Below are 111,214 nucleotides of genomic sequence, written 5' to 3'. Positions count from 1 at the left end.
GGGCGATGCTTCGATTTTAATTCAAATTTTACCGTACTTGCCGGCTTTGCTTGCCACAAGGGCGTGATGGGGGAACCATTCCCTTGCTGGAGGAGTTTCGGAGCCGACGCAGGATTTTTGAGATGATGACCCGCAACAAGCTTGAAAAAGGCGAAGGGCTCGCCGCGGAGGTTCGGCGCCAGCTCGGTGCCGAGACGATGGCGCGCTTTGTGCGCACCTTGCCAACCTTCCGCGCCGAGACCGACATACCCGATCGATTCAGGCAATTGCTCGACCGCCTTGACCGGGTCGAGAACGGCGACGCCTGGCGCCGGCAATAGCCTCGTCGTCCGGCCTTACGCGACAATTACGCACAGTAACTTTACGTGATGGCCGGCTTGCGGCGGCGGCGCGCCCTGCCTATGCTTCCTGATGAACATGATTTCCCCTGAAGTGGCGGCCAACAGCAAGCGCGCCTGGCTCAAGATTCTGGCACGCTACAAGAAGCCTGACAGGCGGCGCAGCGCGCTCGAACTCGCCATTACCCTCATCCCTTTCGCCACACTGTGGGCTCTGTCTTCCGCCGCCTATGCGTACGGCCATTGGTGGGGGCTGGTCCTCATCCTGCCCGCGGCCGGCTTCCTGGTGCGGATCTTCATGATCCAGCACGATTGCGGCCATGGCTCGTTCTTCGCCAATCGCATGGCCGACGACTGGATCGGCCGTGCGCTTGGCATCCTGACGCTGACGCCCTACGATTGCTGGCGGCGTGCCCACGCCGTGCATCATGCCAGCGCCGGCAATCTCGACGAGCGCGGCATGGGCGACATCACGACGCTGACCGTCGCGGAGTACCGGCGCATGTCCTGGCGCGGCCGCCTGGCCTATCGCCTCTACCGCCATCCGCTGGTGATGTTCGGCCTCGGGCCGATCTGGCTGTTCATCTTCTCGCAAAGGCTGCCGATCGGCATGATGCGTGGCGGACTGACGCCCTGGGTGTCGTCGATGACCACCAATCTCGCCATTGCGCTCGCGGCGGCATTGCTTATCTGGGCCGTCGGTCCAGGCGCGTTCCTGATCGTCCATCTGCCGATCGTCATCCTCGCCGGTTCGGCCGGCATCTGGCTGTTCTACGTCCAGCATCAGTTCGAGGAGACCGAATGGGCGAAGGATGAGGAATGGCAGTTCCAGCATGCCGCCCTGCACGGCTCGTCCTACTACGACCTGCCTCCGGTGCTGAACTGGTTCACCGGCAATATCGGCGTCCACCACGTCCACCATCTCTCCGCCAAGGTGCCCGGCTACCGGCTGCAGGAAGTGCTGCGCGATTATCCGGAACTGCGCGGTATCGGCCGCGTCACGCTGCTCGACAGCCTGCGCTGCGTCAAACTGGCCTTGTGGGACGAAAACCGCCGCAAGCTGGTATCGTTCCGCGAGGCACACGCGGCCCTGTAGAGCAACCCTGGGAACCGCGGGCACGGTTTTGTCCGCGGTTGCGCAACATCAGGAGACAAGCGGGTCAGCGTTTCCGTCAAACGGCGACCCGCTCAGGGATCAGCGCCGCGCCGCGGGCGCGCGGCCCGGCGACGCCTCTGCTCAGGCTGCTTGCCGCTCTTCGCGCATCAGGATCTCGCCATGGCGGATCTCCGTGCCCAACACCTTCAGGCATTCGCGGATGAAATTGGACAGGCCCGGCCAGCCCTTGGCCGACACCAGATTGCCGTCGACATGGGCCCCCGTCGGCGCGACGTCGATATAGATGCCGCCGGCCAGCGTGACTTCCGGCTCGCAATAGTGAAGCGCCGCCACTTCCCTGCCCCGCACCACGCCGTCGACCGCGATCAGGATCTGCACGCCATGGCAGATGGTGAAAATCGGCTTGCCGGTCTCATGGAAGTGCCGCACCAGCGCCTGCACGCGCTTGTCGATGCGAATGTACTCAGGCCCGCGTCCGCCCGCCGCGTAGACGGCATCGTACTGGGCCGGGTCCACCTCGGAAAACGTCTTGTTGAGGATATAGTCGTGGCCGAGCTTTTCCGTATAGGTCTGGTGGCCCTCGAAATCATGCAGCGAGGTCTTCAGCACGTCGCCCGCCTTCTTGTCCGGGCACACGACATGCACCGCGTGACCGACGGCATGCATGGCCTGTTCAAAGACGAAAATCTCATACTCCTCGCTGAACTCGCCAACGAGCATCAATATCTTCTTGCCAGCCATTCCCGGATCCTCCCTTGTGGCCATTTATTTCGGGTCACGAAATAATCGCTCTATGCTAAGGGCAGGACGATGAAAGAGAAAGCGCAAATCGCTCTATTGGTAAGCGATAGCACAAGGCTCCTGTTGCTCGGCGACCCGCAACGGCCCATCGCCGCCATGCAAGGCATCCGCGCCGCGCTGGTTGCCCTCGGAGCGCCGGAAATAGGGCAGCACCTCGTCCCATGACCACCCGTCGCAGCCAAGATCGGCCCATTCGTCATAGTCGCGGCGATGGCCGCGTGCGTAGAGCATGGCGTTGATGGCACTGGAGCCGCCCAGCGCCTTGCCGCGCGGCTGGTACCCCTTGCGGCCGCCAAGCCCCTGCTGCGGCACCGTTTCGAACGCCCAGTTGTTGATCTTCGGCCGACCCGGCAGCAGCGCGATGACGCCAGCGGGCGCCCGGATCAGCAGACTCTTGCCGGCGCCGCCTGCTTCGATCAGGCAAACCGTTTTCGACGAATCTTCGGAGAGGCGCGCGGCAAGCGCGCAGCCGGCGGAGCCGCCGCCGGCGATGACGTAGTCGTAGCGCATGAAGATCCCTCCCGATCGTCAGGCGGATATCTCTATCCGGACGACCAGAAAAGGCCCGATCGCGGGCGATGTAAAGACGTACGGAACTGCCCCAGCGTCAGCTGGTGCGAAGGCGCCGCCAGGAATATTTCGGTCCCTTGGGCTCCGCTATGGCGGCCGGCTGGTAGTAAAGCCCCAAGCCACCGGTACGGCCCTCTTCCAGGCGCTTCAGAAGCACCGGATTCGAGATCTCGAACTCGTCGAAGCCGAGCCGCAGCATATGCGGCAACGGGTCGACCAGGACCTGCCCGGTGGCACGCAGCGCGCCTGTGAAGTGATAGCGGTTGCGCAGCAATTCGCCCTTGGAGAAGGACCGGCCGTCGCCGAAAGCCGGGAAGGCCAGCGCCACCAGCGACAGCTGGTCGAGCAGGCCGGCGATCTTCTCGAGCTGATCGCCGGGCTGCAGCACGACGCCGAGCCGCTCCTTCGCCGAGCGGCGCACCTCCGGATCGAGATCGAGGAACGCCTGCAGCGGCAGGATGAAGCGGCCATTGCCGGAAAGCGCGTCCGCGCTCTCGGCATGCGTCCACTCATCCTCGCGGAAACCCGTCGGGGTCCAGAGGCGGGTTTCCGGTGTCGTCGGTTCAGTCATCAAAATTCCTAAAGATTCAAAGCTCAGCGTGTTGAGGTCCAGGTCAACCGGAGCGGAGCGTACTTGAAGTACATGAGCACCGGAAGCGCAGGAAGCCGCCGTGCGCAGACCGGCTGACCTGAATTGTAACATACCTATAGTGATGCGTCGGTCAGCGACACTTCCAGCCCCGACAGGTGAATGCCGCACTCGGTCTTGGCGTGGCCGGCCCAGCGGCCGCTGCGCGCGTCCTCGCCCGGCTGCACCGGCTGCGTGCACGGGAAACAGCCGATCGACAGATAGCCATAGGCGACCAGCGGATTTTCGCGCAGCGCATGCGCGCGCATGTAATCCGCCTGGTCCGACGTCGTCCAGCGTGCCAGCGGATTGATGCGGATGCGCGGTCCCACAGCCTCGAACACAGGCAGTGCCGCCCGTGTCGAGGCCTGGAAGCGCTTGCGGCCGGTGAACCAGGCGCGGAACGGCGCCACGCCCCGTGCCAGCGGCTCGACCTTGCGCACATTGCAGCAGGCATCGGTGTCGCTCTGGTGCAGATCGCCGGTCGGGTCGATCCGTTCGAGCGCCGCATCCTCGGGCTTGATGACCTGGACGTTGGTCAGCCCGAAATCGGCGACCAGCGCGTCACGATAGCCCAGCGTCTCCTCGAAATGCTTGCCGGTGTCGAGGAAGATGACCGGCAGCGTGCGGTCGATCTCGGCGAGCATGTGCAGCAGCACGGCGGAATCCGCACCGAAGGACGATACGGCGGCAATCTCGTCGTGGAACAATTCGCGGGCCGACCGTTCGATGATTTCGAGCGGCTTCAGGTGACCGTAGAGCGCGTCGAGCCCCGCCGCCTTGGCGGCGGCGCCGTCATCGACGTCGGCAATATGGTCAAGCGGCCTTGGCTTCGCCAGCATAGAGCGCCTCCTTGAACGGCGCGGGACCGACACGGCGGTAGGCGTCGATGAATATTTCCTGTGGGTTAAGCCGAAGGCCGAGATAGGTATCGACGATCGTCTCGATGGCGTCGGTGATCTCCTCCGACGAGAAGCCGCGTCCGATGATCTCGCCGACGGAGGTGTTTTCGTCGGCCGAACCGCCGAGCGTCACCTGGTAGAGTTCGGAGCCTTTCTTCTCGACCCCGAGGATGCCGATATGGCCGACATGGTGATGGCCGCAGGCATTGATGCAGCCGGAAATCTTGAGCTTGAGCTCGCCGATCTCGCGCTGTCGCTCCAACGAGGCGAAGCGTTGCGAGATTTCCTGCGCGATCGGGATCGAACGCGCCGTCGCCAGCGCGCAATAGTCGAGACCCGGGCACGAGATGATGTCGGAGATCAGGTTGGAATTGGCCGTCGCCAACCCGATATCGACCAGCGCGTCATAGACGGCCTTGAGGTCGGCGCGCGCCACATGCGGCAGGATCAGGTTCTGCTCGTGACTGACGCGAAGCTCGTCGAAGGCATATTTCTCGGCAATGTCGGCCACCGCTTCCATCTGGCTGTCCGAGGCATCGCCCGGCACCTCGCCGATACCCTTGAGCGAAATCGTCACCGCCGCGTAGTCGGGGTGGCGGTGTGTCACAACGTTCTGGTCGAGCCACTCGGAGAAGCCCTTGGAATCCAGCCGCGCCACCTTCACGGCCGCGTCGCCATCGGGCCGTATCGTCAAGGCCGGCGGTGCGAAATAGGCCTCGATGGCGCGGATATCCGCCTCCGGCAGCTTCAGTTCCGCGTCCTTCAGCTCCTGCCACTCGGCCTCGACCTGGCGGGTGATTTCCTCGACGCCGGTCTCATGGACCAGGATCTTGATGCGCGCCTTGTACTTGTTGTCGCGGCGGCCATAGAGATTGTAAACGCGCAGGATCGCCGTGCAGTAGGACAGAAGGTCGGCCTCCGGCAGGAAGTCGCGGATCTTGCGCGCCACCATCGGCGTGCGGCCCTGGCCGCCACCGACATAGACGGCGAAGCCAAGCTCGCCGGCTGCGTTCTTCTTCAGGTGCAGGCCAATGTCATGCGTCTGGATGGCGGCGCGGTCGCGCTCGGCTCCGGTCACCGCGATCTTGAACTTGCGCGGCAGGAACGAGAATTCCGGATGCACCGAGGACCACTGCCGCAGGATTTCCGCATAGGGACGCGGATCGGCGACCTCGTCGGCTGCAGCCCCGGCAAAATGGTCGGCGGTGACATTGCGGATGCAGTTACCGCTGGTCTGGATGGCGTGCATCTCCACGCTTGCCAGATCCGCCAGGATCGCCGGAATGTCCGACAATGCCGGCCAGTTGAATTGGATGTTCTGGCGCGTGGTGAAATGACCATAGCCCTTGTCGTATTTGCGGGCGATGTGGCCGAGCATGCGCAGCTGCTTGCCATTCAGCGTGCCGTAGGGCACGGCGATGCGCAGCATGTAGGCGTGCAGCTGCAGGTAGACGCCGTTCATCAGCCTGAGTGGGCGGAACTGGTCCTCGGTGATCTCGCCGGACAGCCGGCGCTCGACCTGATCGCTGAACTCGGCGACGCGGGCCTGGACAAAATCGTGGTCGAACTCATCGTAACGGTACATGCTTCGTCTTTCAGGGCGCGTCCGCCCATGCCTGGTGTCTTGTCAGGCTGCGTGCGCAGCCTGCTTGCCGAGATCGTTGCGGATGGTGGGACCGGCGGCGCGGATCTTTTCGCGCAACCGCAAAGGTTCGACGACGCCGCCGACGACTTCCGCGTCGATCAGATTGACGTCGACCACTTCATTGTCGGCATAGGCCTTGGCGCCGATCGCCTCCAGCCGATCCTCGGCGGCCTTATCATGGGCAAGGTCGGCCTGGCCAACTGTTTCCGCCCAGCCGCCGTCGGCGTACCAGACGGCAATGCCGTCGGTGAGGCGGTTTGCGGTCAGTATCTTCATGGTTCGACCTCCACGGCACCCACGTTGGCGGCGCTCTCATGAGTATGTGCCGCGAGAGGCTCTGAACGTTCAAAGTTGGCGCCGGCAACCGCGTCGCCAATGATGGTCATCACCGGGCCGGTGAGATCGACTCGTGCTTCAAGCGACGGCAAATCGGCCAGCGTGCCGTGGAAACGGCGGCGGTTCCGCAGGCTGGCGTTCTCGACCACGGCGACCGCCGTGTCCGGCGACAGGCCGGCTTCGATCAGCCGGCCGGCGACTTCGGCCGCGACCGAACGGCCCATGTAGACCGCAACGGTCGCACCGGAAATGGCGAGTTTGGCCCAGTCCGGCAATGAATTGCCCTTGAGATCGTGGCCGGTCGTGAACACCATCGAGGAGGAAACACCGCGCAGCGTCAGCGGCAGCTCGAAATCGGCGGCGGCGGCGAAGGCCGCGGTGACACCCGGAACCACCTCATAGGCGATGCCGGCATCGCGAAGTGCGGCCATCTCCTCGCCGGCGCGGCCGAACACCAGCGGGTCGCCCGATTTCAGCCGTACGACCCGTTTGCCCGCACGGCCAAGCTCCACCAGCAATGCGTTGATTTCGGCCTGGCTCTTGGTGTGGCAGCCCTTGCGCTTTCCCACCGGCAGACGCTCGGCATCGCGGCGCCCCATGGCGACGACCGCCTCCGGCACCAGCGCGTCATGGACGATGACGTCGGCCTCCATCAGCAGGCGATGCGCCCGCAGCGTCAAGAGATCCTCGGCACCGGGACCGGCGCCCACCAGGGCGATGTGCCCACGAACGGGCGCGTCGGACACCAGCAGATCGGTCGCGGCTTCGTGCGCCCGCGAAAATTCGCCGGCCTCGATAGCGCGCGCCGGCGCTCCGCCGAAGAAGTCACTCCAGAAACGGCGGCGTACATTGCCCCTGGGCAATCTCTCGGCGGCATTGCGGAACGACGCGGCGAGCGCCGCCAGCGGCCCGAGCGACGGCGAAAGCATGCGGTCGATGCGGCCGCGCAGCATCTGGGCAAGTACCGGCCCGGCGCCTTCCGTACCGATCGCCACCGCGACCGGTGCGCGGTTGACCAGCGCGGGCGTGAAGAAATCGCAGAGCTCCGGCCGGTCGACGGCGTTGACCGGAATGCCCAGCCGGCGCGCGTCGGCGGCCACGCGACGATCGAGCGTCTCGTCGCCGCTGGCGGCAAACACCATCACGGCGCCTCCGAGCCGCGAAGCGTCATAGGCGGCGGCTACATGGTTCGCGCCGGTCTCGGCGATGAAAGCCAACAGCTCCGGCTCGGCATTCGCGGCGATGATATGCAGGACCGCGCTCGACTGGGCGATCAGCCGCGCCTTGGCCAGGGCTTCCTCGCCGCCGCCGACAATGGCCACGGCTTCGCCCTCGACCCGCACGAAGACGGGAAAGGCATTGAGCTTGGTGGTGTCTTGCGGCATCAGAAAAGCAATCCGGAAACAGTATCGCAGTTTTACGCCCGGGCGTAAAAAAGCAGAAGCAAAGCACTCGCGCATCCGGTGATGGCAGGCAATCGCTTTTTCGCAACCGCGAAAGGCAGGAGAAAAATATTCCACGCCCATGCACCGGGAGCGCCCGCGCTGCTGAACCGCGCCTTGATTTGAGGCACTTTTAGCTGTCGGCGACCCGTCCCACAAAACAGTTTTTTCTAATTTCTACCAATTCAGTAGATTAAAGTCGTGCGGCGGTGATTTCGTCTTCAGCGCCTGGCTGCACGGCCACTCGGTCCTCCGTTCGGGTGGAACGTTGACGGGTCAAAATGCGTTCCCGGTATAGCCACCACTCAACAAGGAGCGTTCCCATGAACACGATCAAACTGAAGCATGGCATTTGGGTTCTGGTGGCTGACGGTGAAAAGGCGCTCCTGCTCAAGAACGCCGGCGATACCAAGTTTCCCAACCTTGAAGTCGTACAGGTGATGGAACAGGAGAACCCGCCCACACGCGAACAGGGAAGCGATAGCCCCGGTCGATACAATGACGGCCCATCCGTGCATCGCAGCGCGGTCGAGGAGACCGACTGGCATCGCATCGGCAAGGAGCGCTTCGCCGAGGAGATTGCCGCCCGCCTCTACAAGCTTGCACATGAGGGTGCATTCGACCGCCTTGTGCTTGTCGCCCCGCCAATGGTGCTCGGCGCGATGCGCAAGAAGCTGCATAAGGAGGTTGGCGACAAGGTGACGGCCGAAATCCCGAAGACCATGACCAACCACGCCATCTTCGAGATCGAGGCGTTGCTGCAGGCAGCCTGACCACGCGGGGCGAAGAGGCGCAGCACGGTACCACTGAACCCAGGCACTTGACCGGCAGTCACTCAGCTGCCGGTCAAGTTTTTGCCGTCTCGACGTTGATTTCGCGGCTTTGCGGGTTGCATCGCCGACACCCCGTCCACCATATTGCAAACGGGCGGCGGCTTAGGGCGGCGCATATCCGACATCGCTAGCTTGAAAGGCGCTCCATAGACAATGCCGCATGACACGCCCCTTATCGCCACCATCGTCGCCGGTCTGGGGCTGGCTTTCGTCTTCGGCGCTCTCGCCAACCGTTTCCGCATTCCCCCATTGGTGGGCTATCTCGTAGCCGGCGTGCTGGTCGGGCCGAACACGCCCGGCTTCGTCGCCGACGCGGGCCTTGCCAACGAACTGGCCGAGATCGGCGTCATCCTGCTGATGTTCGGCGTCGGGCTGCATTTTTCGCTCAAGGACCTGCTGTCGGTCCGTGCCATCGCCGTGCCAGGCGCCATCGTGCAGATCGGCTTTGCCACCGCGCTCGGCGCCGGGCTGTCCTGGATGCTCGGCTGGTCGATGGGCGCGGGCCTGGTGTTCGGGCTTGCGCTGTCGGTCGCCTCGACTGTGGTGCTGCTGCGCGCGCTTCAGGAGCGCCGCATGATCGAGACGGAGCGCGGCCGCATCGCCGTCGGCTGGTTGATCGTCGAGGATCTGGCCATGGTGCTGGCGCTGGTGCTATTGCCGGCCCTTGCCGGCGTGCTCGGCGGCCAGGAACAGGCCGATGCCCATTCGAGCGGTTTGCTGTCGCTGCCGGCCAGTTACGGCATCTGGGGCGTCGTCGGCATCACGCTGGCCAAGGTCGCCGCTTTTGTCGTCGTCATGCTGGTGGTCGGCCGCAGGGTCATTCCCTGGATCCTGCACTATGTTGCCCATACCGGGTCGCGCGAACTCTTCCGGCTCTCGGTGCTCGCCATCGCGCTCGGCGTCGCCTTCGGCGCGGCAAAACTGTTCGGCGTCTCGCTGGCGCTGGGTGCCTTCTTCGCCGGCATGATCATGAGCGAATCCGAACTCAGCCACCGTGCGGCGGAAGAATCGCTGCCGCTGCGCGATGCCTTCTCGGTGCTGTTCTTCGTCTCCGTCGGCATGCTGTTCGACCCATTCAGCCTGTTCAGCAACGGCCTGCCGATCCTGGCGACGCTGGCCATCATCGTCATCGGCAAGTCACTTGCGGCTTTCGTCATCGTCGTCGCCTTCGGCTATCCCATGGCCACGGCCTTGATGATTTCGGCCAGTCTTGCCCAGATCGGTGAATTCTCCTTCATCCTGGCCGAACTCGGCGTCGGGCTGAAACTTCTGCCCGAACAGGGCCGCGACCTGATCCTGGCCGGCGCCATCCTGTCGATCGTGCTCAACCCGCTGATGTTCCTGATCATCGATTGGATGAAGCCGTGGCTCGAGGCCCGCGCCGCCAGGACGGCACCGCCGGCGGACGCCAAGCCGGTTGGTCCAGCGACGGAACCGGGCCAGGTCGCCTCGGTCGCCGTAGCGTCCAAAAAGGAAGACGGCCCGCCACCAAGGACCGCGCTCACAGGTCATGCCATCCTGATCGGCTACGGCCGCGTCGGCGGCCTCGTCGGCGCGGCGTTGAAAGAAGCAGCACGGCCTTTCCTTGTCATCGAGGACGCCGACAAGACGCTGGCGAGGCTGAAAGCAGACGGCATCGAAACCGTCGCCGGCAACGCCGCTAACACCGAAGTCTTCGCCGCCGCCAATCCCGAAGGCGCCACACGGCTGATCCTTGCCATCCCCAATGCCTTCGAGGCCGGCCAGATCGTGCTGAGGGCGCGCGCCGCCAATCCCAACATCAACGTCGTCGCCCGCGCCCATTCCGATGCCGAGGTCGAGCATCTGAAGGGGCTCGGTGCCGATACGGTGATCATGGGCGAGCGCGAGATCGCCCGCGGCATTGTCGAAGAGGTGCTTGGCCACAAGCAACAGGTGGCTGAGCCGTCCGCTGCCTGAGCCAACCCGCCCACGGGCGCGTTGATCAAGCCACGAAGGCCGAGCCGCCGTTTTGCGCGACACTGCCGAGGTATTTTGCCGGCGGCTTGCCGAGCGCCTTCTTGAACATGGTGATGAAGGCGGTGACCGAGCCATAGCCGAGATCGCCCGAAACCTGCTGCACGCTGGCGCCGGCGGCGAGTTCCCGAATGGCGACGATCAGGTGCAATTGCTGGCGCCAGCGCCCGAAGCTCAAGCCAGTCTCCTTGACGACGAGGCGAGCCAGACTGCTTTCGCTGAGCGCGACGCGCTTTGCCCATTCGGCAAGCGTGCTGCGATCGCCCGGGTTCTGCGACAATGCGGTGGCGATCCGGCTGAGGCGCGGCTCGGATGAAATCGGCAGATGCAGCTGCTGGACGGGCATGCGCGGCAGCTCGTTGAGCAGCGTCGTCGTCAAGAGCTCATCCCTTGCCTGGTCGTCCCGCACGCTGTCGGCCAACTCGATGATCAGTTCGCGCAGCAGCGGCGAGATCGAAAGCGTGCAGCATCGGTCGGGCAAATCGGCCGCTCCCGGTTCGATGTAGACGAAAAAAATCCGGGCATTGGCCGTCGCGATGTTGCTGTGCTCCATGGCGCCGGGGATCCACACCCCGCAATGCGGCGGCACCATCCACAGTCCGCTCGGAACGCGGCATGTGACGCCGCCTCCGAGCGCGAAGACGAGCTGGCCCTTGCGGTGCCAATGAGCCGGCACCTCCGCTCTGGTCTCGGTGACGTCGACACGAACGGCGATGGCCGGCGCCACCACATCATCGACATCGAAATTGGGCCAAGGGTAGCGAAGAGGCTGTCTCATGATGACTGCTTTTAGCGATTAAATGCCATGATAGCTAAATTTTTCCCGCTGCGAAGTCGATAAGATCCGATGACCAGCAAGAAGGTACGTGCCCATGCTCGCCTTAGTCATATCTCCCGACAGTGCCACGCGATTGAGGCTAGCCGAGGTGGAAGAGCCTCGGCCCCTCGCGGACGAAGCGCTCGTCTCGGTTCACGCGACCTCGCTGAACCGCGGCGAACTGCGCCTGCTCACCATCCGCCCCAACGGCTGGATACCCGGCCAGGATATCGTTGGAATTGTCGAACGCGCGGCCGCCGATGGCTCCGGGCCGGCAGCGGGCACGCGCGTCGCGGCTCTGGTCGACCAGGCCGGCTGGGCTGAACGCGTCGCCGTTCCGACCGACCGCCTCGCCGGCCTGCCGGCGGAGGTCGGTTTCGTCTCGGCAGCCACGCTCCCAGTGGCGGGCACGACGGCGCTCAGGACTTTGCGCCATGGCGGCGACCTGGCCGGCTTAAAGGTTCTGATCACCGGGGCAAGTGGGGCCGTCGGCCGCTTCCAGATCCAGATCGCCCGCGAGCAGGGTGCTTCGGTGACCGCCGTCGCCGCCGCCCGGCACCATGAGGACCTGCGTGGACTGGGAGCCGAGCGGATTGTCGAAGCGATCGAGCAGGCGGAAGGGCCGTTTTCCCTGATCACCGAGTCGGTCGGCGGCAAAAGCCTCGCCGACGCGATCGAACGCGTCGCCCCTGGCGGGACAATCGTGATCTTCGGGTCGAGCAGCGGCGAACTCACGCCGGTCGGGTTCCGTCAGTTCGTTCCGGGTCACGAAGGGGCGAGGCTGCAGACATTCGCCTACTACACATCCGGTTCCGCCATCGGCGCGGATATCGCCGCGCTGCTCGCGCTGGTCGCCGCTGGTAGGTTGGAAACCCGCGTGGCGATGACCGTGCCGTGGACGGACATCGGCCAAGCCCTGGACGCCCTGCGCCAGCGAAGCTTCAGCGGCAAGGCCGTCCTTACCCTCACCGGATGAGCGGGCCTTGGCTCGACCGGCTCACACGTGCTGGCCGCCATTGATGTGGATTTCCGAGCCGGACACATAGGACGACTGGGCCGAGCACAGGAAGAAGATGATGTCGGCGACCTCCGCCGTGGTGCCCAGGCGTCTCAGTGGAATCGTCTCGACGATTTTTTCCGTGCCCGGCGACAGGATCGCGGTGTCGATCTCGCCGGGCGCAATGGCGTTGACGCGGATGCCGTGCGGGCCGAAATCATGCGCCATTTCGCGCGTCAGCGAGCCGAGTGCGGCCTTCGACGTCGCATAGGCGGTGCCGGCGAAGGGATGCACGCGGGTGCCGGCGATCGAGGTGACGTTGACGATCGAGCCCTTGGCCGAAGCCAACTCCTTGAACAGGCCGCGTGCCAGCATGATAGGCGCGAAGAAATTGACCTGGAACACGTCGCGCCAGACATGCATCGGCGTGTCGATCGAGTTCATCCGGCTGTTGCCGTCCTTGAGCTTGGGCGAAATGCCGGCATTGTTGACCAGCGCATTGAGCTGGCCCCCATGCGCCTCCAGCCGGTGACGAATCTCAGACACCGCGATGCCGACATCTTCCTGATCGGCGAGATCGACCTTGATGTGGTCTTCGGGGCCGGCCGGCCACGGGCAATCCTCGGCGAAGGCCTGGCGCGAGCACGTGATGACGCGCCAGCCCTCGCGCGAAAAGCGCTTGACCGTGGCGTGGCCGATGCCGCGGCTGGCGCCGGTCAGCACGATGGTTTTTCGGGTGTCGAGTTCAGCCATGTCGCGGTCTCCGGCCGGAGGTGTAGCCGAACACCGTGGCGCTGGCGAGAGGCGGATTGACGCTCAGCCGCCACCGAGAATGTCGAGGATCGAGGTCCGCTTCTTCTTCAACGGACCGCCAACGCTGCCGGGCGGCACCGGATGGCCGACGGAAGCAGTCGTGCCGGAATCGCTTGGCATGTTGAAGTCGCCATCGGCATCGACGGTCTGAGCAGGCCGCGCCGCGCGGACCGGCGCAGGCGTCGCCGGTGCTGTCGCCTGCGCGGCCGGCGCCTGCTGGCCGACCGACGCCGACGGGACAGGTGCCGGCTGGTTGTTGTCGGCCGAGGGAATGTCGTCGGGCACGACCGTGTCGGGCGGCGTCGACTTCCAGGTGCCGGGCAGCGGCCGAACCGGCACGCCCTCATGCGCGGCGACCATGAACTCATGCCAGGCCTGCGCCGGCAGCGCGCCGCCGGTGACCTTCTTCATCGCCGTGCCATCATCATTGCCGAACCACACGCCGGTGGTGAGATTGGCGGTATAGCCGACGAACCAGGCGTCGCGCGAATTCTGGCTGGTGCCGGTCTTGCCCGCCGACGGCCACGCGAAAGCCGCCTTCTTGGCCGTGCCGACCTCGACCGTGCCGGTCATCATCGAATTCATCATGCCGACGATTTCGGGCTTGATCACGCGCGGTGCGCTGCCGCCGGCGCTGTCATAGAGCACCTTGCCATCCGACGTCGTCACGCGGCGGATGAAATGGATGTCGGGCTTGTAGCCGCCATTGGCGAAAGGCACATAGGCCGAGGTCAGCTCCAGCGGCGTCACTTCCGAGGTGCCGAGCGCGATCGAGGTGTTGGCCTGCAGCTCGGACTGGATGCCCATGCGATGCGCGGCTTCCACCACCGCGTTCGGCCCGACTTCCATGGTCAACTGCGCGGCCACCGAGTTCAGCGACTTGGCCAGCGCGGTCGCCAAGGTGACCTTGCCGAAATACTTGCCGCCGTAATTGTCGGGCGTCCAGTTGCCGATCTTGATCGGCGCGTCGTTGCGCACGCTGTCGGGCGTACGGCCGGCCTCGAGCGCCGCCATGTAGACGAACGGCTTGAACGCCGAGCCGGGCTGGCGGCGCGCCTCGGAGGCGCGGTCGAACTGGCTGGTCGAATAGTCGTAGCCGCCGACCATGGCGCGCACCGCGCCGGAATCGTCGATCGACACCAGCGCGCCCTGGGTGACGTTGAGCTTCTTGCCGCTTTCATCGATCAGCCGGCGGATCGACTGTTCGGCGAGCTTCTGCAGGTTGAGGTCGACTGTAGAATCGATGACGATATCGCCGCGCACGTCGCCGATCAGGTCGGGCAGTTCTTCCATGATGGTGTCGGCGACATAGTTTTCCGAGCCGGTCCAGTAGGATGGCGAGCGCGTCGCCGGTGCGCTCAGCGCCGTCTTCAGCTCCTTCTCGCTGATCTTGCCCTCCTCGCGCATGGCGGCGAGCACCAGCTGCGATCGCTCCTCGGCGGCCTTGGGATCGCGCGCCGGCGACAGCCGCGAGGGCGCCTTCAACAGGCCGGCCAGCAGTGCGGCTTCCGACAGGGTGACGTCGCGCGCGCTCTTGCCGAAATAGCGCCGCGAGGCCGCCTCGACGCCATAGGCGCCGGAGCCGAAATACACCCGGTTGAGGTACATTTCGAGGATCTGGTCCTTGCTGTGCTTGTGCTCCAGCCACAGCGCCAAAAGCACCTCCTGCACCTTGCGCTCCAGCGTACGGTCTGGCTTCAGGAACAGGTTTTTCGCCAATTGCTGCGTCAGCGTCGAACCGCCTTGCGAGAAATGCCCGCCGAGCACGTTGGTCACCATGGCGCGCGACAGGCCGATCGGATCGACCCCGAAATGCGAATAGAAACGGCGGTCCTCGATGGCGATCACTGCCTCGGGAATATAGGGCGACATCTCGTGCAGCCCGACGGCCTCGCCACCGCTCATGCCGCGATTGGCGAGCAGCTGCCCATCGGCCGAGACGATCTTGATGTTGGGGGCGCGGTCAGGGATCGACCAGGTCGTGGCCGCCGGCATCTTGGCGCCGTAGTAGATGACGACACCCGCCACCGCGATGCCGCCCCAAATGGCGAGCACGAAGCACCAGTAGACCAGCCGGCCGAGCACGCCGAACAGGCCACGCCCGCTTCCGCCGCGCCTGCCCCGTGACGATTTCGCCTTCGATGATTTGCGTTTGGCGGAGGCTTTGCGATTGCTCGGCACGACGCGGTCCTCCTCGCTCACCGACAGACCCGTCTGGGATTTCGCCCGTGGCGGTCCCTCGAAGCTGGGTTCGATGCGACTGTCTCTGCGGTTCGCCATGCGCTGCGCTGATATCCCCGGTGCCAATGGCGCTCGGGTTGAAGAGTAGATGCGGCGATTTAAGGGCGGGTTAAGCAGGCCTTCGGCCAACCCGCTGAATTTCGTTAGGAATTTGTTAATCCTGTGGGCCGCGACCGGATGACAGCCGGCTTACGCGACGCCAAGTCCGCCGGACCTCATGGCCGCCACGAACGCCTCGTTTGCCTTCTTGACGGTTTTCGATCTCATAGGTCAGCCATCGGCAGAACATGCCGACGATCGACGCCGCGGCGCCGAAAAGCAGACAAATGGTCAGCAGCGGGCTTTTGGAAGCGCTCGACCAGCTGACGATGGCCAGCAACACAACACTCAAGGTTGAAATCAGATAACCCACGCCCTTGAGCAAGTGCAAAGAGGCTTTTGTCATACCTGAAATCTCCTCGGCCTGCCCTTCGGAACATTCATTACGCCTTGGAGTTCCATCCCGGACCAACCCGGAATGCGACAGAGCAACCTCATGCCCGACTATCTCAAGTTGCCAACGACGACGAAGGGTCTTGTCAGGGTCGTCATCGAAACACCGCGTGGCGCCGCGGCCAAGGTCGCCTATGAGCCGGCTACGCAGGTATTCGGCTATGTCCGCCCTTTGCCCGTCGGAATGATCTATCCCTACGATTGGGGGTTTATCCCCTCCACGTTGGGGGAGGATGGCGATCCACTGGACGGACTTGTCATCCATCAGGCCGCCACGGGTTCGGGCGTCGTCATCAAATGCGACTTACTGGGCGCGCTGCGGGTTGAGCAGACGGATCAGGGCGGTAAGCCGCTCCGCAACGACCGCTACGTTTTCTGCCCTCGCAGGGAGGATGCGGTGGACGAGCCCGTGGCGGCGGACCAAGTGCCCGAGCATCTCAGGCGCGAGATCGAACAGTTCTTTTTGTCGTCGGTGCTTGGAACGGGCAAAACCATCAAATTCAAAGGCTGGCAGGATGCCGATGAAGCGCACAGGGCGATCAAAAAGGGCATGAAGGCCTTTGCCGCCAGGCCGCGGAAGTAGGCATGCTCGCTTTCTGGCGCCTTGTTGCATTCGGTCGGATGCTCAAGGGGCCAAGCCCGGCCCGATCCCCGACCCCAAGACCGACGCCAGCGGATAGAAGGCCAGCGCCTGCTCCTCGCATGTGACCGCAATGACACTGTTCGAGCGGTCGATGTCGAGGCCCTTCGGCCCGCCTTCCTCGACACTGGCCCTGCCGCGCTGGAAGGTCTCCTCGTCGAGCACGCCGACTGACCGCGCCGGGCCGCGACGCCCGGTCCAGTTGTCGCCGCGTTCATAGACATGCACGACGGGGCTGCCGGCATCGGCCACGATGATATGCCGGTCATCCCCAGTGAAGCGCAGGCCATGTGGAAAGCCGGCGGCTTGCAGGGTGCCGACAGGCTCGCTCCGTGGCCCAAGCGTTGGGGACGTCCGGTAAGCTTCACGTCCTTGGTGCCATGGCTGCTCACGGCAATCCATTGGCCGTCATGGCTGATTGCGATGCCGTCGGGTATGTCGAGGCCGTTGCCGAGCAATGGCTGGTTCCTGACCGTCCGGTAGCCCAGCCAGCGGACAGCCACGTGCCGGGTCACCAGATGCGTATAATTGTTGCACACCAGCAGGCTGACGCGGCCGCCGGACTCGCGCCGGGCAACCACCGATCCGGGTGTCCTGAGTTTGCAGAAAGGCTTGCCGTCGATCCGCCGCAGCGCGGTGATTTCCCGATGCTGGCCCGCCATGCTTTCAACGGGCAGGGCAAATATCGCAAGCTGTCCATTGCGGTTGGCGACCACCAGGGTCCGGTCATCGATGAAGTCGAGGCCATGGACCTCGCCTATGCCGTCCGACCTTAGTTCCACGAAATCATGAATGGTGATGCCGGGACCATCGGGCCGCATCTCGATATCGATGCGCAGGAGCAGGCAGCGCTTGCGCGCGAAGCCCGCGATCGCCAGCAATCTGTTGTCGGGCGAAAAGCGCAGATCCTCGGTGCGTCCAAGCGCCGAAAGCGCTGCCCGAACGGCTTGGCTGGCCCTGAACGCGACGGGAGGTATGGTCATGCGCTTCCCGCCGGGATCGAGCGTTGGAGGATCGGTCTTGCAGGCCCGTTCCATCGGCGAATTCCTGCCTCGTTTCGATAGGGTGTCAGAGGCCCGCCGCCTTTGCCAGATACGGCGCCAGTGCCAGCGCGTAAGTCGCCGTCATGTGGTGATAGTCACGCCAGACGATGATGTTGCCGACGACCGCGGCGCACGTTTCCTTGCCACACAGCGCGTCGTTCATGTCGACCACTCTTACATGGTCCAGCGACGCCGCGGCCAGTGCGAGGATATTGATACGCTCGCCGTCTTTTCGCGGGGTGGCACATTTGTCCGGATTGGCGGCCAGGCAGTCGCCCGGGTCAAATCTTATGAAAGGGGTGTTGCGTATGGCGATGGTCCGCACACCTTCCTTGCCGAGTTCGCCCCAGACGCTGCGCAGCCCTTCGACCATCACATCCTGTGGGACGTTGTCATAGTTGGACTGGCTGGTGAACATCAGCTCCGGTCGCAGCTTGCTTATCTCGGCCAGAACGTTGTCGCGCCATTGCGCGCAGGCTGGATAGGGCTTGCCATTATCCGTCACCGGGGCACGGGTGAAGGGGCAGGCCGCCTTGGTGAAGGTGACCAGTTTCCATCCATGCTCCCTGGCGATCCTGTCGATGGCCGGAATCCATTGCGCCGCGTGAGAATCCCCGGTGACGATAACGGTCCTGGTTCCCCGGGGGTCGCCAAGGATGCAACTCGCCGGCACGGTGCTGTCCTGCCCCTGGTGGCATTTCAGGCGGTAGACGATCGGCATGTCCCGCTTCAGCTTGCCAAGCGGCGGCAGCAGCTCCACGCCGGCCGGAACGGCGGCATTGGCAAGCAGCGCGGCGGGTCCCGGATATCGGCCGGTTCCAATCAGGCTGATATCAACGCCTTGACGGTCGAGCGCGTAGCCGAGCCCGCCGGATGCCGCCACGCAGACGGCAATCGCCATCGAACCATAGGCCAGCGGGCGCCATTCCGCGCCGGCCAACGGCCGGCGGTAGCGCTGTTCGACAAAGCGGTATGACAGCTCCGAGACGCCCAGCGTCAGCGCCATCAGCGCAAGCCCCGCAAGCAATCCGACAGCCGGGCGATGCGCCGTATAGAAGACGATCAGCGGCCAGTGCCAGAGATAGATCGAGTAGGAGCGGTCGCCTATGGCGCGCAGGATCGCGACGTCGAGGCCACGGAACCGGCCAAGCCGGATGCCACCGGCGGCTATGACCAGCACGGCGCCCAGCGTCGGCGGCAAGGCGTGGAGACCCGGAAAAGGCGTTGCGTCGGAAAACAGCAGCGCCGAAGCCACTATGGCGCCGATGCCCGCCGCCATCATGGCAAGGCGCAACCGCGCGGCCGGCGAAAATCGTTCCCCAGCCAGCGCCAGCAGCCCGCCCAGCACCAGTTCCCAAAGGCGTGTGTGGGTGACGAAATAAGCCCAGGCCGGATCAGCCTGGGTGACGACCACCGAAGCGGCCAGTGACCCAGCGAAAACAAGCGCCAGCGCCACGATCAATGCACCCTTCGGGGGATATCCGAAACGCCGCGTCAGCCAGATGGCGGCCGCCATCAGCAATGGCCAGACGACATAGAACTGCTCTTCGATCGACAGCGACCAGTAGTGCTGCACCGGGCTTGGCGCTTCTGCGGCACCGAGATAGTCGACCGCCTGCAAGGCAAGCCACCAGTTCTGCACATGCAGCGCACTGGCCGCGACCTGGATCGCCGTCTCCTCCTATCGCGCCTTGGACAGAAACAACAGCGTCCCGGCAAGCGTGACGAGAAGGGCCAGGAGAGCCGCCGGCAACAGGCGCCGCACCCGCCGCGAATAGAATGTAAGGAGCCAGGCGTGGCCACCGGCGGTCGCCATACGGGCGAGCAGACCGGTGATGAGAAAGCCCGAGATGACGAAGAACACGTCCACCCCGACATAGCCGCCGGAAAGCGCCGCCGGCCAGAGGTGGAAAACCACCACCAGGGCGACGGCAACGCCGCGCAACCCCTGGATTTCGGGCCGCCAACCATGCTCCTCGCGCTTGTCGATCAAGGCTGCCCGCCATCCGGAGAATCAAACGACATGCCAATCGATCGCAGGCTCAATTCTGCTGGATCGAAATACCCTTGTCGTCGATCTTGAGTTCGACGCCCTTCGGCTTGGTCTGCTCGCGATAGACATAGACGCCGAGTACGATGACCGCGACGACGAGCGCGCCAATGATGAGATAGAGCGTGTTCTGCTTCATGGCGCGTCCTTTGTCGTACCGAGCCTCACGCTCGCTTCAGCACCTTGACCAGCACCAGAAGGATGATGGCGCCAATCGTGGCATGGATGATGGAGGCGAGAACGCCGCCGCCTATGGAAAAGCCGATCCGAGGGAACAGCCAGCCGGCGATGAACGCGCCGACGATGCCGACAATGATGTTGCCGATCAGGCCGAAGCCGAAGCCGGAAACGATGAGACCAGCAAGCCAGCCGGCAATGGCACCAATGATGATGAAGACGAGAAGGCTTTCGGCGCCCATGGCGATTTCCTCCGAGCAAGAGGGCGACAACGGAGCGGAAAGCTCCGAATCGGCCTCGATATCAACGAGTTCAAGCTATTCGAAAGCAGGCTGCGCCGCCAGCGGCACACCTATTCGTCGTCTTCACCGGAAGCAGGCCGCCAGCTGGTCGGCTGCACCTTCTTCTGCGTGTCGCTGTCGGTGTAGACCCACCAGCCGTCGTCGCGGTATTGCGCGATGGATTCGTTGAGGACGCCGTCACTGTCCTTCCAGGTAACGCTGACCTTGGAACCGTCGGTCGGCGCCGTCGATATCGGCTTTCTGTCCGCCATGTCATCCCCCTCAGAGCAATTCCAGTGTGTAGCGGTTTTCGTCCGGAACTGCGCAAACCAAGTCGTTCGAGCCGACAAACGCGACGGCTGGCACCTGGTTCCAAACCGGCGGCGGGACGCAGGTCGTCGCCAGGACGTCAGCTGTGGGCGAAGATATCCTCTTCGGCCCAGCCCATCAGGTCAAGCTTGGACCGCGTCGGCAGGAAGCGGAAACAGGCGTCCGCCTCCTTGATGCGTCCCTCGCGCGCCAGCCGCCCGGCCAGCGCATCGCGCAACCGATGCAGATAGAGCACATCGGAGGCGGCATATTCGAGCTGTTCGGGCGACAAGGTTTCGGCCGCCCAGTCGGACGATTGCTGCGCCTTGGACAGGCCGACGCCGAGAAGCTCGAAACATATGTCCTTCAGCCCGTGCCGGTCGGTGTAGGTGCGCGTCAGCCGCGAAGCGATCTTGGTGCAGAACACCGGCTCGGCCATGACCCCAAACGCATTGTAGAGCACCGCGATATCGAAGCGTCCGTAGTGGAACAGCTTGGTGATGGCGCGGTTTCTCAACAGGCTGACGAGGTTCGGCGCCTTTTTCTGGCCCGGCGCGATCTGGATGATATCGGCGCTGCCGTCGCCAGGCGAGATCTGTACGACGCAGAGCCGGTCGCGATGCGGGTTGAGGCCCAGCGTTTCCGTGTCGATGGCCACCGCCCCGACATTGTAAAGCGAGAGGTCGGGCAGATCGTTCTTATGGAAACGGATGTCGGCCATTGTCTTCTCCGGTCGAGCCTCGGGTATCCCTTGCCACGCAAGGGATACCCGACACTTTTGTCTCGTGGCCCGTCCTCGCCGCGATCTGATGAAAAATCAACAGGAAACGTTATTTCCCGCAGTTTCAGCGCGTCAGCGCATCCAGAATGCGCGCCCAGGAGCGCTGGCCCTTGTGGAAGGAGCTGAGTTCGTATTTTTCGTTGGGCGAGTGGATGCGGTCGTCGTCGAGGCCAAAGCCGACCAACAGGGATTCCATGCCGAGATAGGTCTGGAAGTCGCCCACCACTGGAATGGAGCCGCCGCTGCCGGTCGTCACAGCGGGCTTTGGCCATTCGTCGGAAAGTGCGGTCTTGGCCTTGGCCAGGAAGGGCGAGTCGTAGGACAGCTGGATTGCCGGCGAGCCGCCGTGGGCGTGGAATTCGACCGAACAATCGGCCGGAATGCGCTCCTCGACGAATTTGCGGAAGGCCGTGCGGATCTTCTTCGGATCCTGCCTGTGGACGAGGCGGAACGAAACCTTGGCCGACGCCTCCGCCGCGATGACGGTCTTGAAGCCCTTGCCTGTATAGCCGCCGATGATGCCGTTGAACTCGGCGGTCGGCCGCGCCCAGGTCAGTTCCAGCACCGAACGGCCCTTTTCGCCCGAAGGGATCGACAGGCCGACAGGTCCGAGGAAGGTCTCGGCCGTCTCGCCCAGCGTCTCCCATGATTGCAGCACCTGCGAGGGCGTCTCCTCGACGCCGTCATAGAAGCCCGGGATGGTGATATGGCCGTCCTTGTCGTGGATGTCGGCCAGCACCTTGGCCAGGATGCGGATCGGGTTGGCGGCAGCGCCGCCATAAAGACCCGAATGCAGGTCGCGGTCGGCTGCCTTCACCGTGATCTCCTCGCCGACCAGACCGCGCAGCCCGACGCAGATCGACGGCGTGTCGCGGTCCCACATGCTGGTATCGCAGACCAGCGCGAAATCGGCCTTGAGCTCCTCGGCATTGGCCTCGAGGAACGGCTTCAGCGAAGGCGAGCCGGATTCTTCCTCGCCTTCGAACAGGATGGTGATGCGGCATGGCAGACTGCCATGCACCTGTTTCCACGCGCGGCAGGCTTCGACGAAGGTCATCAGCTGGCCCTTGTCGTCGGCCGAGCCGCGCCCGGTGATCACCTTGTGACCGGGTGCGACGTCCTTGAGCGCGGGTGCGAAGGGGTCGTTTTCCCACAATTCGATCGGGTCGACCGGCTGAACGTCGTAATGGCCGTAGAACAGCACATGCGGCGCGCCCGCCGGTCCGTCATGATGCGCAACCACCATCGGGTGGCCTGGCGTGTCGCGCACGCTGGCCTCGAAGCCGATGAGCCTGAGCTCCGCCACCAGCCATTCCGCCGCCTTGCGGCAGTCGGCGGCATAGGCCGGATCGGTGGAGATCGACTTGATCTTGAGCAGTCCGAAGAGCCGCTCCAGGCTCTGGTCGAGATTTTGGTCGAGACGGTCGAGGACGGGGGAGATTGCGGACATTTGGCGAGCCTTTCGATTCAGTGCCGGAACCGTAAAGGCAGAGCGGCGAAACGAAAAGCCCGGGACGATTGGACCACGGCCCGCATGGCGCAATCGGGCAAAAAAATGCCGCCGTGGTGGAGGGGGGACCACGGCGGCGTTTTACTCGAAACGATGCGGCAGCCCGGAGAGGGGGGATAGGCTGCCGCAGTTGTCCGGGATAGGCGGGGGACGGGCCTTGCTCCGGACTCGGCGAAAACTGCCGATGACGTGTATTTGGGTCTCTGAACGTGGCGATTCAAGGGCGTCAACGTTACACTTTTGTAACGTGACCGTGAGCAGGCCTGCGGAACCCGATCTGTCAGGGTGTTGACGGAACCTATATCGCGCGATGTCTTTGGCATGGACCAAGCCATCGTGCCGCGCTATCCCTGCCGGCATGAAAAAAGGCGATCATCTCTTCCTCATTGACGGCTCCGGCTACATCTTCCGTGCCTACCACGCATTGCCGCCTCTGACCCGCAAGTCGGACGGCCTGCCGGTCGGTGCCGTTTCGGGCTTCTGCAACATGCTGTGGAAACTGATGCAGGATGCCCGCAACACCGATGTGGGGATCGTGCCGACGCATTTCGCCGTCATCTTCGACTATTCCTCGAAAACCTTCCGCAACGATCTCTATCCCGAATACAAGGCCAACCGTTCGGCGCCACCCGAGGATCTGATCCCTCAGTTCGGCCTGATCCGACAGGCAACCAGGGCATTCAACCTGCCTTGCGTCGAGATGGAGGGCTTCGAGGCCGACGATCTCATCGCCACCTATTGCCGCCTGGCCTGCGAGGCCGGTGGCGACACCACCATCATCTCCTCCGACAAGGATCTGATGCAGTTGGTTGGCGACACGGTCGGCATGTACGACCCGATGAAGGACCGTCAGATCGGCATTCCCGAAGTCATCGAGAAATGGGGCGTGCCGCCGGAAAAGATGATCGACCTGCAGGCGCTGACCGGCGATTCCGTCGACAATGTGCCTGGCGTGCCCGGAATTGGCCCAAAGACCGCGGCGCAACTGCTCGAGCAGTTCGGCGATCTCGACGGATTGCTCGCCCGCGCCGGCGAGATCAAGCAGGAGAAAAGGCGTGAATCGATCATCGCCAACGCCGACAAGGCGCGCATCTCGCGCCAGTTGGTGACGCTGAAGAACGACGTGCCAGTGGCCGAGGGGCTGGACGATTTCGTGCTGCATGCCCCCGACGGGCCGAAGCTGATCGGCTTCCTCAAGACCATGGAATTCACCTCGCTGACCCGCCGCGTCGCGGAAGCGACCGGCACGGAGGCCGGCGAGGTACAGGCCGTGGCGGTAACCGTCGAACGCGCCGACAATGCACATGGCCCCGATGTCGGCGCGGGAGCACCACCCGTTGCCCGCAACGGCGCGGGCTCCGGGCTTGGCCAGACTGCTGAAACCGAGACGACGGAGACGCCGAAACAAGGTGACACCCCTTCCCTCCTGGCCGCATTGCGGCTGGAGGGCGCGGCCACCGCCAAGATCGATACGTCGGCCTACCATTGCATCCGAGACATCGCGACCTTGAAAGCATGGGTGGCTGAAGCGTTGGAGGCCGGTATAGCTTCCTTCGACGTCAGGGCGACATCAACAGATCCGATGCAGGCCGAATTGATCGGCATGGCAATAGCCACGGCGCCTGGCCGCGCCGCCTATATTCCCTTTGCCCACAAGAGCGGCAATGGTGACCTGCTTGGCGGCGGCACGCTCGAAAACCAGATTTCGCTTCGCGAGGCGCTGGCGGTGCTGAAGCCGCTGTTGGAGGACAGATCGGTCCTCAAGATCGCGCAGAACCTGAAATATGATATCGTCATCATGAGCCGCTACGGCATCGATGTCGCGCCGTTCGACGACACCATGCTGATCTCCTACGTGCTCGATGCCGGCACCCCGCATGGCCACGGCATGGACGCACTGGCCGAGAAGTGGCTTGGTCATACGCCCCTCCAGCTCAAGGATGTAACCGGCTCCGGCAAGAGCTCCATCGGCTTCGATCAGGTCGACATCGACAGGGCAACCGCGCACGCCGCCGAGGATGCCGACGTCACGTTGCGGCTCTGGCTGGTGCTGAAGCCCAGGCTTGCCGCCAAGGGGCTGGTATCGGTCTACGAACGCCTGGAACGGCCGCTGGTGCCGGTGCTGGCGCGCATGGAACAGCGCGGCATTTCGGTCGACCGGCAGATCCTGTCGCGGCTGTCGGGCGAACTGGCGCAAGGTGCGGCCCGGCTCGAGGAGGAAATCTACCAGCTCATCGGGGAGCGCATCAACATCGGCTCACCCAAGCAGCTCGGCGACATATTGTTCGGCCGCATGGGCCTGCCCGGCGGCTCGAAGACCAAGACCGGCCAGTGGTCGACCTCGGCGCAGCTGCTCGAAGACCTTGCCGCCGAAGGCCATGAATTGCCGCGCAAGATCGTCGACTGGCGCCAGCTCACCAAGTTGAAATCGACCTACACCGATGCGCTGCCTGGCTTCGTCAATCCCGACACCAAGCGCGTCCACACCTCCTACGCGCTGGCCGCGACGACGACGGGCCGGCTGTCGTCGTCCGACCCGAACCTGCAGAACATTCCGGTGCGCACGGCTGAAGGCCGCAAGATCAGGACCGCCTTCATCACCGACAAGAGCCACCGGCTGGTCTCGGCCGACTACAGCCAGATCGAACTGCGCGTGCTCGCCCATGTCGCCGAAATTCCGCAATTGCGGCAGGCCTTTGCCGATGGAGCCGACATCCACGCCATCACGGCGTCCGAGATGTTCGGTGTCCCCGTCGAGGGCATGCCTTCGGAGGTGCGCCGCCGCGCCAAGGCGATCAATTTCGGCATCATCTACGGCATCTCGGCTTTCGGCCTCGCCAACCAGCTGTCGATCCCGCGCGAAGAGGCGAGCGCTTATATCAAGAAATATTTCGAGCGCTTCCCGGGCATCCGCGACTATATCGAGGAGACCAAGGCCTATGCCCGCGAGCACGGCTTTGTCGAAACGATCTTCGGCCGCCGCATCCACTATCCCGACATCAGGTCGTCGAACCCGTCGCTCCGCGCCTTTAACGAGCGCGCCTCGATCAACGCCCGCCTGCAAGGCACCGCCGCCGACATCATCCGCCGCGCCATGATCCGCATGGAGGAAGCCTTGGACAAGGCCAGGTTATCCGCCCGCATGCTCCTGCAGGTGCATGACGAGCTGATCTTCGAAACGGTCGAGGCCGAAGTCGAGGCGACAATCCCGGTCGTGCGCCACGTCATGGAAAACGCGGCGATGCCGGCGGTCTCGATGTCGGTCCCGCTGCACGTCGACGCCCGCGCCGCCAACAACTGGGACGAGGCGCATTGATATGGGCACAATGCTGCCGCTATCAACGAGCACATTCCTGTCATTCGCGCTAGCGTCCCTGCTGATCGAACTGACGCCGGGCCCGAACATGACCTACCTGGCGCTGGTCTCGGCGAGCGACGGTCGCCGCGCCGGCTTCGCTACCGTGGCAGGCATCGCGGTGGGCCTCGCGCTCATCGGTGGCATCGCTGCTTTGGGCGTTGCCGAACTCATCCAGGCTTCATCCCTGCTTTACGAGGGTCTCCGCTGGGCAGGCATACTGTTCCTGCTTTATCTCGCCTGGGAGGGCTGGACCACTGGGACCGATGTGGTTTCGAGCAATGGCGATCCGGGCGGGAAATATTTCTTACGCGGGCTTGTCACCAATCTTCTGAATCCGAAGGCTGCGATCTTCTATGTCGCCGTGCTACCGACCTTCGTCGAGCCGGAACGACCCGTACTTGCGCAGACCGCCCTGCTAACCCTCACATACGTGGCTGTTGCGACCGCCATCCATGGTGTGATTGTCGTACTGGCGGGAGCACTGCAGCCATTCCTCAACGATCCGCGGCTGGAACAAATCAGCCGACGGCTGCTTTCGACCTTGTTGGCGCTCGTTGCCTTTTGGTTTGCTTGGTCAACGGCGCGTTAGGCAGCCTCGGCCCGGCACTTCGCACAGGTCCCCCGAAACTCGATCACCGCCTTCTTGGCGGCGAAGCCGGTGGAACTGACCCATTCGTTCAGCCGGTGGTCGACGTCGTGGTCGGACATTTCGGTCACCTGCCCGCATGTGTCGCAAATCGCGAACGCGGTCATCGCATGGCTGTGGTCATGCGGCTCGGCGCAGGCGACGAAGGAATTGATGCTTTCCAGCCGGTGCACGAAGCCGGATTTCACCAGCGTGTCGAGCGCGCGATAGACTTGCAATGGCGCACGAAAACCGCGCTCGCGAAGCTGGTCGAGCAGTGTGTAGGCGCTGAGCGGCCCGCTGGCGGTCTCGAGCTTCTCGAGCACGCACAACTGGTTTTTCGTCAGCACATCCCTTGCCGCCATGGTCCTGTTCCAACTCGTCCTGCGTCACGCGCGGTTGTCTGCACGTGCAAACCGCCTGATCCCAATCAGATAGCGACGAACCGCGGTCTTTGCTACTCTTCTGTTGTAGCCGGACCAATCGACGACGTGCCGATGTAACGGCAGTGGCGGGATTGATAACGGAGCGGCATTCAAAATACTGACAAAATCTTCGGCGAAGTTTGCCACGCTTGGGAAATTGGTTCGGGCTTGGGGAAGCAACATGATCAAATTGACACGCCGGACGCTGCTTGTCGGCACGTCCGCGCTGATGGCCGCCGGTGCGGTGTCGTTCCGCGCGCGGGCCGCTTCGCGCACCTACCATGCGCTGCTGGTCGCCTGCACCGAATATCCTGCTTTGCCGCAGCGAAACTGGCTGATCGGGCCGAAGAACGATGCCGGCCTGGTGCACGAATATCTCTTGAAGAACGTGCCCGATCCGGTGCGCTTCGCGCCGGAGAACGTCACGCTGCTGGCCAAGGACGTGCCCGGCGCCAAGGACCTACCGACCCATGCGGCGATCAAGGCCGGGCTGGCGGACCTGGCGGCCAGGGTTCAGCGCGACGACTTCGTCTACCTGCATCTGTCCGGCCACGGCGCCCAGCAGCCTGAGAGGGTCAAGGGCGACGAGACCGACGGCCTCGACGAGATTTTCCTGCCGGTCGACATCGAGAAGTGGATCAACAGGGACGCCGGTGTGCCGAACGCGCTCGTCGACAACGAGATCGGCGACGCGCTCGACGCCATCAGGAACAAGGGTGCCTTCGTCTGGGCCGTGTTCGACTGCTGCCATTCCGGCACAGCAACCCGCGCGGTCGATGTCGAAGACGAGCTAGCGCGCAAGGTCGAGTTCGCCGATCTGGTCGGCGGCGACGAGGACGCCAGGGCGGCGGCCATCAAGACCTATGAGGACACGGTCGCGAGCGCATCGCGCGGCCTCGACGAGAACGGCCAGCGCAAGCCTGCCTTCAACCTGACGCCGACCGGCGGCGAGCCGATCACCAAGGGCAAGCTGGTCGCCTTCTATGCCGCGCAGACGGTCGAAACGACGCCGGAGATGCCGCTGCCCAAGGGCACGCCCGATGCGCCACGCTTTGGCCTGTTCACCTTCACCATCCTGTCGAAGCTCGCCGAAAACCCCGACATCACCTACCGGCAGCTCGGCCAGGCCGTGCTGCAGCAATATTCGGCCGACAGCCGCACCCGGCCGACGCCGTTGTTCGAAGGCGAACTCGACGCGCGCGTGTTCGGCACCGACAAGACCGATGCGATCATGCAGTGGCCCATCGTCGTCAAGGACGGCGAGGCGACGATAGGCGCCGGTCTGCTGCATCGCCTCACTCCCGGCAGCAAGCTCGCCATCCTGCCGTCGGCGCTGTCGTCGCTGTCCGACGCGGTCGGCTATCTCGAAGTGCAATCGGCGAAGAACCTGGAGAGCCGCGTCAAGCCGGTCGAATTCGACAAGAAGCCGGCGCTGAAAGTCGCCGATATCCCCGCCCACGCCTATGCCCGGGTGGCGGAGATCGCCGTCGACTACAGGCTCGCCGTCGCGCGGCCGGCCGCGACCAAGGGATTGGAGGCGGAAACAGCACTCGTCAATTCGGTTCTCGACGAACTGGCCGAGGCCAAAGAGACCGGCTTCAACATCGAACTGGTCGATCCGGGCAAGAGCGCCGAGCTTCGCTTCGCGGTGATGCGCGAGAACGCCATTGCCGGCGCCGACAAGAACGCCACCGACAAGCCGGCTCTATGGTTCCTGCCGGCCTCGGGCGATGTGACCTTTAAGGACGGCAGCAAGCCGCCGCTGATCATCATCCACGCCGACGACCGCCACAAACTCGTCGATGCGACCACCAGGAATTTGCGCACCATCTTCCGGGCCACCGGGCTTTCCAGGCTGGCCGCGGCCTCCGACTACAGGCCCGAGGACGTCGACGTGCAATTCCAGGTCAAGCGCCGCGACAAGGAGGGCCTCGAACCCTTGCAGGCCTCAGTGGTGCCACGCGTCTCACCGGACGACCAGGTCCATGTGCTGGCCAAGAACAGTTCGGACCAGTTGGTCGACATCAATGTGCTCTATGTCGGCAGCGACTATTCGATCACCCACATCATAGCCGAGCGGCTGGCGCCGCAAGCAACGCTCGAGCAGGGGTTGCTGAAATTCTCCGACAGCAGCTTTGGCATGGAACGGATGATCGCGGTGCTGACCGAGGCACCGCCGGAGAGCGAGAAGGAGGATCTGCGCTTCCTGGAGCAGGACGGCGTCGCCTCGGCGACACGCGGGATAGGCCCCGCCGGCTTCTCCGACATGCTCGCCGATATCGGTATGGCGCCGTCGACCCGATCGGTGATGCGCCTTGCCGACAAGAGCGGTCCGAAGGGCGCGGTAATGATCTTCCCGATAGAGACGGTGCCGCGCGCCTGAACTCTGGCGCCAGCGCCGCTCGGCCCTGCCGCGCCGGCCCTTGCGCGATCGGCGCGATATGAGAACATTGCAGGCTGCGGCCCTTGGGGCATGACGGCCGCATGAAGCGGGTGGGATCGATTGTGAAAAAGTCCGTATTTTCCTGGCGCGCGACGGTTGCCGGTCTTGCCGGCGGCATGCTGCTGATTGCGAGTGCGTCGGCGCAGGACGCCTGCGGCCTCTGTGCCAAGCAGGTGGTCATCAATTCGGAACTGGCGAGCTGCTTTCTCGACCAGTACGACCAGTTCGCCAAGGCCAGCAGCGACGCGATCGTGGTCGACCTATCAGGCTGCGCCTCGCGCGGCATCGTCGAGGCCTTGCCGTCGCCGAACAAGGCACCGGCGGAGCCGGACATGCAGTTCATCGTTTCGCGCCCGCAGCTGGCCTGCCTGAAGAAGCAGCTCGAGACGCCGGGCGTCGTGCTTGATCCCTCCGCCACCATCGAACTGGACAGCTGCAAATGAAGAAACCGGCGGGGGCGCCCAAGCAGACAGCGGTTGCCGTGCCGGCAAAAACGGCGGCGAAGCAGGCCTTGCCGGAAACCACGGAGGGTTTCCCCTGGCCCAGCGCCCATGAGATCAAGAAGGAAAGCAACCCCTTCACCGACCGGGACTGGCGCATGCTCGTCTATGCCTGGTCGGGCATGCTGGTCCGCTTCGCCATCATCTTTACCCTGGGGTTCTCGGTCTATCAGTTCCTGGCCAATCAGGAACAGAAGCGCGTCGAGCAGACCATGTCGCTCGTCGAGCTATGGGAGACCAAGGACTATCAGCAGGCGCAGCGGGCGCTGAAAGACCGTCTCGCGGCCCTCAATGCCAAATATGACAATCTGCTCAGCGCCAACCCTTCCTCGACCGAGGAGCAGGTCTTCCGGCAGCGCATCGGCATCGAGGCGATGAGCGCTTCGGGCGGCGACATGCCGCTGGCCGACTTCAATGAGAATTTCGACCGCATCGTCTATTTCCTCAACCGGCTTTCCTTCTGCGTCGATGGCGACCTGTGTTCGCGCAAGGTGACCGACGCCTATTTCCGCGACTATGCCGTCTCCTTCTGGAGTTATTTTGCTGGCTATATCGACAGGCAGCGCAAGGCGGGCTCACCCACTTTCGCCACCGCGATCGAAGCCTATGTGCGCAACGGGCAACCGTCGGCTGAAACCAAATAACGATGACAAGGCCGTGGATGACAAGGGCCGGGATGACAAGGGCCGGGTGAGCTTCCGCCTCATGCGTGCCTGCCGCTGGCTCGCCATGGCCGGAGCCCTGGTCTCGGCGTCGGTTGCCCGTGCCGAGGACGCCCCGGATTTCCACCTCGATCTCGACACCGGCGGCCACAGCGCGCGGGTCACCGATCTCGCTTTCACGCCCGATGGCGAGGAGCTCGTCTCGGCCTCGGACGACAAGACCATCCGCGTCTGGGATTGGCAAAGCGGCGTCAGCCTGCGCACCATCCGTGGCTACCTCGGCAACGGCAATGACGGCAAGATTTTCGCCGTCGCGGTTTCGCCTGACGGCATACCAAGCACTGCCCTTGCCCGCGCCATGCTCCTCGCCCCCTTTGGATGCCCAACCCCTTGGGCCGATCAAGCGTAGTCGGGGCGCGGTCCGCGTGCAAGAGAAGCCGCACGGAGGGGTCGGCATGAAAAAGGCGGCGGGATTGATCCGCCGCCTTCCTGTAACTGCCGTTACGAGTATTACTTGTAAAGGCTGTTGATCCACTGGATGTTGGCGGCGTTCAGGCGCACCGCGGTGTTCGCGTCGGGGCTCTCCGCCACGTTGACGCCAGTGATGATGCGCTGCTTGGAGTTGTTGTCATAGGCATAGACCGAGCTGCCGCTCGACCCCGGGAACGTATCGCAGTCATACTGGAAATATTCCGGGGCGATGTTTTCGGCATGCACCTCGCAGCTTGCCTTCCACATCGTGCCCATCGGCTTGTCGCCGGGATAGCCGACGAGATTGGCGGTGAAGTCGCCGAGATCGTCATAGTTGGCGTAGCCCAGCCAGCCGAGATTGGTGCCGACATCCTGCTTCAGCGTGATGATGCCGAGATCCCATGGAATCACGGAACCGTAATAGCCCTGGTAGTTGTCGATGAAGCCCTGCAGCACATAGGCGCTTTCAAAGGTGAAGGCGCCGAACGGGGCGTCATCGGCGGTGCTGCCGTTGAGACCTGGCACGAACAGATAGTCCGCCAGCCAGTCCTTGTCCTCGTGGCTATAGAGGCAATGCGCGGCGGTGAGCACCGTGCGCGGACCGATCAGCGTCGCCGAGCAGCTGCCAAAGCTGCCGGTTTTCGGCGATTTGGCTTCGAGATAGCCGATGGCCGAGAACGGATAGGTCTTGGTGTTCTTGACCTGCACGCGATCGTCGGCGCCGAAAACCTGGCGACCGGCTTCGCCTTCGCCAAGATCAGGATCCTCGGTCTTGCGCTGGGTGCCTTCCGGCCCATCGGCCGGGGCGTTCAGTTGCTTGATGATCAGTTCCCGCAGCGCCTCGCTCGGCTCGATCTTGATCTCCTTGCCATCGGCGGACCGTCCGACGATGCCATAGGATTTGACAGCCGTCGCTTCGTCGGTGAGCGGCGCGGCGCGGCTGTCTTCATCGGTAAGTTTCGGTGTCGTGATCGGTTTTGCCCGCCCCGGCTTGAAGTCGCCCGAAGTCACGTCCCGCATGCTTTCCCCGTTGCCGGAACTGGCTGAGCCAGGATCGGCGAAAGCAGGAACCGCCCACATCGCCGTGGAAAGCAATGCGGATGCAATCATAGCGTATGTCAGTTTTGTCATGGTGAGACTCTCCCAAAAAGTCAGCAAGGACTGGATCAAAATACAGAAATATTGTCGAGATCGTGGTGGCGCCAAAAAAAGAGCAAGCCTGGCGACGCGCCTACCCGGTCGTTGTTTACCATGGTCAATCTAAAGCCCCCACAAAAAGACCGGTCAGCGATATACTGCCTAAAATAATCCAACATTGGCAATGACAAATCGCTTCCACGTAGCCCGTGGGGGGCTATAGAGTTTTGCGCGGGTTCTACTCGCGGGCACGGTTAGCAAAAGTGGGATTCGGTTTTGTGACCGATCGCGCGCCGTTTCGATACGGCACGTGTGCGGGCTCGTCGAACCGGCACCTCCTTGCACAATGCCCGGCGTCGATCCGCGCGGGAGAATTGTCTCAGGAGGTTCAGGTGCACATCACAAATCGGTTCGGGCCAATCGTTGCCGCATCGCTGCTTGGCATCGCCGCTGCCGTCACTTCGATCGACACCGGGCGGGCGCACGAGGCCGCCGTCAGGCCGGAAGCGGCGGTCTCGCCGATGCAACGGGTGAACGAAGCCAGGGCCAAGGCAGCGGCGGAGAATCCCGACGGCGCCGATCGCGTCTATGGCGGCAACCAGGCCGAGAAGGGCGCCTATCCATTCCAGGTCGCGCTGCTCACCAGCAACCGGCTGGACGAGAACCCCGCCTCGCAGGCAAACGCGCAGTTTTGCGGCGGCAGCCTGATCGCGCCGCAATGGGTGCTGACCGCCGCGCACTGCCTCAACGACAAGGGCCGTCCGATCTCACCCGACACTGTGACCGTGCTGACCGGAGCCACGGATCTCAGCGAAGGCAAGCGCCACAAGGTGATCGAAGTCATCGTCAACGAGGGCTACAGCGAGCAGACGCTCGACAATGATCTCGGCCTGCTGAGGCTGGCCGAACCGGCAGATGCGCCGACGATCAAGCTGACCCATGAGGCGACGCCCGAGGCCGGCAAGACCACGGTCACCGGCTGGGGCAAGATGCAGGACGGCACTTTCCCGACCACGCTGATGGTCGCCGATCTCGACCTTCAGCCGAACAGCGCCTGCAACAGCGGCATCAAGGCCATCTACGCGCATGACCTCAAAGCCGCGCTCGGCGACCTGTCGCACCGCATGCGCTATTCGGAAAAGGGCATCGATGCCGCCGCCAACGCGATCGCCGCGGACATGACCGACCCGCTGACATCAAACATGATCTGCGCTGGTACCACGAGCGGCGTACGCGATGCCTGTAATGGTGACAGCGGCGGCCCGCTGTTCATGACCGGCAGCGACGGTCCGGTCCAGGTCGGTGTCGTCTCCTGGGGTGAAGGGCCGGCCGACGGTAGTGCCGCCTGCGGCCATAAGGACGCCTATGGCATCTATACGCGGCTGGCCAACTACACCGGCTGGATCGATGAGAAGATGAAGACCAAGGCTCCAGCTCCTGAAAAGCCGAAGCCGGGCCTGGGCACGGCCATGAAGCCAAAAACGCCCTGAAGCCAAAGTCACCTCGGATAAGGAAACGGCGGGAATGCTCCCGCCGTTTCGGTTTGCAGGCTTCTGGGCCGCGCTATTTTCTCGGCGGGCCTTTGCGCTCGGCGGAGGCCGCCCACAGATTGATGTCGGACTCGCGCGCGTAAGTGTCGATCTCAGCGAGTTCGGCGTCGCTGAAATCGAGCACCTTCAGCGCCCCGACGCAGTCTTCCACCTGTTCGGGCCGGCTGGCGCCGATCAGCGCCGACGTCACCTTGCCTTTGCGCAGCACCCAGGCCAGCGCCATCTGCGCCAGCGTCTGGCCGCGCTTTGCCGCGATCGCGTCGAGCGACTTGATGTTGGCGATGGTGCGGTCGTTGATGAAAGCCGTCTTCAGCGACTTGCCTTGCGAGGCTCGGCTGCCATCGGGAATGCCACCGAGATATTTATTGGTCAGCATGCCTTGCGCCAGCGGCGAGAACACGATCGAGCCGACGCCGAGCCCTTCGAGCGTATCGAGCAGTCCGTCTTCCTCGACCCAGCGGTTCAGCATCGAATAACTTGGCTGGTGGATGACGCAGGGCGTGCCGAGTTGCCTCAATATGTCGGCGGCCTCGCGGGTGCGCTGCGAATTGTAGGACGAGATGCCCGCATAGAGCGCCTTGCCCGAACGCACGGCATGGTCGAGCGCGCCCATGGTTTCTTCGAGCGGCGTGTCGGGATCGAAGCGATGCGAATAGAAGATGTCGACATAGTCGATCCCCATCCGTTTCAGACTCTGGTCGAGGCTGGCCAGCATGTATTTGCGCCCGCCCCATTCGCCGTAGGGGCCCGCCCACATCTCGTAGCCGGCCTTGGTCGAGATGATCAGTTCGTCGCGATATCTTGCAAAGTCGGTGCGCAGGATCTCGCCGAAAGCGGTCTCGGCCGAGCCGGGCGGCGGGCCATAATTGTTGGCGAGGTCGAAATGGGTGATGCCGAGGTCGAAAGCCTTGCGGGCGATGGCCTGCTTGGTCCGATGCGGCGTGTCGTCGCCGAAATTGTGCCACAGCCCGAGCGAGATCGCCGGTAGCTTGAGGCCGGACCGTCCGCAACGGTTGTAGATCATTTTCTCATAACGGTTTTCAGCGGCGATATAGGGCATGGGAGATCCTCGAATCTGAACGGAAGGGGTACCGTCATCGCAGCCGCGACGAGCGTACCCGTCCCCATCCTTACCCTCTCCCCGGGGGAACGGGGAGAGGCTAGGAGGAAATTATCGATAATCCACGCGCCTACTTTTTCTTGGCCAGCAGTTCCTTGGCCTGCTTGACGCCAAGCGCGGCAGGCCGCTCGCACGTCGTCTGCATGGCGACGTACTTCCCGGTCTCGCCGGAGCGCAGGATGCCTGTCATGACATCGACCGCATGCAGCGCCAGTTCCATGGAACAGCGGTGCGGCCGCCCTTCGGTGATCGCCAGCGCCATGTCGGCGAGGCCTGCTGTGCGGTAATTGGCCATCATGCCCTGGCCGTGCATTTCGTTCGGGACGCCAAGCGGGTGCTTCCATTTCGGCAGCTTCTTGACGGGCTTGCCCTCTTCGGTGAAGCGCACGTCGCCGCCGAAAAAGTTCGGATCCGGCACGAACACCGTTCCGGCCTCGCCATAGAGCTCCATCGGCGCATGGCCGTGAGCCCACACATCCCAGCTCGTGTTGAGCGTCACCACGGCGCCGTTCTCGAATTCGAGCAGGCCATGGATGGTGGTCGGCGTGTTGACCGGGATCTTTTCTCCCGCGCGCGGTTTGGAGCTGATGGTCCGCTCCTTGGCCGGCGTCGTTGCAAATGCCGCCACCTGCTTCACCGGCCCGATCAGCTGGATCAGGTTGGTGATGTAGTACGGCCCGATGTCGAGGACCGGCCCCGCGCCCGGCTGGAAGAAGAAATCCGGATTTGGGTGCCAATGCTCCATGCCGTGGCCCATGACATGGCAGGTGCCGCTGGTGATCCTGCCGAGCTTTCCCTCGTCGATCAGTTCGCGCACCAGCTGGTGCGCGCCGCCGAGGAACGTGTCCGGTGCCGAGCCGATGCGCAGCCCCGTCTTCTCGGCCCGCGCCTTGAGGTCCTGGCCTTCCTTGAGCGACAGCACGAACGGCTTTTCAGAATAGACGTGCTTGCCGGCGTCGAGCACCTGCTTCGACACTTCGTAGTGCACGGCCGGAATGGTCAAATTGACGATGATGTCGATATCGTCGGCCTTGAGCAGATCCTCGACGGTCTCGGCGCGCAGCTTGAACTCCTTCGCCCGCGCCTTGGCCGCGTCCATGTTGAGGTCGGCGCAGGCGCGCATCTCGATGCCGCGAAACAGCGGCGCCAGCGAGAAATACGCCTTCGAGATGTTGCCGCAGCCGATGACGCCAATACCCAGTTTTTTTGCCATTGTCGTTGTTCCTAGTAGCTCTTGACGGTTGCGATCGAGCGGCGGGCGAAGCGCTCGATGTCGTTGGGATTGTCCTGTTCCATGACAAAGTATTTTGCAGCGCTCTTCGCACGCAACACCTTGATCAGGCCGGCCCAGTCGATCGTGCCGTGCCCGACATCCGACCAGCCATCCTCATCCAGCCCCTCGCCCGGCTTCGCGATGTCCTTGACATGTACGGCACTGATGCGCTGGCCCTGCTTTTCGATCCAGGGCAACGGATCGGCGCCGCCGCGCACGATCCAGGCAACGTCCATTTCCCAGCCGATATTGGGGGCGGACGACAGGATATGATCCTGCGGCACCGAGCCGTCGGCGAGTGCCTTGAACTCGAAATCATGGTTGTGCCAGGCAAAGCCATAGCCTGCCTTCGAGGCCACCTCGCCGACCTTGGCCAGGCGTTCGCCGAAGCCGCGCCAGCCGGCGATGTCGGATGGCCTGTCCTCCGCCATCAGATAGGGGCAGATCAAGAGCTTGACGCCGAGCGTTTCGGCGATCCTGCGCACGCCATCGAAATCATTCTCCAGCGCGTCGATGGAAAAATGGCCGGTTGGCATGGCCAGGCCGTTCTTGTCGAGTTCGGCGCGGAAGGCCTTGGGATCGTCATAGACGCCGCCAAAACCTTCGACCTCGGCGTAACCGAGCTTGCCGAGCATCTCGAGCACGCCGGTCCACGGCAAGAAATTGCGGGCGCTGTAAAGTTGGAATGACCAGTTCATCGTCTCTGTCCGTTCTGCTTGGGGATTGTCTTTGGGAGGATGGTTTTCTCGGGAGCTACATGCGGTTGCCGGATGGGCTGTCGAACAGCGAGGCGCGTGCGGGATCGAAGCCGATCCGGATCGGTTCGCCGTTGTGCAGCGTCTTTTCCGCCTCGACGCGGAAGGAAAAATTGCGGCCGCCGAGCTTCGTCCAAACCAGCGTATCGGAGCCCATCGGCTCGACGATCTCGACGGCGGCATCGGCGGCAAAGGGCATGGCGTTCGCGGCCTCGCCAAAGGCAACGTGCTCGGGCCGGATCCCGAACACGCAAGGCCCGCCCTTGTTGCCGGCGCCGTCGAAGCCGTAGCGATCGAGCGGTATGGTCAAATCCCCGGTCTTGAACACCGCCGTCGTGCCAGCTTCCAGCTGCCCCTCGACGAAATTCATCGCGGGCGAACCGAGGAACCCCGCGACGAAGCGGTTGACCGGACGGTTGTAGATAGTCTGCGGCGCGTCGAGCTGCTGGATGACGCCGCCCTTCATCACCGCGATGCGGTCTGCCAGCGTCATCGCCTCGATCTGGTCGTGGGTGACGTAGATCATCGTGTTCTGCAGCTTGCGGTGCAGAAGCTTGATCTCGACGCGCAGTTCCGAACGCAGCTTGGCATCGAGGTTGGAAAGCGGTTCGTCGAACAGGAAGACATCGACATCTCGCACCAGTGCCCGCCCGATAGCCACGCGCTGGCGCTGGCCGCCGGAGAGTGCGGCCGGCTTGCGCTGCAAAAGCGGCTCGAGCTGCAGGATCTCGGCGGCACGCGCGATGCGCCTGGCGATCTCGTCCTTGGCGATGCCGGCGACGCGCAGCCCGAAGGACAGGTTTTTCTCCACCGTCATCTGCGGATAGAGCGCATAGGACTGGAAGACCATGCCGATGCCGCGGTCCTTGGGCTCTTCCCAGGTAACGTTCTTGCCCTTGATGAAGATGCGGCCTTCCGAAATGTCGAGCAGGCCGGCGATGCAGTTGAGCAGGGTCGACTTGCCGCAGCCGGAAGGCCCGAGCAGCACGATGAATTCACCCTCGGCGACATCAAGGTTGAGCGTCTGCAGCACCGAGACCGCGCCGAAGTTCAGCGACAGGTCCTGGATCGAAACGCTGGTGCCGTTCGCCGCCATCGCCATCACCCTTTCACCGCGCCGGCGGCGATGCCGCGCACGAACAATTTGCCGGAAACGAAATAGACGATCAGCGGCACCAGCCCGGTCAGGATGGTGGCGGCCATGTTGACATTGTATTCCTTCACGCCCTGCACCGAGTTCACGATGTTGTTGAGCTGCACCGTCATCGGATAGGTGTCTGGGCGGGTGTAGACGACGCCGAACAGGAAGTCGTTCCAGATGCCGGTCACCTGCAGGATGATGGCGACGACGAAGATCGGCAGCGACATCGGCAGCATGATGCGCAGGTAGATGCCCCAGAAGCCGGCGCCGTCGACGCGCGCCGCCCGGAACAGCTCCTCCGGCATGGAGGTGAAATAGTTGCGGAACAGAAGCGTCAGGATCGGCATGCCGAAAATCGAGTGCACGATCACCAGGCCGCTCAGGCTGCCATAGAGGCCGATCTCGCGCAGGATGATGACGATCGGATAGATCATCACCTGGTAGGGAATGAAGGCGCCGACGATCAGGATGACGAAGAATGTGTCGGCGCCCTTGAAGCGCCAGTTGGCCAGCGCGTAGCCGTTCACCGAGGCGATGGCGATCGACAGGATCACCGAGGGAACGGTGATGCGCACCGAGTTCCAGAAACCGCGCGACAGCCCGTCGCAATTGAGGCCGGTGCAGGCCTGCGACCACGCTTTGACCCAGGGCTCGAAGGTGATCTCCATCGGCGGCGAGAAGATGTTGCCGAGGCGGATCTCCGGCATGCCCTTGAGCGAGGTGACGACCATCACATAGAGCGGCAGGAGGTAGTAGAGCGCGACCACGACAAGCGTACCGTAGAGGAAAATATTACGGCGCGAAAACATGTGTCGCGGCTTCGGTCCGCTCGGTCCGGAGGCATCGGCGCGGATGGCGGCGTGGGAAGCAGCCAGGGAGACAGCATGATCAGACACGCTTGCGGCCTCCGAATTCGAGATAGGCCCACGGCACGATGACGATCATCACCGACAACAGCATCATGGTCGAGGCGGCAAAGCCCTGGCCGAGATTCTGGGCGAAGAACATGTAGTCGTAGACATATTTCGCCGGCACTTCGGAGGCGATGCCGGGACCGCCGCTGGTCTGCGCCACGACCAGGTCGTAGACCTTGACGATGCCGGACGCGATGATCACCAGCGTGGTGATGAAAACCGGCCGCATCATCGGGATGATGATGAACAGATAGGTCTTCCACATGGGAATCCCGTCGACCCGCGCGGCCTTCCAGATATCCTCGTCGATGCCGCGCAGGCCCGCCAGCATCAGGCACATGATCAGCCCGGTGCCTTGCCAAAGCGCGGCGATCGATATGCCGTAGATGACGATGCTGGAATTGTAGAGCGGATTGAAGTCGAAGCTGGTCCAGCCGAGGCTTCGTACCACGCCCTGGACGCCGAAATCCGGATTGAGCAGCCACTGCCAGACAAGGCCGGTGACGATGAAGGACAGCGCGAAGGGGTAAAGGAAGATGGTGCGGAACGTGTCCTCGAAACGAATCTTCTGGTCGAGCAGGGCTGCCAGCAGAAACCCGATCACCAGCGAGAACACCAGTGAGATCACGCCATAGATCAAGAGGTTTTCGATCGAGATCAGCCAGCGCGGTGTCGCCCACAGCCGGTAATACTGGTCGAGCCCGACGAAATTCAGCCGCGGCAGCAGCTTCGAATTGGTGAAGGAATAAAGCACCGTCCACGCGGTGCCGCCGACAAAGACCACCATTGCGGTGAGGATCATCGGGATCGAAGCGACCTTCGCATTGAGATTGCGGAAGAGTTGGCTCGGGCGTTCGCTCTTGCTCATCGGTACAGCCGTGCTGGATCGGATAAGGGCGGAAAGTCAGCGCGCCTGGGCTCCCGGCCCTGTCTGGCAAGGTCGGGAGCGAGGCGGCTCGTCGGTCGTCAGTCAGCCGAAGCGATGATGTCGGCGAAGCGCTTCTGCGCATCTTCGAGGCTCATGTCGGGCTTGGCGAAGAATTCCGAGAAAAGATCCTCCTTCTGCTTCTGGCTGTCCTGCGAGAGCAGCTGATCCGTCCATGGGATGACCGCGCCCTTGGCCAGGATGGCGAGGCCCTTCTTCATGCAGTCATTGGCGGCGTTGAGGTCGACGTCGCCGCGCACCGGCAGCGAACCCTTCTTGAGGTTGAAGGCGACCTGGGTCTTGGGATCGAGCAGCGTTTCGGCCAGCACTTCCTGCGCCTTGGCCTTGTCGGCGTCCTTGAGCAGCGGGAAGTAGAAGGCGTCGCCGCCCGTGGCGATGACCTCGTTCAGGCCAAGACCGGGGAGGCAGGTATAGTCCTTGCCGGCGGCCTTGCCGGCGACCTGGAACTCGCCCTGCGCCCAGTCGCCCATGATCTGGCCGCCGGCCTTGCCGGTGATGACCATGTTGGTCGCCTGGTTCCAGTCCTGGACGTTGGTGTTCTTGGCCATCTTGCGCGCATCGTCGGCCGCCTTGAAGACCTTGGCGACTTCGGGGCCGGCTGCGAACTTGGCGTCCTTGTCCTTGTAGACCTTGAGGAAGGTGTCGGTGCCGCCGACCGCGGCAAGCAGCACGTCGAAGGCGCCCGATGCCTGCCAGGCCTGCCCACCGACCGCGAGCGGCACGATGCCTGCCTTCTCCAGCGCCGGAGCGGCGGCCACATATTCATTCCAGTTCTTCGGCACCGGAACCCCGGCCTTCTCGAAGGCCGCGTTCGACAGCCACAGCCACTGCCAGGAATGGATGTTGACCGGTACGCAATAGATCTTCCCGTCGATCGTGCAGGAGTCGAGCAGGCTCTTGGGCCGCACCACTTCCGTCCACTTGCCCTTGGTGGCGACATCGGTGAGGTCGCGCATCAGGCCGGCCTGCACCAACTCCTCCGCCTGCCGGCCATGATTGAACTGGGTGGCCCCCATCGGATCGCCGCCGGTGATGCGGCTGATCATGATCGGCCGCGCCGTGCCGCCGGATCCGGCGATGGCGCCGTCGACCCAGTGATTACCTGTGGCGTCGAATGCCTTGGCGAGTTCGGCGACCGCCGCCGCCTCGCCGCCGGAGGTCCACCAATGGGTGACTTCCAGATCGGTCGCGGCCGCCGGTCCGGCGACGTTGAGCGCAACCGTCGCTGCAAAGGCAGAGGTCAGGAATTTGTATCGCATTTCGGCTTCCTCCCAGAAATCTGAAACGTTACAGATTCTCGATACGGCAATTGCAGGGATGGCGCAACCCCGAGCATGCGGGCGGTCTCACATTTTTTCGAGTCGCGAACAAATTCTGGAGCGAATCGGCCGTGCTGCGCTGCAACATGCAGTCATTGCGGCGCAAAATTACCACGAGAGGCAGCTTGCCATGGATTCCAAAGGAGTTTGCCCGCCAGAAGTCCGCTGTCCTATCCATCGCCCGGCAGGCGACATTGGCAATCTGTAACGTTTCAGTATATTGGAACGACGCCGGGCTCGAAATCACGCCTTGTTGCGGATTGCGACGATTGCCGATCCGGCCTGTGGCTGCTATGCGCCTGACGGGCGGGACGAATGGACAGACAGCGGACGGAAAAGAACGAGGACGCGTCGGCGCGAGAGCGGCCGACGTTGAAGACGCTTGCCTTCATGACCGGGCTCGGCGTCACCACCGTGTCGCGCGCGCTGAAGGACGCACCGGAAATCGGCGCCGAGACCAGGCGCCGCGTCCAGCTCGTCGCCAAGCAGATCGGCTACCGGCCCAATCGCGCCGGTGTGCGCCTGAGGACCGGCAAGACCAATGTCATCAGCCTCGTGCTCAACACCGAGCATGAGATCATGAGCTTCGTCTCCGACATCATCTATGGCGTGACGGAAGTCATCGCCGACACGCCCTACCACCTGATCGTCACGCCTTACTCGCGCTCGCAGGATCCGCTGGATCCGGTTCGTTATCTCGTCGAAACAGGCTCGGCCGACGGCGTCATCATTTCCCGCACGCAGCCGAACGATCCCCGCGCCCGCTACATGCTGGAGCGCGGCATACCCTTCGCCACGCATGGCCGCACGGATATGGGGCTGGTTCATCCCTATCATGATTTCGACAACTACGCCTTCGCGGCCGAGGCGGTACGCCATCTCGCCGGCATGGGCCGACGACGGCTGGCTTTGGTGACGCCGCCAGTCGGTTTGAGCTACTACCGTCACACGGTCGACGGCTTTGCCGACGCGCTGAGCGAAGCCGGCGCCAGCGAGGTGCCATTCAACATCGTCTCGATCGACCACTCGATGGAGCAGATCAGGACGAGGACCGCGCAGCTGATGCGGCGCGACATCAGGCCGGACGGCATCATCAGCAGCGCCGCGGCCGCGACGCTCGCCATCGTCGCCGGCATCGAGGATGCCGGCCTCAAGCTCGGCCACGATGTCGACGTGGTGTCGAAACAGTCGTCGGACCTTTTGCATCTGTTCCGGCATGAATTGCTGGTCGTCAACGAAGACTTCCGGCTGGCCGGCTCCGAGCTCGCCCGCTCGGTGCTCGGCTGGATAGGCGGCGCTGCGCCCGGCTCTCTGCAGAGCCTGAGCGAGCCGAAGGGGGTTGTGGCTTATCGGGGCTCCGACTGAGCGTCTGTCTGGATCGACGCCCGCAAATCCGCGTGCGTTGCGTGAAACAATGAACCGTTCTGGCCGGCCGCGCCGCGTTTCACATGGAGTTCGAAGCCTGCTGCTCCTGGACCCTCCAGTTCGGCACGAAGCCGCATGCTCGGGATCAGGTAGTCGCCACCATTCTGCCGCCGGTAGGGAATCGGTGCGGTGGTGGCCAGTGTCCGCATCCGTTCGCGCAGGCGTTCGGCGATGGGCCCGAAGCCAGCTTCATCGAGACGGTCCACGCTGTAGATCACGAACGGCGGAAGCACGTCGTAGCCCGGATAATAGAGGATTCCGTGGTTGATCGGGAACAGCAGGTCGTCGATCGGCCCGTTGACCCCACGCGCGGAATAATGATCTTCCCAGCCGCCGGCCGTCACGATCAGCATTGCTCGCTTGCCGGCGAGAGTGCCCTCGCCGTACCGGTCACCCCATCGCTTGTCGCTGTGTTCGCCGACACCATAGGCGAAGCCGTAGGCAAAGACCCGATCGACCCAGCCCTTCAGGATCGCCGGCATGGCGAACCACCACAGCGGAAACTGCAGGATCAGCGCATCGGCCCAAAGCAGCTTCTCGATCTCGGTCTTGACGTCTTCAGTCAGCGCATTGGACTCGTATGCTTGTTTGGAGGCCGCCACCGGCACCAGCCGCGCTTCTGACGAAAGAGCGGGAAAATCAGCACGGTCGACCTCCGATTTCCAGCCGTCGGCATAAAGGTCGGACACCCGCACCTCGTGGCCTTGAGCCTGGAGTTCCTTGACGGCAACGTCACGGAGCGCGCCGTTGAGCGAGCGCGGTTCGGGATGGGCAAAGACAAGCAGGACTTTCATGATTCATCGATCTCCGTTGGAAACGTGGACCCTGAGATAGCCAATGGCGGAATCATCCGCTACATATGGGGAATGCATAATATACTGCCGATTAGTGGATAAATCAGCTGTCACGCTGGAGCGCATGCGCACCTTCGTTCGCGTTGCTGAACGAGGCAGCCTGTCGGCGGTCGCGCGTGACCTCGGGATCGGCCAATCGACGGTCACGCGCCATTTGAGGGAACTGGAGGAAGCCGTCGGCGTGGCCTTGCTCAGCAGGACCACCCGGCGTGTCGCCATGACCGACGAGGGCAGCCGCTACTATGCCGACAGCGTGCAAATTCTGCGCCTTGTCGAACAGGCGAGCGACGAGGTTCGCGGCACGCGAGGAGCGCCGGCCGGCACGATCCGGCTCTCCTGCACCGCGGCCATCGGGGTGCTGCATGTCAGCCGGCTGATCTTCGCGTTTCAGGATCGCTACCGCGATATCGGCGTCGATCTCAGCCTCACCGACGAGCGCATCGACCTTGTCACGGAAGGCGTCGACCTCGCGCTTCGTCTCGGCCCGCTCACCGACAGTTCCATGAAGTTGCGGTCGCTCGGCCAGTCGCGGCGGCTGCTCGTCGCGGCGCCGGGCTATCTGGCTGAGCGAGGCAGGCCCGCGGATCCCCGGGACCTGGCTGGTCACGAGGGCGTCCGCATGTCAAACGTTACCGGCAGCGACACCCTTGTCCTGCAAGGACCGAACGGCGAGCGCCATGTGGTGCCGTTTGCCGGACGCCTTCGGGTCGACCACGGACTTGCCGCACGCGAAGCCTTGCTCGCAGGGCGCGGCATTGCGCCCGCCCATCAATGGCTTGTCGGCGATCTCCTGGCGTCCGGCCGGCTCGAGGCAATCCTGCCGGATTATGCGCTGCCGTCGGTTCCGCTCAGCATGCTGATCGTACCCGAGCGGGCGGCCATCGCCCGGGTCCGGCTGCTGGTCGATTTTCTCGCTCAGCAGATCGGCGGCATCCCCGGGATCGAGTAGCCGCATGTCGAGCGTTAAGTTTCTTTAGGCGGAGCCGGCAAGGAATGCCGGCTGCTTGATGAGCATGATCTAACCCGCCGCGCCGCTGCCCCAAGGGCCGTGAAAGGCACCCTGCTCGCCGATGCGCTCGAAACCATGCGCGCCGAAGAAGTCGCGCTGCGCCTGGATCAGGTTCGAAGTGCCGCGCCCCTGGCGGTAGCTGTCGAAATAGGCAAGCGCCGAAGACAGCGCCGGCACCGGCGCACCGGCTTCGGAAGCCCTTGCCACGATGCGCCGCAGCGACGGATGCGCCTCCTGCATCAAGCTGATGAAAGCCGGCGCCATCAGCAGGTTGGTCGAGGCGCCACCACTGCTGAAGGCCTCGGCCATCGTGTCGAGCATTTGCGAGCGGATGATGCAGCCGGCGCGCCAAATCTTGGCGATGGTCGGCATCGGCAGGTTCCAGTTGAACTCCTTCGAGGCGCCGGCCATCACGGCAAAGCCCTGCGCGTAAGCAGCGATCTTGCCGGCGAACAGCGCCAGTTCGAGATCATGCAACAGCGCGTCCTTGTCGCCGGAAATCTTCGTCACGCCGCTATTGCCATAGGCCTTTTCAGCCGCCTGCCTTTCGTCCTTGATCGACGACAGCACGCGCGCCGCCACCGCCGCCTCGATCGCGGTCGCCGGAATGCCGAGCTGCTGCGCCTCGATGACGGACCATTTGCCGGTGCCCTTCTGGCCGGCGCGATCGAGGATGATATCGACCACCGGCTTGCCGGTCTTCGGATCGTCGGCGGCCAGTACCTTGGCGGTGATCTCGATCAAATAGGAATTGAGCCGGCCCTTGTTCCAGTTTTCAAAGACCGTGCCGATATCCTTCGGCCCCATGCCCAGGCCATCGCGCAGGATGCCGTAAATCTCGGCGATCATCTGCATGTCGGCATATTCGATGCCGTTGTGGATGGTCTTGACGAAATGGCCGGCGCCATCGGTGCCGAGCCAGGCCGCGCAGGGCTCGTCCTTGAATTTGGCGGAGATGGCGGTCAGCACCTTCTCGACACGCTTCCAGCTATCTTCCGTGCCGCCGACCATGATCGAAGGTCCATGGCGCGCGCCCTCCTCGCCACCGGACACGCCCATGCCGATAAAGGTGAGGCCAGAGCCGGACAGTTCGGAGAAGCGCCGCATTGTATCGCGGAAATTGGCATTGCCGGCATCGACGACGATGTCGTTGGCCGACAGCACGCCGCGCAGCGCTTCGATCTGCTCGTCCACCGGCTTGCCGGCCAGCACCATGATGATGATCGGGCGCGGCGGCCGGATCGCGGCGGCAAGCTCTTCCAGGCTGTAACAGGGGACGACCATATCCCTGAGTGCACCGGCATTCTCGACGAAAGCGTCGGTGCGTGCCCTCGTGCGGTTGAAGACGGCGATGCGGTGCCCGTGCTCGGCGATGTTCAGCGCCAGGTTGGAGCCCATCGTGCCAAGGCCGATCAGGCCGATTTCGGCTTTTTCCATCGTTTCTTCCCTGTTTCCGGATCTGGTGTTTTCGAGCTCGCGCTCTTCGTTGGCTGGATGCCGGTTATTGCGCGGATGATTGACGGGCCTTCAGGCCCGCGTCAACCGCCTCGCCCAATTGTGTTGCCGGGACCATTACGGCCTGATGTCGATCGGCGCCTCGATCTTCACCATCTCGAAGTCCGAGACCAATATGTCTACGCGCACCGTCCAGCGGCCCGAAACCGGGATAACGAGATTATCGACACGCCAGCTGCCGTCGCCGGGCTTGGTCGCCGCGCGCTTCAGCGGCTCGATGCCGGAATCGGGCTTCGACAGCACCAACGTCACTTCCTTGGCATCGAGCGGCCCGAAATCCCCGGTCATGATGATCATCGAGGCGACGACCGGCCCGGCATGGCCAGGCGTGATGCTGAGATCGGCCATCGCCTGCAGCGCGTGGATGTGGACCGAAACCGGCTGCGCCGCAGCGATCGCCAACGCCCGTGGCGGCGGCGTGAAGCGCCAGCCGGCGGCGACCCCGAAGATCGCCAGCACGATCAGCACTTCGACGCCGACCGAGCGCGTGAGCCTGCGTTGCACCTCGGTCGCGCCCGCCTCGGCCGAAGCGGTGAGCTTCCAGCGATTGACGGCGGCCAGCGTGAACAGGAAGACCAGCAGCGCGAGCTTGACCAGCAGCAGCCGGCCATAGGCAGTGTCGACCAGCGCCGAGGGCGTCCCCACCTGGATCACGGCCAACACGATGCCCGCCGCGGCAAGCAAGGCGACCACGGGCAGGATGGCCAATGAGAAGCGGCGCAGGAATTCAACGACGCCGGCCGCTTGACGCTTCAGCGCGAGGCCGAGCGGCACCAGCGCGCCGGCCCAGAAAGCGATGCCGACGCCATGCACGAAAACCAGCGGCCGTGTCAGCCATTGCGGCTCGGCGGCACTGGCGTGGCCGCTCGCGGCGAGTGCCGCGCCCACACCGGCCAGCCCGGCAAGGGCAAGCGGCCTGGCAGCCGCGCGCGGCGCGGCCAGCGACAGCAGGCCAAGCCCCAGCGCGATGAGGGCGAGCAACACCGTCCAGCCGAAGCTGGTGCCGAGCGCGGTGCGCCAGACAACCGGCTGCGCCAGGTGGGAGAGCGGCGCGCCGAGCGCATCCAGTCCCTGGAAGCCCAGCGACAGCGGCGCAGCCAACAGCCCGCACAGGATCGTCCCGGCAACAAAGCGCTGACCGGCGCGACCACCACCGGCCAGCCAGGCAATAGCGTAGGCGCCGCCGACACCGAGGAAAAGACCCGCGTAGAGAAGGACTTTCCCAATCCAGATCGCCGACCGCAGCGGCCAGTTGACCGCTTCGGACACGGCCGGCGGCTCACTCGGCGCGCCGATGGAAAACAAGAGCGAGCCGCCGACCGGATGGCCGTCGGCGGAAATGACGCGCCAGCTCAGCACATGCGTGCCGGATTTGAGCGCCTGCGGATTGTCGATCTCCAGCGTCTGGTCGGTGAGCCGGAAGGATGTCAGCGCGACCGGCGTGCCGTCGGGTGTCACCAGCGTCAGCACCAGCGGCGAGACCAGCTCGCTGAAGGTCAGCGAGAACCGTGCCGGCGCCTGCGCCAGCACCGCCCCGTCGGCCGGGTCGGTCTTGATCAGCGCCGCATGGGCAAAGGCCTGGCCTGTCGCGGCCATCATGATGAACGTGATGATCATCGCGAAAAGCCCAGCAACCCAATTGAAGCGTTTGCGGGTCGTCGCCGTCCTTTGCAATGGGGATATCGCGTTCATGCTGTCGCCATGGAATTGGCGGCGCGCCTTTGCCGACAGGGCGCGCCGCCGGAAAATCATCTCTTCGGTGTAAGCTTGATGCCGGGCGCCGGGGTCTCCAGTGCGTCCTCGTCCTGTCCGGTCGCCGGAATCTCGATCCAGCGTTCGGTAGCGCCATCGCATTCCTGCACCACGGGGAAATAGAGCTTCTGGCCGACAGGCAGATCCGCCGTGAGCATCGCGCGGAAGACGAACTCGTCGTAGAAGTCATCCGGCAGATTGCCGCCGCTCCAGTCGACTTCCTTGACCCCATCGGCAACCGGCTGGCCGTAGAGCTGGTACGACTTCTCGTACTTGCCCTTCTTGGTCTGCAGCGTCCAGCCGGGCTTCGGCATCGGCTTCACCGCGATCACCCCTTCAGGAATCTGCACGCGCACGGCGGTCGTCGCCTTGCCGTCGCAACCATGCGGCACGCGCAGCACAGCCTTGTAGGTCGAGCCGACCGCGGCCTCCTGAGTCTCGAGTGTGATGTGCGCGAAGGCGGCATTCGTCCCCAGCACGAGAAACGCGCCGGCCGCCAAAAGAAACTTGTTCATGATGGTCCCTCTAATGTCAAAATTGGTGGATCGGCTTGATCAATTGGCGTGGTCGTCCATGCCGCCCATTTCACCCATGCCTTCGACGGCGAATTCCACGCTGACGGTGCCGGCTTTCTCGAAGGTCAGCGTGGCGGCGAATTTTTCGCCCTGCTTGGGTTGCCGCTTCAGGCCGATGAACATCAGGTGATAGCCACCGGGCGCGAGCGCGACCTTGCCGCCGGCCGGGATTTCCAGGCCACCGTCCACTGGCCGCATGGTCATGACGCCGTCCTTGACCCCCATTTGATGCAGCTCGGCCTTGTCGGAGACATCGGAGGAGATCGACAACAGCCGGTCCGCGTCTCTGCCCTTGTTGAGGATGGTGAAATAGCCGCCGGCCACCTTGGCGCCGGCAGGCGTGGCGCGAGACCAGGGATGTTCGATTTCGAGATCGCCGACCTTGAATTCATGCGCCAGCACGGCCTGGGCACCGACGAACACCAGGGCAAAGGCCAGGGCGACAATGCCGAGACGCGCCTGGAAACGAGGCAGGGTGCGGTCGAACAGAGTGCCCGCCGCTATGAGGAAAGAATGGGACATGGTTGCTCCATGACGTGATGATCGCGCCGTCGCCGGTCGCGAATGGTTTGATCCTGGATGAGTACGCTCGCGAAAGGTTCCGCAAGCAAGCTGGCTCAAGCCGCCAGCGGCGGCGCGCGCGGGTTCGACGGCGAGCGTTCGCGGGCGAAGTCGAGATGGGTGGTCGCCGGGAAGACGAAGGCGACGGTCTCGAAGGAAAGGGATGCAAGTGCAAGCCCGGCATCGGGCGGCGGCGCATAGGCCGGCGAAAACATGCTGCAGCCGAGTGTGCAGCAGGCCGGCAGATGGGACGGATGCTGGTCGCCGCCGGGAAGCTGGGTGGCGCCGTCGTGGGTGCAGATGACGTTGCCGAAGGCGTCGAACTGCGCGGCACTCGGCCCGGAGCCGAAGGCAAACGCACCAAGTGTCGACTGGAGCAACAGCAGATAGGCCGCGACAAGCGCGACCGGTATGCTCCACCGTCTCCCGTTCTTGTTCAAATGACTTGCCCGATCAAACCATCTGTCTCTTCAAACAATCGATGACGATACCTAGCACGGCCGGGAAAGGTCGAAAATCGCCAATTCAATGCTGCGGCAACACGGCAGGATCAGCTCTTTTGGGATGGCCGGCTTTCCGGGATGGAGGTGAGCAATGTCTGGCGCGCCGACTTCAGATGCTTGCGGCAGGCGGCATCGACCTTGCCGAGGTCGCGCGACTTGAGAGCCTCGATATAGGCAAGATGCTCGCCGATCGCGACTTCGTTGCGCTCGCGCTCCTGCGCCTTGTTCCACTGATAGTGGTAATGGAAGATCATGGCGATGACGTCGTAGAAATCGACGATGAAGCGATTGTGCGAGGCGCGATGGATCAACCGGTGCAAGCGTTCGTCCAACTCCGAGAACGCGTTGAAACGCGTCACGATCTCGCGTTGCAGGACACGATGCTCCTCTTCCAGGCGGTCCAGATCGCCCCAGACCGGGCTGTCCGGCGGCAGCGCGGCGAAGGCGGCGGCCGAGCGCAATTCGAACATCTCGCGGATCTCGGTCAGTTCCAGCGCGAAGGCGCGCGTAAAGCCCTTCAGCACCCAATGGCTGTTGCGGCGTTTTTCGATCAGGCCGAAGCGGGAGAAGCGGATCAGGAACTCGCGCACGCTGGTCGTGCCGACGCCGATCTCGCGCGCCAGTTCGAGCTCGTTGATCTGCATGCCGGCCTCGGCGCCGCCGGCCAGCAGCCTGCGCATGAACGAGCGCTCGATGATCTCGGCCAGCGTGTCGGTCTCTTCCTCGGGGAAGAAATCGTCGGGACGCGGGTCGCGCAGCACCGTCTTGGCGCGCTTGTTCCAGGCGATCAGCCCGGTTTCCTCCATGCGCGCCAGGATGCTGCGCACGGTCGTGCGGCTGACGCCGAGCAAGGCGCCAAGCTCCGGCTCCGACGGCAGGCTGCGTGTCTCGTCGAGCAGCCTGAGGCAGCGGTTATAGGCGTCCTTGTAGACGTTGTTGCTCTTCGACATCCCCTGACCCATTCATGCCGGCGCTTGCGGCGGCCGGCTTGAAGCGCAATATGACGTTCCCACGACCCTGAAAAGCGGGAAACGCTTTAACTGGGTCCGGTTCATGTCCCGAGCGCTACCACTTACCCAGGTGGAACCGCGGCGAAAAAACAATTGACGCAAAACTGTTTTTTCACGATAAAAGACATTAACTCTTAACAAGCGCGTGTCAATCCGCGCATCCCAGGACCACCCAGGAAACGCCCGTGAACGTCTCGAACACCATCCTTCTGTCCCCCGCCGACAATGTCGCCGTTGCCAATGGCCGCATCGAGATCGGCACCGCGCTGCCGGGTGGCGCACGCGCCGTCGCCGTCATCGAGCCCGGCCACAAGGTGGCCATCAAACCGATTGCCACGGGTGAAGCCGTGGTCAAATACGCCCAGGCGATCGGCCGCGCCACACAGGACATCGCGCCGGGCGAGCATGTCCATTCGCACAATCTGGTTTTCGAGGCCGGCCGCCTGCCGGTGGTGCCGCCGAGCGAGGCCGAGCATGCGACGGAGGCCGACCGTGTCAGAACCTTCATGGGCTATCGCCGCGCCGACGGCCGCGCCGGCACGCGCAACTTCATCGGCATCATCGCCAGCGTCAATTGCTCGGCCACCGTCTGCCATTCGATCGCCGACACCGCCAACCGGACCCTGTTGCCGAAATATCCCGGCATTGACGGCTTCGTGCCCATCGTCCACGGCCAGGGCTGCGGCATGAGCGGCACCGGCGATGGCATGATGGTGCTGCATCGGACTCTGGCCGGCTATGCCCGCCACCCGAATTTCGGCGGTGTGCTGATGGTCGGGCTTGGCTGCGAGGTCAACCAGCTCACTCTCTACGGCCAGAAGGGTGCCGCCGCTGGCAAGCGTCATTTCAACATCCAGGATGCCGGCGGGTCGCGCAAATCCGTCGAAAAGGCGATGGGCGTGCTGGCCGAGATCGCCGAGGAGGTCGGCCAGTTGAAGCGAGAGCCGATCCCGGTCAGCGAGATCGTCGTCGGCCTGCAATGCGGCGGCTCCGACGGCATGTCGGGCATCACCGCCAATCCGGCACTGGGTGCGGCGGTCGACATCCTCGCCGGCGTCGGCGGCATCGGCATCCTCTCCGAGACGACCGAAATCTATGGCGCCGAACATCTGCTCGCCTATCGCGCGGCATCGCCGGAGATCGCCAAGAAGCTCGATGGCTACGTGAAATGGTGGGAAGATCACGTCGCCAAGCATGGCGCCTCGATCGACAACAACCCGTCACCCGGGAACAAGCGCGGCGGTCTCACCACCATCCTTGAAAAGTCGCTCGGCGCCGTCGCCAAGGGTGGCCAAACCCCGCTCAACGGTGTGTTCGGCTATGCCGAGAAGGTCACCGGCAACGGGCTGGTGTTCATGGACACGCCCGGCTACGACCCGGTCTCGGCCACCGGACAGGTGGCTGGCGGCGCCAATGTCATCGTCTTCACCACCGGCCGCGGTTCCTGCTTCGGCTGCCGGCCGACACCGTCGATCAAGGTCGCCACCAACTCGACCATGTATCACCAGATGGAAGAGGACATGGACGTCAATTGCGGCGTCATCGCCTCGGGCGAAAAGACCATTGCCGGCATGGGCCGCGAGATCTTCGAGCTGATCGTCGAAACGGCTTCGGGCCGCAAGACCAAGAGCGAGGATTTCGGTTACGGCGACAACGAGTTCGTGCCCTGGCATCTCGGCGCGACACTCTAGGTTTCGACGCATATCTGGTAGACTTGCCGAGCCGCGCAATGGCCGGCCACGGGGAGGTTATGCATGGAAAGACGCCGCATCGGTCAGACGGCACTTGAAGTCACCGAGGTCAGCTTCGGCGGCGCCGCGATCGGCGGCCTCTACCGGGCCTGCTCGCGCGAGGCGGCGATGGAAACGCTGCAAGGCGCCTGGGAGGCGGGCTTGCGCTATTTCGACACCGCGCCCTTCTACGGTTTCGGCCTGTCGGAACGGCGCTTCGGCGATTTCCTGCGCTACAAGCCGCGCGATTCCTACGTGCTGTCGACCAAGGTCGGACGCCTGCTACACCCGGTGCCTGAAGACAAGGTGCCCGACCACTCCTATGTCGATCCGCTGCCCTTCGCGCTGGACTACGATTATTCCTACGACGGCATCATGCGGTCGGTCGACTTCAGCTACGCGCGCCTCGGGCTAAACAGGATAGACATCCTGTATGTGCACGACATCGGCGTCTACACGCATGGCGCCGAGAAGACCAAACTGCATTTTCGCCAGCTGATGGACGGCGGGCTCAAGGCGCTCGAGGAGTTGAAGCGGGACGGTACGATTGCCGCCTATGGGCTCGGCGTCAACGAAGTCCAGATCTGCCTCGACGTCATGCGCCGGGCGCCGCTCGACTGCATCCTGCTCGCCAGCCGGTACTCCTTGCTCGACCGCAGCGCGGAAGCCGAATTGCTGCCGCTGTGCCGGGCGCAACAGACGTCGCTGGTCATCGGCGGCGTTTTCAACTCCGGCATATTGGCGACCGGGCCGGTGCAAGGCGCGCATTTCGACTACCAGCCCGCCAACCGCGATATGCTCGACCGGGTCGACGCCATGGAAAAGATAGCAGGCGAAGGCGGTTACCCCCTGCCGGCGGCCGCGTTCCAGTTTCCCTTGCACGAGCCAGCCGTCGCCACCGTGCTGACCGGCACCGCAAAACTGGCGAACCTGACGCGCAACCTGGAACTGCTCGATATCGACGTGCCGGAGACGGAATATGCCAAGTATCGTCCCTACACCGTGACGCAGGAACTGCCTTGAGGACCATACCCTCGCGATGCACAATCGCGGTCGGCTTCACAATGCCGCGATCCTATGAAAAGAATGAACATTCCATATTGACTGAGGTATGGAATTAATATTCCATACCTCTATAGAACGGACGGAAGCACCTGACCACGGCAAGGGAGGAACCACGCCAGCGGGTGAGTCATTGCCAGACCGTTTGGGATGACTGACTGGAAACACCGCTTGCATCAGCTGGACCGATGCACTATCAAAACAGAGCAACTGTTTTTTATTGATAAAGTTCTGTTTGGGCCACGCCTATCCGAACGGAGCTTCCGTAAACGTTCACCGGGCGACTTAGGGAGGATCCTATGAAATTCGTGACCAGCATTCTCAACCGCCGCGCCGTCATGGCCCTTGCGGCAGCCTCGATGCTCACCGCCGTCATGCACAGCGCACCGGTTTCGGCGGCTGACGTGACCATCCCGATCATCGTCAAGGACACCACGTCCTTCTACTGGCAGATCGTTTTGGCCGGCGCCCGCAAGGCCGGCAAGGATCTCGGCGTCAATGTGCCGGAACTCGGCGCCCAGGCTGAAACCGACGTCAACGGCCAGGTCTCGATCCTCGAGAACGCCGTCGCCAGCAACCCGGCCGCAATCGTGATCGCGCCTACCGAGTTCAAGGCGCTTGGCAAGCCGATCGATGAAGCGGCCGCCAAGGTCAAGGTCATCGGTATCGACTCCGGCGCCGACTCCAAGGCCTTCACCTCGTTCCTGACCACCGACAACGTGCAGGGCGGCCGCGTCGCCGCTGATGGCCTCGCAGCCGCCATCGGCGCCGCCAACGGCGGCAAGATCGAGGGCGACGTCGCCCTGATCACCAACGCGCCCGGCGCCGGCTCGCTCGAACAGCGCAAGCAGGGCTTCACCGAACAGCTCAAGGCAAAGTATCCGGGCCTGAAGCTGGTCGCCGACAAATATGCCGACGGCCAAGCCACCACCGGCCTCAACATCGCCACCGATCTGATCACCGCCAATCCGAACCTCAAGGGCATCTTCGCCTCCAACCTGATCATGGCGCAGGGCGTCGGTCAGGCCGTCGCCGAGAACAACCTTGGCGGCAAGCTGGCGCTGGTCGGCTTCGACAGCGACGAGAAGCTGATCAAGTTCCTCAATGACGGCGTCATTTCCGCCCTCGTCGTCCAGGACCCCTACCGGATGGGCTATGACGGCATCAAGACCGCGCTCGCCGCCTCGAAGGGCGAGAAGGTCGAGGCCAATGTCGACACCGGCGCCAACCTGGTCACCAAGGACAATATGAAGGACCCCAAGATCGACGCCCTGCTCAACCCGAAGCTGAAGTAAGGGCAGGCAAGATCGAAATCGTTTCCGGGGCCTCCTCGCCCCGGAAACATCCCGCAGCGGCTTGGGAATCGGCGGGCTCGAACTAATCTGATTTCAACGAGTGGAGAGCCGCATCGCCGCCCGCCACTCGCAAGACCAGTCTGGGAGGATTGTCATGACGCCGACGGCGCAGGAACTGCATCCGGCCCCCGTTCTGGAACCCGGCAGGACCATCCTCGAACTGCGCGGGCTGGAAAAACGCTATCCCGGCACCCATGCGCTGAAGCCGGTCAATCTTGCCTTCAGATCAGGCGAAATCCACGCCATCGTCGGCGAAAACGGCGCCGGCAAATCGACCCTCATCAAGCTCCTGACCGGCGTCATGCCGCGCACCTCGGGCGAGGTCTTCTGGGAAGGGCAGCCGGCAGCCCTGGCGACGCCGCATGAAGCGATGGCGCTCGGCATCAATGCCGTGCATCAGGAAGTCGTGCTGTGCCGTCATTTGACCGTCGCCGCCAACATGTTCCTAGGCGAGGAGAATTCGCGTTTCGGCATCCTGCAGCAACGCGCCATGGTCAGGGAAGCGCAGAAGATCATCGACGATCTCGGCTTCGACCTGCCGGCGCATGTCGTGCTGGGTGACCTCACCATAGGCCAGCAGCAATTGATCGCCGCCGCCCGCGCCACGGTGCGCGGCACCAAGTTCCTGATCTTCGACGAACCCACGGCCTATCTCACCCGCAAGGAGGCCGACCAGCTCTTCACGCTCATCCGCCGTCTGAAGGGCGAAGGTGTGACGATCATCTACATCAGCCACCGCATGGAAGAGGTGTTCGAACTCGCCGACCGCGTTTCCGTACTGCGCGACGGCACGCTGGTCGGCACCAGAAACATCGCCGAGACCAACGACGCCGAACTGGTCAAGATGATGATCAACCGCTCGATCGAGCAGGTCTACCACAAGGAGCATTTCACGCCGGGCGCTCCGATCGTCGAAACAAGGAACCTGTCCGGCAAGGGCTTCGAGAACATCTCGATGACGGTGCGTGCCGGCGAGATCGTCGGCCTCTATGGGTTGATCGGCGCCGGGCGCAGCGAGTTCGTCACCTCGCTCTATGGACGTCACAAAAAGTCGGCCGGCCAGATCCTGTGGGAAGGCAAGCAAGTCCAGATCAACTCCGAGCATGACGCGATCAAGCTCGGCATGGCGCTGGCGCCGGAAAGCCGCCGCGACCAGGGTCTTTGCCTCAATTTGCCGGTTGGCCTCAACCTCAATTTGCCGATCTACAAGCGCATCTCCAGCAATCTGTTGATCTCGAACGCGAAAGAGAAGGCCGAGGCCGACCGCCAGATCGCTGGCCTGAGAATCAAGACGCCGACGCGCGGCGCGCTGGCGTCGAGCCTTTCGGGCGGAAACCAGCAGAAGATCGTCATCGGCAAATGGCTGGCCCATGGCGCCAAGCTGTTCATCTTCGACGAACCGACGGTCGGCGTCGATGTCGGCACCAAGGCCGAGATCTATCGCCTGTTCGGCGAATTGTTGTCCAAGGGTGCCGGCATCATCCTGATCTCGTCCTACTTGCCGGAGGTCTACGAACTGGCCGACACGCTGCATGTGTTCCGGCGCGGCAAGCTGGTCGCCACGCACGGGTTCCACACCGCCAGTCACGAGGACATTCTCACGCAGGCGCTCGCCGAGAAACAAGAAAAACTGGGAGGACAGACATGAGCATCGAGGCGATCCCCGCCGAAAAACCGAAGCGCAACTACAACGTCCTGTTCGGGCTGACGCTGCTGGCGCTGCTGGTGCTGCTCTGGATCGTCCTGTCGCTGGCGACGCCAAGCTTCGCTTCGGGCAACAACATCGCCAATCTTCTGCGTCAGGGCTCGATGATCGCCATCATGGCGGTCGGCCAGACCTTCGTCATCATCACCGGCGGCATCGATCTTTCCGTCGGTGCGGTGGTCGGTTTCGCCACTGTCGTCGTCGCCCTGCTGATCAATGCCGGCGTACCGATCGCGCTCGCCATCCTGATCACCTTGCTGGTCGGAGTCGCCATCGGCCTTTTCCACGGCTTCGGCATCGTCAAGATGGGCCTGCCGCCCTTCATCATCACACTGGCGACGCTGACCTCGTTGCGCGGCATCGGCCTTCTGATGACCAACGGCAACTCGATCAACATCAACAGCGACAGCTTCACCGCCTTCTCGCGCAATTCCTTTATCGGCATCCCCAATCTGTTCTGGATGGTGATCCTGGTCGGCGTGCCCGCCTATGTCTTCCTGCATCACAGCCGCTGGGGCCGGTACCTGTTCTCGGTCGGCTCCAATGCCGAGGCCTCGCGCCTGTCGGGCGTCAATGTTCAGCGCACCATCTACATGGCCTACACGCTGTCCGGCCTGTGCGCGGCTTTCGTCGGCGTGCTCTTGGCCGCCCGCATCGGCATCGGCAACCCGACCCAGGCCGAGGGCTGGGAACTGCAGGCGATCGCCTCCTCCGTCATTGGTGGCACCTCGCTTTTCGGTGCGGTCGGCTCGGTGCACGGGCCGCTGCTCGGCGCCTTCATCCTTGCCACCATCAACAACGGCGCCAACCTGCTCAACGTCAACTCGTTCTGGCAGCGCATCATCACTGGCGCGCTGATCATCATCATCGTCTACTTCGACGGACTGCGCCGCCGCGGCAAATAACGCGTTCCAATCGATCGCCGGCCTGACGTGGGCCGGCGATTTCGCGAACAGACTGGATCAAAGCATGAAAGCCGTCGTCTGCCGCTCGCCCGGCGACCTAGTCGTCGAAGACCGCCCCGCCCCTGGCGCGCCGCCTCCCAGCTGGGCGCTGGTGGCGGTCAGCCATGTCGGCATCTGCGGCACCGATTACCACATCTTCGAGGGCAAGCACCCGTTCCTCGCCTACCCCCGCATCATGGGCCATGAAGTGTCGGGCACCGTGATCGGGACAGGCGAAGGCGTCGGCCTCGACATTGGCGAGCCGGTGATCATCAACCCCTATCTTTCCTGCGGCAAATGCATCGCCTGCCGGCACGGAAAACCCAATTGCTGTGTGCGCATCGAAGTGCTCGGCGTCCACCGCGACGGCGCCATGTGCGAGCAGATCCTTGTGCCGGCACAAAACCTCTATCCCACCAATGGCCTGTCGCTGGCCGACGCCGCCGCCGTCGAATTCCTGGCCATCGGCGCGCATGCCGTGCACCGCGCGCGTTCCGAGCCCGGCGCCCGCACGCTGGTCATCGGCGCCGGTCCGATTGGGCTTGGCACCGCCATCTTCGCCCGCATTGCTGGGCTCGAGGTCAGCTTGCTCGACATGAGCAGCGAAAGGCTGGGCTTCGCGGCAAGCGAATTCGGCTTCTCGATCCTTGACGGCTCACAGACACCCGTGTCCGATCTGGTGCGTGATGTGACATCAGGCGAAGGCTTCGACGTGGTCTTCGACGCCACCGGCAACACCCCCTCGGTGCAATCGGCCTTCGCTCATGTCGCGCATGGCGGCACGCTGGTGCTGGTCAGCGTCGTCAAGGACGACATCGTCTTTTCCGACCCCGAGTTCCACAAGCGCGAGATGACCCTGGTTGGCAGCCGCAACGCCTTGCGCGCCGATTTCGACCACGTCGCCGCCTCGATCCGCGACGGCGCCGTGCCGCTGGCCAAGCTCGTCACCCACCGCACCACGCTCGAAGGAACGCCAAGGGATCTCGCACGCTGGGCGCACGAAAAGTCGGGCCTGATCAAGGCCGTGATCGAGATCGGATAGCCAGGGCGTTACAGTGCCGACAACTTCAGCTCCACTCGCTCCGCGGGAAAACGCGACTCCGAGAACTGGATCGGCTGGCCGTCGGGCGTGACGTTGACCGCCACGGCGACCAGCACGATGGCGCCCGGCTGCAGGTCGAGATCGGCGAGATCGGCGGCGTCCGCATGGCGGGCCGACAGCACGGTCGATTGCCTCAGATAATCGTCGACACCGAAACGGGCGAGCGAAGCGGTGATCGACCCGGTTTGCGCCATCGCCTTGTCGATGCCGGCGAAGCGCCTGGCCTCGAACCAGGCGGCAGCGCGCGACACCGGCCGGCCGTCGGCCTCGCCGCGTGTCTCCAGCCGGATCACCTCGCTGCCACGGGCCAGACCGAGCCCCTCGGCGACGCGCGGGCTGGCGGGCTCGATCGATGAGGCAAGCAACACGATGTGGCGCTCCGACGTCTGACCCTGCAGGCCTGTCGAAAAGCGCGTGCGCGCGCCGATCGGGTAGGACAGCCGCTTGCGCGACAAGACGAAAGTGCCACGCCCCTGCTCGGCCCGCAGCACGCCCTCCTGCACGAGGGCGGATATGGCGCTGCGCACCGTGTGACGGTTGACGCCATAACGTTCCGCCAGTGCGACCTCGGGCGGCAGCGCGGCGTTCTCGGCGAAATCGCCTGTGGCGATCGCTTGCAGGATCCTATCGGCGATCTGGCGCCACAGCGAGACGCCGCTGCGCCGCTCGATGCTGTCGGCCACATCATGTCTCGTCATGTTTTTGCCCCGCGGCCAATCCTGTCACGCACCCGTCATGGACTCGCGCTAGGTAATATGTATAATTTGTATAGTTGTCTATATCAATAGACAAATTTGGCAACGAGGAAATCAGTCGATGCGAGGACAGGAAGCCCGCGACCAGGCCGAGCGCAAGGCCGCCATGGCCACCTTGGCGCAATCCAGCGGCGACGACATCGTGCGGCTCTGGAACGAGGCAGGTCTGCCATCGCAAGCCGACATGCTGCGCGGCCCCGAGACCGGCCTGGTCACGCTGCGTGGCCGCATCGGCGGCGGCGGCGCGCCCTTCAATGTCGGCGAAGCGACCGTCACCCGCGCCACGGTCCGGCTGCCGTCAGGACAGGTCGGCCATTGCTACGCGCTTGGCCGCGACAAGCAGAAGGCGAAGCTCGCGGCCATCGCCGACGCTCTCTGGCAGGACCCTGCCCGCCGCGCCGAGGTCGAGACCAGGCTCATTGCACCCTTGCGCTCGGTCCTGACCGTTGCCCACGAAAAACGCCGCGCCGAGACGGCGGCGACGAAGGTGGATTTCTTCACCATGGTTCGCGGAGAAGACTGATGGATATCGCAGCGCAATCGATCGAGGGCGGCTTCGCCGATCCGGTGTTCAATGCCCAGACCGTTTTCCGCGCGGTCATGGATGCGATGGCGCGGCCGGGCAGCGTGCAGCCTTTGCCCGCCCTGGCCCGCCCGCCGGCGCCGCTGTCGGCTACATCAGGCGCCATTGCGCTGGCACTGTGCGACAACGACACGCCGCTCTGGCTCGACCCGGCCCTGCACGTCTCCGCGGCGATCGGCTCTTGGCTTGGTTTCCACACCGGTGCGCCACTGGCCAACACACCGGCCGACGCGCATTTCGCATTTATCGCCACACCGGCCGAGATGATGGCGCTCGACGGCTTCTCACAAGGCACGCAGGATTATCCCGATCGATCGACGACGCTGATCCTGCAGGTCGGCGACCTCATTTCGGGGACCCCGCTGTTGCTTGAGGGCCCCGGCATCGAAACCAGCGCCACGATCGCGCCGGCGCGGATGCCGCGCCATTTCGTCGAGCAGTGGAAGCAAAACAACCAGCGCTTTCCACGCGGCGTCGACATCGTCCTCGCCACATCGGACGGCATAGCCTGCCTGCCGCGCACGACGCGCATCAAGACGATGGAGGCTTGACCATGTATGTCGCGGTAAAAGGTGGCGAAGCCGCCATTGCCAACGCTCACAGCCTGCTTGCCGACCGTCGGCGCGGCGACCGCTCCGTGCCGGCGCTTCGCCTCGACCAGATCGTCGAACAGCTGGCGCTCGGCGTCGACCGGGTGATGAGCGAAGGCTCGCTCTACGACCGTGAACTGGCGGCACTCGCCATCGTTCAGGCGCGCGGCGACATGATCGAGGCGATTTTCCTGGTGCGCGCCTATCGCACCACATTGCCGCGCTTCGGTTACACCAGACCGATCGACACCAGCGCGATGCTGGTCGAACGGCGCGTCTCGGCGACCTACAAGGATCTTCCTGGCGGCCAGCTGCTCGGTCCGACTTTCGATTACACGCACCGCCTGCTCGACCCCGAGCTGGCCGCCGGCGCCGATGTCGCCGAACCGTTGCAGCGCGCCGGCGAGGCCGAGCCCATGCCGCGTGTCTCGGCCATCCTCGCCCGCGAAGGCCTGATCGAGCCCGATGGCGACATGCCTGGCGATCACATTCCCGGCGACATCACCCGCGAGCCGCTGGAATTCCCGATGGCGCGCGACATCCGCCTGCAGGCACTGTCGCGCGGGGACGAGGGTTTTCTGCTGGCGCTCGGCTATTCCACGCAGCGCGGCTATGCCCGCAACCATCCCTTTGTCGGCGAGATCCGCATTGGCGAGGTGGAGCTTGAGCTTGACGTTCCCGAGCTGCCCTTCGCGGTGCCGCTCGGCACGGTGCGGGTCACCGAATGCCAGATGGTCAACCAGTTCAAGGGCTCGGCCAAGGCGCCACCACAATTCACCCGTGGCTACGGCCTCGTCTTCGGCCAGAGCGAACGCAAGGCGATGGCCATGGCGCTCTGCGACCGGGCGCTACGCGCCTCCGAGCTCGGCGAGGACATTGTCGCCGCAGCCCAGGATGAGGAGTTCGTCATCTCCCATTCCGACAACGTCCAGGCGACCGGCTTCGTCGAGCATCTGAAGCTGCCGCACTATGTCGATTTCCAGGCCGAACTCGACCTCGTGCGCCGCATGCGCGCCGAATACGAGGCCCGCGAAAATCCAGCAAAGACCGAAGAGAACCGGGAGGCGGCGGAATGACCCTAGCTGCCACCATGCCCGCCGTCGACGCCGCCATGGCCACCGGTCCCGCTATAGCCCGAAGCGCCGGCCACGGTCTCACCCTGCGCGCCGTCCTTCGGCGCGGGCAAAACCATGCTCCGAAGGACAAAGGCAACTGCGCCGATAAAAAGCAGCAGCAGGATTCCAAGGTGCATCCATCCGGCAGCGGTCATCTGAAGCTGTCCCGTTTCCAGCATCCTATCAGTCAAATTCCTAGCACGAAGCGGATGTGATCGCCATGACCGACATCGCCACCTACAACTTCGCCTATCTTGACGAACAGACCAAAAGGATGATCCGCCGCGCCATCCTCAAGGGCATCGCCATTCCCGGCTATCAGGTGCCGTTCGCCTCGCGCGAAATGCCGATGCCCTATGGCTGGGGCACCGGCGGCGTCCAGGTCACCGCCTCGATCATCGGCCCCGATGACGTGCTGAAGGTCATCGACCAGGGCGCCGACGACACCACCAACGCGGTGTCGATCCGCGCCTTCTTCAAGAAGGTCGCCAATGTCGCGGTGACCACCGACACGGCCACCGCCACCATCATCCAGACCCGCCATCGCATCCCCGAACATCCGCTGACGGCGGGCCAGGTGCTGGTCTACCAGGTGCCGATCCCGGAGCCGCTGCGCTTCCTCGAGCCCCGCGAGACCGAAACGCGCAAGATGCACGCGCTGGAGGAATACGGCCTCATGCATGTCAAGCTCTATGAGGACATCGCCAAGCACGGCCGCATCGCCACCACCTATGCCTATCCGGTGAAGGTCGAGGGCCGTTATGTGATGGACCCGTCGCCGACGCCGAAATTCGACAATCCCAAGATGCACCGCTCGCCCGCCTTGCAACTGTTCGGCGCCGGTCGCGAAAAGCGCATCTACGCCGTGCCGCCCTTCACCGATGTCGTCAGCTTGGACTTCGAGGATCATCCGTTCGAGGTACAGACCTTCGACCAGCCCTGTGCGCTGTGCGCCGCCGAGAACGTCTATCTCGACGAGGTCATCCTCGACGACCATGGCGGCCACATGTTCGTCTGCTCCGACACCGACCATTGCGAGAAGCGGCGTGAAGAGGGCCATCGCGGCCATCTTGCCCCCGAGATGATGGAGCCGGCACAATGACCGACGAACCGCTGCTGCGTGTCTCGGCGCTCTCCAAATTCTACGGCTCGCGCGTCGGCTGCGACAACGTCTCCTTCGACCTGTGGCCGGGCGAGGTTTTGGCAGTCGTCGGTGAATCCGGTTCCGGCAAGACCACGCTGCTCAACTGCCTGTCGACGCGGCTGCTGCCTTCGTCGGGCACGGCCAGCTACCGCATGCGTGATGGCCAGTTCCGCGAGCTCTACCGCATGAGCGAGGCCGAGCGCCGCTTCCTGATGCGCACCGACTGGGGTTTTGTCCATCAGAACCCGGCCGACGGCCTGCGCATGACGGTGTCGGCCGGCGCCAATGTCGGCGAGCGTCTGATGGCGGTCGGCGACCGCCATTACGGCAAGATCCGCGCCACCGCGGTCGACTGGCTGTCGCGCGTCGAGATCGAGCAGGACCGCATCGACGACGAACCGCGCGCCTTTTCCGGCGGCATGCGCCAGCGCCTGCAGATCGCCCGCAACCTCGTCACCGGTCCACGGCTGGTGTTCATGGATGAACCGACCGGCGGTCTCGACGTCTCGGTGCAGGCCCGCCTGCTTGACCTCTTGCGCGGACTGGTCACCGATCTTGGCCTTGCCGCGATCGTCGTCACCCACGACCTCGCCGTAGCCCGGCTTTTGTCGCAACGCATGATGGTGATGAAGGATGGCCGCGTCGTCGAAAGCGGCCTCACCGACCGCGTTCTCGACGATCCCCGCGCGCCCTACACGCAACTGCTCGTCTCTTCCATTCTGCAGGTGTAACGATGCCGACCCCTCTCGTTGTTTCCGACGTCGCGAAAAGCTTCACCATGCATCTGCGCGACGGCATCAAACTGCCTGTCGTCTCCGGCGTCTCCTTCTCCATCAAGGCGGGCGAATGCACCGTGCTCGGCGGCCCCTCCGGTGCCGGCAAGAGCTCGATCCTGAAGATGCTCTACGGCAACTACGCCGTCGACGAAGGCCAGATCATCGTCACGCACGAAGACGGGCTGATTGACCTGGCCCACGCCAGTCCTCGCACCGTACTTGCCATACGTCGGCAAACGATCGGCTATGTCAGCCAGTTCCTGCGCACCGTGCCGCGCGTCTCGGCGCTCGACGTGGTCGCCGAACCGCTGGTCGAGCGCGGCGAGGAGCGCGAGACGGCAAGAGGCAAGGCACGGACCTTGCTGGCCCAGCTCAACCTGCCGGAAAAGCTCTGGATGCTGCCGCCGGCAACCTTCTCAGGCGGCGAACAGCAGCGCGTCAACATCGCGCGCGGCTTCATCACCGAGCATCCGATCCTGCTGCTCGACGAGCCGACCGCATCGCTCGACGCCACCAACCGCGACGTGGTGATCGAACTCATCGCCGCCAAGAAGACGGCGGGCGTCGCCCTGCTCGGCATCTTCCACGACCATGATGTGCGCGAGGCGGTGGCCGACCGCATCATCGACGTCACCGCCTTCGCCCCGGGAAAACTCGCCGCATGACCAGGAAACTGTCGGAAACACCGCTGGTCCACCCGACGGCGGAGGTGCACAACTCAACGCTCGGCCGCTGGACCGAGATCGCCGACCGCAGCCGGGTCTCGGAAAGCGAACTCGGCGACTATTCCTACATGATGCAAGACTGCGCCGTCTGGTGCGCGACGATCGGCAAGTTCGCCAACATCGCGGCAAGCGTGCGCCTCAACGCCACCAATCATCCGACCTGGCGGCCGACGCTGCACCACTTCACTTATCGCGCGTCAGACTATTGGGACGACGCCGAGCATGAGAGCGAATTCTTCGCTGAGCGTCGCGCCAAACGCGTCACCATCGGCCACGACACCTGGCTTGGCCACGGCTCGACCGTCCTGCCCGGCGTCACCGTCGGCGACGGCGCGGCGGTTGGCGCCGGGGCGGTGGTGTCGAAGGACGTCGCGCCCTACACGATCGTCGCCGGCGTGCCGGCAAAGCCGATCCGCGAGCGTTTCGACCGCCGCACCGCCGAGCGCTACCAGGCGCTTGCCTGGTGGGACTGGGACCACGCCAGGCTGCGTGCTAGCCTTGAGGATTTCCGGGAATTGACCGCCGAGGCATTTTTGGAGAAATACGAAGGAAGTGCGTCGGGCAAAGAGGCATAGCCCTCACATCATCGTCATATCGCCGGCCTGTTCATATCCCTGACACAGGACTCGTACAGGAGGCGATCTCCCCAAGGAGATCGCCATGCTCGACACCGTCAGACCCTCGCTCACTGGATTCTTTGCCGGCTCCAATCCGACGCCGCCAGTGCATCTCGGCACGCGCTACGACGCGTCGGGCAATTTTCTCCTGGAACCTGGCAACACCGTCGTCAGTCATCTGGTCAGCGGCTCACCCTCGGAAGCCGTGGTGCTCGCTGTCCGCGATCGGATGATGGCCATGCCGGACGCCGACCGCCTTGCCTTCACGCCGATCTCCAGCCTGCACATGACGCTGTTCCAAGGCATCATCGAATATCGCCGCCGGCTGCCCTATTGGCCGTCCGACGTGCCGCTCGACACCAGCATCGACGCCATGACCCGCCTCTACCTCGAACGCCTGAAGGGCTTCCAGGGCGCCGGGCCGTTCAACATCAAGGTGGTCGAGATCGTGCCGACCGGCCTCACTGTTGCCGGCGCGACCGACGAGGACGTGCGCATCATGCGTGAATGGCGCGACGCGCTCGCGGTGCCGTTCGGCTACCGGCACCCCGACCATGACGCTTACGTCTTCCACATCACCTTCGCCTACCAGATCCAGCGTCTCGCCGACGACAGGGCTGCTGCCTGGCGCGCGCTTTTCGACGAGAGTTTGGCGCTTTTCGGCCGGGAGGCCCCGGTGATCGAGATCAAGCCGCCTGCCTTCTGCGCATTCCGCGACATGAAGCATTTCGAGGAATTGCTGATGCTCGGCTGATCGCCAGCAGGACGCGGCCGTCGTATCTGTGGAGCGTAACAAAACTGACATGCTGGCGACATGGCAGGTTCATGTGGCTGCGTTAGGCGAGTGCCTGACGATCAATATGGACCGGACTGGAACCAGCCCATGTCAGCAAGCTCTGCCACGCTCGAAATCCGCGGTGTCAGCCGACGATTTGGCAAGAACACCGCCGTCAGCGACGTCAGCATCTCGATCCCACAGGGGCAGATGGTCGGCGTCATTGGTCGTTCGGGTGCCGGCAAATCAACTCTTCTTCGCATGATCAACCGTCTTGTCGACCCCAGCCAGGGGTCGATTTTTTTTGACGGCGCCGAGGTTTCGCAATTGCGCGGCTCGCCGCTGCGGCGCTGGCAGCGCGACTGCGCCATGATCTTCCAGCAGTTCAACCTGGTGCCGCGCCTCGACGTCCTGACCAACGTGCTGCTTGGCAAGCTGAACCACCGTTCCACCCTGTCCAACCTTCTGGGCATGTTTTCGCGCGCCGAGTGCGCTGAAGCGGTCGCCGCGCTCGAGCGGCTCGACATCGCCCGTACCGCTCTTCAGCCCGCCGGCACATTGTCGGGTGGACAGCAGCAACGCGTCGCCATCGCGCGCGCCATGATGCAGCAGCCCAAGGTGATCCTCGCCGACGAGCCGATCGCCTCGCTCGACCCGCTCAACGCCAAGGTGGTGATGGATTCGCTGCAGGACATCAATCTGCGCGAAGGCATCACCGTCGTCACCAATCTGCACACGCTCGATACCGCCCGCACCTATTGCAACCGCATCATCGGCATGGCCGCCGGCAAGGTCGTCTTCGACGGGCCGCCGGAGGAACTCGACCGCGAAGCCGTGCGTCTCGTCTATGGCGCCGACAGCAATGGTGGCGAGATATCCGAGGTCATCACCTCCACCAGCGTTGCCTTCAAGCAGAAGATCGCCGCATCCGCCGGACCGCTCGAACCCGCATACCCGGGATACTGAGCCCATTACGGGCCAATGGCGAGCAGCCTGGATCGTCCGCCCGCGTCAAGGGCACTTGTCAAGATCAAGAACGCTGCCGGCGCGGGGCCGGAACTTACAGGAGAGACATCAATGTTCAGGAAGATGGTTTTCGGCGCCGTTTCGGTGCTCGCCATGGCCACCAGCATGGCCCACGCCGCCGACATGAAGGAATTTCGCGTCGGCATTCTCGGCGGTGAAAACGAAACCGACCGGCTGCGCAACTACCAGTGCCTGGCCGACCACCTGAAGACCGAATTCGGCTTCGAGAAGGTTTCGCTGTTCCCCGCCGCCGACTATGACGGCGTCATCCAGGGCCTGCTCGGCGGCACGCTCGACTTCGCCGAACTCGGCGCTTCCGGCTATGCCAGCGTTGTCCTGAAGGACCCGAAAGCCGTCACCCCGATCCTCACCACCAAGCAGACCGATGGCGCCACCGGCTACTATTCGATCGGCCTGGCGCTGAAGACCTCGGGCATCACCGACATCAAGTCGGCCAAGGGCAAGAAGCTCGGCTACGCCGATCCGGATTCGACCTCCGGCTACCTGATCCCGCTGACCCAGATTCCGAAGGAGACGGGCGCTTCGAACGAAACCTTCTTCGCTTCGACCCAGTTCAACGGCGGCCATGAGAACAACATCCTGGCCGTGCGTGACGGCAAGGTCGACGTCGCCGTCGACGATTCCTCGGGCATCGGCGACTTCAAGAACGGCTTCACCTCCGGCACCTTCCACAAGGTCGTCGCCAAGGGCGCCGTCGACCCGAACGACTTCGTCGAAGTCTGGCGCTCGGGCCTGATCCCGAACGGCCCGCTGGTCGCGCGCACCGCGCTGGGCGACGACATGACCGCCAAGCTCACCGCCTTCTTCACCGACCTGCCCAAGAAGGACAAGGCTTGCTTCGAAGGCGTCGAAGGCGGCGATTTTACCGGCTATGTTCCGGTGAAGCCGGACTTCTACAACGTCATCGTCGAAGCCCGTAAGGCAGCCATCGGCGGCTAACGGCGAAATCGAAACGGGCGGCACCTCGGGTGCCGCCCTTTTTGCATCTCCGATCATGACCCTTTCCGTGACAGCCCCTTCCGGCGCCACCCACCAGATGGCCGATGCCTGGCGACGCCAGACGTCGCTGCGCCGGTTCTATACAGTGCTTGGCGTCGGCCTGCTGCTTGCCGCCATGTTCGCCAGCATGTGGTTCGCCGACGAAGCCAATGCCGGGCACTTCTTTGACCGGCTGCCGCATATTCTGGATTTCCTGAGCTGGCTCATTCCCAAGGACTGGAACGACGTCTGGCGCGCCCTGTTCGACATGGCCTCGCCACATGACACCGGCACCCAGGAATTCAACTTCCCGCTCGGCCGCGTCTATGTCTGGGGCGGCTTCTACATCCCCGAATATTTCGAGCTGATGATCACCACCGTGAACATGGCGTTGGTCTCGACCTTCATCGGCTTCATTTTCGCGGTGCCCTTTTCCTTCATCGCGGCGCGCAATCTGACGCCGCATCCGGCACTGAGGCAGATCGTCAAGCGCTTCATGGAATTGCTGCGCGCCTTTCCGGAAATCGTCATCGCCGGCCTGTTCGCGGCCATCGTCTCGACCGGTCCGATCGCCGCCATCATCGCCATCGGCCTGCATTCGATCGGCGCGCTGGGCAAGCTGTTCTATGAGATCAACGAGAACATCGACATGCGGGCCGAGGAAGGCCTGCGCGCGGTCGGTGCCAACTGGTTCGAGCGGGTTCGTTTTGCCGGCCTGCCGCAGGTTCTGCCCAATTTCATGTCGTACACGCTGCTGCGCGTCGAGATCAACGTCCGTGTCTCGACCATCATCGGCGCCGTCGGCGGCGGCGGCATCGGCGAGGAGCTGAAGCTCTCCATCTCACGCGGCTTCGGCGCCAAGACGCTGGCGCTGGTGCTGCTCCTGTTCACGACCATCTTCATCATCGACCAGTTCTCCGCCTGGCTGCGCCGCAAGCTTGTCGGTGAGCAAGCCTTTATGATGGGGGCGTAGATCATGGCGACCATGACCGCCGAACAGATGCTGCCGATCGAGGAGCGCTACCCGCAGATATTCCGGCGGCCGCTGTACAAACGCTTCACGCCGCTGCTCATGTTTGCCGGCATTCTGCTCTACCTCATCTATGTCCTGTGGTTCTTCAGCCTGCCGCAGGTGCTGCGGGACTCGCACTGGGAACGTTTGCCGCTCTTCCTGACGCAATGGATCAGCTACGACCTGCAGCCGGAATTCCGCCTCGACCAGCCTGAGATCACACCGAAATACCCGCGCTTCTCGGCACTGGGCGAGAACCCTGATCCCGACTGGGTGATCAAGAACGCGAATGGCACCTACACCATCCTGATCGATGGGCCGGCTAAGTCCGTCACCTTCGACAAGACCCAGGCGACCATCGTCGCCAACGGACAGACAATTCCCGTCGCTCTGACTGGCGGCAAGCCGGTGGTATCAGGCCCGGTGCCGGACTGGGTCACCGTGCATGACGACGAAATCGTCGCCAAGATGGGCTTCGTCGGCGAGGTGCGCGTCACCGTCGACCGCGTCAAGGTGCGCAAGCGCTTCCTAGGCTGGGCGAATTTTGTCTTCGACACCCGCTCGCCCTTCTTCGGGAAGTCCGCGAGCGAGGTGATCTCGCTGATCATATCCGGGCCTGAGTTGAAGCCGGGCACCTCGAACCTGGCGCTGGCCGGCGACAACATCTGGAACAACGCCCAATGGCAGCATGGCGATGTCTGGACGAAGCTCTTGCAGACCATCGTCATGGCGTTCCTCGGCACGTTGCTCGGGGGCATCGTCGCCTTCCCGCTTGCCTTCTTCGCCGCGCGCAACATCACGCCGAGCGGTGTGCTGAGCCAGGGGCTCAAGCGCTTCTTCGACTTCATGCGCTCGGTCGACATGCTGATCTGGGCCCTGTTCTTCACCCGCGCCTTCGGCCCCGGTCCATTGGCCGGCAGTGCCGCGATCTTCTTCACCGAGATCGGCACCCTCGGCAAAGTCTATTCGGAAGGTCTGGAGAACATCGACGACAAGCCGCGTGAAGGCATCACGTCGACCGGCGCCAATGGCCTTCTGGTGCAACGTTATGGTGTGATGCCCGAAGTCATACCCATCTTCATCAGCCAGACGCTCTACCAGTGGGAATCCAACACCCGCGGCGCCACCATCATCGGCGCCGTCGGCGCCGGCGGCATCGGCCTGAAACTGTGGGAAGCCATGCGCACCAACTCCAATTGGGCCAACGTATTCTACATGGTGCTGTTGATCCTGCTCGTCGTCTTCATTTTCGACAACATATCCAACTTCCTGCGCCGCCGGCTGAGCCGGACGATCCACGACTACAACCGGATCCAGGCCGAGCGGGGGTAGCTCGTCCTGTGGTGCACAATTGGGCGAGGTCGGCGGGACAGCACCCCCCTCTGGCCTGCCGGCCATCTCCCCCGCAAGGAGGGAGATTGGCAGCTTCATTGACGGCATTCTTCTTGCAACGTTGGTGATTGGCGAGAGTAAAACGTACAGCCGATCTCCCCCCTTGCGGGGGAGATGTCCGGCAGGACAGAGGGGGGTGTGAAGGATCACGGCGGTGGGTGTTGGGCGGCCTTGCTCCGTCCCACCATGACGAAGGGAGGCTCTAAGCCGCCTTCTTCCACCCGCTCCGGATATGCTTATACCCGTCCCGATACACCGCTTCCGGCGTCTCGGAAAAATCGCGCCACACCTTGGTTGCCGCCGCCAGATCCTTGAGCGAGCGCCCGAACGCCTCGATGGTCAGCCAGTCATCATAGCCGCTCTTGCGGATCGCCGCGAAAGTCTCTTTCCACGGAATGTTGCCGCGCCCCGGCACGCCGCGATCGTTCTCCGATATGTGGATATGCACGACATTGCGGCGGTGCTTCGTATAGGCGCCGATCGGGTCGGTCTCCTCGATATTGGCGTGGAAGGTGTCGTACATCGCCTTGATGTGCGGCCGATCGATGGCGTCGATATGTTCCGACAAGTCGGCCATGGTGTTGAGCAGATAGCATTCGAAGCGGTTCAGGGCCTCGAGCCCGATGGTGACACCCCGTTTGCCGGCATGGTCGCCGATAGCGCGCTGCGAGGCAACCGAGCGCTTCTTTTCGGCGGCAGTCGGCCCGGATCCGGAAAAGGCGCCAAGCGTCGAATGCAGCGGACCGCTCAATGTCCGCGCACCGAGCGCATCGGCGCAATCGATGGCCCATTTCATATAGTCAATACCGGCCTTGCGCGTTGCCGCGTCGGCCGAGATCAGATTCATTGACGGATCGCCCATCGCCGAGACCGCCGTGCGCTCCAGCCCGATGCGGTCGAGCAGGTCGCCGAGCTTTCTGTAATCATCCGGCGCACCGGCAAAGACCGGTATCTCGACCCCGTCGAAGCCCGTCGCCTTGATGTTCCGCAGCAGCGCCTCGTGCTTTTTCGAGACGCTGGTCGTCCATAAGAACATGCACATGCCGATTTTCATCGACGCCCTCCCCCTCATTTGATGGCGCGTACTGGCTGTCCCGTCAGCTTCGCGCAAACTCCCCCTCATCCGGCCGCTTCGCGGCCACCTTCTCCCCGAGGGGAGAAGAGACTTAGCGTCGGCGCCACCTCCTCCTCTCCCTTGGGGGAGAGATCGGATTGCCCCGAATTGTCCTTTGCAATTCGGCCGGCAATCCGGGTGAGGGGGCCTTCTTTACCCACCGCGCGGCTAAAGCTTCGTCCACGCCCCATTCTTCTTCGACGACTTCACGCAAGCCTCGATGAAGGCCATGCCCTCGACGCCATCCTGAATGGTCGGGAAGACGACATCCTTTGCCGGCTTGCCGCCCTTCTTGCGCGCCGCGCGGATCGCCCGCGCCGCCTCCTGATAGATGTTGGCGAAGCCTTCGAGATAGCCCTCGGGATGACCCGACGGTACGCGGCTGACGCGGCCCGCCACCGGCAGGGCGCCAGCGCCGTTGCGGGTGATCAACTGCTTGGGCTGGCCGAACGGCGTGTACCAGAGATAGTTGGGATCGGCCTGCACCCATTCCAGCCCGCCCTTAGAACCGTAGATGCGCAGCTTCAGGCCATTCTCATGACCGGGCGCCACCTGGCTCGCCCAGATCATGCCCTTGGCCGGATGCGTTTTTCCCGTCGGCTTGAAACGCAACATGACGTTGACGTTGTCGTCGAGCAGCCGACCCGGGACGAAAGCATCGAGATCGGCCGAGAGCGAATCGAGCTCGAGCCCGGAAACGAAGCGAGCGAGATTGTAGGCATGGGTGCCGATGTCGCCCAGCGCACCGCCGGCGCCCGCCTGCTTGGGATCGCCGCGCCACGACGCCTGCTTCTGGCCGGTGGCGGCGAGGTCCTCGGTCAGCCAGTCCTGCGGATATTCCGACTGCACGATGCGGATGTCGCCAAGCACGCCCTTGGCCACCATCTCGCGCGCCTGCCGCACCATCGGATAGGCGGTATAATTGTGGGTGAGCACGAACACCTTGCCGGTCTTCTCGACGACCGCCGCGAGCTTCTTGGCTTCGGCCAGCGTCGTCGCCAGCGGCTTGTCGCAGATCACATGGATGCCTGCCTCCAGGAAGGCCTTGGCCGCCGGCACGTGGACATTGTTCGGCGTGACGATGGCCACCGCCTCGATGCCATCCGGGCGCTTCGCCTCGGCCTTGGCCATTTCGGCGTAGGACGCGTAGCTGCGCGAGGGATCGAGCCCGAGTTCGGCTGCCGAGGCTTTCGCACGGGCCGGGTCGGACGACAGGGCGCCCGCAACCAGCACGAAATCATTGTCCAGGCGTGCCGCGATCCGGTGCACCGCGCCGATGAAGGCGCCTTGCCCGCCGCCGACCATGCCGTAGCGGATCGGGCCGCCTCCCGTTTCCGACTTCGATGCGCCTACCATGTTTTTCTCCCTCGTATGAAATACCCCTCCCCAAGGGGGAGCGAAATCGGTGTCAGATTCCCATCATGGCGCGCAGCAGCTTCTTGTCCGTCGTGCCGGCGGCAAAGTCGTCGAATGCCTTCTCGGTCACCCGGATGATGTGGTGCTGGATGAAGGGCGCCCCTTCGGCGGCACCATCCTCAGGATGTTTCAGGCAGCACTCCCACTCCAGCACCGCCCAGGAATCGTAATTGTACTGCGTCAGCTTGGAGAAGATGCCGCCGAAATCCACCTGCCCGTCGCCGAGCGAACGGAAGCGGCCGGCGCGGTTCGTCCAGCTCTGGTAACCGGAGTACACGCCCTGCCGGCCGGTCGGATTGAACTCGGCATCCTTGACGTGGAACGCCTTGATCCGCTCGTGATAGATATCGATGAATTCGAGATAGTCGAGCTGCTGCAGCAGGAAGTGCGAAGGGTCGTAATTGATGTTGCAGCGCTTGTGTCCGCCGACAGCGTCGAGGAACATCTCGAAGGTCGCCCCATCGAACACGTCCTCTGAAGGATGGATTTCGTAGCCGACATCGACACCATTGTCCTCATAGACATCCAGGATCGGCTTCCAGCGTTTGCCAAGTTCGCCAAAGGCTTCCTCGATCAGTCCGGCGGGCCGCTGCGGGAAGGGATAGAGGTAAGGGAAAGCCAGCGAGCCGGTGAACGATACCGAGACATCGAGCCCCAGATTGCGCGATGCCTTGGCGCCGAATTTCATCTGTTCGACAGCCCATTCCTGCCGCGCCTTCGGATTGTTGTGCACCGATGGCGGCGCGAAGCCATCCATCTGCGCGTCATAGGCCGGATGCACCGCCACCAACTGCCCCTGCAGATGCGTCGACAATTCGGTGATCTCGACCCCGGCGTCAGTGCAGATGCCCTTCACCTCATCGCAATAGGCCTTGGAAGACGCCGCCTTCTTGAGGTCGAACAGGCGCGCGTCCCAGGTCGGGATCTGCACGCCCTTGTAGCCGAGACCGGCGGCCCATTTGGTGATCGACGCCAGCGAATTGAACGGTGCGGCATCGCCCGCGAACTGTGCCAGAAACAGTCCAGGGCCCTTCATTGTCGTCGGCATCGGCATCCTCCTCGTTTATCGCGACCAAGCATAGCGCCTGATGGAAGCAGGGCCAGTCACTTTGGTCTTATCGCGTCGGACGCTCCGCCGACGCCGCCATTCTGGTATGACCAAATTAGGCAATCTGGTCAAGCCTCGGAATGCACTGAAAAGGCGCTCCGCGAGGGCGAAATAACGGCATATATCGCAATGTAATCAACAAACTAATCCGCCTTGAAAGTTGCGGAGCCTCGGTTGTTGCCGTCTCGAAGAATTTGCTGTAGACCTCAATTCAGGCCCAATTGGTCTAACCAGTTTGCAAGAAAAGGCTGGGGATGCGTTGGGGAGGAACCCTTGCGTCGTCTTTCGGCGATGCATGTCGAAGGCAAACCATACGGACGAATCCGGGAAGGACAGACCATGCATCTTTCGACGCACAACTGGATGCGCGCGGAACCGCTTGAGACGACGCTGAAGCGCATCAAGAAATTCGGCTATGAGTCGATCGAGATTTCCGGCGAGCCCGAGCAGTACAAGACCAGGGAGACGCGGGCGCTGCTGAAGGAGCATGGCATTCGCTGCTGGGGGGCGGTGACCTTGATGCTGGGTGAGCGCAACCTCGCCGCCCGGGACCAGGGCCAGCGTGAACGCTCCGTGCAATATGTCAAGGACGTGCTGACCATGGTCGGCGAACTCGATGGCGAGATCATCACGCTGGTTCCGGCAACCGTCGGCAAGGTGGTCCCGGACGGCACCGAGGAAGAGGAATGGAAGTGGGTGGTCGACGCGACTCGCGAATGCTTCACTCATGCCAAGAAGGTCGGCGTCAAGATCGCCGTCGAACCGCTCAACCGCTTCGAAACCTATCTGTTCAATCGCGGCGCCCAGGCGCTGGCGCTGGCTGACGCGGTCAGCCCAGAATGCGGCGTCTGCCTCGACGCCTACCACATCCACATGGAGGAATTTAACGTGCATGACGCCATCCGGCAGGTCGGAAAGCGCCTGTTCGATTTCCATGTCGCCGACAACAACCGCTTCGCCGCCGGCCTCGGCCAGATCGACTGGCCCAGGATCGTCGCGACCTTGAAGGAAGTCGGCTATGACGGCGCACTGACCAATGAGTTCGTCGCCCCGGTCGATCGTACGCCGGCGGCACCCTATCCCGACATGGTCGAGCGTCACCCGGTCGATATCTCGCCCGAGCAGCTGAAGTTCATCCAGGATCACGGCTCCAGCGTGCTGACGGAGAAATTTTACACCGACCAGATGCGCATCACCGCCGAAACGCTGCTGCCGCTGATCAAGTAGTCGATTGCCTCTGGGAAATCTGCCCTTCCGCCCGGCCGGCGGCAGGGTTGGGGAAAAACATGCGCATCAAGACCGTCCAAGCCTGGTGGGTCCGCGTCCCGATCGAAGCCGCGAAGCAGCATCGCAGCGACTTCGGCCAGGTGATGACCTTCGACGCCGCCATCCTGCGCATCGAAACCGATGACGGGCTGGTCGGCTGGGGCGAAGGCAAGAACGCCGCCGGCAGCGCCGGCAGCTACGGCGCCCTCGTTCACATGCTGAACCAAGAAGTCGGGCCGCAATTGATCGGCCGCGATCCGGCCGACATCGGCGTCATCTGGGAGATGCTCTACAACGGCGTGCGCCACGAGAGTGCCGCTTACGCGGGCCACGCCATGCCGCAGCTGGCGCGGCGCGGCATGAGCGTCGCCGCCATCAGCGCCGTCGACATCGCGCTCTGGGACATCCTGGGCAAATCGCTGGGCCAGCCGGTCTGGCGGCTTCTCGGTGGCCGCAAGGTCGATCGTATGCAGGCCTATGCCTCCGGTGGCTGGGCATCGGCCGATGCCATCGGCGAGCAATTGAAATCCTACATCGCCAAGGGCGGCTTCAAGGCGTTGAAGATGCGGGTCGGCGCCATGGATGGCGCGGCGCACATTTCCGCCGCCCGCGTGCGCGCCGCGCGCCAGGCGCTCGGCCCCGATGTCGAGCTGATGGTCGATGCCCACGGCACCTATACGGTCGCCGAAGCCAAGCGCTTCATCCATCTCGTCGGCGATCTCGACCTCGCCTGGTTCGAGGAGCCCGTGATCGCCGACGACAAGCCAGGCATGGCCGAAGTGCGCGCCGCCGGCACCGTTCCAATCGCCACCGGCGAAAGCGAGGCGACGCGCTATGCCTTCCGCGACCTCGCCGTGCTCAAGGCAGCCGACATCTTCCAGCCGGACCCGGCCTTCTGCGGTGGCATCAGCGAGGCAATGAAGATCGGCACCATCGCCAGCGCCTTCAATTTGCGCTTCGCGCCGCATCTATGGGCCGGCGCGCCATGCTTCTTCGCCGGGCTGCATGTCTGTGCCGCATCGCCTTCGAGTTTCACGGTCGAATATTCGCTCGGCGCCAATCCGATGATCCACGATCTGGTCGAAGAGACTGTCGAAGCCAGGGACGGTATGATAGCGATCCCGGAAAAGCCCGGATTGGGATTCACCGTTTCGGAGCGATTCCTGGAGGCGCACGCGCAACGCTGTTGACGATGAAAGAAAAGAACCTTCTCGCGGAACTCGCCGCCTATCTGTTCTCCCACTCGGACAAGGAGACCGGACGCACGCCATCGGAACGTGAACTGGCGGAGCATTTCGCCGTCAGTCGCGGCCAGATCCGTGAAGCACTCGCCATTCTCGAGGCCATGCGCATCGTCGAGCGCCGCGCCAAATCAGGCATCTATGTCGACACCAAACAGGCCAGCGTCGAGGCGCTGGCGCTGTTCGCCCGCGCCGGCCTGCCGCTCGATCCGCTGCAGATCTATGAAACGGTCGAGTTGCGCAAGATCCATGAGATCAAGGCGGCCGAACTCGCCTGTTCACGTGCCACCGAGGAGAATTTCGAGCGGCTGCGCGAAATCTTGAAGGCGTCCGAGGAGCGTATCGCCGCTGGCGAAGGCTTGGCCAAGGAAGACCGCGAATTCCACCTCGAAATCGTCCGCGCCACCAAGAACAGCGTCTTCCACAACATCTGCAGCGTCTATTATCTGATGGGCGAGCAGCGCCTGCCGATCTACTTCAACGACCCCGAACGCAGCGTGCGCTCGCATGCCGAGCACGTGCAGATCTACGAGGCGCTGCTGCGCCGCGACGGCAATCTCGCCCAGGCGCTGATGAGTGCCCATCTGCAGGGCGCGGAGAGCTATTGGAAGGGGTTGATCGAGGGCAAGGCGGCCGCGCCCGCGAGTCCGGCGCTCGAAAAGGCCTGACCGTGGCTCAGACCGTGCCAAAAATCCTGTCGACCCATCCGCTGCACCCACGCGCCTCGGCCAAGCTCGCCGGCGCCGGTCAACTCGTCATCGCTTCAGCGCTCGATGCCGTCACCTTGGCCACGGAGGCGAAGGACGCCGACATCGTCATCGTGCGCGCGCCGCTGCCGCCGGCGCTGTTCGAGGGCGCCTGGAAACTCAGGGCCGCGATCCGCCATGGCGCCGGGCTCGACATGATCCCGATGGAGGCAGCCTTGGCAGCCGGCGTGCTCGTGGCCAACGTGCCGGCGGTCAATGCCCGCTCGGTCGCCGAGCATGTCATGTTCACCGCACTCGCCCTGTTGCGGCAGTTCCGCAGGGTCGACCGCGACCTGCGCGCCAAGGGTTGGCTCGCCGGCCGCGAGCATGCCAATTCCAACATCGAACTCGCCGGCAAGACCATCGGCATCGTCGGCCTTGGCGCCGTCGGGCAAGCGGTCGGTCACATCGCCGCGCACGGCTTCGACCTGAAAGTGGTGGCGACGACGCGCAGCATGCAGCCGGCGCCGGAAAAAGTCGGTTTCCTGTCGATCGACGCGCTGGTCGAGCAGAGCGATATCATCGTTCTCTGCTGCCCGCTGACGCCGGAGACACGCGGCCTGATCAGCCGCGAGCGCATCGCCCGCATGAAACCCAACGCACTGCTGATCAACGTGTCGCGCGGGCCGGTGGTCGACGATGACGCGCTGATCGATGCCTTGCGGGAGCGCCGCATCGGCGGTGCAGCGCTCGACGTTTTCTCGACGCAGCCGCTGCCGTCGAACCATCCCTATTTCGGCTTCGACAATGTCATCATCACCCCGCATATGGCGGGCATTACCGAAGAATCGATGATGCGCATGGGCGTCGGCGCCGCCAGTGAGGCCCTGCTGGTGCTGGCCGGCAAGCTGCCGGTCAATCTGCGCAATCCCGAAGTGGTCGATCACTACTGGCGGCGGTTTCCAAACCAGATATAGCAATCGCGGTTTCGCCCCATTTCTTGGCGACCTTACGGCCATGTCCGGTCTTCGCCACGCTTTTCTGGCTGCCACCGCTCTCCTGGCCTGCGCCTCGCCATCCTCGGCAATGGCCGAGAGCAGCTATGTCTATTGCGACAACGGGCTGCGCTGCTTCAAGGCGCCCTGCCCATCGAACAGTGCGCTCAACCTCGCCACAGGCAAGATCATCAAAGGTGTCTCGATCGACACCAGCCGATTGCCGCCGAAGGACAAGGCGATGACCGATGCGTCCGACGTGCTTTACGCCGGCAAGATCGTCGTCAGGGGATCTATCGAACATCGAACCCGGACCTTCACCGGCAAGGACTACAGCCTGCCTTGGCTGGTCGCGACGAGCATCGTGCGCACCGCCAACGACAGTGAGCGCAAGCACTGCTTCTCACGCAAGCAATGATCGCCAAGAGCATGCTTCCGGCCTGAAGCGGAACAGAAATGTCAGGAGGCCAGCAAAGCCTCCACCGACGCGGCGATCCTCAACAAGCGGCGGTCATGACCGTTGCGCGCGACCAGCATCAAGCCGGCAGGCGACGTCATGGCTGGCATCGGCAATGAGATCGCACAGAGGTCGAACTGATTGGCGACCTGGGTGTTGCGCAACAGCAGCCCTTCGGTGCGCTCGCGCAGTTCGGCATCCTCGGCCAGGGAAGCGATGGTCGGCGCCGTCACCGGCGTGGTCGGCAACGCCAGCACGTCAACCGACGCCAGCCGCTCATCCATGGCGGCGGCCAGCGCGGAACGGCGGCGCAGCGCCCTGATATAGACCGGAGCCGTCAGCATTGCCGCCCGCGACAAAGGCCCGCTGACATGCGGGTCGACAGCCACGGGTGCGCCGGTCGCCAGCCAGTCGGCATGCACTTCGGCTCCTTCCATGGCCGCGATCGAACCGCGCTTGGTGGCCGTGCGCAAATCCGCGATCAGATCGTCGATCGACAGCTCCGCAATGTGTGCGCCGGTCGCCCCGATCCTGCCAAGACAATGCTCGAAGGCCGCGGCAACCTCGCCTTGCGTGTCGCCGAAAAGAACGCCGCGCGGAATGCCAATGCGAAGCCCGGCGAGTGGAATGGCCGCCAATTCGTTGGGCACCTCGCCGGCCATCACCGCGTCGGCGGCTGCGCATTGCGAGACGGTTCGGGCGAGCGGACCGACCGAGTCCAATGTGCCCGAAAGCGGAAAGGCGCCGGTCAGCGGCACGCGCCGCGCCGTTGGCTTGAAGCCGACGACGCCATTGAGCGCCGCCGGAATGCGGATCGAGCCACCGGTGTCGGATCCGATCGAGATGTCGCTTGTGCCCTCGCCAACAGACACGCCGGCGCCCGAGGACGAACCGCCTGGAATGCGCCTAGGGTCGACGGCATTGCCTGGCGTTCCGTAATGCATATTGTCGCCGATCGCGGTGAAGGCGAATTCGGTCATGTTGGTCTTGCCGATGATGACAGCGCCGGCCTGGCGCAACCGGCCGACGATTGCCGCGTCTCGCAAAGCGGGCGCGGCGGTCTTGCGCATCAGCGAGCCGGCCGTGGTCGCTTCGCCGGCGACATCAAGCAGATCCTTGATCGAGACGATGGTGCCGTCGAGCGGGCCGAGCGTCACGCCCGCTCGTTTGCGGGCCTCGCTGGCGTCAGCCGCGGCCCGTGCGGCTTCGGCATAAAGCTTCGTGAAGACCTTCTCGTCGGCCGCACGGTTGGCAAGACGTGACAGGATGTTTTCGAGATGGTCGCGGATTGATTGCATGTCGATGTCGGACTCCGCCAGGATAGAACGTCCTTAGGGCAAGCAGCCGCCAGGCCGCGAAACGCATAACCCGGCCAGCGTGCCTTTGCACCTGCCAGCGATAGGAAGATACTGATGCTGTACAAGGGCAGCTGCCACTGCGGCAAGGTTGCTTTCGAGGTGGAAGGCGAGCTTGGCGGCGTCATCAGGTGCAATTGTTCGATCTGTGCCCGCAAGGCCGCGCTGCTGTGGGCCGTGCCACATGACAAGCTTACCCTCATTGCCTGGGGCGATGACCTTGGCCGCTACACATTCGGCGATGCGAAAATAGCGCACCGTTTCTGCCGCAGCTGCGGCCTCCATCCCTTCGCCGAGGATGTCGACGAAGGTGCGGAGCGCAGCGCTTACATCAACATCAACTGTATCGATGATGTCGATCCGTCTACCTTGTCGATCTTCGATTTCGACGGGCGTTCGGCTTGAAGCCGACTGCTACCGGTAGCCTGTCGCATCGGCTGGCTTGCCGGCATCCTGAACCTCCGGAACATAGCGCCAGGCATCGGGCCGCGAGCCGTCGAGATCGGTAAAGCCATAGACTTGCGCCAGCCCTCCACTGGACAGCGACTGACCGTTCCAGCGCGAGCGATCCGGATCCGCCGCCAAGGCAGCCACGGCGCGGCCGACGAAGCGCGGCGTCTCGGAAATGACAAAATGCGGCACTTTCGCCGTCGCGTCGCGCCAGTTTTCCTCGGCGACGCCATAAATCTCCAGCATCATTTCCGAACGCATCCAGCCCGGCGTCAGCGAGACCGATGTGGCGCCGTGTTTCGCCAGGTCCTTGGCGTGGGCCCAGGCCATGCGGTTCACCGCCACCTTGGCAAGGTCGTAGAAGGGCGACAGGCGATAATGCTGGGCATTGTATGCGGCGGTGCCGTCGGTGACTTCGACCAGCAGCCCGCCCGGCCGCTCGATCATCAGCGGCAAGGCATGGTGCGCGGTGATCAGATGCGTGTCGATGGCCAGGCGCAGCATGCGCAGGCCGTTCTCCAGATTGTGCTCCCAGACGGGCTTGTCCCATTCGAACAGCTTTTCACCGCCCCAGATGTCGTTGACCAGTATGTCGAGCCGACCCTGCTCGGCGCGAATGCGCCCGACCAGCCCGCGCACGTCGTCGGCGATCAGATGATTCACCTTCACGGCGATGCCCTTGCCGCCATTCGCGGTGACCAATTCCGCCGTCTCCTCGATGGTCTCCGACCGGGCATATTCGGATTGCTGGCCGCGCGTGCTCCGCCCCGTGACATAGACAGTTGCACCGGCGACACCGAGTTCAACCGCTATGCCGCGCCCGGCGCCTCGTGTGCCGCCGGCAACCAGGGCAACTTTTCCTTGCAACGTCATTGAACTCTCCCAAAACAGCATCATCGATCAAATCCGAGCTGGCTAAGGCCGCTCGCAGCATATATAAATGATCATTCGGTTATAATGGAATGTCAAGATGACCCGTCCCAAAACCCGATCCGACGAGCAGGTGCTGAGAGCAGCCTTGCGATTGATCCACGAGCATGGCCCGGAGGCGCTCACCTTCGAGCGTCTGGCAAAAGCCTGCGGCCTGTCCGGCGCAACCCTGGTGCAGCGGTTCAAGAACAAGGCTCGGTTGAAGCAGCGCACCTTGCTGCATGCCTGGGACGACCTGGACGACAAGACAAGGGCGCTCGCAGCCAACATGCCCAAGACCCCGGCCGGCGCCATCGACTTGCTGGTGGCGCTGTCGCAGGGCTATGGCGGCATCGAGTCCTATGCCGAAGGCCTGCTCGTCTTGCGCGAGGATCTGCGCGATCCCGTGCTCAGGGCGCGCGGCGCGGCCTGGAAGGCATTCCTGTGCGCCGCTCTTGGGGCCTGCTTCGCTGAAATCGACGACTCGCCACAAGACGTCGGCCTGCTGATGGCGTCGCATTGGCAAGGTGCGTTGCTATGGTGGAGTTTTGATCCGACCATCGAAGTAGCCGTCCATGTCGAGGACAGTCTCAACCGCTTCGTCGCCGCCATCACAACGCCAACGGCCCGAAAACCGTAAGGGTTCCCGGGCCGTTGCCAGTTGGCTGCTGGGAGAGACTATTTGGCCTGCTTCGGGCCGCGCAGGAACACCACGATGGCAGCCAGCAGCGTTGCGATGCCGCAATAGGCAAAGGCGCTGGCAACGCCTGCATGGTCGACCAGCAGGCCGCCAAAGACAGCGCCCATCGCAATCGCCACCTGGAAGGTCGCCACCATCAGGCCGCCGGCGCTCTCGGCCTGGTCGGGCGCTGCCCGCACCAGCCAGCTCTGCAGCCCGACCGGCACCGCGCCGAAGGCGAAGCCCCAGGCAGCGACGGCGGCGGCGGCGATCATGGGCGACGCGCCAAGGATCAGCATCGAGGCGGCCGCCAATGCGATCAGCAGCGGTGCCAGCGCAACCGCTGCCTTGAGGTTGCGTTCGGCAAGGAAGCCGCCGGCAATGTTGCCGAAGAAGCCGCCAATGCCATAGGCCAGCAGCACCAGCGAGATCGTCTCGATGTTGAGCACCGGCACCTTCTCGAGGAAGGGACGGACATAGGTGAAGCCGGCAAAGTGCCCGGACGCGACCAGCAGCACGACCAGCAGGGCAACCCTGATCGACGGCCGCTCCAGCACTTCTAGCAAGGTCCGGAAGCTCGCGACACCGACCGGCGGCAGCTTCGGAATGGTGGCCAACTGCACCAGCAGCGCCAAGGCCCCGACGATGGTCGCGATCATGAAGGCCGTGCGCCAGCCCCAGATGTCGCCGACATAGGCGCCGACCGGAGCGGCGGTGACGGTGGCCAGCGACACGCCGGTGAGGATGATCGACATGGCGCGCGGCATCAGCCGCATCGGCACCAGCCGCAGCGCCATGGCCGCCGACATCGCCCAGAAGCCGCCAAGGGCGACACCGAGCACGACACGGGCGAGCAGAAGCGTGGTGAGCGACGAGGCGAAGGTGGCCAGGAGGTTGGACAGGATGAGGAAAACCGTCAGCATCCACATCACCAGCCTGCGGTCCATGCGCCTTGTGACGATGGCCATGGTGGGCGCGGCGATGGCGCCGACGATGGCGGTTGCCGTCACCGCCTGGCCGGCCACGCCTTCGCTGACGCCGAGATCACGCGCCATCGGCGTCAGCAGGCTGGCGGGCAGGAATTCGGCGGTGACAAGGCCGAAAACGCCAAGGGCAAGCGAGACGACCGCGCCCCACGCCGGTTCGGTTCGTTCATCGGATTCGAGGGGGTTGAGAAGTGCGGCGTCAATGGCGCCTGTCGCGGGTTCGGCCATGGTCAGTCTCCGATCTGTTTGCGGCGCCGCATGGAAAATGACCGGCTCGGGTCCACCCGTTACATGCCTCGCCGCCATGGCTTGGCTATGCGACCGGTCTACGGTTTGTTGCAACGCAGCATTTGGCTGCGACGCAACATGGGAGTGACAAGTTGGAGTTTCCATGCTAGAAACTCCGGAATGAATTACAATTCGTCCAAAATGGCGCTGCCGACTTCTGGCGACCCGCTGAGCGACATGCTGCGCGGATTGCGGCTCGACGGCGTCGACTATGGCCGCTGCGTGTTGGGCGAGCCTTGGGCCGTTTCCTTCCCGGCCCAGAAAGCCGCGCGGTTTCATTTCATCGGCCAGCAGGGCTGCTGGCTGTTCTCACCAGCCAGGGAGTGGATCGAACTCTCGGTGGGCGACGCACTCCTGATCCCGCGCGGTGACGAGCATGTCCTGGCCAGCGCGCCCGGCGTGCCCCCGGTGCCGATCGGCCGCTACACGATCGAACCGGTGTGCGAGAACATCTACGACGTCTCCAACGAGTGCGGCGGCCCCAAGACCTTGCTGTTTTGCGGCAGCATGCATTTCAATCTCGACGGCTCGCATCCGCTGCTCGACATGATGCCCACCCTGATGCAGGCGCACAAGTTGATGGCGAACGCGCCGGGTATTCAGCATCTGCTCGACGCGATGGCCGGCGAGGTGACGATGGACCGGGTCGGTTCCGGCGGCATCCTTGCCCGCCTTGCCGATGTGCTCGCCGCCACCATCATCCGCTCCTGGGTGGAGAACGGCTGTGGCGATGCCACCGGCTGGATCGCCGCCGTCCGCAATCCCGACGTCGGCAAGGTGCTGGCGACCATCCACCTGCAGCCGGATCGCGATTGGAGCGTCGAGGCACTGGCGCGGATGATGGGAGCCTCGCGCTCGGCTTTTGCCCAGCGCTTCGCCACGGTGGTCGGAGAGACGCCGGCCAAATATGTGCTGCGCGTGCGCATGCATCAGGCTAGGCAATGGCTGGCGCGGGACGGCATGAGGGTATCGGTCGCGGCGGCGAAACTGGGCTATGATTCGGAAGCATCCTTCAGCCGTGCCTTCAAGCGGGTGATGGGCGTGGCGCCGAGCCATCTGCGCCATAGCGGTGCCGGCGAAGAGCCGTCCTGACGTCAGCCACCAAAATCACTTCCAATCCTTCCCGGTCTGGAGGAATTGCCAGGTCTTTTGGACGCAGCGTCATGGCCGGCCGGCATCCGGCGGATAAGCTGGCTCGTGGAGGAAATCCCATGGCCAATCATTTCGCACTGCTCGCGCTTGGTGTCCTGTCGGTCATTCCCGGACGCGCCTTTGCCCTTGAGGACAGCTATCTGCCGGCAGGCAAGATCCCCTACGTCGCCGAGGCGCCAGACCAGCCGCAGCGCCTGGGACCACTGTGGGGCGAAAGGGCCAAGGGTCCAGCCGGAACATTACTGAAAGTCCCGGGCAACTGGCGCGCCCCCGTCCACGCGCACACCGCCGACTATCGCGCCGTGGTCATCCAGGGCCTATGGGCGCACTGGCAGATGGAAGGTGGTGAGGCGACCAAGGTCGAACTGCCGCCTGGATCATACTGGACCCAGAAGGCCAACGAGATGCATGACGACGCCTGCCTCTCGGACACCGAATGCGTGATCCTTTTGCTCAACACCGAACCCTACGAGACCTATCTGCCGAAGTAGAGACCGGACGAACCGTTCGAGCGGCATTGCCCCCCGACATTGATTGCAGAGGGCAGTTATGCTATACCTCTGGTTGAGGTGCCGAGTCGCGCCAAGAACCCGCCGCGAGGCGGGTTTTGTTTTGGGGCGCTGTCCAAGGTGCTTCTCCGCGACACCTCGGTCGCGACGTCATCCGGCGTGCCGTAAGCTCACGCCGCTGCCCTTATCGAACAGCACCACCTTGTCTGGGTTCCAGGCAAAACGCACCGGCTGCTCGATCGCGACATCGGTTCTGGCCGGCACCGTGGCGCGCAGGGTTGTGTCGCCGACCCGCAGCGTCAGGATCTTTTCCACGCCATGGTTCTCGACGTCGTGGACACGCGCCTCGACCGGTGCGCCGCTTTCCAGATAGACATCCTCCGGACGAATGCCGAAGACGAGCGGGCGCCCCTCGGTCGCCGCACCCGCTTTGGCTCCCCCCGCGAACGGCAGTTCGAAATTCAGCGGCGCCATCACCGCGCGGCCGTTCACCAGCCTGCCGTCGATGAGGTTCATCGGCGGCGAACCGACGAAGCTCGCCACATAGGTGTCGCGCGGATTGTTGTAGATCTCGTGCGGCGTGCCGGTCTGGATGATGCGGCCATGATTGAGCACACCAACCTTGTCGCCCATCGACATAGCCTCGATCTGGTCGTGGGTCACGAACAGGAAGGTGGCGCCAAGCTGTATCTGCAGGTTCTTCAACTCGGTGCGCAGCGCCTCGCGCAATTTGGCGTCGAGCGCCGACAGCGGTTCGTCCATCAGGAACACACGCGGCTTGCGCACGATGGCGCGGCCGATCGAGACGCGCTGCATCTCGCCGCCGGACAGCCTATCGGTCTTGCGGTCGAGCAGGTGCTCGATCCTGAGCGTGCGGGCGGCGCGGTCGACGCGGTCCTTGATCTCGGCGTCCGGCAGCCGGCGGATCTTCGGCTTCAGAGGAAATTCGAGGTTTTCGCGCACCGTGTAGCGCGGATAGAGCGAGTATTGCTGCAGCACCAGCGCCACGTCGCGCTCGGCCGCGCCCCAGTCGGCAACGTCGACCCCATCGATGAAGACCTGGCCTTCGCTCGGCTTTTCCAGCCCGGCGATCAGCCGCAGCGTCGTCGTCTTGCCGGCGCCCGTCTCGCCAAGCAGGACGAAGAATTCGCCATCGGCAATGTCGAGGTCGAGCCCGGTCAAGGCCGTGTGGTTGCCGAAAGTCTTGGAGATGTTCTTGAGTTGGATATGGGCCATCAGAGCCTCACCTCAAGCGACTTGCCGCTTGCCTTGTCGAAGAAATGCGCCTGCGTCGGATCGATCCTGGCGAACACTTTCTCGCCGGGACCGCTGACGAAGCCGCTCTTGGTGCGCGCCCGCAGCATCTTGGTGCCGACCTTCAGGTCGACGATGTCGAAGGAGCCGAGCGGCTCGACGATCTGGGTCTCGACGGCCATGAAGCCGTCGGCCGCGTCACGGCGAATGAGCACCCCTTCGGGCCGGATACCGAGCGCCAACCCATCGCCGGCATGACCGTTGAGCTTCGACAGCAGCGTGCTGGGAAACTCGAAGCCGGTGGCCGCGTCGCCCACGGTCACCGATGCGGCCGAGGCTTTCTCCGTCACGGCCGCGTCGGCGACATTCATCACCGGGCTGCCGACGAACTGGGCCACGAACAGATTGGCCGGCCGCGAATAGACCTCGTCGGGCGTTCCCACCTGCTGCAGCACGCCCTCATGCATGATGACGATACGGTCGGCGAGGCTCATCGCCTCGATCTGGTCGTGCGTGACATAGATGGTGGTCGAGCCCTGCTTGATGTGCAGCCGCTTGATCTCGGCCCGCATCTCCTCGCGTAGCTTGGCGTCGAGCGCGCCGATCGGTTCGTCCATCAGCATCGCCTTCGGCCGCCGCACCAGCGCCCGGCCGATCGCCACCCGCTGCATGTCGCCGCCCGACAGCGCCGACGGCTTCTTCGCCAGCAAATCCGTTATCTGCAGCGTCTTGGCGACCGAGCGCACTTCCTGGTCGATCTCGCTTTTGCTCTTGCGCGTGGCGCGCAAGGGAAAGGCGATGTTCTCGTAGACGCTCATATGCGGGTACAGCGAGAACGACTGGAACACCATGGCGATGTCGCGGTCGGCGGCCTTCAGATGCTGGACCGGTTTGCCGTCGATGAGGATATCGCCCTCGTCGATGGTTTCCAGTCCGGCGATGGCGCGCAAGGTCGTCGTCTTGCCGCAGCCGGACTGACCGAGCAGCACGATGAACTCATTGTCCGCGATCTTGAGGTTGAGGTCCTTGATGACCTGGACGGCACCGAAGAATTTCTGGACGCCGCGAAGCTCGATCTGGGTCAATGCTGTGCTCCCGGATTTCGCGCATCCGCGCCATGACCGGTGCCGGCCTGTTCCTCCGGCGCGATCTTCGAGGTGATGTTGAAGCCGACCAGCCCGATCAGGATGATGGTCAGGCCGTAGGTGTGCAGGGTCATGTTCCAGGGTTGGCACAGCGCCACGATGCCGAGCACCATGAGTATCTGCGAGCCCGGTTCCAGATATTTCTGATTGATGGTGCGAAAGCTCATTTGCGGATCGCTCCGAAGGACATGCCGCGCAGCAGATGATTGCGAAGCAGGAAGGTGAAGATGGCGACCGGCAGCAGGAACAGGAAGGTTCCGGCGGCGATCACCGTCCAGTCAGGCAGGCCGGAGCCGACCTGGCTCGGGATGAAGGGCGGCGCCGTCTGGGCGCGGCGGTTGGTCATGATCAGCGCGAAGGCGTATTCGTTCCAGGCCGTGATGAAGCAGAAGACGGCGGTGGCGGCGATGCCGGTGGCGGCCTCGGGCAGCACGATCTTGAAGAAGGCTTCCATGCGGGTGTAGCCGTCGACGAGTGCCGCCTCCTCATACTCCTTCGGGATTTCGTCCATGAAACCCTTCATCAGCCACACCGAGAAAGACAGGTTGAAGGCGGTGTAGAGGATGATCAGGCCTATGTGGGTATCGTTGAGGCCGACCGCGCGGTACATCAGGAACATCGGGATCGCCACCACCACCGGGGGCAGCATGCGCGTCGACAGGATGAAGAAGAGCAGGTCCGCCTCTCCTTTCACCTTGAAGCGCGAGAACCCATAGGCGGTGAACGTGCCCATGCCGACCGCCAGCACCGTCGACGTGATGGCGATGATCAGCGAGTTCAGGAAGCGGCTCGGATAGCCCGACCACTGCACTTGGCCCTTGCCGTCGCGCACGATCTTTTCACCGCCGTCGAAGACGACACGCTCCCACCATGGGGCCGCCGCGTACTCTTCCGGCGACGGCGGACTGCGCAATTGGGAGCGCTTGGTGAACAGCTTCACGAAGGGCGAAATCTCCGGCTGGAAGACGACGGTCGGCGGAATGGTGGTGGCAAGATTGCGCGGCTTGAACGCCGTCGAGGCGATCCAGTAGATCGGCGCCAGGAAGATGATGGTCACCAGCAGCACGGCAACGATGGCGACGCGGTTGAAGGTGATTTCGGAAGAAGTGCGGACGGCGGCCATCTCAGCGCTCCTTCACCTTGTTGAGATATTTGACGTAGATGTTGGTGATCGCCAGCACCATGATCAGCACGATATAGGCCATCGCGCAGGAGCGCCCGGTCTGCCATTCCTGGAACGCCATCTTGTAGAGCCGGATCGAGATCAGCTCCGCCGTCGGCTGGCTGGTCAGGATGTAGGCGAGATCGAAAGTCTTGAACGCTTCCATGGTGCGGAAAATGACGGCGATCATCAGGATCGGCGCGACGAGCGGCAGCGTGATGCGGAAGAAGGTATAGAACGGCCCGGCGCGATCGATCGCGGCGGCCTCATAGAGATGCTTCGGCACAGCCGACAGCCCGGCCAGCGACAGCAGCATGACGAAGGGCGACCACATCCAGATGTCGGTCAACGCAACGGCGTAGAGCGCCATCTTGGGATCGGCCAGCCACTCGAAATTGCCGAGCCCGAGCGCATAGTTGATGACCCCCCACGACGGATCGTAAAGCAGTTTCCAGAACAGCCCGACGACCGCCATCGACAGCATCATCGGCAGCAGCAGCAGCGTGGTGATAAGGCCCTTGAGCGGAATATCCCGGTTGAGCAGCATCGCCACGCCGAAGCCGACCAGCAGTTGTCCGACGACCGAGACAATCACGTACTTCGCCGTGATGGCGAAGTTCGACCAGACATAGGGGTCGTTGAGCAGGTCGCGATAATTCTGCAGCCCGACGAAATTCGCCGGCGCATTGGTCGAGGCGCGAAAATCGGTGAAGGAGTAGCCGAGCGAGTAGATCAGCGGAAAAATGTTGAAGACGATCAGGAACAGAACCGTCGGGATGATGAAGAGATTGCGGATGGAGATATCGCTCAGGCCGCGTGCCGCGGCGCGCGAGGATCTGTCGAGGGTGGTGATCATCGTGGTCGCCAAGACCCTGCTCCCGGTTCAAGAAAAAGAAACGGAGGAGGCGACACCGCCCCCTCCGCGGGACATGAAGGATTATTGCACGCGGCCGTATTTCTTGAAGGTCGCGTTCCAGTCGCCAGCCAGTGCGTCCAGCGTTTCCTTGGCGGTGCCACTGCCGCCGATCATGTAGGGGTAGATGCGCTGGTTGAGCTGCTGCAGCAGTTCGGCGTATTCCGGCACTGCCCAGAAGTCCTTCACCTTGAACATGGTCTCGTAGAAGGCCTTGTTGTAGGGCGTGGCGTTCTGGAACTCAGGCGACTTGAGCACTGCCTGGCTGCAGGTGTAGCCGCCAAGGGCCGCCCACTTCTTCTGGGTCTCGTCCTTGATGAACCATTCGAGGAACTTCATCGCCTCGTCCTGCTTCTTCGAGTACGAGATGACGGAGATGCCTTGCCCGCCGAGTGCGGCGAACTGGTCGCCATTTGGACCCGGAGGATTGGCGAAGAAGCCGGTGTTCTTGGCATTCGGGTTCGACGCCTCGTTGATCAGCGAGGGGAAGAACGCGAAGAAGTTCATGCTCATCGCGGCCAGGTTTTCCGTGATTGCCTGGTTGTCCTCGACGAAGAACGATTTGGCCCAGCCCGGAGGCGTGAACTTGTAGAGTTCCTTATAGGCATCGAGCGCGGCAACCGCCTTGTCGGAGTTGATATGGCCGTCGACCTTGTAGGTCGTGTAGTCGCCCAACTCACCGCCATAGGAGAACAGCGCGTTCTCGAAGCCCATCGCCATCGCGTCATAGGAATTGTCGGTGTAGATGGCGATGCCGTATCTCTTCTGGTCCGGCCGGTGGAAGAACTCCGCGATGTCGCGCAGCGCCTTGAAATCCTTCGGCACGTCGAGGTCGTAGCCATACTTGGCCTTGAAGGCTTCCTTTTCCTTGGGATCCTCGAACCAGTCCTTGCGATAGGACCAGCCGACGGCGTCGCCCTCGAGCGGGATCGCCCAGTATTTGCCGCTGTTGCCGGGATACTCGGCATAATATTTCACCGTCGCCGGTGCCATGACGTTGCCGAGATCATGCTTCTTGAAGAAATCGGTCAGATCCACATAGTGGCCACCGGTGGAGCCGGCGCCGAGCCACTGCGAGTCGCCAACGACCAGGTCATAGGCGTCGCCATGGGCGTTGAACTCGGTGAAGGCCTTGGTCTGGAAGTCGGACCAGGGCGTGGTTTCCACCGTGATCTTGACGCCGGTTTCCTTCTCGTACTCGTTGCCGAGTTCCTGCAGGTAATTGGCCGGATCCCATTCCGCCCAGAAGATGGTGAGCGACTTTTCCTGCGCGTAGACGGACGTTCCGCAGGCAAGCGTTAAGCCGATACCAGCAAGCACGCTGGTCACTAACTTGCGCATAATGATTTCCTCCCTTGTGCGCATTCTACCTTGTCTTGCGAGCCGGCGACGGAGCCGGCCCTGGTAGTTCCTCCGTGGTCGCGCTTTTCCAAACTTGGAGCCTCCTCGCTCTGTCCGGAAATGGATCGCAGCCCTCACTTTCGATCCGCTTTTCTTTCCAAATCTGGTATTACCAATTGTGAATGCCCGTCAAGCCCTTTCTTGAGCAAGGATGCCGGGCAAAGTCAGCGAATTCCAGACTTATCCAACTGTTTTCTCTATATTTTCCTACTCATTGATACGTTTTGGCCTTGTGTTGACTTTTGCATTGGAACTAATATCGGCAGTCGACACTCAAATCTGGTCCAACCAGATAAGCGCTATCTCTGCGTCGTTGCCAGAGTGATCCGGGCCGTGTCGGCACCCGACTCGGCGATCGCCGCGCGCACCAGCGCGCTTGCCGCCCATTGCGCGACCGACATCGTCCGGCGGCTGTCCAACCCCCATATATCCTTGAGCACGATCAGCACCTCGACGCCGAAGATCAGCGACAGCGCCTGCGCCAGCCGCTTGAGGTCGCGCGGCGGCAGGCGATCCTTGAGCGGCGCGAGCGCCTCCTTCAGCAATTCGACGCGATGGCCGCGCGTGAAGGCCGGCTCGCCGCCCAGCGTGCCCGCTTGGCGCCGCGCCCATTGATCGAGCGACAGTTTCAGCGCCGCCTTGAATGTCGCCTCGAAGGCCTCGATGCGCGGCATGGCGGTATCGAACAGTTCGGCCACGCGGCGCTCGGCATCGGCGGCGGTGGATTTCCAGGTGAGGATCGGCCCGAGCCCCTCGTCGACGACCGCTTGCACCAAGGCTGCCTGGCTGGGAAAATAGCGATAGGCGGTGGCGCGGGACACTTGCGCCGCCTCCGCCACCTCGCTGACCGACGGCGTGACACCCGCCTGCATCAACCTTGTCGCCGTCTCCAGCATCAGCCGTTTCGTACGCGCGCGGGGTCCGCGCTCGGCTCTCTCACCGGCATCGTCGTTCGTTGCGGGTTGTTGACGTGAGACATCCATACCAATACGATACGCGCGTCTCAAAAAATTGCAATGGCAGCCGGTGCGATCCTGGCGATGAGATACAAGCATCGCAGCCGCCGGGATTGGGAACCTTGATGAAGCGCGTCTATGTGGTGGGCACGGCTGACACGAAGGGCGAGGAACTCGGCTTCCTGGCCGACGCCATCGCTGCCACCGGCGCCCTCGTCTGCCGTGTCGATGTCGGAACGCGCGAGGCAACAATATCCGTCGACATCGGCGCCAAGGATGTCGCGGCGCATCATCCCGCCGGCGGCACGGCCGTGCTCGGCGGCAATGACCGTGGCGCGGCTGTCGCCGCCATGGGCGTCGCCTTCACCCGTTTCATCCAGTCGCGAAATGACATTGCCGGCGTGATCGGCATTGGCGGCGGCGGCGGCACCTCGATTATCACCGCGGGCATGCGCGCGCTGCCGCTCGGCCTGCCCAAGATCATGGTCTCGACGCTGGCCTCCGGCGACACCGCCCCTTACGTCGACGTATCCGATATCATCATGATGCCATCGGTGACCGACATGGCCGGGCTGAACCGGCTCTCCCGGGTCGTGCTGCACAACGCCGCTCAGGCGATTTCAGGCATGGCAGGCAATCCAGCACCGGCAGCGGACGGCAAGGCGTCGATCGGCCTCACCATGTTCGGCGTCACCACGCCTTGCGTGACCGCAATCGCCGATCAATTGCGCGACATCTACGACTGCATGGTGTTCCACGCCACCGGCACCGGCGGCCGCAGCATGGAGAAACTGGCCGACAGCGGCCTGCTGTCGGGTGTCATCGACATCACCACGACGGAGGTCTGCGACCTGCTGTTCGGCGGCGTGCTGCCGGCGGCACAGGATCGGTTCGGCGCCGTCGCCCGCACCGGCCTGCCCTATGTCGGTTCGGTGGGCGCGCTCGACATGGTCAATTTCTGGGCGCCTTCGACCATCCCGGAACGGTATCGTGGCCGCCTGTTCTACGAGCACAACCCGAATGTCACGCTGATGCGCACGACCGCGCGGGAATGCCGCGCGATCGGCGAATGGATTGGTGCCAAACTCGCTTTGTGCAAAGGCCCGGTGCATTTCCTGATCCCGGAAAAAGGCGTCTCCGCGCTCGACATCGAAGGCGGCGCCTTCTTCGATCCGGAAGCCGACGCCGCCCTGTTCGAAGCCATCGAGCGCACCATCAGGCCGAATGCGACGCGCCGCGTCACCCGCTTGCCGCTGCACATCAACGATCCGGAATTCGCCCAGGCGGCAACCGCCGCCTTCCTCGACATCGCCAGACAGTGAGACCCAGACATGCCAGCCATACCGCGCAAGGACATAGTGAAGAAATTCCGGGGAATGATCGACAAGGGCGTGCCGATCGTCGGCGGGGGCGCCGGCACCGGCCTGTCGGCCAAGGCCGAGGAAGCCGGCGGCATCGACCTGATCATCATCTACAATTCCGGCCGCTATCGCATGGCCGGACGCGGCTCGGCCGCCGGCCTGCTCGCCTATGGCAATGCCAACGACATCGTCAAGGAAATGGCCTACGAGGTCTTGCCGGTGGTCAAGAAGACCCCCGTGCTGGCCGGCGTCAACGGCACCGATCCCTTCGTCATCATGCCGCTGCTTTTGGCGGAACTGAAGACGATGGGCTTTTCCGGCGTGCAGAATTTTCCGACCATCGGCCTGTTCGACGGCAGCATGCGGCAGAGTTTCGAGGAAACCGGCATGGGCTTCGGCCTCGAGGTCGACATGATCGCCGAGGCACACAAGCTCGACCTCTTGACCACGCCCTATGTCTTCAACCCGGAAGAGGCGCGCGCCATGACCAAGGCCGGCGCCGACATCATCGTCGCCCATATGGGCGTGACCACGGGCGGCTCGATCGGCGCCACGTCTGCCAAGTCGCTGGACGATTGCGTCGTGGCCATCGACGCCATTTCGGAAGCCGCGCGCTCGGTGCGCAAGGACGTCATCCTGCTTTGCCATGGCGGCCCGATCTCGATGCCCGACGATGCCCGCTACATTCTCTCTCGTGCCAAGGGCCTGCACGGTTTTTATGGCGCGAGCTCGATGGAACGGCTGCCGGCGGAAGCCGCGATCGCCAGGCAAACGGCGGATTTCAAGGCGGTCACGCTGGGCGGCGACAAGGCGCCCACGAAGAAAAAGAAGGGATGATGAGAGATGACCGACAAGAGCAAGGTGTTTGTCTATCCGAAGGACGTCGACGCCTTCGGCTTCGACTGGGGGAAATTGTCCCTGACCGTTGCCCCTGAAGTGAATGGCGCGACCCGTTTTTCCGGCGGCGTCGTCGACCTGCCCTCGGGCAAGGGCCATACCCGCCACAACCATCCGGGTGCGGAAGAGATCATCTTCGTCATTTCGGGCCATGGCGAACAGATGGTCGAGGACGAGCAAGGCAATCCGGTGGTCGAGAAGGTCGGTCCCGGCTGCACCATCTATGTGCCGGAAAGCCGCTTCCACTCGACGCTAAATACGGGTGATGCGCCGATGCAGCTCTTCGTTGTCTATTCGCCAGCCGGGCCGGAACTGGGCTTGCGGGAGCTGCCGGATTTCAGGCTGATCCCGGCGAGCGGAAAGTAATCGCGCAAAGGCCCCCTCATCCGGCCGCTTCGCGGCCACCTTCTCCCCGAGGGGAGAAGAGGCTGACACCGGCGCATGCGTCTTCTCTCCCCTCGGGGAGAGGGCGGATTGCCCGAATTGCCCCGCGATTCGGTTTGGCAATCCGGGTGAGGGGGACTGCGCCGACCTTGCCCCTACAGACCTCCACCCCTGTTCCAACCCCGCCCGCGATCGCCGAACATCACATACCCCGTCTCCGTCACAGCGAGCGTGTCCTCCAGCTTGATGAAGCCGCGCGTCGGGTGAAGCATGGTGGTCTCCACCGACAGCACCATGTTTGTCTCCAGCGGCTTGGCCGCATAGGTGCCTTCATAGGTCACCGGATGGTTGGTCATCAGGAACGGCGCCTCATGCGTGATCAGGCCCATGCCGTGAGCGAAGAAATCCGTATAGGGGGCGACCTTGGATGTCTTCAGCACGCCCTCGGCGTAAGCGATCATGTCGCCGCCCAGCGTGCCCGCCTTCACCTTCGAGAAGGCGGCTTGCTGCACCGTCTCGACCTCGGCCAGCAGATCCTCCAGCTCGGCATCGGGCTCGCCCAGAATGCCCATCCGGCAGAGGTCGCCGATATAGCCGTGATAATTGCCGCCGGAATCGATCGACAGCACTTCGCCCTTCTTCCAGGCCTGCGATGAGGTGGCGCGGTTGTGGCTGGAGCCCAGCGTCAGCAGGCAATATTCGAAATGCGCGCCGCGATTGGTCTCCTCGCGCCTGATCCGCTCGATCATCTCGGCCTTGGTGGTGCCTTCGCGCGCCCAGGCGATCGTCGCCAGCATGGAGTCCGTGATCAGTTCGGAGGCGGTGCGCAACTTCTCGAGCTCGGCATCGGTCTTGATGGCGCGCATGCGCTCCAGCATGTCGGTCGCATCGATCAGCTTGGCCTCCGGCAATGCCTTGCGGATCAGCGCATAGGCGTCCGACGGCAGAAAGCCAGGCTCGATACCGATGCGCGCCCCTTCCTTGCCGATCTTTCTGACATGCTCGACCGCGAGGTTGGCGGCATCGAGCGTGCCCCAGCAGGCGGCATGCAGCGTCGGCGTCCAGAACGGATGGTTCTGGTGCTCGCCGCCCTCCATGCGGTTGCCGATATAGGCCGCATGGTCCGGCCCGCCCCTTTCGTAGACGACGATCGGCAAATAGCGGCTGTGGCCGATCGCATCCATGGCGGCGAAGAAGATGAACTTGTAGCCGCCCAGCAGGTACTGCGTGTTGTGCTTGGAGGTCGCGAGCAGCACGTCGATGCCCGCCTCGTCCATCAGCCGGTCGACCCTAGCCTGGTCGAACGGGATATTGCTGACGGCATTCTTGCCCGGCGCGATGTTCATCACTCTCTCCCTGAATTAGCCCGAGATCGATCCTGTTTCGCAGCGATCCGCTGGCCCGCAATCAAATCTGCACCATTTTTCCCATTCTGGTCCAGCCAGAACCTTTGCGAGCACCACCTTCTGTCGGTCATCAAGTCGTCATTTGCTCATATTTCCGCACATCTGGTCCGACCAGATAGCCGAATTGAATGGACTTGTGCTAAACTGGTCCAGCGGACGAAAATTTCAAAGCCAAGCAAGGATGCGCCAATTCCGTCTCTGGCGAAACCCTCGGCAAGGCTCATAATCCCCACCGCGGGATGCCGATGCACGCACCGGCATTCGAGGGGTGTTGTCGCGCCCGATCGGGCCGCGCGAAGAGGACGGAGTTCGATCATGTCAGGTTTCACCATTTCCAGACGCACCATGCTTACCGGCTCGGCAATGCTGCTGGCCTCCACGGCCATGCCGACATTGGGTTGGGCACAGACGCCGAAGAAGGGTGGGCGGCTCGTGCTTGCCGCCGATTCCGAGCCGCGCAATCTCAATCCGGCGATCGTCGCCTCCAACGGTGTTTTCTTCATCTCCAGCAAGATCGTCGAGACGCTGGCGGAAGCCTCCTTCGACGGCAAGGACGGGCTTGCGCCAAGGCTGGCGCTGAGTTGGGAAGGCGCTGCCGACGGACTGTCGGCGACGTTCAAGCTGCGCGACGGCGTCAAATGGCATGACGGCAAGCCGTTCACCTCGGCCGACGTCGCCTTCTCGGCGCTGCGGATCTGGAAGCCGCTACAGAATCTCGGCCGCACCGTGTTCAAGGACCTCCGTGCGGTCGACACGCCAGACGATCTGACCGCCGTGTTCAAATTCGCCAAGCCGACGCCGTTCCAGTTGATCCGCAACGCGCTGCCGGCGCTATCGAGCGTGGTGCCCAAGCACATCTACGAGGTCGGCAAGATCGAGGACAACCCGGCCAACAACGCGCCGATCGGCACCGGGCCGTTCAAGTTCGGCGAGTACAAGGCCGGCCAGTATTACCGTCTGACCAAGAACACGGACTATTGGGGCAAGGACGAGCCCTATCTCGACGAGATCATCTATCAGGTCCTGCCCGACCGCACGTCGGCCGCCGCGGCGCTGGAAGCTGAGGAAATCCAGCTCGCGGCTTTCTCGGCCGTGCCGCTGGCCGACCTCGACCGCATCTCCAAGGTTCCCGGCCTGAAGGTCATCACCAAGGGCTATGAGGCCCTGACCTACCAGCTCGTCGTCGAGATCAACCATCGCCGCAAGGAATTGGCCGACGTGAAGGTGCGCCAGGCCATCGCCCATGCCATCGACAAGGACTTCGTCGTCAAGACGGTGTTCCTCGGCTACGCCGCCACCGCCACCGGCCCGGTGCCGAAGAACGATCCGCAATTCTACACCGCCGACGTGCCGACCTACGCCTTCGACGTCGCCAAGGCCAACGCGCTGCTCGACGAGGCCGGCTACAAGAAAGGCGCCGACGGCAACCGTTTCTCGCTGAAGCTCTTGCCGGCGCCCTATTTCAACGAGACAAAACAGTTCGGCGACTATCTGCGCCAGGCGCTCGCGGCCATCGGCATCGACGCGCAACTGGTCAACAACGACTCGGCCGCCCACATCAAGGCCGTCTATACCGACCACGCCTTCGACCTCGCGGTCGGCCCGCCGGTGTTTCGCGGCGACCCCGCGATCTCGACCACCATCCTGGTGCAGAGCGGCATTCCCGACGGCGTGCCGTTCTCCAACCAGGGCGGCTACAAAAACCCTGCGCTCGACGCGCTGATCACCAAGGCATCGGAAACGCTCGACACATCAGCGCGTACCGATCTCTACAAGGAGTTCCAGAGGCAAGTCGCGGCCGACCTGCCGCTGATCAACGTCGCCGAATGGAGTTTCATCAGCGTCGCCAGCGACAAGGTCGGCAACATCGCCAACAACCCGCGCTGGGCGGTTTCGAACTGGGCGGACACGTATTTAGCGGGGTGATCCCACACTTGCGGATCGAAGTTTGGGGTGCTCAGATTCGGAGAATGAGAGTTCCTTCGCGCCCCCCTCTGTCCTGCCGGACATCTCCCCCACAAGGGGGGAGATTGGCGGTTTCCGCGCCTCACACTTCCCTGCAACCTTGGAGATTGGCGAAAGCCGAGATGACAGCTGATCTCCCCCCAAGTGGGGGAGATGTCCGGCAGGACAGAGGGGGGCGCCGTAGAGCACGCCCTCAGAAGTTTACAAGCGGCGTCCCATCATCATGACCCGCGCCCTCACCCTCATCCGCCGCCGTCTCGTCGGCAGCATCTTCGTTCTCCTCATCGTCACTATCGGCACCTTCCTCCTGCTCGAAGCAGCCCCGGGCGACGCAGTCGACGCCTACATCGTCTCGACCGGCGGCGACGCCGGCATGATCGAGCTGTTGCGCCATCGCTGGGGCCTCGATCAGTCGGAGCTGACGCGGCTCGCCAACTATCTCTGGGCGCTGCTGCATCTCGACCTCGGCCAGTCCGTCACTTTCTCCCGGCCGATCCGCGAGGTCATCTTGGAACGCCTGCCGACCACGCTCATTCTGATGGTCAGCGCCACCGCGCTCTCCTTCGGCCTCGGCTCTGCGCTCGGCATCTATGCCGGCGCAAGGCCCGGCAGCTTCCGCGACCGTTTTCTCTCCGTCGCCTCGCTGGCGCTCTACGCGGTGCCTGGCTTCTGGCTCGGCCTGGTGCTGATCGTGATCTTCGCAGTCGACCTGCGCTGGCTGCCGATCGGCGGCATCGAGACTCTCGCTTCCGACAAGACCGGTCTCGACCGTGCCGCCGACATCGCCATCCACCTGGTGCTGCCGGTTTCCGCGCTCGGCTTCATCTATCTGGCGCTCTATCTGCGCATGATGCGCGCCGGCATGGCCGAGGCCTGGCGCCAGGATTTTGTGCTGGCCGCCCGCGCCAGGGGGCTTTCGCGCCGCCGCATCGTGCTCGCCCATGTCGCCCGCAACGCACTATTGCCGCTGGTCACCATGCTTGGCCTGCAATCGGCGCAGATGCTGGGTGGCAGCGTCGTCATCGAGAGCGTCTTTGCCGTGCCCGGCCTCGGCCGGCTGGCGCAGGAAGCGGTGGCCGCGCGCGACACGCCCTTGCTGCTTGGCATCATCCTCACCAGCGCTGTGCTCGTCATCCTCATCAACCTCCTTGTCGACATTGCCTATGCCTTCCTCGACCCGCGCGTCGGCGCCAGCGAGGCCGGCGCATGAGCCGCCTGCGTCGCTTTTTACGCACACCCGAGGCGGTTGCCGGCATCATCCTTCTGGCGATGCTGTTCGCCATGGCGCTGTCGGCATCTCTGTTGTTTCCCGGGGACCCGCAAGCCATCGCCGGCCCGGCGCTGCTGCCCCCCTTCCAAAACTGGTCGCTGCCGCTTGGCACCGACCGGCTCGGCCGCGACGTGCTGGCCGAACTGTTCCATGGCGCCCGCACCTCGCTGGCTGTCGGCCTCGCCGCCGCCGCCGCTGCCCTTGTCGTCGGCGCGGTCGTCGGCACGCTGGCCGGCTTTGCCGGCGGCCTCGTCGATGAAGTGCTGATGCGCATCACCGACGCGTTCCAGACCGTGCCCGGTTTCCTGCTGGCGCTGGCTTTCGTCAGCGTGGTCGGTCCTTCGCTCGGCGTCGTTGTGGTAGCGATCGCACTCGGCACCTGGACGGGGCCGGCGCGCGTGGCGCGCGCGGAAGTCCTTTCCATCCGCGAACGCGACTATGTCGCCGGCGCCCGCGTCATCGGCATGCATCCGCTGGCGATTGCCTTTCGCGAAGTACTGCCGAATGCCTTGCCGCCAGTGCTGGCGCTGTCATCGGTGATCGTCGCCGCCGCGATCCTCACCGAAGCGGCCCTGTCCTTCCTGGGCCTCGGCGACCCCAACAGGGTCACCTGGGGCGGTATGATCGCCGAAGGCCGCACTGTCTTGCGTACCGCGCCCTTCCTGTCGATCGTCCCGGGTATTGCGCTGGTGCTGACGGTGCTCGGCGTCTATCTCGCCGGCGAAGGCATCGTCGAGACGACGGCCGTACGCAGGGGCCTGTCATGACCGCGCTGGCATCGATCCGCGATCTCTCGGTGACCTATCGCCGCGACGGCAGCGAGGTGGCGGCGCTGAAGAACATTACTTTCGATGTCCAGGCAGGCGAACGGCTGGCTATCATCGGCGAAAGCGGCTCCGGCAAGAGCACGTTGGCGTTGGCGATCGCGGGGCTGTCGCCAGCAAGTGTCAGGATCGAGGGGCACATCGATTGGTTCTTGCCGTCAACGTCGGGCGCCAAGGCGCCCCCCCTCCTCGGCCGCGACATCGGCTTCGTCTTCCAGGATCCCTCAGCCAGCCTCGATCCCGTGATGACCGTCGGCAAGCAGATCGCCGAAGTCGCGCACACGCATCTCGGCCTGACCTGGTCCCAGTCCTTCGCCAAGGCAAAGCAATTGCTCGAACGCGTCCGCTTGCCCGACCCTGACTCCGCCCTGCGCGCCTACCCGCACCAGCTTTCCGGCGGCCAGAAGCAGCGTGTGGCGATTGCCGCCGCGATTGCCGCCGGGCCGAAACTGCTGATCGCCGACGAGGCGACCAGCGCTCTCGACACCATCGTACAGGCCGAGATCGTCGCGCTGATCCGGCGACTGGTGGCCGAAGACGGCATGACGCTGCTGTTCATCAGCCATGACATCGCGCTCGCCGCCGAACTCGCCGAGCGCATCGCCGTCTTCCGCCATGGCCAGTTGGTTGAGCTTGGCGCGACGGCGCGGATCATCAATGCCCCGACCCAGACCTATACACGCACCCTGCTCGACGCCCATATCGGTCTTGATGCCGAACCGCTTCTGAACCGGGGTGCGACGCGCGGATGAGCCTGCTCACAGTGTCCGGTCTCACCAAACGCTATAGCCGAGGCGGCAAGACCCTCACCGCGGCGGACGATGTCTCCTTTCATGTCGAGCCCGGGGAAACGCTGGCGCTGGCCGGGCCGTCAGGGAGCGGCAAGTCGACGATCGCGCGGCTGGTGCTGCGACTGATCGAGCCGGATGGGGGACGCATCGAATTCGAGGGCGATGATTTCCTGGCTCTGGGCGGCTCGGCACTTCGAACCCGTCGCGCGCGCCTGCAAATGGTGTTCCAGGATCCGCTGGCCGCCTTCAACCCACGCGCCACCGTCGCGCGCGTCCTCGACGACCCGCTCCGCATCCATGGCATTGCCTCCCGCGCCGAGCGCCCGCGACGCATCGCTGCCTTGCTGGAGCGCGTCGGCCTGGCGGCCGACCTCGCGCCACGTGCCATCCATGAAATCTCCGGCGGCCAGCGGCAGCGCGTGGCCATCGCCCGCGCCATCGCCACCAAGCCATCGCTGATCGTGCTCGACGAAGCTGTGTCGGCGCTCGATGTCTCCGTGCGCGGCCAGATCCTCGACCTCCTGCTCGACCTGCAGCGCGAGCAACGGATCGCCTACCTCTTCATTTCACATGATCTTGGCGTCGTGCGCGCGATCGCCCACCGCGTCATCCTTCTCGATGCCGGACGAATTGCCGAGAGCGGCGATGCCCGAGCCGTCATCGACACGCCGCGATCGGCCATCGGCAAAGCGCTGGTGGCGGCGGCACCGCGATTGAACAGAAACAGACCATGATCCGGTCTTCGAACAAGACCACGCTGAGAAAACCCGCCTATCCCCCGACCATCAGCTTGACGACCTCATCATGATTGGTCTCGGAGATCTTGCGCTCGCCGGCCTGGACGCCGCGCCGCAGCACGACGATGCGGTCCGAGACAGCGAAGATGTCCTGCAGATTGTGCGAGATGAAGATCACGCCTCGCCCTTGCGCCTTGAGCTGGTGGATCAGCGAAATGACCTTGCGCTGTTCCGGCACGCCGAGCGCAGCGGTCGGTTCGTCCATGATCAGAATCTGCGCATCCCAATAGACGGCCCGGCCGATGGCGACGGCCTGGCGCTGTCCGCCGGAGAAATTGCTGACCGGGGCGTTCATGCGGCTGACGTGGAAGTCCAGCCGCTTCATCGTCTCCCTGGCAGCGTCGGCCATCGCCTTGCGGTCGAGCACCGGCAGGAAGCCGAACGCCTTGCGCATCGGTTCGCGGCCAAGGAAGATGTTGGCGCCGATCGACAGATTGTCGGCCAGAGCCAGATCCTGGTAGATCGTCTCGATGCCTTTTTCGCGCGCCTCCTGCGGCGTCGCGAACGCCACCGGCTGGCCCCTGAGCAGGATTTCGCCACCCGTGGGCTGGAACACGCCCGAGATCGCCTTGATCAGCGTCGTCTTGCCGGCGCCGTTGTCGCCGGCAAGCGCCACCACTTCGCCCGGCCGCACGGCCATGGAGAAATCGCTGAGCGCACGCACGGCGCCAAAGTGCTTGGACAGGTTGCGGACTTCGAGCAAGGCGGTGTTCTGGTCGATGCTATTCATCCTGGCGGCCTCCACTGAACCGGCGCTGCGCCTGGTCTATGAGCACGGAAATGATGATGACGACGCCGACGGCGATGAACTGCCAGAACGGCTCGACATTGACGAAGACCAGCCCGTACTGGATGACCGCGATCACCAGCGCCCCGGCAACCGTGCCGAAGATGGTGCCGGAGCCGCCGAACAGGCTGGCGCCGCCGATCACGACAGCCGCGACGCTGTCGAGCAGCAGCGGTTCGCCGGCTTGCGCCGCACCGGCCGTGAAGCGCGCGGCATAGAGCGCACCGCCAAGGCCTGCGCACATCGCCGACAGCACATAGAGCCGTAATATATGGCCCCTGATGTCGATACCGGACCGGCGCGCCGCCTGCACATTGGCGCCGATGGCGTAATTGTGCTGGCCGAAACGCGTCTGGCTGAGCAGATAGTGCATGACGATGACGAAGACGGCGGTGATCAGCACCAGATAGGGAATGCCTTGGAATTTGCCGTTGCCGAGCAGCGCGAACCAGGAATTCTGCACCGGCACCGTCGTGCCGCCGGCAAGCAGGAAGGCAGCGCCGCGCGCCACGCCGAACATGCCGAGCGTGCCGATGAAGGGTGGCACCTTGAGACGTGATATCAGCAGGCCGTTGATGATGCCGGGCACGCCGGCGACGATCACCGCCGCCAGAATGCCGGCCAGCATAGCAAGCGGCAACGGAATGGCCGCACCCGCCATGTTGGTCGCATGCGCGGCGATGACGGCGGCCAGGCCCATGATGAAGCCCAGCGACAGGTCGATACCGCCTGAAATGATGACGAAGGTCTGCCCAGTCGCCAGCAGCAGCGGCGCCACGGCAAAGATCGCGATGGACTGCAGGTTGAACGGATTGAGCACGAAGGTGGCGCCGAAGGCGACCCTCGACCAGATCTCGAAGCAGATGAGAAGACCGGCAAGGAACAGCCAGGCGCGCCCTTCGGCGATGCGTGCGATCAGGCCCTTGGCCGGATCGCCATGATCCGCCTGAGGAGCGACATGCTGCTCGGCCGGCTTTGCTAGGGATGTCGAGGTCATGGATACTCCGCGGCGCGGCTCGTTCGAACAAGGCCCCGATCAGCCGGGACCCGGCGCAGGCCTCCTCCCGGCTGACCGGGAGGAGCCAAGCTCGTCTGGACCTAATCGGAGTAGAGATACTTCGAGATGTTCGGATCCGCGACGTTGGACTTGTTCATGATCGTGAAGCCGGTGCCGATCGTGACCGGGATTGAGTGGCCGGTCAGGTGGGCATAGGCCGAAACGACGCCGTAATAGCCGATCTCGGCCGGATGCTGGGCGATTGCCACGTCCACGAGACCGGTATTGATGTTGTCGACGATGCTGGTCGGCGCATCGAAGGCAACCACCTTGACGGTGCCGGTCTGCCCGGCCTGCTTGACGCCGTTGGCGGCACCGAGCGCCGAGAACAGATTGGCGCCGAACACGCCGACCAGGTCGGGATTGCGCGCGAAGACAGCCTGCAGCTGCGAGGCCGCCTTGTTGGCGTCGTCATCGTTGAACTGGGTTTCCAGAACGGTGATGCCCGTATGCTTGGCCATCTCCTTCTTGAAGCCTTCTTCGCGCTGGTCGGTGGTCGAAATGCCGGGCTTGACGTTCGACACATAGACCTTGCCCTTGTCGCCAATGGCGGTGGCCAGAGCGCGCGCCGCGATCTCGCCGCCCAGCACATTGTCGGAGGCAATGTAGGCCAGCGGGAAATCGGCATCGCCGGCGCCTGTCTGATAGACGCCGCTGCCGATGAACGTATCGACGGTGATGACCGGAATGCCGGCGTCATTGGCCTTGCGCAGTGGCTCGACCAGCTGAACCTTGTCGGTCGGCGCGATCAGGATCGCGTCCGGTTTCTTGGCGATGACCGCGTCCAGCACCGGCACCTGTGTGACCGGGTTGAAGTCCGGGGCGCCCTGGAAAACCAGGGTCACGCCGAGCGCATCGGCTGCCGCCTGGGCGCCCTTGCGCATGGTGATGTAGAACCCGTCGGTGGTCAGGCCCGGAATGAGCGCGATGGTGTATTTCTTGTCCTGCGCCTGCGCGGGCGCCATCAGCACCGTGGCGCTGACGGCAAGCGCCGCGAGCCCGGCTACGATCTTCTTCATGACATCCTCCTCATTGTTGGCAATTCTGCCGTTGCAAGTGACATTGGATGGCCGTCATCCGCTCACGCGATGCCGACGGCCGGGAACGCCTGTTTGCTTTCGCGGGCAGCTCCTCCCAAGCGCCCTCCAGTCTAAATCTCAGCCGGCCCGACTGGCCGGCGCATAGCCGTGGTCGCTTTCCTCGCCTCCGCGAGGTGAGAGAACCACCGCGCCCGAGATGCCTGCGCATCGGGTTCGCAGTTTGTAACACTTTGCAGAAATAAATTGCAACTCGGTTTTTCCGAGACCGCAACACCGGCTTTTCCAGACAGCATCCGACTGCTCCTTGGAGCCCCGGCGAACTATCGTCCCGACGCCCCGGCGACACAATCGATTTCGCAACGGCTTCTCTGCGCGTCACCATTGCGGCCTCGGTCCGGCCTACCTGCCGCTATCCGTTGCAAGGGCCGCGAGGATGGCCTGCGCCGTCTTTGTGTCCGTCACCAGCGTGTTGATGAGCCCGGCCCGGACGGCGCCGATGATTGCCGTCGCCTTTTCCGGCGAGGCGGCAACGCCGATCACCAGCGGCACGGCGCGAAGCTGCGCCGGCGACATGGCGATCATCCGGCTCTCCCCTTCCCAGGCGATCAGGGCGCCCTCCGCGTCGAAGTAATGACGAAGCACGTCGCCGGCCGCGTGAACCAGCGCCTGCTCGCTTGGCGTGGCGGCACTCGCCTCGGGCGCATTGATGGCATGCGGCAGGCCGATGCCGACGATCGCCACATCGGTTCTCTCCCAAAGCGCAACGGCATCGCGGATGGCTGCGTCGCGCAGGAAGACCTCGCGCAGCTCACTCGATGGTAGATACGGAGCGTGGATGAAGTGCGGCGTGCCACCGAACTCCTCCGCGGCAAGCCGCACGAATTCGTTGACCTGAAAATGCGCCGCGTGCTGCTGCATGCCGCCGGTCGCGGCCACCGTCAGCACCCCCGGCATGCGCGGCAGGCCGGATCGGATGATCTCGCGCACGGCGCGCCCCCAGCCGATGGCGACCACGGAGCCGGCCACCAGTTGCGCCTGCCTGAGCAAAGCGCCAAGCGGCGCTGAGAGCGCCGTCAGCGCGCCCGCCGCCGGCGTCTCGACAACCGCGGCATCACGCAATTTCAGCCCGTCGACCAATTGCCTGGTAATGTCCTCCGGCGTCGCCAGGTCGATGACCTCGATGCGCACGATGCCCTCGGCCCGCGCCCGCTGCAGCAAACGCGAAATCGTCGCGGTGGAGACGCCGAGCTGCCGCGCAATGTCGACCTGCGACATCTCCTCCAGATAGTGCAGCTTGGCAACCGTGTGCAGCATCGTGCGCGATGCGGTCGCGTCCTGGACGGAGGGAACAGACAGCTTGCAATTCCTTTCAGCAACGTGTTACACACGTATACGCCGATGGGAGTTATCGCGCAAATCCGGCGAACTCGCAACTTGAGGGCCACACCAGGCCACGCGCCGGCAAGGCTGCCTGTCCAGGCAGCCGGCGATGCATCAAGGCGGCAAATCTTCCTGCCGGCAGGCAGGCAAATCGACCATTGTTTCCACGGGATCAGCGCCTCGGCGAGAGCGCCAACATCGGACAGAAGACCATGACCAAGATGACCACCGCGGAACTGCGCGGCTACCAGCAGATATGCGGCAAGGATGGAGCCATGGTGGCCATCGCCTGCGACCAGCGCGGCGGCATGCGCACCTTGCTGGCGTCGGACCCCGCGGAACAGGCCGTGATCACCAACGACATGCTCGGCGACACCAAGGCCGACATCACGCGCTACCTCGCCAGCGCGGCGTCCTGCGTGTTGCTCGACCCGCTCTGCGCGGTGCCGAGGGTGGTCGACGAGGGCGTGCTGAACCGGGATACCGCGCTCCTCATCGGCCTCGACGCCTCCGGCTTCGACGTTTCGCCGGAAGGCTACCGCCTGTCGCGGCTGGTTCCCGGCATCGATGCGCGACGCGTGCGCGAACTCGGCGGCACGGGCGGCAAGATCATGGTCTATCTCAGGGCCGACAAGCCGCAAGCCAACGAGCACAACATCGCCATCCTGCGCCAATGCATCACCGACTTCGGCAAAGAGGATCTGCTGCTCGTCGTCGAATTCCTGACCTATCAGCTTGAAGGGGAAAGCCCGCAGGATTACGCGGCCAAGACGCCTTGGCTGGTCGAGGAAGGTACCAGGATTTCGCTGGAATGCGGCGCCAAGGTGCTGAAGCTTCCCTACCCCGGAACGCCGGAAGCCTGCGCCAACATCACCAGAATGGCTGGCGAGGTGCCATGGGCCGTGCTTTCGGCTGGCGTCAACCACGCCACCTTCCTCGGCCAGGTCGAGATCGCCATGCAAAATGGCGCCTCCGGTGTGATCGCCGGCCGTTCGCTGTGGAAGGATTGTATCTCGCTCGACCGTGACATTCAGCGCGAAAGGCTTAAGACCATCGCGGTGCCGCGATTGCGCGAGATCCAGGCGGTGATCGGGCACTATCGGCGGAAGGCCGCCGCCTGATATCCGCGTTGGGGCACGTGCAGGACGTCATGCCACAAAAGTCGATGGCCATAGGGATCGATATCGGCGGCACCAATTTGCGTGCCGCCCGCATCTCCGGCACGGGAGAGATCCTCAAGCGCCTCAGCGAGAAGAGCGCGCCTGACCCGGAGCTGGTGCTTGGCCGCATCGCCGACATGGTGCGCCTTCTCGACACACCTGACGTGGCAGCCATCGGCGTTGGCGTTCCCGGCCGCGTCGACACGCGGCGCGGCGCGGTCCTGTCGGGGGGCTATGTCAACCTTGCCTCGGTTGCGCTGGCGCGGCGCCTGGAAGACATGGCCGGCAAGCCTGTCATCCTCGACAATGACTGCAACATGGCGCTGGCCGCCGAGATGGCCCTGGGCGCCGGCCAAGGCCACGACAACATCGCCATGTTCACCATCGGCACCGGCATCGGCGGCGCCGTCGTCCAGAACCGGCGGATCATGCGTGGCCGGGCGACGGCCGGGCAACTTGGCCACATCACTGTCGACGTCAATGGCGAGCTCTGCGCCTGCGGGCGGCGCGGCTGTGTCGAAACCACCAGTTCCGGCACGGCGCTCGGCCGCCACATCGCGCGCGCCGACTTTGGACCCGACGTTTCGGTCGATCAGCTCTTTGCCCGCGACGCGGCCGGCGACGTCAAGGCGCGCGGCATACTGGAAGCCTGGGCAAGGCCGCTGCGCGCGGCGATCGATACCACCGTCGCCATGTTCGACCCCGACCTCGTCCTGCTTGGCGGCGGGCTTGGCCTGGCGGCACACAGGGCGCTCGGCCATGCGCCGGCGTTGGCGCCCTGGTACCAATGCCCGGTCGAGCCGGCTCGGCTCGGCGACGACGCCGGGGTGATCGGCGCCGGGCTGCAGGCGCTTTCGACGCCGGTATCGATATCGCTATCTGGTCAGCCTGGCCGCGCCAGACGCGCCGTGCTCGTCAATGGCATCCCGGCCAGCGGCAAGAGCACCGTGTCGCGCGGCATCGCCGATCGCATGGGATGGCCGCTGCTCGCGCTCGACACGGTCAAGAATCCGTTCCTCGAAGTGCTCGGCGGCGGCGACCGTGAATTCAACCGCACGCTCGGCCGGGCCAGCTACCAGGCAATCTGGTCGCTCGTTGGCGACGCTCCGGCCGGCAGCACCTTCATCGTCGACGCGTGGTTCGGTTTCCAGCCGCAGCAGGTGCTCGAGGATCATCTGCGCAAGGCCGGTGTCGAACACACCGTGGAAATCTGGTGCCACGCGCCCGGTGAGGTTCTGGCCGAGCGCTACGGTGGCCGGCTCGGTCAGCGTCTCCCCGGTCATCCCGGCGCCGCCTACATCCCCGAGCTGATCGAATTGGCCAAGCGCGCCGAACCGCTGCGGCGTGGACCGCTGTTCGATGTCGACACGACCAGGCCGACCGACTTCGACGCCATCACCGCCTGGCTGAAGGCGCGGTTCCAGACATAACGGGCTCAGGCCGGCGGCGGTCGCTGCATCAATAGCCGACGGTGAAACGCTGCCGGATATGCGTCGGCTTCTCGATCTCGTCGACCATGACGATGGCATAGTCCTCGAAGGAAATGCTGCTGCCCTTGTCCGAGGCGAGAAGCGTGTCCTTGCCAAGTCGGAACTTGCCGGTGCGCTCGCCCGGAACGAACAGGGCCGACGGCGACAGGAACGTCCAGTCGAGATCCTCGACCGTCTTGAGCCTGTCCAGGAAGTCCGCGCCCTTCTGTGCTTCGGCCTTGTAGATCGTGGGGAATTCGGGCGTGTCGACCAGACGCTTGCCGGGCGCCACTTCGAGACTGCCCGCGCCACCCACGACGAGATAGCGCTTCACGCCCGAGGCGCGCACCGCGTCGATCAGTGTGTCGGGGTCGCTGTCCAGGAAATGCACCGAGCTGATCACGACATCATGCCCGCGGATCAGGTCGGTGAGACCTTGCCTGTCGAGGACATCGCCCTTCCTGGCGGTCACGCCGGGCAGCGCCGCGATCTTTTCCGGAGTGCGGGCGATGCCGGTGACCGTATGGCCACGGTTGGAGAGTTCCTTGAGCAGGCGCGAACCGACAGCGCCGGAGGCGCCTATGAGAGCAACTTTTGCCATGTCTTCTTCCATTTCCTGTAGGAGGGCCGGATTGGTGGAGATCACGCCGCGGCGATATGGGCGACGAGATTGTCGAAGCTGCCGAACAGCGCGTTCGAACCGATGAGCCGGGGCGCTTCGTTGCGGATGACCGCCAGCGAGGGCACGCCATTGGCATGCAGGCGCTCGAACAGCGCGCGGCCGCGACCGACCAGCTCGCGGTGAGCCGTCAGCAAGGTTTCGGTCGGGTTCTTCAGGATCGCGGCGGCATCCATCATGCCAGTGTCGGCGAGCACGGCAACCACGCCTTCGACAGTTACGATATCGCGGCCGTCGACGTAGCGCGCACGTTGGATAGCCTTGAGCGCGGTCAACCGGCGGCTCGGGTCTTCCAGGCCCGCGGCGCTGATGCCGAGCGTGGCGGCATGGGAGTCCAGCAAGGTGCCGCGAACGTTGAGGACATTCCGCTGATAGGCCTGCGTGAAGGGTTGTCCGGTCAGGCGCCCGATGCGTTGATCATTCGCCCAGGCATGAGCGGCAAACCCTTCATCCATCGGACGCGCACCGGCCCCGGAAAACAGGCCGGTCGGCAGCAATTCGACGCGCACGCCACTGGCCGCCAATTTGTCCAGCATCGGCGTGGCGCCGTAGCACCAGCCGCAGAGCGGATCGAAAAGGTAAGTCACGTCTGAAGTGCTCATGATTGCATGATGTCCTTGCCACGGCGAGACCGCGTCCTGACCGCCAAATGTCTTGCTCCTATTGGCAGAGGACGACCTTGCGATAAATACCCATCAATAGTACAAACTGTCTGATCCAATCAGACAAAAGCGATCATCTTGGCCGACCTGCTGAACCTCAACCGACTCGTCTATTTCACCACCGTGATGGAGACCGGCTCCTTCACGTCGGCGGCAGACCGGCTTGGCGTCGCCAAGGCGGTGGTCAGCCATCAGATCGGCAAGCTCGAGGAGGAATTGGGCGCGACACTCATGCGACGCACGACGCGACGTGTCGCGCCGACCGAGGAGGGGCGCCTCTTCTATGATCGTGCGATGATCATCCTGCGCGAAGCGGAGGCCGCCTATGGCGAGATTTCGCGAGCGGCCGTCGAACCGGCGGGAATGTTGAGACTGACAGCGCCACTCGACTACGGCACGAAGATCGTTGCACCGGTCATCGCCGCTTATCTCAAGACCTATCCGCATATGCGCATCGAAGCGATCTTCGATGATGCGATAAGCAACCTTGTCGACGAGCAGATCGACCTCGGCATTCGCGTCGGCTGGCTTGCCGATTCCTCCAACCAGGCGCGGCGCCTGGGCACGATACGGCAGATCGTGGTGGCAAGTCCCGCTTTCGCCGCAAGCCTGCCGCCGGGCGTGAGCCCGCGGCAGGCGCGATCGCTGGCCTGGGTCGGAAACGCCCAGCTTCGCGGCATCGGCCAATGGCTGTTTTCCAGGGATGGCGACAAGGTGCTGACCGAGCTCAACCCGGTCATGACATGCGACAAGAGCCCGGCCGCCCATGCCTGCGTGCTTGCCGGCATAGGCCTGGGCGTGTTTCCCGACTACGGCGTCAGCGACGACATCGCCGAGGGACGGCTGGTGCCGGTCTTCGCCGACTGGGCCTTGCCCACCGGCGGCATCCACGCCGTCTTTCCGCCGGCAAGGTTCCGGCCGGCCAAGGTGCGCGCCTTTGTGGATCTGCTCGCCGCCGCCGAGAGAAAGCGATCGCGCGGCGGCACCATGGCATGAAATAACTGAGGCAGAAGGTCAGTAATGACTTACGTCAAAGCGCTGCTGCCCCTCAGGCGCAAAAAAACGCCCGCGGGATTAACCACGGGCGTTTGAATATGGTCTTTGGGGACGGGGTTTGAGTTATGTGTCCTGCGGTGTGGGCTTTGGCTGCTTGCGGGGTGCTGATGACCGGTTAGAATCGGCGGGCCACCAGAGCCAAATACAAAAGAGCCCGCACGATGGCGGGCTCTTTTGTATTTGGTTGCGGGGACAGGATTTGAACCTGTGACCTTCAGGTTATGAGCCTGACGAGCTACCGGGCTGCTCCACCCCGCGTCAACCCTGCGGTCGCGTTTAGGCGACTGCGTATTTTTATCCACCAAATGAAAGGGCCGCTTACGCGGCCCGTGGTCCCTTGGCGGGCCTTGTTCGTGAAGAGAAGATTTCTCTCCATGCTGATCTTTTGAGATCGGATGTGAGACGAACGTGCGTTTAGCAGACCTGGCAGCGACCTACTCTCCCGCGTCTTGAGACGAAGTACCATCAGCGCTGGAGCGTTTCACGGCCGAGTTCGGAATGGGATCGGGTGCAGCCGCTCCGCCATAACCACCAGGTCGGCAAAACGCACGTTATTCGAGAAGCTGTTTTTTGTGCCTTTGAGTGTTCTTTTAGCCTGGCGCCTTTTCGAAGCGAAGCTTCGCAAGGTCGACCGACCGTCGGCGCTGATGCGCCGCACCCACGTAGCGCCGCCCGCAGGGCGGAACAAGCGTGAGTGAGAACAGACCATCTGACTTTGTCAGATGGGCATAAGGAATGAGAACGATCAAGCCGATCGAACTATTAGTACCGGTAAGCTT

111 protein-coding genes, 1 tRNA gene, 1 rRNA gene and 2 pseudogenes are annotated in these 111,214 nt (G+C 63.7%); 56 read left to right on the top strand and 59 right to left on the bottom strand.

All coding sequences use genetic code 11. From position 1 onward, the window contains the following. Nucleotides 1–122: 122 nt before the first annotated feature. Nucleotides 123–320, top strand: coding sequence for a hypothetical protein (locus LB564_RS26030; RefSeq protein ID WP_224541996.1), 198 nt, complete (start codon nt 123–125; stop codon nt 318–320). A 91-nt stretch (nt 321–411) separates the two neighbouring features. Beyond that, nucleotides 412–1,434, top strand: a complete 1,023-nt coding sequence (locus LB564_RS26025; RefSeq protein WP_224541994.1) for a fatty acid desaturase — start codon at nt 412–414, stop codon at nt 1,432–1,434. A gap of 141 nt (nt 1,435–1,575) precedes the next feature. On the opposite strand, the gene LB564_RS26020 is transcribed toward LB564_RS26025, so the two are convergent. The 7 genes and pseudogenes from LB564_RS26020 to cysG all read right to left on the bottom strand — a co-directional run bounded on the left by LB564_RS26020 (nt 1,576) and on the right by cysG (nt 7,722). Then, on the bottom strand, nt 1,576–2,196 hold the full coding sequence (locus LB564_RS26020) for a DJ-1/PfpI family protein (protein WP_224541992.1): 621 nt from the start codon (nt 2,194–2,196) through the stop codon (nt 1,576–1,578). A 114-nt stretch (nt 2,197–2,310) separates the two neighbouring features. Continuing rightward, nucleotides 2,311–2,766, bottom strand: a pseudogene (locus tag LB564_RS26015) (GMC family oxidoreductase); the annotation flags it as partial. A gap of 97 nt (nt 2,767–2,863) precedes the next feature. Next, on the bottom strand, nt 2,864–3,397 hold the full coding sequence (locus LB564_RS26010; protein ID WP_140704139.1) for a DUF934 domain-containing protein: 534 nt from the start codon (nt 3,395–3,397) through the stop codon (nt 2,864–2,866). Nucleotides 3,398–3,531: 134 nt separating this feature from the next. Beyond that, entirely contained in the window at nt 3,532–4,296 is a 765-nt protein-coding gene (locus LB564_RS26005) for a phosphoadenylyl-sulfate reductase (RefSeq protein ID WP_224541990.1), read from the bottom strand. Then, complete coding sequence (locus LB564_RS26000; protein WP_224541988.1) at nt 4,271–5,941, bottom strand: nitrite/sulfite reductase; 1,671 nt, start codon at nt 5,939–5,941, stop codon at nt 4,271–4,273. The genes LB564_RS26005 and LB564_RS26000 overlap by 26 nt, the downstream gene beginning before the upstream one ends. A 42-nt stretch (nt 5,942–5,983) precedes the next feature. Beyond that, entirely contained in the window at nt 5,984–6,277 is a 294-nt protein-coding gene (locus LB564_RS25995; protein WP_140704133.1) for a DUF2849 domain-containing protein, read from the bottom strand. Beyond that, on the bottom strand, nt 6,274–7,722 hold the full coding sequence (gene cysG, locus LB564_RS25990; RefSeq protein WP_224541986.1) for a siroheme synthase CysG: 1,449 nt from the start codon (nt 7,720–7,722) through the stop codon (nt 6,274–6,276). Before cysG ends, LB564_RS25995 begins: the two co-directional genes overlap by 4 nt. A gap of 380 nt (nt 7,723–8,102) precedes the next feature. Between cysG and LB564_RS25985 the strand changes: the two genes are divergently transcribed. Further along, a complete protein-coding gene (locus LB564_RS25985) occupies nt 8,103–8,552 on the top strand; it encodes a host attachment protein (protein WP_224541984.1) in 450 nt (149 codons plus the stop codon). Between the two features lie 213 nt (nt 8,553–8,765). Further along, entirely contained in the window at nt 8,766–10,550 is a 1,785-nt protein-coding gene (locus tag LB564_RS25980) for a cation:proton antiporter (RefSeq protein ID WP_224541982.1), read from the top strand. 25 nt (nt 10,551–10,575) lie between these two features. Here LB564_RS25980 and LB564_RS25975 read toward each other — a convergent pair whose 3' ends face one another. Beyond that, complete coding sequence (locus LB564_RS25975; RefSeq protein WP_224541981.1) at nt 10,576–11,385, bottom strand: AraC family transcriptional regulator; 810 nt, start codon at nt 11,383–11,385, stop codon at nt 10,576–10,578. A 94-nt stretch (nt 11,386–11,479) separates the two neighbouring features. On the opposite strand from LB564_RS25975, the gene LB564_RS25970 reads away from it, so the two are divergent. Beyond that, nucleotides 11,480–12,400, top strand: coding sequence for a zinc-binding dehydrogenase (locus tag LB564_RS25970; RefSeq protein WP_224541979.1), 921 nt, complete (start codon nt 11,480–11,482; stop codon nt 12,398–12,400). A gap of 21 nt (nt 12,401–12,421) precedes the next feature. On the opposite strand, the gene LB564_RS25965 is transcribed toward LB564_RS25970, so the two are convergent. From LB564_RS25965 to LB564_RS25955, 3 genes are all read right to left on the bottom strand, one after another. Further along, nucleotides 12,422–13,174 (bottom strand): SDR family NAD(P)-dependent oxidoreductase, encoded by a 753-nt coding sequence (locus LB564_RS25965; protein ID WP_224541977.1) that lies wholly within the window; start codon nt 13,172–13,174, stop codon nt 12,422–12,424. Between the two features lie 63 nt (nt 13,175–13,237). Further along, the gene (locus LB564_RS25960) at nt 13,238–15,514 is read right to left on the bottom strand and encodes a transglycosylase domain-containing protein (RefSeq protein ID WP_140704122.1); all 2,277 of its coding nucleotides are present in this window, start codon (nt 15,512–15,514) and stop codon (nt 13,238–13,240) included. A gap of 115 nt (nt 15,515–15,629) precedes the next feature. Next, nucleotides 15,630–15,920, bottom strand: coding sequence for a hypothetical protein (locus tag LB564_RS25955; protein WP_224541976.1), 291 nt, complete (start codon nt 15,918–15,920; stop codon nt 15,630–15,632). A 90-nt stretch (nt 15,921–16,010) separates the two neighbouring features. On the opposite strand from LB564_RS25955, the gene LB564_RS25950 reads away from it, so the two are divergent. Then, nucleotides 16,011–16,550, top strand: coding sequence for an inorganic diphosphatase (locus LB564_RS25950; RefSeq protein WP_224541974.1), 540 nt, complete (start codon nt 16,011–16,013; stop codon nt 16,548–16,550). 42 nt (nt 16,551–16,592) lie between these two features. Here LB564_RS25950 and LB564_RS25945 read toward each other — a convergent pair whose 3' ends face one another. Beyond that, the gene (locus tag LB564_RS25945; RefSeq protein WP_224541972.1) at nt 16,593–16,835 is read right to left on the bottom strand and encodes a hypothetical protein; all 243 of its coding nucleotides are present in this window, start codon (nt 16,833–16,835) and stop codon (nt 16,593–16,595) included. Between the two features lie 152 nt (nt 16,836–16,987). Here LB564_RS25945 and LB564_RS25940 point away from each other — a divergent pair, with 152 nt between their 5' ends. After that, nucleotides 16,988–17,383 (top strand): hypothetical protein, encoded by a 396-nt coding sequence (locus LB564_RS25940; RefSeq protein ID WP_224541971.1) that lies wholly within the window; start codon nt 16,988–16,990, stop codon nt 17,381–17,383. Between the two features lie 12 nt (nt 17,384–17,395). Next, nucleotides 17,396–17,671, top strand: coding sequence for a hypothetical protein (locus LB564_RS25935; RefSeq protein WP_224541969.1), 276 nt, complete (start codon nt 17,396–17,398; stop codon nt 17,669–17,671). A gap of 4 nt (nt 17,672–17,675) precedes the next feature. Here LB564_RS25935 and LB564_RS25930 read toward each other — a convergent pair whose 3' ends face one another. The 7 genes and pseudogenes from LB564_RS25930 to LB564_RS25900 form a co-directional block, all read right to left on the bottom strand. Continuing rightward, a complete protein-coding gene (locus LB564_RS25930) occupies nt 17,676–18,371 on the bottom strand; it encodes an SGNH hydrolase domain-containing protein (RefSeq protein ID WP_224542093.1) in 696 nt (231 codons plus the stop codon). A gap of 273 nt (nt 18,372–18,644) precedes the next feature. After that, a pseudogene (locus tag LB564_RS25925) lies at nt 18,645–19,595 on the bottom strand (acyltransferase family protein); the annotation flags it as partial. A 97-nt stretch (nt 19,596–19,692) separates the two neighbouring features. Beyond that, on the bottom strand, nt 19,693–19,839 hold the full coding sequence (locus LB564_RS25920; protein WP_224541967.1) for a hypothetical protein: 147 nt from the start codon (nt 19,837–19,839) through the stop codon (nt 19,693–19,695). A gap of 25 nt (nt 19,840–19,864) precedes the next feature. Next, nucleotides 19,865–20,119: a GlsB/YeaQ/YmgE family stress response membrane protein gene (locus LB564_RS25915; RefSeq protein ID WP_111548817.1), complete on the bottom strand. Its 255-nt coding sequence runs from the start codon at nt 20,117–20,119 to the stop codon at nt 19,865–19,867. Nucleotides 20,120–20,229: 110 nt separating this feature from the next. Continuing rightward, nucleotides 20,230–20,430, bottom strand: coding sequence for a hypothetical protein (locus LB564_RS25910; RefSeq protein WP_224541965.1), 201 nt, complete (start codon nt 20,428–20,430; stop codon nt 20,230–20,232). A 137-nt stretch (nt 20,431–20,567) separates the two neighbouring features. After that, nucleotides 20,568–21,188 carry a ribonuclease D gene (locus tag LB564_RS25905; protein WP_224541963.1) on the bottom strand — a complete coding sequence of 207 codons (621 nt, stop codon included), beginning with the start codon at nt 21,186–21,188 and terminating at the stop codon, nt 20,568–20,570. A 124-nt stretch (nt 21,189–21,312) separates the two neighbouring features. Next, nucleotides 21,313–22,698 carry a M20/M25/M40 family metallo-hydrolase gene (locus tag LB564_RS25900; RefSeq protein WP_224541961.1) on the bottom strand — a complete coding sequence of 462 codons (1,386 nt, stop codon included), beginning with the start codon at nt 22,696–22,698 and terminating at the stop codon, nt 21,313–21,315. A 418-nt stretch (nt 22,699–23,116) separates the two neighbouring features. On the opposite strand from LB564_RS25900, the gene polA reads away from it, so the two are divergent. Together polA and LB564_RS25890 are read left to right on the top strand one after the other, a co-directional pair. Then, on the top strand, nt 23,117–26,074 hold the full coding sequence (polA, locus tag LB564_RS25895; protein WP_224541959.1) for a DNA polymerase I: 2,958 nt from the start codon (nt 23,117–23,119) through the stop codon (nt 26,072–26,074). Between the two features lies 1 nt (nt 26,075). Beyond that, a complete protein-coding gene (locus LB564_RS25890; protein WP_140704108.1) occupies nt 26,076–26,705 on the top strand; it encodes a LysE family translocator in 630 nt (209 codons plus the stop codon). Here the strand turns inward: LB564_RS25890 and LB564_RS25885 are convergent. Continuing rightward, the gene (locus tag LB564_RS25885) at nt 26,702–27,106 is read right to left on the bottom strand and encodes a Fur family transcriptional regulator (protein WP_140704106.1); all 405 of its coding nucleotides are present in this window, start codon (nt 27,104–27,106) and stop codon (nt 26,702–26,704) included. The genes LB564_RS25890 and LB564_RS25885 overlap by 4 nt on opposite strands. A 241-nt stretch (nt 27,107–27,347) precedes the next feature. On the opposite strand from LB564_RS25885, the gene LB564_RS25880 reads away from it, so the two are divergent. The 4 genes from LB564_RS25880 to LB564_RS25865 all read left to right on the top strand — a co-directional run bounded on the left by LB564_RS25880 (nt 27,348) and on the right by LB564_RS25865 (nt 31,180). Beyond that, on the top strand, nt 27,348–29,549 hold the full coding sequence (locus LB564_RS25880) for a caspase family protein (protein ID WP_224541957.1): 2,202 nt from the start codon (nt 27,348–27,350) through the stop codon (nt 29,547–29,549). Nucleotides 29,550–29,671: 122 nt separating this feature from the next. Then, a complete protein-coding gene (locus LB564_RS25875) occupies nt 29,672–30,052 on the top strand; it encodes a hypothetical protein (protein WP_140704102.1) in 381 nt (126 codons plus the stop codon). Further along, nucleotides 30,049–30,753: a hypothetical protein gene (locus tag LB564_RS25870; RefSeq protein WP_224541956.1), complete on the top strand. Its 705-nt coding sequence runs from the start codon at nt 30,049–30,051 to the stop codon at nt 30,751–30,753. The genes LB564_RS25875 and LB564_RS25870 overlap by 4 nt, the downstream gene beginning before the upstream one ends. Before the next feature lie 13 nt (nt 30,754–30,766). Further along, nucleotides 30,767–31,180, top strand: coding sequence for a WD40 repeat domain-containing protein (locus tag LB564_RS25865; RefSeq protein WP_224541954.1), 414 nt, complete (start codon nt 30,767–30,769; stop codon nt 31,178–31,180). Nucleotides 31,181–31,281: 101 nt separating this feature from the next. Here LB564_RS25865 and LB564_RS25860 read toward each other — a convergent pair whose 3' ends face one another. After that, nucleotides 31,282–32,262, bottom strand: a complete 981-nt coding sequence (locus tag LB564_RS25860) for a trypsin-like serine peptidase (RefSeq protein ID WP_224541952.1) — start codon at nt 32,260–32,262, stop codon at nt 31,282–31,284. A gap of 509 nt (nt 32,263–32,771) precedes the next feature. On the opposite strand from LB564_RS25860, the gene LB564_RS25855 reads away from it, so the two are divergent. Beyond that, the gene (locus LB564_RS25855; protein WP_224541949.1) at nt 32,772–33,869 is read left to right on the top strand and encodes a S1 family serine peptidase; all 1,098 of its coding nucleotides are present in this window, start codon (nt 32,772–32,774) and stop codon (nt 33,867–33,869) included. 73 nt (nt 33,870–33,942) lie between these two features. Here LB564_RS25855 and mgrA read toward each other — a convergent pair whose 3' ends face one another. From mgrA to LB564_RS25820, 7 genes are all read right to left on the bottom strand, one after another. Next, a complete protein-coding gene (gene mgrA, locus LB564_RS25850; protein ID WP_224541947.1) occupies nt 33,943–34,989 on the bottom strand; it encodes an L-glyceraldehyde 3-phosphate reductase in 1,047 nt (348 codons plus the stop codon). Nucleotides 34,990–35,119: 130 nt separating this feature from the next. Beyond that, nucleotides 35,120–36,262, bottom strand: coding sequence for a Gfo/Idh/MocA family protein (locus LB564_RS25845; RefSeq protein ID WP_224541945.1), 1,143 nt, complete (start codon nt 36,260–36,262; stop codon nt 35,120–35,122). Between the two features lie 11 nt (nt 36,263–36,273). After that, a complete protein-coding gene (locus tag LB564_RS25840; RefSeq protein WP_224541943.1) occupies nt 36,274–37,020 on the bottom strand; it encodes a sugar phosphate isomerase/epimerase family protein in 747 nt (248 codons plus the stop codon). Nucleotides 37,021–37,075: 55 nt separating this feature from the next. Then, on the bottom strand, nt 37,076–38,173 hold the full coding sequence (locus LB564_RS25835; protein ID WP_224542091.1) for an ABC transporter ATP-binding protein: 1,098 nt from the start codon (nt 38,171–38,173) through the stop codon (nt 37,076–37,078). Nucleotides 38,174–38,178: 5 nt separating this feature from the next. Beyond that, nucleotides 38,179–39,114: a carbohydrate ABC transporter permease gene (locus LB564_RS25830; RefSeq protein WP_411910196.1), complete on the bottom strand. Its 936-nt coding sequence runs from the start codon at nt 39,112–39,114 to the stop codon at nt 38,179–38,181. Beyond that, entirely contained in the window at nt 39,107–40,000 is an 894-nt protein-coding gene (locus tag LB564_RS25825; protein WP_015315676.1) for a carbohydrate ABC transporter permease, read from the bottom strand. The genes LB564_RS25830 and LB564_RS25825 overlap by 8 nt, the downstream gene beginning before the upstream one ends. A 98-nt stretch (nt 40,001–40,098) precedes the next feature. Beyond that, nucleotides 40,099–41,337, bottom strand: a complete 1,239-nt coding sequence (locus LB564_RS25820; RefSeq protein WP_224541941.1) for an ABC transporter substrate-binding protein — start codon at nt 41,335–41,337, stop codon at nt 40,099–40,101. A 375-nt stretch (nt 41,338–41,712) separates the two neighbouring features. On the opposite strand from LB564_RS25820, the gene LB564_RS25815 reads away from it, so the two are divergent. Further along, nucleotides 41,713–42,762, top strand: a complete 1,050-nt coding sequence (locus tag LB564_RS25815) for a LacI family transcriptional regulator (RefSeq protein WP_224541939.1) — start codon at nt 41,713–41,715, stop codon at nt 42,760–42,762. Here LB564_RS25815 and LB564_RS25810 read toward each other — a convergent pair. After that, nucleotides 42,744–43,616, bottom strand: a complete 873-nt coding sequence (locus LB564_RS25810) for an NAD(P)H-dependent oxidoreductase (RefSeq protein WP_140704078.1) — start codon at nt 43,614–43,616, stop codon at nt 42,744–42,746. The two genes, LB564_RS25815 and LB564_RS25810, sit on opposite strands and share 19 nt — an antisense overlap. Nucleotides 43,617–43,710: 94 nt before the next feature. Between LB564_RS25810 and LB564_RS25805 the strand changes: the two genes are divergently transcribed. Further along, a complete protein-coding gene (locus LB564_RS25805) occupies nt 43,711–44,625 on the top strand; it encodes a LysR family transcriptional regulator (protein WP_140705005.1) in 915 nt (304 codons plus the stop codon). Nucleotides 44,626–44,694: 69 nt separating this feature from the next. Here the strand turns inward: LB564_RS25805 and gndA are convergent, their stop codons facing one another. From gndA to LB564_RS25775, 6 genes are all read right to left on the bottom strand, one after another. Continuing rightward, complete coding sequence (gndA, locus tag LB564_RS25800) at nt 44,695–46,122, bottom strand: NADP-dependent phosphogluconate dehydrogenase (RefSeq protein ID WP_140704076.1); 1,428 nt, start codon at nt 46,120–46,122, stop codon at nt 44,695–44,697. Between the two features lie 135 nt (nt 46,123–46,257). Then, complete coding sequence (locus LB564_RS25795) at nt 46,258–47,892, bottom strand: copper resistance CopC/CopD family protein (RefSeq protein WP_224541937.1); 1,635 nt, start codon at nt 47,890–47,892, stop codon at nt 46,258–46,260. Between the two features lie 56 nt (nt 47,893–47,948). Continuing rightward, nucleotides 47,949–48,467 carry a YcnI family protein gene (locus LB564_RS25790; protein ID WP_224541935.1) on the bottom strand — a complete coding sequence of 173 codons (519 nt, stop codon included), beginning with the start codon at nt 48,465–48,467 and terminating at the stop codon, nt 47,949–47,951. Nucleotides 48,468–48,506: 39 nt separating this feature from the next. Continuing rightward, nucleotides 48,507–49,049 (bottom strand): copper chaperone PCu(A)C, encoded by a 543-nt coding sequence (locus LB564_RS25785; protein ID WP_224541933.1) that lies wholly within the window; start codon nt 49,047–49,049, stop codon nt 48,507–48,509. Between the two features lie 95 nt (nt 49,050–49,144). Next, nucleotides 49,145–49,501: a DUF2946 family protein gene (locus LB564_RS25780; protein WP_140705003.1), complete on the bottom strand. Its 357-nt coding sequence runs from the start codon at nt 49,499–49,501 to the stop codon at nt 49,145–49,147. A gap of 137 nt (nt 49,502–49,638) precedes the next feature. Next, entirely contained in the window at nt 49,639–50,541 is a 903-nt protein-coding gene (locus LB564_RS25775) for a GntR family transcriptional regulator (RefSeq protein WP_224541931.1), read from the bottom strand. A 245-nt stretch (nt 50,542–50,786) separates the two neighbouring features. On the opposite strand from LB564_RS25775, the gene LB564_RS25770 reads away from it, so the two are divergent. From LB564_RS25770 to LB564_RS25745, 6 genes are all read left to right on the top strand, one after another. Beyond that, nucleotides 50,787–52,292, top strand: coding sequence for a UxaA family hydrolase (locus LB564_RS25770; RefSeq protein WP_224541929.1), 1,506 nt, complete (start codon nt 50,787–50,789; stop codon nt 52,290–52,292). 63 nt (nt 52,293–52,355) lie between these two features. Further along, nucleotides 52,356–53,354 carry an aldo/keto reductase gene (locus LB564_RS25765; protein WP_224541928.1) on the top strand — a complete coding sequence of 333 codons (999 nt, stop codon included), beginning with the start codon at nt 52,356–52,358 and terminating at the stop codon, nt 53,352–53,354. Between the two features lie 338 nt (nt 53,355–53,692). After that, on the top strand, nt 53,693–54,688 hold the full coding sequence (locus tag LB564_RS25760; RefSeq protein WP_140704063.1) for an ABC transporter substrate-binding protein: 996 nt from the start codon (nt 53,693–53,695) through the stop codon (nt 54,686–54,688). 154 nt (nt 54,689–54,842) lie between these two features. After that, entirely contained in the window at nt 54,843–56,396 is a 1,554-nt protein-coding gene (locus tag LB564_RS25755) for a sugar ABC transporter ATP-binding protein (protein WP_224541926.1), read from the top strand. Beyond that, nucleotides 56,393–57,358, top strand: coding sequence for an ABC transporter permease (locus LB564_RS25750; RefSeq protein ID WP_140704060.1), 966 nt, complete (start codon nt 56,393–56,395; stop codon nt 57,356–57,358). The genes LB564_RS25755 and LB564_RS25750 overlap by 4 nt, the downstream gene beginning before the upstream one ends. 64 nt (nt 57,359–57,422) lie before the next feature. After that, nucleotides 57,423–58,439 carry a zinc-binding alcohol dehydrogenase family protein gene (locus LB564_RS25745; RefSeq protein ID WP_224541924.1) on the top strand — a complete coding sequence of 339 codons (1,017 nt, stop codon included), beginning with the start codon at nt 57,423–57,425 and terminating at the stop codon, nt 58,437–58,439. Nucleotides 58,440–58,447: 8 nt separating this feature from the next. Here LB564_RS25745 and phnF read toward each other — a convergent pair whose 3' ends face one another. Continuing rightward, a complete protein-coding gene (gene phnF, locus LB564_RS25740; protein ID WP_224541922.1) occupies nt 58,448–59,197 on the bottom strand; it encodes a phosphonate metabolism transcriptional regulator PhnF in 750 nt (249 codons plus the stop codon). A 118-nt stretch (nt 59,198–59,315) separates the two neighbouring features. On the opposite strand from phnF, the gene phnG reads away from it, so the two are divergent. The 13 genes from phnG to phnE (LB564_RS25675) all read left to right on the top strand — a co-directional run bounded on the left by phnG (nt 59,316) and on the right by phnE (LB564_RS25675) (nt 69,948). After that, a complete protein-coding gene (gene phnG, locus LB564_RS25735; RefSeq protein WP_224541921.1) occupies nt 59,316–59,777 on the top strand; it encodes a phosphonate C-P lyase system protein PhnG in 462 nt (153 codons plus the stop codon). Next, nucleotides 59,777–60,388, top strand: coding sequence for a phosphonate C-P lyase system protein PhnH (phnH, locus tag LB564_RS25730; protein ID WP_224541918.1), 612 nt, complete (start codon nt 59,777–59,779; stop codon nt 60,386–60,388). The genes phnG and phnH overlap by 1 nt, the downstream gene beginning before the upstream one ends. Before the next feature lie 2 nt (nt 60,389–60,390). Next, nucleotides 60,391–61,503, top strand: coding sequence for a carbon-phosphorus lyase complex subunit PhnI (locus LB564_RS25725; RefSeq protein WP_224541917.1), 1,113 nt, complete (start codon nt 60,391–60,393; stop codon nt 61,501–61,503). After that, complete coding sequence (locus LB564_RS25720; protein WP_224541915.1) at nt 61,500–61,757, top strand: hypothetical protein; 258 nt, start codon at nt 61,500–61,502, stop codon at nt 61,755–61,757. Before LB564_RS25725 ends, LB564_RS25720 begins: the two co-directional genes overlap by 4 nt. A gap of 5 nt (nt 61,758–61,762) precedes the next feature. After that, nucleotides 61,763–62,644 carry an alpha-D-ribose 1-methylphosphonate 5-phosphate C-P-lyase PhnJ gene (locus LB564_RS25715; protein WP_224541913.1) on the top strand — a complete coding sequence of 294 codons (882 nt, stop codon included), beginning with the start codon at nt 61,763–61,765 and terminating at the stop codon, nt 62,642–62,644. Further along, nucleotides 62,641–63,417 carry a phosphonate C-P lyase system protein PhnK gene (phnK, locus tag LB564_RS25710; protein WP_013892928.1) on the top strand — a complete coding sequence of 259 codons (777 nt, stop codon included), beginning with the start codon at nt 62,641–62,643 and terminating at the stop codon, nt 63,415–63,417. The genes LB564_RS25715 and phnK overlap by 4 nt, the downstream gene beginning before the upstream one ends. A gap of 2 nt (nt 63,418–63,419) precedes the next feature. Continuing rightward, nucleotides 63,420–64,127, top strand: coding sequence for a phosphonate C-P lyase system protein PhnL (gene phnL, locus LB564_RS25705; RefSeq protein ID WP_140704048.1), 708 nt, complete (start codon nt 63,420–63,422; stop codon nt 64,125–64,127). After that, a complete protein-coding gene (locus tag LB564_RS25700) occupies nt 64,124–64,762 on the top strand; it encodes a DapH/DapD/GlmU-related protein (RefSeq protein WP_224541911.1) in 639 nt (212 codons plus the stop codon). Before phnL ends, LB564_RS25700 begins: the two co-directional genes overlap by 4 nt. Nucleotides 64,763–64,847: 85 nt before the next feature. After that, on the top strand, nt 64,848–65,558 hold the full coding sequence (locus LB564_RS25695; protein ID WP_224541909.1) for a DUF1868 domain-containing protein: 711 nt from the start codon (nt 64,848–64,850) through the stop codon (nt 65,556–65,558). A gap of 129 nt (nt 65,559–65,687) precedes the next feature. Continuing rightward, nucleotides 65,688–66,545 carry a phosphonate ABC transporter ATP-binding protein gene (gene phnC, locus LB564_RS25690; protein ID WP_224541906.1) on the top strand — a complete coding sequence of 286 codons (858 nt, stop codon included), beginning with the start codon at nt 65,688–65,690 and terminating at the stop codon, nt 66,543–66,545. A gap of 111 nt (nt 66,546–66,656) precedes the next feature. Next, a complete protein-coding gene (gene phnD / locus LB564_RS25685) occupies nt 66,657–67,565 on the top strand; it encodes a phosphonate ABC transporter substrate-binding protein (protein ID WP_224541905.1) in 909 nt (302 codons plus the stop codon). A 55-nt stretch (nt 67,566–67,620) separates the two neighbouring features. Further along, nucleotides 67,621–68,577, top strand: coding sequence for a phosphonate ABC transporter, permease protein PhnE (gene phnE, locus LB564_RS25680; protein WP_140704038.1), 957 nt, complete (start codon nt 67,621–67,623; stop codon nt 68,575–68,577). 3 nt (nt 68,578–68,580) lie between these two features. Beyond that, nucleotides 68,581–69,948 (top strand): phosphonate ABC transporter, permease protein PhnE, encoded by a 1,368-nt coding sequence (phnE, locus tag LB564_RS25675; protein WP_224541903.1) that lies wholly within the window; start codon nt 68,581–68,583, stop codon nt 69,946–69,948. Nucleotides 69,949–70,210: 262 nt separating this feature from the next. Here the strand turns inward: phnE (LB564_RS25675) and LB564_RS25670 are convergent, their stop codons facing one another. The 3 genes from LB564_RS25670 to LB564_RS25660 form a co-directional block, all read right to left on the bottom strand. Beyond that, nucleotides 70,211–71,062 carry a sugar phosphate isomerase/epimerase family protein gene (locus LB564_RS25670; RefSeq protein ID WP_224541901.1) on the bottom strand — a complete coding sequence of 284 codons (852 nt, stop codon included), beginning with the start codon at nt 71,060–71,062 and terminating at the stop codon, nt 70,211–70,213. Nucleotides 71,063–71,290: 228 nt separating this feature from the next. Next, on the bottom strand, nt 71,291–72,478 hold the full coding sequence (locus LB564_RS25665) for a Gfo/Idh/MocA family protein (RefSeq protein ID WP_224541900.1): 1,188 nt from the start codon (nt 72,476–72,478) through the stop codon (nt 71,291–71,293). A gap of 52 nt (nt 72,479–72,530) precedes the next feature. Further along, nucleotides 72,531–73,586: a sugar phosphate isomerase/epimerase family protein gene (locus tag LB564_RS25660; RefSeq protein WP_140704030.1), complete on the bottom strand. Its 1,056-nt coding sequence runs from the start codon at nt 73,584–73,586 to the stop codon at nt 72,531–72,533. Between the two features lie 399 nt (nt 73,587–73,985). Between LB564_RS25660 and LB564_RS25655 the strand changes: the two genes are divergently transcribed. From LB564_RS25655 to LB564_RS25635, 5 genes are read left to right on the top strand one after another with little or no spacing between them, the layout of a single operon-like run. Further along, the gene (locus tag LB564_RS25655; RefSeq protein ID WP_224541897.1) at nt 73,986–74,873 is read left to right on the top strand and encodes a sugar phosphate isomerase/epimerase family protein; all 888 of its coding nucleotides are present in this window, start codon (nt 73,986–73,988) and stop codon (nt 74,871–74,873) included. Between the two features lie 59 nt (nt 74,874–74,932). Then, nucleotides 74,933–76,102 (top strand): mandelate racemase/muconate lactonizing enzyme family protein, encoded by a 1,170-nt coding sequence (locus tag LB564_RS25650; protein WP_224541895.1) that lies wholly within the window; start codon nt 74,933–74,935, stop codon nt 76,100–76,102. Nucleotides 76,103–76,104: 2 nt separating this feature from the next. Next, nucleotides 76,105–76,821 (top strand): FadR/GntR family transcriptional regulator, encoded by a 717-nt coding sequence (locus LB564_RS25645; RefSeq protein WP_140705000.1) that lies wholly within the window; start codon nt 76,105–76,107, stop codon nt 76,819–76,821. Nucleotides 76,822–76,823: 2 nt separating this feature from the next. Next, entirely contained in the window at nt 76,824–77,816 is a 993-nt protein-coding gene (locus tag LB564_RS25640; protein WP_411910197.1) for an NAD(P)-dependent oxidoreductase, read from the top strand. A gap of 40 nt (nt 77,817–77,856) precedes the next feature. Then, nucleotides 77,857–78,252 carry a hypothetical protein gene (locus LB564_RS25635; RefSeq protein WP_224541893.1) on the top strand — a complete coding sequence of 132 codons (396 nt, stop codon included), beginning with the start codon at nt 77,857–77,859 and terminating at the stop codon, nt 78,250–78,252. 41 nt (nt 78,253–78,293) lie between these two features. Here the strand turns inward: LB564_RS25635 and LB564_RS25630 are convergent, their stop codons facing one another. Next, on the bottom strand, nt 78,294–79,589 hold the full coding sequence (locus tag LB564_RS25630; protein ID WP_224541891.1) for an amidase: 1,296 nt from the start codon (nt 79,587–79,589) through the stop codon (nt 78,294–78,296). Nucleotides 79,590–79,703: 114 nt separating this feature from the next. Between LB564_RS25630 and LB564_RS25625 the strand changes: the two genes are divergently transcribed. Continuing rightward, nucleotides 79,704–80,051 carry a GFA family protein gene (locus LB564_RS25625; RefSeq protein ID WP_224541889.1) on the top strand — a complete coding sequence of 116 codons (348 nt, stop codon included), beginning with the start codon at nt 79,704–79,706 and terminating at the stop codon, nt 80,049–80,051. A 9-nt stretch (nt 80,052–80,060) separates the two neighbouring features. Here LB564_RS25625 and LB564_RS25620 read toward each other — a convergent pair whose 3' ends face one another. Further along, complete coding sequence (locus tag LB564_RS25620; RefSeq protein ID WP_224541887.1) at nt 80,061–80,969, bottom strand: SDR family oxidoreductase; 909 nt, start codon at nt 80,967–80,969, stop codon at nt 80,061–80,063. A 97-nt stretch (nt 80,970–81,066) separates the two neighbouring features. On the opposite strand from LB564_RS25620, the gene LB564_RS25615 reads away from it, so the two are divergent. Further along, nucleotides 81,067–81,645, top strand: coding sequence for a TetR/AcrR family transcriptional regulator (locus LB564_RS25615; protein ID WP_224541885.1), 579 nt, complete (start codon nt 81,067–81,069; stop codon nt 81,643–81,645). A 38-nt stretch (nt 81,646–81,683) separates the two neighbouring features. Here LB564_RS25615 and LB564_RS25610 read toward each other — a convergent pair whose 3' ends face one another. After that, nucleotides 81,684–82,898, bottom strand: a complete 1,215-nt coding sequence (locus LB564_RS25610; RefSeq protein ID WP_224541883.1) for an MFS transporter — start codon at nt 82,896–82,898, stop codon at nt 81,684–81,686. 180 nt (nt 82,899–83,078) lie between these two features. Here LB564_RS25610 and LB564_RS25605 point away from each other — a divergent pair, with 180 nt between their 5' ends. Then, a complete protein-coding gene (locus LB564_RS25605; protein ID WP_140704012.1) occupies nt 83,079–84,050 on the top strand; it encodes an AraC family transcriptional regulator in 972 nt (323 codons plus the stop codon). A 119-nt stretch (nt 84,051–84,169) separates the two neighbouring features. Then, complete coding sequence (locus tag LB564_RS25600; RefSeq protein ID WP_140704010.1) at nt 84,170–84,601, top strand: DUF4437 domain-containing protein; 432 nt, start codon at nt 84,170–84,172, stop codon at nt 84,599–84,601. A gap of 168 nt (nt 84,602–84,769) precedes the next feature. On the opposite strand, the gene LB564_RS25595 is transcribed toward LB564_RS25600, so the two are convergent. The 7 genes from LB564_RS25595 to LB564_RS25565 form a co-directional block, all read right to left on the bottom strand. Continuing rightward, complete coding sequence (locus LB564_RS25595) at nt 84,770–85,855, bottom strand: ABC transporter ATP-binding protein (protein ID WP_140704008.1); 1,086 nt, start codon at nt 85,853–85,855, stop codon at nt 84,770–84,772. After that, nucleotides 85,855–86,958: an ABC transporter ATP-binding protein gene (locus LB564_RS25590; RefSeq protein WP_224541881.1), complete on the bottom strand. Its 1,104-nt coding sequence runs from the start codon at nt 86,956–86,958 to the stop codon at nt 85,855–85,857. The genes LB564_RS25595 and LB564_RS25590 overlap by 1 nt, the downstream gene beginning before the upstream one ends. Further along, the gene (locus LB564_RS25585) at nt 86,955–87,185 is read right to left on the bottom strand and encodes a hypothetical protein (protein WP_140704004.1); all 231 of its coding nucleotides are present in this window, start codon (nt 87,183–87,185) and stop codon (nt 86,955–86,957) included. The genes LB564_RS25590 and LB564_RS25585 overlap by 4 nt, the downstream gene beginning before the upstream one ends. After that, nucleotides 87,182–88,141, bottom strand: a complete 960-nt coding sequence (locus LB564_RS25580; protein WP_027144637.1) for a carbohydrate ABC transporter permease — start codon at nt 88,139–88,141, stop codon at nt 87,182–87,184. Before LB564_RS25580 ends, LB564_RS25585 begins: the two co-directional genes overlap by 4 nt. A gap of 1 nt (nt 88,142) precedes the next feature. Further along, a complete protein-coding gene (locus tag LB564_RS25575) occupies nt 88,143–89,048 on the bottom strand; it encodes a carbohydrate ABC transporter permease (RefSeq protein ID WP_015315632.1) in 906 nt (301 codons plus the stop codon). A 69-nt stretch (nt 89,049–89,117) separates the two neighbouring features. Beyond that, on the bottom strand, nt 89,118–90,434 hold the full coding sequence (locus LB564_RS25570) for an ABC transporter substrate-binding protein (RefSeq protein WP_140704002.1): 1,317 nt from the start codon (nt 90,432–90,434) through the stop codon (nt 89,118–89,120). A gap of 359 nt (nt 90,435–90,793) precedes the next feature. After that, entirely contained in the window at nt 90,794–91,477 is a 684-nt protein-coding gene (locus LB564_RS25565) for a TetR/AcrR family transcriptional regulator (protein WP_224541879.1), read from the bottom strand. 98 nt (nt 91,478–91,575) lie between these two features. Between LB564_RS25565 and LB564_RS25560 the strand changes: the two genes are divergently transcribed. The 3 genes from LB564_RS25560 to LB564_RS25550 are packed head-to-tail and all read left to right on the top strand — an operon-like array spanning nt 91,576 to nt 94,074. Further along, a complete protein-coding gene (locus LB564_RS25560) occupies nt 91,576–92,772 on the top strand; it encodes a Tm-1-like ATP-binding domain-containing protein (RefSeq protein ID WP_224541877.1) in 1,197 nt (398 codons plus the stop codon). A gap of 9 nt (nt 92,773–92,781) precedes the next feature. After that, nucleotides 92,782–93,648, top strand: a complete 867-nt coding sequence (locus LB564_RS25555) for a phosphoenolpyruvate hydrolase family protein (RefSeq protein WP_224541876.1) — start codon at nt 92,782–92,784, stop codon at nt 93,646–93,648. A gap of 6 nt (nt 93,649–93,654) precedes the next feature. Further along, nucleotides 93,655–94,074: a cupin domain-containing protein gene (locus LB564_RS25550; RefSeq protein ID WP_140703995.1), complete on the top strand. Its 420-nt coding sequence runs from the start codon at nt 93,655–93,657 to the stop codon at nt 94,072–94,074. A 173-nt stretch (nt 94,075–94,247) separates the two neighbouring features. Here LB564_RS25550 and LB564_RS25545 read toward each other — a convergent pair whose 3' ends face one another. Continuing rightward, nucleotides 94,248–95,438: a M24 family metallopeptidase gene (locus LB564_RS25545; protein WP_224541874.1), complete on the bottom strand. Its 1,191-nt coding sequence runs from the start codon at nt 95,436–95,438 to the stop codon at nt 94,248–94,250. A 375-nt stretch (nt 95,439–95,813) separates the two neighbouring features. Between LB564_RS25545 and LB564_RS25540 the strand changes: the two genes are divergently transcribed. The 5 genes from LB564_RS25540 to LB564_RS25520 all read left to right on the top strand — a co-directional run bounded on the left by LB564_RS25540 (nt 95,814) and on the right by LB564_RS25520 (nt 101,082). Beyond that, nucleotides 95,814–97,424 (top strand): ABC transporter substrate-binding protein, encoded by a 1,611-nt coding sequence (locus LB564_RS25540; RefSeq protein ID WP_224541873.1) that lies wholly within the window; start codon nt 95,814–95,816, stop codon nt 97,422–97,424. Nucleotides 97,425–97,686: 262 nt separating this feature from the next. Beyond that, nucleotides 97,687–98,673 carry an ABC transporter permease gene (locus LB564_RS25535; protein ID WP_224541871.1) on the top strand — a complete coding sequence of 329 codons (987 nt, stop codon included), beginning with the start codon at nt 97,687–97,689 and terminating at the stop codon, nt 98,671–98,673. Further along, nucleotides 98,670–99,500, top strand: a complete 831-nt coding sequence (locus LB564_RS25530) for an ABC transporter permease (RefSeq protein WP_224541869.1) — start codon at nt 98,670–98,672, stop codon at nt 99,498–99,500. The genes LB564_RS25535 and LB564_RS25530 overlap by 4 nt, the downstream gene beginning before the upstream one ends. Next, nucleotides 99,497–100,309, top strand: coding sequence for an ABC transporter ATP-binding protein (locus LB564_RS25525; protein ID WP_224541867.1), 813 nt, complete (start codon nt 99,497–99,499; stop codon nt 100,307–100,309). Before LB564_RS25530 ends, LB564_RS25525 begins: the two co-directional genes overlap by 4 nt. After that, nucleotides 100,306–101,082 (top strand): ATP-binding cassette domain-containing protein, encoded by a 777-nt coding sequence (locus LB564_RS25520; RefSeq protein ID WP_224541865.1) that lies wholly within the window; start codon nt 100,306–100,308, stop codon nt 101,080–101,082. Before LB564_RS25525 ends, LB564_RS25520 begins: the two co-directional genes overlap by 4 nt. Nucleotides 101,083–101,119: 37 nt before the next feature. Here the strand turns inward: LB564_RS25520 and LB564_RS25515 are convergent, their stop codons facing one another. From LB564_RS25515 to LB564_RS25500, 4 genes are all read right to left on the bottom strand, one after another. Continuing rightward, a complete protein-coding gene (locus LB564_RS25515; protein ID WP_140710820.1) occupies nt 101,120–101,875 on the bottom strand; it encodes an ATP-binding cassette domain-containing protein in 756 nt (251 codons plus the stop codon). Next, nucleotides 101,868–102,929, bottom strand: coding sequence for an ABC transporter permease subunit (locus LB564_RS25510; protein ID WP_224541863.1), 1,062 nt, complete (start codon nt 102,927–102,929; stop codon nt 101,868–101,870). Before LB564_RS25510 ends, LB564_RS25515 begins: the two co-directional genes overlap by 8 nt. Nucleotides 102,930–103,030: 101 nt before the next feature. Continuing rightward, entirely contained in the window at nt 103,031–104,008 is a 978-nt protein-coding gene (locus LB564_RS25505; RefSeq protein WP_224541861.1) for an ABC transporter substrate-binding protein, read from the bottom strand. A 420-nt stretch (nt 104,009–104,428) separates the two neighbouring features. Further along, nucleotides 104,429–105,343 carry a sugar-binding transcriptional regulator gene (locus tag LB564_RS25500; protein WP_224541859.1) on the bottom strand — a complete coding sequence of 305 codons (915 nt, stop codon included), beginning with the start codon at nt 105,341–105,343 and terminating at the stop codon, nt 104,429–104,431. Between the two features lie 278 nt (nt 105,344–105,621). Here LB564_RS25500 and LB564_RS25495 point away from each other — a divergent pair, with 278 nt between their 5' ends. Then, on the top strand, nt 105,622–106,530 hold the full coding sequence (locus tag LB564_RS25495; RefSeq protein WP_224541856.1) for a tagatose-bisphosphate aldolase: 909 nt from the start codon (nt 105,622–105,624) through the stop codon (nt 106,528–106,530). Between the two features lie 29 nt (nt 106,531–106,559). Then, nucleotides 106,560–107,999, top strand: a complete 1,440-nt coding sequence (locus LB564_RS25490) for an ROK family protein (protein ID WP_224541855.1) — start codon at nt 106,560–106,562, stop codon at nt 107,997–107,999. 28 nt (nt 108,000–108,027) lie between these two features. Here the strand turns inward: LB564_RS25490 and LB564_RS25485 are convergent, their stop codons facing one another. After that, the gene (locus tag LB564_RS25485; RefSeq protein ID WP_224541853.1) at nt 108,028–108,639 is read right to left on the bottom strand and encodes an NAD(P)-dependent oxidoreductase; all 612 of its coding nucleotides are present in this window, start codon (nt 108,637–108,639) and stop codon (nt 108,028–108,030) included. Between the two features lie 41 nt (nt 108,640–108,680). Further along, nucleotides 108,681–109,319, bottom strand: a complete 639-nt coding sequence (locus LB564_RS25480; RefSeq protein WP_224541851.1) for a DsbA family protein — start codon at nt 109,317–109,319, stop codon at nt 108,681–108,683. A 138-nt stretch (nt 109,320–109,457) separates the two neighbouring features. Here LB564_RS25480 and LB564_RS25475 point away from each other — a divergent pair, with 138 nt between their 5' ends. Beyond that, the gene (locus LB564_RS25475) at nt 109,458–110,375 is read left to right on the top strand and encodes a LysR family transcriptional regulator (protein ID WP_140710804.1); all 918 of its coding nucleotides are present in this window, start codon (nt 109,458–109,460) and stop codon (nt 110,373–110,375) included. Between the two features lie 241 nt (nt 110,376–110,616). Here LB564_RS25475 and LB564_RS25470 read toward each other — a convergent pair. From LB564_RS25470 to LB564_RS25460, 3 genes are all read right to left on the bottom strand, one after another. Next, nucleotides 110,617–110,693, bottom strand: a tRNA-Met gene (locus LB564_RS25470). Between the two features lie 163 nt (nt 110,694–110,856). Then, nucleotides 110,857–110,971: ribosomal RNA gene (gene rrf / locus LB564_RS25465) — 5S ribosomal RNA — on the bottom strand. A gap of 54 nt (nt 110,972–111,025) precedes the next feature. Beyond that, nucleotides 111,026–111,214, bottom strand: a 189-nt coding sequence (locus LB564_RS25460) for a hypothetical protein (protein ID WP_224541849.1), incomplete at its 5' end; no start/stop codon positions are given.

This window comes from Mesorhizobium sp. ES1-6 (genome assembly GCF_020164775.1).
In the GTDB taxonomy this organism is placed as follows: Bacteria; Pseudomonadota; Alphaproteobacteria; order Rhizobiales; family Rhizobiaceae; genus Mesorhizobium.
The sequence above is the reverse complement of the archived record's forward strand: the minus strand, read 5'-3'. Positions and strand labels throughout refer to the sequence as shown.

What these genes read in the sequence shown, in the direction of transcription:
- LB564_RS26030 (WP_224541996.1), top strand. Translation starts at nt 123, where the DNA reads ATGATGACCCGCAACAAGCTTGAAAAAGGCGAAGGGCTCGCCGCGGAG.
- LB564_RS26025 (WP_224541994.1), top strand. Translation starts at nt 412, where the DNA reads ATGAACATGATTTCCCCTGAAGTGGCGGCCAACAGCAAGCGCGCCTGG.
- LB564_RS26020 (WP_224541992.1), bottom strand. Translation starts at nt 2,196, where the DNA reads ATGGCTGGCAAGAAGATATTGATGCTCGTTGGCGAGTTCAGCGAGGAG.
- LB564_RS26010 (WP_140704139.1), bottom strand. Translation starts at nt 3,397, where the DNA reads ATGACTGAACCGACGACACCGGAAACCCGCCTCTGGACCCCGACGGGT.
- LB564_RS26005 (WP_224541990.1), bottom strand. Translation starts at nt 4,296, where the DNA reads ATGCTGGCGAAGCCAAGGCCGCTTGACCATATTGCCGACGTCGATGAC.
- LB564_RS26000 (WP_224541988.1), bottom strand. Translation starts at nt 5,941, where the DNA reads ATGTACCGTTACGATGAGTTCGACCACGATTTTGTCCAGGCCCGCGTC.
- LB564_RS25995 (WP_140704133.1), bottom strand. Translation starts at nt 6,277, where the DNA reads ATGAAGATACTGACCGCAAACCGCCTCACCGACGGCATTGCCGTCTGG.
- cysG (WP_224541986.1), bottom strand. Translation starts at nt 7,722, where the DNA reads ATGCCGCAAGACACCACCAAGCTCAATGCCTTTCCCGTCTTCGTGCGG.
- LB564_RS25985 (WP_224541984.1), top strand. Translation starts at nt 8,103, where the DNA reads ATGAACACGATCAAACTGAAGCATGGCATTTGGGTTCTGGTGGCTGAC.
- LB564_RS25980 (WP_224541982.1), top strand. Translation starts at nt 8,766, where the DNA reads ATGCCGCATGACACGCCCCTTATCGCCACCATCGTCGCCGGTCTGGGG.
- LB564_RS25975 (WP_224541981.1), bottom strand. Translation starts at nt 11,385, where the DNA reads ATGAGACAGCCTCTTCGCTACCCTTGGCCCAATTTCGATGTCGATGAT.
- LB564_RS25970 (WP_224541979.1), top strand. Translation starts at nt 11,480, where the DNA reads ATGCTCGCCTTAGTCATATCTCCCGACAGTGCCACGCGATTGAGGCTA.
- LB564_RS25965 (WP_224541977.1), bottom strand. Translation starts at nt 13,174, where the DNA reads ATGGCTGAACTCGACACCCGAAAAACCATCGTGCTGACCGGCGCCAGC.
- LB564_RS25960 (WP_140704122.1), bottom strand. Translation starts at nt 15,514, where the DNA reads ATGGCGAACCGCAGAGACAGTCGCATCGAACCCAGCTTCGAGGGACCG.
- LB564_RS25955 (WP_224541976.1), bottom strand. Translation starts at nt 15,920, where the DNA reads ATGACAAAAGCCTCTTTGCACTTGCTCAAGGGCGTGGGTTATCTGATT.
- LB564_RS25950 (WP_224541974.1), top strand. Translation starts at nt 16,011, where the DNA reads ATGCCCGACTATCTCAAGTTGCCAACGACGACGAAGGGTCTTGTCAGG.
- LB564_RS25940 (WP_224541971.1), top strand. Translation starts at nt 16,988, where the DNA reads ATGGCTGCTCACGGCAATCCATTGGCCGTCATGGCTGATTGCGATGCC.
- LB564_RS25935 (WP_224541969.1), top strand. Translation starts at nt 17,396, where the DNA reads ATGAATGGTGATGCCGGGACCATCGGGCCGCATCTCGATATCGATGCG.
- LB564_RS25930 (WP_224542093.1), bottom strand. Translation starts at nt 18,371, where the DNA reads ATGCCGATCGTCTACCGCCTGAAATGCCACCAGGGGCAGGACAGCACC.
- LB564_RS25920 (WP_224541967.1), bottom strand. Translation starts at nt 19,839, where the DNA reads ATGAAGCAGAACACGCTCTATCTCATCATTGGCGCGCTCGTCGTCGCG.
- LB564_RS25915 (WP_111548817.1), bottom strand. Translation starts at nt 20,119, where the DNA reads ATGGGCGCCGAAAGCCTTCTCGTCTTCATCATCATTGGTGCCATTGCC.
- LB564_RS25910 (WP_224541965.1), bottom strand. Translation starts at nt 20,430, where the DNA reads ATGGCGGACAGAAAGCCGATATCGACGGCGCCGACCGACGGTTCCAAG.
- LB564_RS25905 (WP_224541963.1), bottom strand. Translation starts at nt 21,188, where the DNA reads ATGGCCGACATCCGTTTCCATAAGAACGATCTGCCCGACCTCTCGCTT.
- LB564_RS25900 (WP_224541961.1), bottom strand. Translation starts at nt 22,698, where the DNA reads ATGTCCGCAATCTCCCCCGTCCTCGACCGTCTCGACCAAAATCTCGAC.
- polA (WP_224541959.1), top strand. Translation starts at nt 23,117, where the DNA reads ATGAAAAAAGGCGATCATCTCTTCCTCATTGACGGCTCCGGCTACATC.
- LB564_RS25890 (WP_140704108.1), top strand. Translation starts at nt 26,076, where the DNA reads ATGGGCACAATGCTGCCGCTATCAACGAGCACATTCCTGTCATTCGCG.
- LB564_RS25885 (WP_140704106.1), bottom strand. Translation starts at nt 27,106, where the DNA reads ATGGCGGCAAGGGATGTGCTGACGAAAAACCAGTTGTGCGTGCTCGAG.
- LB564_RS25880 (WP_224541957.1), top strand. Translation starts at nt 27,348, where the DNA reads ATGATCAAATTGACACGCCGGACGCTGCTTGTCGGCACGTCCGCGCTG.
- LB564_RS25870 (WP_224541956.1), top strand. Translation starts at nt 30,049, where the DNA reads ATGAAGAAACCGGCGGGGGCGCCCAAGCAGACAGCGGTTGCCGTGCCG.
- LB564_RS25860 (WP_224541952.1), bottom strand. Translation starts at nt 32,262, where the DNA reads ATGCGGGACGTGACTTCGGGCGACTTCAAGCCGGGGCGGGCAAAACCG.
- mgrA (WP_224541947.1), bottom strand. Translation starts at nt 34,989, where the DNA reads ATGCCCTATATCGCCGCTGAAAACCGTTATGAGAAAATGATCTACAAC.
- LB564_RS25845 (WP_224541945.1), bottom strand. Translation starts at nt 36,262, where the DNA reads ATGGCAAAAAAACTGGGTATTGGCGTCATCGGCTGCGGCAACATCTCG.
- LB564_RS25840 (WP_224541943.1), bottom strand. Translation starts at nt 37,020, where the DNA reads ATGAACTGGTCATTCCAACTTTACAGCGCCCGCAATTTCTTGCCGTGG.
- LB564_RS25835 (WP_224542091.1), bottom strand. Translation starts at nt 38,173, where the DNA reads ATGGCGGCGAACGGCACCAGCGTTTCGATCCAGGACCTGTCGCTGAAC.
- LB564_RS25825 (WP_015315676.1), bottom strand. Translation starts at nt 40,000, where the DNA reads ATGAGCAAGAGCGAACGCCCGAGCCAACTCTTCCGCAATCTCAATGCG.
- LB564_RS25820 (WP_224541941.1), bottom strand. Translation starts at nt 41,337, where the DNA reads ATGCGATACAAATTCCTGACCTCTGCCTTTGCAGCGACGGTTGCGCTC.
- LB564_RS25815 (WP_224541939.1), top strand. Translation starts at nt 41,713, where the DNA reads ATGGACAGACAGCGGACGGAAAAGAACGAGGACGCGTCGGCGCGAGAG.
- LB564_RS25810 (WP_140704078.1), bottom strand. Translation starts at nt 43,616, where the DNA reads ATGAAAGTCCTGCTTGTCTTTGCCCATCCCGAACCGCGCTCGCTCAAC.
- gndA (WP_140704076.1), bottom strand. Translation starts at nt 46,122, where the DNA reads ATGGAAAAAGCCGAAATCGGCCTGATCGGCCTTGGCACGATGGGCTCC.
- LB564_RS25795 (WP_224541937.1), bottom strand. Translation starts at nt 47,892, where the DNA reads ATGAACGCGATATCCCCATTGCAAAGGACGGCGACGACCCGCAAACGC.
- LB564_RS25790 (WP_224541935.1), bottom strand. Translation starts at nt 48,467, where the DNA reads ATGAACAAGTTTCTTTTGGCGGCCGGCGCGTTTCTCGTGCTGGGGACG.
- LB564_RS25785 (WP_224541933.1), bottom strand. Translation starts at nt 49,049, where the DNA reads ATGTCCCATTCTTTCCTCATAGCGGCGGGCACTCTGTTCGACCGCACC.
- LB564_RS25775 (WP_224541931.1), bottom strand. Translation starts at nt 50,541, where the DNA reads ATGTCGAAGAGCAACAACGTCTACAAGGACGCCTATAACCGCTGCCTC.
- LB564_RS25765 (WP_224541928.1), top strand. Translation starts at nt 52,356, where the DNA reads ATGGAAAGACGCCGCATCGGTCAGACGGCACTTGAAGTCACCGAGGTC.
- LB564_RS25760 (WP_140704063.1), top strand. Translation starts at nt 53,693, where the DNA reads ATGAAATTCGTGACCAGCATTCTCAACCGCCGCGCCGTCATGGCCCTT.
- LB564_RS25755 (WP_224541926.1), top strand. Translation starts at nt 54,843, where the DNA reads ATGACGCCGACGGCGCAGGAACTGCATCCGGCCCCCGTTCTGGAACCC.
- LB564_RS25750 (WP_140704060.1), top strand. Translation starts at nt 56,393, where the DNA reads ATGAGCATCGAGGCGATCCCCGCCGAAAAACCGAAGCGCAACTACAAC.
- LB564_RS25745 (WP_224541924.1), top strand. Translation starts at nt 57,423, where the DNA reads ATGAAAGCCGTCGTCTGCCGCTCGCCCGGCGACCTAGTCGTCGAAGAC.
- phnF (WP_224541922.1), bottom strand. Translation starts at nt 59,197, where the DNA reads ATGACGAGACATGATGTGGCCGACAGCATCGAGCGGCGCAGCGGCGTC.
- phnG (WP_224541921.1), top strand. Translation starts at nt 59,316, where the DNA reads ATGCGAGGACAGGAAGCCCGCGACCAGGCCGAGCGCAAGGCCGCCATG.
- phnH (WP_224541918.1), top strand. Translation starts at nt 59,777, where the DNA reads ATGGATATCGCAGCGCAATCGATCGAGGGCGGCTTCGCCGATCCGGTG.
- LB564_RS25725 (WP_224541917.1), top strand. Translation starts at nt 60,391, where the DNA reads ATGTATGTCGCGGTAAAAGGTGGCGAAGCCGCCATTGCCAACGCTCAC.
- LB564_RS25720 (WP_224541915.1), top strand. Translation starts at nt 61,500, where the DNA reads ATGACCCTAGCTGCCACCATGCCCGCCGTCGACGCCGCCATGGCCACC.
- LB564_RS25715 (WP_224541913.1), top strand. Translation starts at nt 61,763, where the DNA reads ATGACCGACATCGCCACCTACAACTTCGCCTATCTTGACGAACAGACC.
- phnK (WP_013892928.1), top strand. Translation starts at nt 62,641, where the DNA reads ATGACCGACGAACCGCTGCTGCGTGTCTCGGCGCTCTCCAAATTCTAC.
- phnL (WP_140704048.1), top strand. Translation starts at nt 63,420, where the DNA reads ATGCCGACCCCTCTCGTTGTTTCCGACGTCGCGAAAAGCTTCACCATG.
- LB564_RS25700 (WP_224541911.1), top strand. Translation starts at nt 64,124, where the DNA reads ATGACCAGGAAACTGTCGGAAACACCGCTGGTCCACCCGACGGCGGAG.
- LB564_RS25695 (WP_224541909.1), top strand. Translation starts at nt 64,848, where the DNA reads ATGCTCGACACCGTCAGACCCTCGCTCACTGGATTCTTTGCCGGCTCC.
- phnC (WP_224541906.1), top strand. Translation starts at nt 65,688, where the DNA reads ATGTCAGCAAGCTCTGCCACGCTCGAAATCCGCGGTGTCAGCCGACGA.
- phnD (WP_224541905.1), top strand. Translation starts at nt 66,657, where the DNA reads ATGTTCAGGAAGATGGTTTTCGGCGCCGTTTCGGTGCTCGCCATGGCC.
- phnE (WP_140704038.1), top strand. Translation starts at nt 67,621, where the DNA reads ATGACCCTTTCCGTGACAGCCCCTTCCGGCGCCACCCACCAGATGGCC.
- phnE (WP_224541903.1), top strand. Translation starts at nt 68,581, where the DNA reads ATGGCGACCATGACCGCCGAACAGATGCTGCCGATCGAGGAGCGCTAC.
- LB564_RS25670 (WP_224541901.1), bottom strand. Translation starts at nt 71,062, where the DNA reads ATGAAAATCGGCATGTGCATGTTCTTATGGACGACCAGCGTCTCGAAA.
- LB564_RS25665 (WP_224541900.1), bottom strand. Translation starts at nt 72,478, where the DNA reads ATGGTAGGCGCATCGAAGTCGGAAACGGGAGGCGGCCCGATCCGCTAC.
- LB564_RS25660 (WP_140704030.1), bottom strand. Translation starts at nt 73,586, where the DNA reads ATGCCGACGACAATGAAGGGCCCTGGACTGTTTCTGGCACAGTTCGCG.
- LB564_RS25655 (WP_224541897.1), top strand. Translation starts at nt 73,986, where the DNA reads ATGCATCTTTCGACGCACAACTGGATGCGCGCGGAACCGCTTGAGACG.
- LB564_RS25650 (WP_224541895.1), top strand. Translation starts at nt 74,933, where the DNA reads ATGCGCATCAAGACCGTCCAAGCCTGGTGGGTCCGCGTCCCGATCGAA.
- LB564_RS25645 (WP_140705000.1), top strand. Translation starts at nt 76,105, where the DNA reads ATGAAAGAAAAGAACCTTCTCGCGGAACTCGCCGCCTATCTGTTCTCC.
- LB564_RS25635 (WP_224541893.1), top strand. Translation starts at nt 77,857, where the DNA reads ATGTCCGGTCTTCGCCACGCTTTTCTGGCTGCCACCGCTCTCCTGGCC.
- LB564_RS25630 (WP_224541891.1), bottom strand. Translation starts at nt 79,589, where the DNA reads ATGCAATCAATCCGCGACCATCTCGAAAACATCCTGTCACGTCTTGCC.
- LB564_RS25625 (WP_224541889.1), top strand. Translation starts at nt 79,704, where the DNA reads ATGCTGTACAAGGGCAGCTGCCACTGCGGCAAGGTTGCTTTCGAGGTG.
- LB564_RS25620 (WP_224541887.1), bottom strand. Translation starts at nt 80,969, where the DNA reads ATGACGTTGCAAGGAAAAGTTGCCCTGGTTGCCGGCGGCACACGAGGC.
- LB564_RS25615 (WP_224541885.1), top strand. Translation starts at nt 81,067, where the DNA reads ATGACCCGTCCCAAAACCCGATCCGACGAGCAGGTGCTGAGAGCAGCC.
- LB564_RS25610 (WP_224541883.1), bottom strand. Translation starts at nt 82,898, where the DNA reads ATGGCCGAACCCGCGACAGGCGCCATTGACGCCGCACTTCTCAACCCC.
- LB564_RS25605 (WP_140704012.1), top strand. Translation starts at nt 83,079, where the DNA reads ATGAATTACAATTCGTCCAAAATGGCGCTGCCGACTTCTGGCGACCCG.
- LB564_RS25600 (WP_140704010.1), top strand. Translation starts at nt 84,170, where the DNA reads ATGGCCAATCATTTCGCACTGCTCGCGCTTGGTGTCCTGTCGGTCATT.
- LB564_RS25595 (WP_140704008.1), bottom strand. Translation starts at nt 85,855, where the DNA reads ATGGCCCATATCCAACTCAAGAACATCTCCAAGACTTTCGGCAACCAC.
- LB564_RS25585 (WP_140704004.1), bottom strand. Translation starts at nt 87,185, where the DNA reads ATGAGCTTTCGCACCATCAATCAGAAATATCTGGAACCGGGCTCGCAG.
- LB564_RS25580 (WP_027144637.1), bottom strand. Translation starts at nt 88,141, where the DNA reads ATGGCCGCCGTCCGCACTTCTTCCGAAATCACCTTCAACCGCGTCGCC.
- LB564_RS25570 (WP_140704002.1), bottom strand. Translation starts at nt 90,434, where the DNA reads ATGCGCAAGTTAGTGACCAGCGTGCTTGCTGGTATCGGCTTAACGCTT.
- LB564_RS25565 (WP_224541879.1), bottom strand. Translation starts at nt 91,477, where the DNA reads ATGGATGTCTCACGTCAACAACCCGCAACGAACGACGATGCCGGTGAG.
- LB564_RS25560 (WP_224541877.1), top strand. Translation starts at nt 91,576, where the DNA reads ATGAAGCGCGTCTATGTGGTGGGCACGGCTGACACGAAGGGCGAGGAA.
- LB564_RS25555 (WP_224541876.1), top strand. Translation starts at nt 92,782, where the DNA reads ATGCCAGCCATACCGCGCAAGGACATAGTGAAGAAATTCCGGGGAATG.
- LB564_RS25550 (WP_140703995.1), top strand. Translation starts at nt 93,655, where the DNA reads ATGACCGACAAGAGCAAGGTGTTTGTCTATCCGAAGGACGTCGACGCC.
- LB564_RS25545 (WP_224541874.1), bottom strand. Translation starts at nt 95,438, where the DNA reads ATGAACATCGCGCCGGGCAAGAATGCCGTCAGCAATATCCCGTTCGAC.
- LB564_RS25540 (WP_224541873.1), top strand. Translation starts at nt 95,814, where the DNA reads ATGTCAGGTTTCACCATTTCCAGACGCACCATGCTTACCGGCTCGGCA.
- LB564_RS25535 (WP_224541871.1), top strand. Translation starts at nt 97,687, where the DNA reads ATGACCCGCGCCCTCACCCTCATCCGCCGCCGTCTCGTCGGCAGCATC.
- LB564_RS25530 (WP_224541869.1), top strand. Translation starts at nt 98,670, where the DNA reads ATGAGCCGCCTGCGTCGCTTTTTACGCACACCCGAGGCGGTTGCCGGC.
- LB564_RS25525 (WP_224541867.1), top strand. Translation starts at nt 99,497, where the DNA reads ATGACCGCGCTGGCATCGATCCGCGATCTCTCGGTGACCTATCGCCGC.
- LB564_RS25520 (WP_224541865.1), top strand. Translation starts at nt 100,306, where the DNA reads ATGAGCCTGCTCACAGTGTCCGGTCTCACCAAACGCTATAGCCGAGGC.
- LB564_RS25515 (WP_140710820.1), bottom strand. Translation starts at nt 101,875, where the DNA reads ATGAATAGCATCGACCAGAACACCGCCTTGCTCGAAGTCCGCAACCTG.
- LB564_RS25510 (WP_224541863.1), bottom strand. Translation starts at nt 102,929, where the DNA reads ATGACCTCGACATCCCTAGCAAAGCCGGCCGAGCAGCATGTCGCTCCT.
- LB564_RS25505 (WP_224541861.1), bottom strand. Translation starts at nt 104,008, where the DNA reads ATGAAGAAGATCGTAGCCGGGCTCGCGGCGCTTGCCGTCAGCGCCACG.
- LB564_RS25500 (WP_224541859.1), bottom strand. Translation starts at nt 105,343, where the DNA reads ATGCTGCACACGGTTGCCAAGCTGCACTATCTGGAGGAGATGTCGCAG.
- LB564_RS25495 (WP_224541856.1), top strand. Translation starts at nt 105,622, where the DNA reads ATGACCAAGATGACCACCGCGGAACTGCGCGGCTACCAGCAGATATGC.
- LB564_RS25490 (WP_224541855.1), top strand. Translation starts at nt 106,560, where the DNA reads ATGCCACAAAAGTCGATGGCCATAGGGATCGATATCGGCGGCACCAAT.
- LB564_RS25485 (WP_224541853.1), bottom strand. Translation starts at nt 108,639, where the DNA reads ATGGCAAAAGTTGCTCTCATAGGCGCCTCCGGCGCTGTCGGTTCGCGC.
- LB564_RS25480 (WP_224541851.1), bottom strand. Translation starts at nt 109,319, where the DNA reads ATGAGCACTTCAGACGTGACTTACCTTTTCGATCCGCTCTGCGGCTGG.